General features: G+C 64.6%; 103 protein-coding genes, 1 tRNA gene and 1 pseudogene (1 of these 105 cut by a window edge). 46 read left to right on the top strand and 59 right to left on the bottom strand.

All coding sequences use genetic code 11. The annotated features are described in order from the left end of the window. From QP996_RS03985 to QP996_RS03975, 3 genes are all read left to right on the top strand, one after another. The coding region (locus QP996_RS03985; protein ID WP_284871355.1) for a Rib/alpha-like domain-containing protein at positions 1 to 2740 on the top strand (2740 nt) is incomplete at its 5' end. Between the two features lie 14 nt (positions 2741 to 2754). After that, the gene (locus QP996_RS03980) at positions 2755 to 5175 is read left to right on the top strand and encodes a zinc metalloprotease (protein WP_284871354.1); all 2421 of its coding nucleotides are present in this window, start codon (positions 2755 to 2757) and stop codon (positions 5173 to 5175) included. 50 nt (positions 5176 to 5225) lie between these two features. Beyond that, positions 5226 to 6281, top strand: a complete 1056-nt coding sequence (locus QP996_RS03975) for an NAD(P)-dependent alcohol dehydrogenase (RefSeq protein WP_284871353.1) — start codon at positions 5226 to 5228, stop codon at positions 6279 to 6281. Here QP996_RS03975 and QP996_RS03970 read toward each other — a convergent pair. Continuing rightward, positions 6278 to 7075: a hypothetical protein gene (locus QP996_RS03970; protein ID WP_284871352.1), complete on the bottom strand. Its 798-nt coding sequence runs from the start codon at positions 7073 to 7075 to the stop codon at positions 6278 to 6280. The two genes, QP996_RS03975 and QP996_RS03970, sit on opposite strands and share 4 nt — an antisense overlap. 145 nt (positions 7076 to 7220) lie before the next feature. Here QP996_RS03970 and QP996_RS03965 point away from each other — a divergent pair, with 145 nt between their 5' ends. After that, complete coding sequence (locus tag QP996_RS03965) at positions 7221 to 7580, top strand: DUF2200 family protein (RefSeq protein ID WP_284871375.1); 360 nt, start codon at positions 7221 to 7223, stop codon at positions 7578 to 7580. Here QP996_RS03965 and QP996_RS03960 read toward each other — a convergent pair. From QP996_RS03960 to QP996_RS03945, 4 genes are all read right to left on the bottom strand, one after another. Beyond that, the gene (locus tag QP996_RS03960) at positions 7577 to 8164 is read right to left on the bottom strand and encodes a TetR/AcrR family transcriptional regulator (RefSeq protein WP_284871351.1); all 588 of its coding nucleotides are present in this window, start codon (positions 8162 to 8164) and stop codon (positions 7577 to 7579) included. The two genes, QP996_RS03965 and QP996_RS03960, sit on opposite strands and share 4 nt — an antisense overlap. A gap of 2 nt (positions 8165 to 8166) precedes the next feature. After that, positions 8167 to 10524 carry an MMPL family transporter gene (locus tag QP996_RS03955; protein ID WP_284871350.1) on the bottom strand — a complete coding sequence of 786 codons (2358 nt, stop codon included), beginning with the start codon at positions 10522 to 10524 and terminating at the stop codon, positions 8167 to 8169. Between the two features lie 54 nt (positions 10525 to 10578). After that, positions 10579 to 11709: a DUF8462 domain-containing protein gene (locus QP996_RS03950; protein WP_284871349.1), complete on the bottom strand. Its 1131-nt coding sequence runs from the start codon at positions 11707 to 11709 to the stop codon at positions 10579 to 10581. Positions 11710 to 11794: 85 nt separating this feature from the next. Further along, entirely contained in the window at positions 11795 to 11980 is a 186-nt protein-coding gene (locus QP996_RS03945) for a hypothetical protein (protein WP_284871348.1), read from the bottom strand. 122 nt (positions 11981 to 12102) lie between these two features. On the opposite strand from QP996_RS03945, the gene QP996_RS03940 reads away from it, so the two are divergent. Then, on the top strand, positions 12103 to 13608 hold the full coding sequence (locus QP996_RS03940; protein WP_284871347.1) for a DASS family sodium-coupled anion symporter: 1506 nt from the start codon (positions 12103 to 12105) through the stop codon (positions 13606 to 13608). Here the strand turns inward: QP996_RS03940 and QP996_RS03935 are convergent, their stop codons facing one another. Together QP996_RS03935 and QP996_RS03930 are read right to left on the bottom strand one after the other, a co-directional pair. After that, positions 13609 to 14001 (bottom strand): hypothetical protein, encoded by a 393-nt coding sequence (locus QP996_RS03935; protein WP_284871346.1) that lies wholly within the window; start codon positions 13999 to 14001, stop codon positions 13609 to 13611. It abuts the gene before it with no gap. A gap of 25 nt (positions 14002 to 14026) precedes the next feature. Continuing rightward, positions 14027 to 15085, bottom strand: a complete 1059-nt coding sequence (locus QP996_RS03930) for an HNH endonuclease signature motif containing protein (protein ID WP_284871345.1) — start codon at positions 15083 to 15085, stop codon at positions 14027 to 14029. 153 nt (positions 15086 to 15238) lie between these two features. Here QP996_RS03930 and QP996_RS03925 point away from each other — a divergent pair, with 153 nt between their 5' ends. Genes QP996_RS03925 through QP996_RS03905 form a run of 5 tightly spaced genes read left to right on the top strand, consistent with a single transcriptional unit; the run spans position 15239 to position 20129 of the window. After that, the gene (locus QP996_RS03925) at positions 15239 to 16342 is read left to right on the top strand and encodes a YihY/virulence factor BrkB family protein (protein WP_284871344.1); all 1104 of its coding nucleotides are present in this window, start codon (positions 15239 to 15241) and stop codon (positions 16340 to 16342) included. Between the two features lie 39 nt (positions 16343 to 16381). Beyond that, positions 16382 to 17266 carry an SDR family oxidoreductase gene (locus QP996_RS03920; RefSeq protein ID WP_284871343.1) on the top strand — a complete coding sequence of 295 codons (885 nt, stop codon included), beginning with the start codon at positions 16382 to 16384 and terminating at the stop codon, positions 17264 to 17266. Positions 17267 to 17314: 48 nt separating this feature from the next. Then, positions 17315 to 18580, top strand: a complete 1266-nt coding sequence (locus tag QP996_RS03915) for an adenosylmethionine--8-amino-7-oxononanoate transaminase (protein WP_284871342.1) — start codon at positions 17315 to 17317, stop codon at positions 18578 to 18580. Then, positions 18577 to 19260: a dethiobiotin synthase gene (bioD, locus tag QP996_RS03910; protein WP_284871341.1), complete on the top strand. Its 684-nt coding sequence runs from the start codon at positions 18577 to 18579 to the stop codon at positions 19258 to 19260. Before QP996_RS03915 ends, bioD begins: the two co-directional genes overlap by 4 nt. Beyond that, on the top strand, positions 19257 to 20129 hold the full coding sequence (locus QP996_RS03905; RefSeq protein ID WP_284871340.1) for a patatin-like phospholipase family protein: 873 nt from the start codon (positions 19257 to 19259) through the stop codon (positions 20127 to 20129). The genes bioD and QP996_RS03905 overlap by 4 nt, the downstream gene beginning before the upstream one ends. Here the strand turns inward: QP996_RS03905 and QP996_RS03900 are convergent. Continuing rightward, positions 20126 to 21757 (bottom strand): peptide chain release factor 3, encoded by a 1632-nt coding sequence (locus QP996_RS03900; RefSeq protein WP_284871339.1) that lies wholly within the window; start codon positions 21755 to 21757, stop codon positions 20126 to 20128. The two genes, QP996_RS03905 and QP996_RS03900, sit on opposite strands and share 4 nt — an antisense overlap. A gap of 47 nt (positions 21758 to 21804) precedes the next feature. On the opposite strand from QP996_RS03900, the gene QP996_RS03895 reads away from it, so the two are divergent. Beyond that, positions 21805 to 22344 (top strand): NADPH-dependent FMN reductase, encoded by a 540-nt coding sequence (locus QP996_RS03895; protein ID WP_284871338.1) that lies wholly within the window; start codon positions 21805 to 21807, stop codon positions 22342 to 22344. Here the strand turns inward: QP996_RS03895 and QP996_RS03890 are convergent. Further along, the gene (locus QP996_RS03890) at positions 22341 to 22910 is read right to left on the bottom strand and encodes a DUF6891 domain-containing protein (protein WP_284871337.1); all 570 of its coding nucleotides are present in this window, start codon (positions 22908 to 22910) and stop codon (positions 22341 to 22343) included. The genes QP996_RS03895 and QP996_RS03890 overlap by 4 nt on opposite strands. A gap of 10 nt (positions 22911 to 22920) precedes the next feature. Beyond that, the gene (gene pth, locus QP996_RS03885) at positions 22921 to 23499 is read right to left on the bottom strand and encodes an aminoacyl-tRNA hydrolase (RefSeq protein ID WP_284871336.1); all 579 of its coding nucleotides are present in this window, start codon (positions 23497 to 23499) and stop codon (positions 22921 to 22923) included. On the opposite strand from pth (QP996_RS03885), the gene QP996_RS03880 reads away from it, so the two are divergent. Both QP996_RS03880 and QP996_RS03875 read left to right on the top strand, forming a co-directional pair. After that, entirely contained in the window at positions 23498 to 24415 is a 918-nt protein-coding gene (locus QP996_RS03880) for a nitronate monooxygenase (protein WP_284871335.1), read from the top strand. The genes pth (QP996_RS03885) and QP996_RS03880 overlap by 2 nt on opposite strands. Continuing rightward, entirely contained in the window at positions 24412 to 24723 is a 312-nt protein-coding gene (locus QP996_RS03875; protein WP_284871334.1) for a hypothetical protein, read from the top strand. The genes QP996_RS03880 and QP996_RS03875 overlap by 4 nt, the downstream gene beginning before the upstream one ends. On the opposite strand, the gene QP996_RS03870 is transcribed toward QP996_RS03875, so the two are convergent. From QP996_RS03870 to QP996_RS03825, 10 genes are all read right to left on the bottom strand, one after another. Then, positions 24720 to 25514, bottom strand: coding sequence for a fumarylacetoacetate hydrolase family protein (locus QP996_RS03870; RefSeq protein WP_284871333.1), 795 nt, complete (start codon positions 25512 to 25514; stop codon positions 24720 to 24722). The two genes, QP996_RS03875 and QP996_RS03870, sit on opposite strands and share 4 nt — an antisense overlap. A gap of 5 nt (positions 25515 to 25519) precedes the next feature. Continuing rightward, positions 25520 to 26077 (bottom strand): aminoacyl-tRNA hydrolase, encoded by a 558-nt coding sequence (gene pth / locus QP996_RS03865; RefSeq protein ID WP_284871332.1) that lies wholly within the window; start codon positions 26075 to 26077, stop codon positions 25520 to 25522. 75 nt (positions 26078 to 26152) lie between these two features. Then, a complete protein-coding gene (locus tag QP996_RS03860; protein ID WP_284871331.1) occupies positions 26153 to 26803 on the bottom strand; it encodes a 50S ribosomal protein L25/general stress protein Ctc in 651 nt (216 codons plus the stop codon). A gap of 133 nt (positions 26804 to 26936) precedes the next feature. After that, complete coding sequence (locus QP996_RS03855) at positions 26937 to 28271, bottom strand: MFS transporter (RefSeq protein WP_284871330.1); 1335 nt, start codon at positions 28269 to 28271, stop codon at positions 26937 to 26939. Next, positions 28261 to 29277: a histidinol-phosphate transaminase gene (gene hisC, locus QP996_RS03850; RefSeq protein ID WP_284871329.1), complete on the bottom strand. Its 1017-nt coding sequence runs from the start codon at positions 29275 to 29277 to the stop codon at positions 28261 to 28263. The genes QP996_RS03855 and hisC overlap by 11 nt, the downstream gene beginning before the upstream one ends. Next, positions 29274 to 30560, bottom strand: coding sequence for an amino acid permease (locus QP996_RS03845; RefSeq protein WP_284871328.1), 1287 nt, complete (start codon positions 30558 to 30560; stop codon positions 29274 to 29276). Before QP996_RS03845 ends, hisC begins: the two co-directional genes overlap by 4 nt. A gap of 66 nt (positions 30561 to 30626) precedes the next feature. Beyond that, on the bottom strand, positions 30627 to 31073 hold the full coding sequence (locus QP996_RS03840; protein ID WP_284871327.1) for a hotdog fold thioesterase: 447 nt from the start codon (positions 31071 to 31073) through the stop codon (positions 30627 to 30629). Between the two features lie 79 nt (positions 31074 to 31152). Further along, entirely contained in the window at positions 31153 to 32130 is a 978-nt protein-coding gene (locus tag QP996_RS03835) for a ribose-phosphate diphosphokinase (RefSeq protein ID WP_284871326.1), read from the bottom strand. A gap of 4 nt (positions 32131 to 32134) precedes the next feature. Beyond that, positions 32135 to 33577, bottom strand: a complete 1443-nt coding sequence (gene glmU, locus QP996_RS03830) for a bifunctional UDP-N-acetylglucosamine diphosphorylase/glucosamine-1-phosphate N-acetyltransferase GlmU (protein ID WP_284871325.1) — start codon at positions 33575 to 33577, stop codon at positions 32135 to 32137. A gap of 60 nt (positions 33578 to 33637) precedes the next feature. Then, positions 33638 to 34864, bottom strand: a complete 1227-nt coding sequence (locus QP996_RS03825) for an MFS transporter (protein WP_284871324.1) — start codon at positions 34862 to 34864, stop codon at positions 33638 to 33640. A gap of 56 nt (positions 34865 to 34920) precedes the next feature. Here QP996_RS03825 and QP996_RS03820 point away from each other — a divergent pair, with 56 nt between their 5' ends. Next, positions 34921 to 36411 carry a multicopper oxidase family protein gene (locus tag QP996_RS03820; protein WP_284871323.1) on the top strand — a complete coding sequence of 497 codons (1491 nt, stop codon included), beginning with the start codon at positions 34921 to 34923 and terminating at the stop codon, positions 36409 to 36411. Between the two features lie 6 nt (positions 36412 to 36417). Here QP996_RS03820 and QP996_RS03815 read toward each other — a convergent pair whose 3' ends face one another. Further along, complete coding sequence (locus tag QP996_RS03815) at positions 36418 to 38178, bottom strand: hypothetical protein (RefSeq protein WP_284871322.1); 1761 nt, start codon at positions 38176 to 38178, stop codon at positions 36418 to 36420. Between the two features lie 218 nt (positions 38179 to 38396). Further along, entirely contained in the window at positions 38397 to 39035 is a 639-nt protein-coding gene (locus QP996_RS03810) for a DUF3558 family protein (protein WP_284871321.1), read from the bottom strand. Positions 39036 to 39203: 168 nt separating this feature from the next. On the opposite strand from QP996_RS03810, the gene QP996_RS03805 reads away from it, so the two are divergent. Both QP996_RS03805 and mfd read left to right on the top strand, forming a co-directional pair. Next, the gene (locus tag QP996_RS03805; protein ID WP_284871320.1) at positions 39204 to 39857 is read left to right on the top strand and encodes a TetR/AcrR family transcriptional regulator; all 654 of its coding nucleotides are present in this window, start codon (positions 39204 to 39206) and stop codon (positions 39855 to 39857) included. A 5-nt stretch (positions 39858 to 39862) separates the two neighbouring features. Beyond that, the gene (gene mfd, locus QP996_RS03800; protein WP_284871319.1) at positions 39863 to 43507 is read left to right on the top strand and encodes a transcription-repair coupling factor; all 3645 of its coding nucleotides are present in this window, start codon (positions 39863 to 39865) and stop codon (positions 43505 to 43507) included. Between the two features lie 174 nt (positions 43508 to 43681). Here the strand turns inward: mfd and QP996_RS03795 are convergent, their stop codons facing one another. Together QP996_RS03795 and QP996_RS03790 are read right to left on the bottom strand one after the other, a co-directional pair. Further along, positions 43682 to 44335 carry a CPBP family intramembrane glutamic endopeptidase gene (locus QP996_RS03795; RefSeq protein ID WP_284871318.1) on the bottom strand — a complete coding sequence of 218 codons (654 nt, stop codon included), beginning with the start codon at positions 44333 to 44335 and terminating at the stop codon, positions 43682 to 43684. A 43-nt stretch (positions 44336 to 44378) separates the two neighbouring features. Continuing rightward, positions 44379 to 45704, bottom strand: a complete 1326-nt coding sequence (locus tag QP996_RS03790; protein WP_284871317.1) for an esterase-like activity of phytase family protein — start codon at positions 45702 to 45704, stop codon at positions 44379 to 44381. A gap of 160 nt (positions 45705 to 45864) precedes the next feature. Here QP996_RS03790 and QP996_RS03785 point away from each other — a divergent pair. After that, a tRNA-Leu gene (locus QP996_RS03785) sits at positions 45865 to 45941 on the top strand. Here the strand turns inward: QP996_RS03785 and QP996_RS03780 are convergent. The 3 genes from QP996_RS03780 to QP996_RS03770 form a co-directional block, all read right to left on the bottom strand. Then, positions 45942 to 46700 (bottom strand): SDR family NAD(P)-dependent oxidoreductase, encoded by a 759-nt coding sequence (locus tag QP996_RS03780; RefSeq protein WP_284871316.1) that lies wholly within the window; start codon positions 46698 to 46700, stop codon positions 45942 to 45944. Positions 46701 to 46782: 82 nt separating this feature from the next. Further along, on the bottom strand, positions 46783 to 47139 hold the full coding sequence (locus QP996_RS03775; RefSeq protein WP_284871315.1) for a DoxX family protein: 357 nt from the start codon (positions 47137 to 47139) through the stop codon (positions 46783 to 46785). 27 nt (positions 47140 to 47166) lie between these two features. Next, complete coding sequence (locus QP996_RS03770; RefSeq protein ID WP_284871314.1) at positions 47167 to 48039, bottom strand: GDSL-type esterase/lipase family protein; 873 nt, start codon at positions 48037 to 48039, stop codon at positions 47167 to 47169. A 258-nt stretch (positions 48040 to 48297) separates the two neighbouring features. Between QP996_RS03770 and QP996_RS03765 the strand changes: the two genes are divergently transcribed. After that, positions 48298 to 48762 carry an S-ribosylhomocysteine lyase gene (locus QP996_RS03765; protein ID WP_284871313.1) on the top strand — a complete coding sequence of 155 codons (465 nt, stop codon included), beginning with the start codon at positions 48298 to 48300 and terminating at the stop codon, positions 48760 to 48762. Here QP996_RS03765 and QP996_RS03760 read toward each other — a convergent pair. Further along, positions 48755 to 49681, bottom strand: a complete 927-nt coding sequence (locus QP996_RS03760; protein ID WP_284871312.1) for a suppressor of fused domain protein — start codon at positions 49679 to 49681, stop codon at positions 48755 to 48757. The genes QP996_RS03765 and QP996_RS03760 overlap by 8 nt on opposite strands. A gap of 135 nt (positions 49682 to 49816) precedes the next feature. Here QP996_RS03760 and QP996_RS03755 point away from each other — a divergent pair, with 135 nt between their 5' ends. Continuing rightward, the gene (locus tag QP996_RS03755; RefSeq protein ID WP_284871311.1) at positions 49817 to 50623 is read left to right on the top strand and encodes a Bax inhibitor-1/YccA family protein; all 807 of its coding nucleotides are present in this window, start codon (positions 49817 to 49819) and stop codon (positions 50621 to 50623) included. A gap of 70 nt (positions 50624 to 50693) precedes the next feature. On the opposite strand, the gene QP996_RS03750 is transcribed toward QP996_RS03755, so the two are convergent. The 3 genes from QP996_RS03750 to QP996_RS03740 all read right to left on the bottom strand — a co-directional run bounded on the left by QP996_RS03750 (position 50694) and on the right by QP996_RS03740 (position 52348). Further along, on the bottom strand, positions 50694 to 51221 hold the full coding sequence (locus QP996_RS03750; protein ID WP_284871310.1) for a hypothetical protein: 528 nt from the start codon (positions 51219 to 51221) through the stop codon (positions 50694 to 50696). Between the two features lie 40 nt (positions 51222 to 51261). Next, positions 51262 to 51783, bottom strand: coding sequence for a transcription elongation factor GreA (gene greA, locus QP996_RS03745; RefSeq protein WP_284871309.1), 522 nt, complete (start codon positions 51781 to 51783; stop codon positions 51262 to 51264). 106 nt (positions 51784 to 51889) lie between these two features. Further along, positions 51890 to 52348, bottom strand: coding sequence for a DUF4307 domain-containing protein (locus tag QP996_RS03740; protein WP_284871307.1), 459 nt, complete (start codon positions 52346 to 52348; stop codon positions 51890 to 51892). Between the two features lie 98 nt (positions 52349 to 52446). On the opposite strand from QP996_RS03740, the gene mca reads away from it, so the two are divergent. From mca to QP996_RS03725, 3 genes are read left to right on the top strand one after another with little or no spacing between them, the layout of a single operon-like run. Next, positions 52447 to 53343 (top strand): mycothiol conjugate amidase Mca, encoded by an 897-nt coding sequence (gene mca, locus QP996_RS03735; RefSeq protein ID WP_284871305.1) that lies wholly within the window; start codon positions 52447 to 52449, stop codon positions 53341 to 53343. Then, positions 53344 to 53643 (top strand): hypothetical protein, encoded by a 300-nt coding sequence (locus QP996_RS03730; RefSeq protein WP_284871303.1) that lies wholly within the window; start codon positions 53344 to 53346, stop codon positions 53641 to 53643. It abuts the gene before it with no gap. An 18-nt stretch (positions 53644 to 53661) separates the two neighbouring features. Beyond that, positions 53662 to 54441 (top strand): isoprenyl transferase, encoded by a 780-nt coding sequence (locus QP996_RS03725; protein WP_194560363.1) that lies wholly within the window; start codon positions 53662 to 53664, stop codon positions 54439 to 54441. On the opposite strand, the gene coaA is transcribed toward QP996_RS03725, so the two are convergent. After that, a complete protein-coding gene (gene coaA, locus QP996_RS03720) occupies positions 54442 to 55365 on the bottom strand; it encodes a type I pantothenate kinase (RefSeq protein WP_284871301.1) in 924 nt (307 codons plus the stop codon). A 113-nt stretch (positions 55366 to 55478) separates the two neighbouring features. Between coaA and glyA the strand changes: the two genes are divergently transcribed. Beyond that, positions 55479 to 56771, top strand: a complete 1293-nt coding sequence (gene glyA / locus QP996_RS03715; RefSeq protein WP_284871299.1) for a serine hydroxymethyltransferase — start codon at positions 55479 to 55481, stop codon at positions 56769 to 56771. On the opposite strand, the gene QP996_RS03710 is transcribed toward glyA, so the two are convergent. Beyond that, on the bottom strand, positions 56768 to 57148 hold the full coding sequence (locus QP996_RS03710; protein WP_284871297.1) for a DUF5997 family protein: 381 nt from the start codon (positions 57146 to 57148) through the stop codon (positions 56768 to 56770). The genes glyA and QP996_RS03710 overlap by 4 nt on opposite strands. Before the next feature lie 25 nt (positions 57149 to 57173). On the opposite strand from QP996_RS03710, the gene QP996_RS03705 reads away from it, so the two are divergent. The 3 genes from QP996_RS03705 to QP996_RS03695 all read left to right on the top strand — a co-directional run bounded on the left by QP996_RS03705 (position 57174) and on the right by QP996_RS03695 (position 59044). Further along, a complete protein-coding gene (locus tag QP996_RS03705) occupies positions 57174 to 57752 on the top strand; it encodes a LysR family transcriptional regulator substrate-binding protein (RefSeq protein WP_284871295.1) in 579 nt (192 codons plus the stop codon). Between the two features lie 53 nt (positions 57753 to 57805). After that, on the top strand, positions 57806 to 58387 hold the full coding sequence (locus QP996_RS03700) for an LGFP repeat-containing protein (RefSeq protein WP_284871294.1): 582 nt from the start codon (positions 57806 to 57808) through the stop codon (positions 58385 to 58387). A 126-nt stretch (positions 58388 to 58513) separates the two neighbouring features. Beyond that, positions 58514 to 59044 (top strand): GNAT family N-acetyltransferase, encoded by a 531-nt coding sequence (locus tag QP996_RS03695; protein WP_284871292.1) that lies wholly within the window; start codon positions 58514 to 58516, stop codon positions 59042 to 59044. A gap of 17 nt (positions 59045 to 59061) precedes the next feature. On the opposite strand, the gene QP996_RS03690 is transcribed toward QP996_RS03695, so the two are convergent. The 4 genes from QP996_RS03690 to QP996_RS03675 are packed head-to-tail and all read right to left on the bottom strand — an operon-like array spanning position 59062 to position 63206. Next, positions 59062 to 60621, bottom strand: a complete 1560-nt coding sequence (locus tag QP996_RS03690; RefSeq protein WP_284871290.1) for an MDR family MFS transporter — start codon at positions 60619 to 60621, stop codon at positions 59062 to 59064. Then, complete coding sequence (locus QP996_RS03685) at positions 60615 to 61223, bottom strand: TetR/AcrR family transcriptional regulator (RefSeq protein ID WP_284871288.1); 609 nt, start codon at positions 61221 to 61223, stop codon at positions 60615 to 60617. Before QP996_RS03685 ends, QP996_RS03690 begins: the two co-directional genes overlap by 7 nt. Before the next feature lie 27 nt (positions 61224 to 61250). Next, entirely contained in the window at positions 61251 to 61751 is a 501-nt protein-coding gene (locus QP996_RS03680; RefSeq protein WP_284871286.1) for a hypothetical protein, read from the bottom strand. Positions 61752 to 61805: 54 nt separating this feature from the next. Continuing rightward, a complete protein-coding gene (locus tag QP996_RS03675; protein WP_284871284.1) occupies positions 61806 to 63206 on the bottom strand; it encodes a class II fumarate hydratase in 1401 nt (466 codons plus the stop codon). Positions 63207 to 63309: 103 nt separating this feature from the next. Here QP996_RS03675 and QP996_RS03670 point away from each other — a divergent pair, with 103 nt between their 5' ends. Beyond that, positions 63310 to 64002: a CPBP family intramembrane glutamic endopeptidase gene (locus QP996_RS03670; RefSeq protein ID WP_284871282.1), complete on the top strand. Its 693-nt coding sequence runs from the start codon at positions 63310 to 63312 to the stop codon at positions 64000 to 64002. A gap of 8 nt (positions 64003 to 64010) precedes the next feature. Here the strand turns inward: QP996_RS03670 and glpX are convergent, their stop codons facing one another. Then, a complete protein-coding gene (glpX, locus tag QP996_RS03665) occupies positions 64011 to 65021 on the bottom strand; it encodes a class II fructose-bisphosphatase (protein WP_284871281.1) in 1011 nt (336 codons plus the stop codon). 122 nt (positions 65022 to 65143) lie between these two features. Between glpX and QP996_RS03660 the strand changes: the two genes are divergently transcribed. Next, a complete protein-coding gene (locus QP996_RS03660) occupies positions 65144 to 65725 on the top strand; it encodes a DUF4245 domain-containing protein (protein WP_284871279.1) in 582 nt (193 codons plus the stop codon). Here QP996_RS03660 and QP996_RS03655 read toward each other — a convergent pair. Beyond that, the gene (locus tag QP996_RS03655; RefSeq protein WP_284871277.1) at positions 65691 to 65954 is read right to left on the bottom strand and encodes an exodeoxyribonuclease VII small subunit; all 264 of its coding nucleotides are present in this window, start codon (positions 65952 to 65954) and stop codon (positions 65691 to 65693) included. The two genes, QP996_RS03660 and QP996_RS03655, sit on opposite strands and share 35 nt — an antisense overlap. A gap of 12 nt (positions 65955 to 65966) precedes the next feature. Beyond that, positions 65967 to 67208: an exodeoxyribonuclease VII large subunit gene (gene xseA / locus QP996_RS03650; protein WP_284871275.1), complete on the bottom strand. Its 1242-nt coding sequence runs from the start codon at positions 67206 to 67208 to the stop codon at positions 65967 to 65969. A gap of 95 nt (positions 67209 to 67303) precedes the next feature. Here xseA and QP996_RS03645 point away from each other — a divergent pair, with 95 nt between their 5' ends. Beyond that, positions 67304 to 68281 carry a 4-hydroxy-3-methylbut-2-enyl diphosphate reductase gene (locus tag QP996_RS03645; protein WP_284871273.1) on the top strand — a complete coding sequence of 326 codons (978 nt, stop codon included), beginning with the start codon at positions 67304 to 67306 and terminating at the stop codon, positions 68279 to 68281. Between the two features lie 17 nt (positions 68282 to 68298). Here the strand turns inward: QP996_RS03645 and QP996_RS03640 are convergent, their stop codons facing one another. From QP996_RS03640 to QP996_RS03630, 3 genes are read right to left on the bottom strand one after another with little or no spacing between them, the layout of a single operon-like run. Continuing rightward, positions 68299 to 68982 carry a DUF6542 domain-containing protein gene (locus tag QP996_RS03640; RefSeq protein ID WP_284871271.1) on the bottom strand — a complete coding sequence of 228 codons (684 nt, stop codon included), beginning with the start codon at positions 68980 to 68982 and terminating at the stop codon, positions 68299 to 68301. A gap of 11 nt (positions 68983 to 68993) precedes the next feature. Further along, complete coding sequence (locus tag QP996_RS03635) at positions 68994 to 70043, bottom strand: DNA recombination protein RmuC (protein WP_284871269.1); 1050 nt, start codon at positions 70041 to 70043, stop codon at positions 68994 to 68996. 31 nt (positions 70044 to 70074) lie between these two features. Beyond that, the gene (locus QP996_RS03630) at positions 70075 to 71454 is read right to left on the bottom strand and encodes an AI-2E family transporter (protein ID WP_502870103.1); all 1380 of its coding nucleotides are present in this window, start codon (positions 71452 to 71454) and stop codon (positions 70075 to 70077) included. 94 nt (positions 71455 to 71548) lie between these two features. Here QP996_RS03630 and ychF point away from each other — a divergent pair, with 94 nt between their 5' ends. Both ychF and QP996_RS03620 read left to right on the top strand, forming a co-directional pair. Beyond that, positions 71549 to 72637, top strand: coding sequence for a redox-regulated ATPase YchF (ychF, locus tag QP996_RS03625; RefSeq protein WP_284871267.1), 1089 nt, complete (start codon positions 71549 to 71551; stop codon positions 72635 to 72637). Positions 72638 to 72657: 20 nt separating this feature from the next. Further along, positions 72658 to 74169: a recombinase family protein gene (locus QP996_RS03620; protein ID WP_070421670.1), complete on the top strand. Its 1512-nt coding sequence runs from the start codon at positions 72658 to 72660 to the stop codon at positions 74167 to 74169. A gap of 540 nt (positions 74170 to 74709) precedes the next feature. Here QP996_RS03620 and QP996_RS03615 read toward each other — a convergent pair. Continuing rightward, positions 74710 to 75114 carry a MerR family transcriptional regulator gene (locus QP996_RS03615; RefSeq protein WP_048733850.1) on the bottom strand — a complete coding sequence of 135 codons (405 nt, stop codon included), beginning with the start codon at positions 75112 to 75114 and terminating at the stop codon, positions 74710 to 74712. 169 nt (positions 75115 to 75283) lie between these two features. Here QP996_RS03615 and QP996_RS03610 point away from each other — a divergent pair, with 169 nt between their 5' ends. Continuing rightward, on the top strand, positions 75284 to 76843 hold the full coding sequence (locus tag QP996_RS03610; RefSeq protein WP_217124972.1) for a SulP family inorganic anion transporter: 1560 nt from the start codon (positions 75284 to 75286) through the stop codon (positions 76841 to 76843). A 169-nt stretch (positions 76844 to 77012) separates the two neighbouring features. Here QP996_RS03610 and QP996_RS03605 read toward each other — a convergent pair whose 3' ends face one another. Next, the gene (locus tag QP996_RS03605; RefSeq protein ID WP_218079069.1) at positions 77013 to 77549 is read right to left on the bottom strand and encodes a hypothetical protein; all 537 of its coding nucleotides are present in this window, start codon (positions 77547 to 77549) and stop codon (positions 77013 to 77015) included. 35 nt (positions 77550 to 77584) lie between these two features. Here QP996_RS03605 and QP996_RS03600 point away from each other — a divergent pair, with 35 nt between their 5' ends. The 4 genes from QP996_RS03600 to QP996_RS03585 all read left to right on the top strand — a co-directional run bounded on the left by QP996_RS03600 (position 77585) and on the right by QP996_RS03585 (position 80072). Beyond that, a complete protein-coding gene (locus tag QP996_RS03600) occupies positions 77585 to 78058 on the top strand; it encodes a recombinase family protein (protein ID WP_080972893.1) in 474 nt (157 codons plus the stop codon). 170 nt (positions 78059 to 78228) lie between these two features. After that, positions 78229 to 79251 (top strand): DUF4192 domain-containing protein, encoded by a 1023-nt coding sequence (locus tag QP996_RS03595; protein ID WP_049181628.1) that lies wholly within the window; start codon positions 78229 to 78231, stop codon positions 79249 to 79251. A gap of 160 nt (positions 79252 to 79411) precedes the next feature. After that, positions 79412 to 79555, top strand: coding sequence for a hypothetical protein (locus tag QP996_RS03590; protein WP_016456431.1), 144 nt, complete (start codon positions 79412 to 79414; stop codon positions 79553 to 79555). Positions 79556 to 79646: 91 nt separating this feature from the next. Then, positions 79647 to 80072 (top strand): single-stranded DNA-binding protein, encoded by a 426-nt coding sequence (locus QP996_RS03585; protein WP_016456430.1) that lies wholly within the window; start codon positions 79647 to 79649, stop codon positions 80070 to 80072. Between the two features lie 569 nt (positions 80073 to 80641). On the opposite strand, the gene QP996_RS03580 is transcribed toward QP996_RS03585, so the two are convergent. From QP996_RS03580 to QP996_RS03570, 3 genes are all read right to left on the bottom strand, one after another. Further along, complete coding sequence (locus QP996_RS03580) at positions 80642 to 81973, bottom strand: coiled-coil domain-containing protein (protein ID WP_284871262.1); 1332 nt, start codon at positions 81971 to 81973, stop codon at positions 80642 to 80644. Between the two features lie 1539 nt (positions 81974 to 83512). Beyond that, positions 83513 to 83812 carry a hypothetical protein gene (locus QP996_RS03575; protein ID WP_070574075.1) on the bottom strand — a complete coding sequence of 100 codons (300 nt, stop codon included), beginning with the start codon at positions 83810 to 83812 and terminating at the stop codon, positions 83513 to 83515. A 171-nt stretch (positions 83813 to 83983) separates the two neighbouring features. Then, a complete protein-coding gene (locus QP996_RS03570) occupies positions 83984 to 84292 on the bottom strand; it encodes a helix-turn-helix domain-containing protein (RefSeq protein WP_070574078.1) in 309 nt (102 codons plus the stop codon). Between the two features lie 2206 nt (positions 84293 to 86498). On the opposite strand from QP996_RS03570, the gene erm reads away from it, so the two are divergent. Further along, positions 86499 to 87353 (top strand): 23S ribosomal RNA methyltransferase Erm, encoded by an 855-nt coding sequence (gene erm / locus QP996_RS03565; protein ID WP_016456425.1) that lies wholly within the window; start codon positions 86499 to 86501, stop codon positions 87351 to 87353. A 70-nt stretch (positions 87354 to 87423) separates the two neighbouring features. On the opposite strand, the gene QP996_RS03560 is transcribed toward erm, so the two are convergent. The 4 genes from QP996_RS03560 to merA form a co-directional block, all read right to left on the bottom strand. Further along, a complete protein-coding gene (locus QP996_RS03560; RefSeq protein WP_350309505.1) occupies positions 87424 to 87777 on the bottom strand; it encodes a type IIL restriction-modification enzyme MmeI in 354 nt (117 codons plus the stop codon). A gap of 368 nt (positions 87778 to 88145) precedes the next feature. After that, positions 88146 to 88535, bottom strand: a complete 390-nt coding sequence (locus tag QP996_RS11855) for a peptide chain release factor I (protein WP_350309504.1) — start codon at positions 88533 to 88535, stop codon at positions 88146 to 88148. A gap of 191 nt (positions 88536 to 88726) precedes the next feature. After that, positions 88727 to 89077, bottom strand: a complete 351-nt coding sequence (gene merT / locus QP996_RS03550; protein ID WP_284871257.1) for a mercuric ion transporter MerT — start codon at positions 89075 to 89077, stop codon at positions 88727 to 88729. Beyond that, positions 89074 to 90495: a mercury(II) reductase gene (gene merA / locus QP996_RS03545; RefSeq protein WP_284871255.1), complete on the bottom strand. Its 1422-nt coding sequence runs from the start codon at positions 90493 to 90495 to the stop codon at positions 89074 to 89076. The genes merT and merA overlap by 4 nt, the downstream gene beginning before the upstream one ends. 98 nt (positions 90496 to 90593) lie before the next feature. Between merA and QP996_RS03540 the strand changes: the two genes are divergently transcribed. After that, positions 90594 to 90983, top strand: a complete 390-nt coding sequence (locus QP996_RS03540) for a heavy metal-responsive transcriptional regulator (RefSeq protein ID WP_005290994.1) — start codon at positions 90594 to 90596, stop codon at positions 90981 to 90983. 46 nt (positions 90984 to 91029) lie between these two features. Here the strand turns inward: QP996_RS03540 and QP996_RS03535 are convergent. Continuing rightward, positions 91030 to 91275: pseudogene (locus QP996_RS03535) on the bottom strand (LLM class flavin-dependent oxidoreductase); the annotation flags it as partial. A gap of 460 nt (positions 91276 to 91735) precedes the next feature. On the opposite strand from QP996_RS03535, the gene QP996_RS03530 reads away from it, so the two are divergent. Further along, positions 91736 to 92017, top strand: coding sequence for a type II toxin-antitoxin system RelE/ParE family toxin (locus tag QP996_RS03530; protein WP_284871254.1), 282 nt, complete (start codon positions 91736 to 91738; stop codon positions 92015 to 92017). An 8-nt stretch (positions 92018 to 92025) separates the two neighbouring features. Then, positions 92026 to 92331 (top strand): HigA family addiction module antitoxin, encoded by a 306-nt coding sequence (locus QP996_RS03525; RefSeq protein WP_034999634.1) that lies wholly within the window; start codon positions 92026 to 92028, stop codon positions 92329 to 92331. 76 nt (positions 92332 to 92407) lie between these two features. Here QP996_RS03525 and arfB read toward each other — a convergent pair whose 3' ends face one another. The 4 genes from arfB to QP996_RS03505 all read right to left on the bottom strand — a co-directional run bounded on the left by arfB (position 92408) and on the right by QP996_RS03505 (position 94551). Beyond that, the gene (gene arfB / locus QP996_RS03520; protein ID WP_284871251.1) at positions 92408 to 92851 is read right to left on the bottom strand and encodes an alternative ribosome rescue aminoacyl-tRNA hydrolase ArfB; all 444 of its coding nucleotides are present in this window, start codon (positions 92849 to 92851) and stop codon (positions 92408 to 92410) included. Between the two features lie 21 nt (positions 92852 to 92872). After that, complete coding sequence (locus QP996_RS03515; RefSeq protein ID WP_284871373.1) at positions 92873 to 93157, bottom strand: type II toxin-antitoxin system RelE family toxin; 285 nt, start codon at positions 93155 to 93157, stop codon at positions 92873 to 92875. A gap of 12 nt (positions 93158 to 93169) precedes the next feature. Then, a complete protein-coding gene (gene relB, locus QP996_RS03510) occupies positions 93170 to 93376 on the bottom strand; it encodes a type II toxin-antitoxin system RelB family antitoxin (RefSeq protein WP_284871372.1) in 207 nt (68 codons plus the stop codon). A 101-nt stretch (positions 93377 to 93477) separates the two neighbouring features. Further along, positions 93478 to 94551 carry an FUSC family protein gene (locus QP996_RS03505; protein ID WP_284871250.1) on the bottom strand — a complete coding sequence of 358 codons (1074 nt, stop codon included), beginning with the start codon at positions 94549 to 94551 and terminating at the stop codon, positions 93478 to 93480. A 142-nt stretch (positions 94552 to 94693) separates the two neighbouring features. On the opposite strand from QP996_RS03505, the gene QP996_RS03500 reads away from it, so the two are divergent. The 5 genes from QP996_RS03500 to QP996_RS03480 are packed head-to-tail and all read left to right on the top strand — an operon-like array spanning position 94694 to position 98907. Continuing rightward, positions 94694 to 95533 (top strand): CPBP family intramembrane glutamic endopeptidase, encoded by an 840-nt coding sequence (locus QP996_RS03500; RefSeq protein WP_284871248.1) that lies wholly within the window; start codon positions 94694 to 94696, stop codon positions 95531 to 95533. An 11-nt stretch (positions 95534 to 95544) separates the two neighbouring features. Beyond that, a complete protein-coding gene (chrA, locus tag QP996_RS03495) occupies positions 95545 to 96702 on the top strand; it encodes a chromate efflux transporter (protein WP_284871246.1) in 1158 nt (385 codons plus the stop codon). After that, on the top strand, positions 96699 to 97142 hold the full coding sequence (locus tag QP996_RS03490; protein ID WP_284871244.1) for a GNAT family N-acetyltransferase: 444 nt from the start codon (positions 96699 to 96701) through the stop codon (positions 97140 to 97142). Before chrA ends, QP996_RS03490 begins: the two co-directional genes overlap by 4 nt. 9 nt (positions 97143 to 97151) lie before the next feature. Then, positions 97152 to 97790 (top strand): Fic family protein, encoded by a 639-nt coding sequence (locus QP996_RS03485; RefSeq protein WP_284871242.1) that lies wholly within the window; start codon positions 97152 to 97154, stop codon positions 97788 to 97790. A 16-nt stretch (positions 97791 to 97806) separates the two neighbouring features. Further along, entirely contained in the window at positions 97807 to 98907 is a 1101-nt protein-coding gene (locus tag QP996_RS03480; RefSeq protein ID WP_284871240.1) for a Dyp-type peroxidase, read from the top strand. On the opposite strand, the gene QP996_RS03475 is transcribed toward QP996_RS03480, so the two are convergent. Both QP996_RS03475 and QP996_RS03470 read right to left on the bottom strand, forming a co-directional pair. After that, positions 98890 to 99921: a sensor histidine kinase gene (locus tag QP996_RS03475; protein WP_284871237.1), complete on the bottom strand. Its 1032-nt coding sequence runs from the start codon at positions 99919 to 99921 to the stop codon at positions 98890 to 98892. The two genes, QP996_RS03480 and QP996_RS03475, sit on opposite strands and share 18 nt — an antisense overlap. Then, positions 99918 to 100592, bottom strand: coding sequence for a response regulator transcription factor (locus QP996_RS03470; protein WP_284871235.1), 675 nt, complete (start codon positions 100590 to 100592; stop codon positions 99918 to 99920). The genes QP996_RS03475 and QP996_RS03470 overlap by 4 nt, the downstream gene beginning before the upstream one ends. Before the next feature lie 89 nt (positions 100593 to 100681). On the opposite strand from QP996_RS03470, the gene QP996_RS03465 reads away from it, so the two are divergent. Beyond that, positions 100682 to 100688, top strand: partial view of a DUF418 domain-containing protein gene (locus QP996_RS03465; protein WP_284871233.1) — the 5' end (the start) only. The gene runs 833 nt beyond the window's last position; the window shows 7 of its 840 coding nt (coding positions 1–7); it begins with the start codon at positions 100682 to 100684; its stop codon lies beyond the right edge, outside the window.

The raw sequence follows: 100688 nt of genomic DNA, 5'->3' as shown, positions 1-100688 counted from the left end.
GGTGACTGATGGTGTACCGGCCGGGTACTCGGTTTCTGGTGCGCAGCAGAAGAATGTCACGACGGCGGGCGTGACGGACGTGGATTTCTCCACGACGCGTGAGACCGGCAGCGTGTCTGGTCGGGTGACTGATCCGGACGGCAATGGTGTTGCGAATGTAACGGTGACTGCCGGCGGCAAGACGGCTACTACTAATGCCGACGGTGTCTACTCGATTGCTGATGTGCCGACTGGTTCGGTGTCGGTTGAGGTGACTGATGGTGTACCGGCCGGGTACTCGGTTTCTGGTGCGCAGCAGAAGAATGTCACGACGGCGGGCGTGACGGGTGTGAATTTCTCCACGACGCGTGAGACCGGCACCGTGTCTGGTCGTGTGACCGGTCCGGGCAGCACAGGCGTTGCCGGAGTAACTGTCAAGGCCGGCACAGCAACGGCGACGACGGACGCTAACGGCATGTACTCGATTCCTGGGGTGCCCACGGGCACGACCACCATCGAGGTCACAGCGTTGCCTTCGCGGTATGTACTGCCTACGTCGCAGCAGCGGAACGTGACGGTCAATGGGGTCCAAAACGTCGACTTTCCTCTCGAGCTAAAGCCGACCCCGACGCCGACTCCGAAACCGACGACTTCTGCACCCACCCCGACGCCGACACCCGAACCGACGACTTCAGCACCGGCACCGAAGCCGTCGCCCACGACGTCTGCCCAGCCGACGACCTCGAAGCCGTCGCCCACGACGTCTGCTCAGCCCACGACGCCGAAACCGACACCGACGTCCACTACACCTAAACCATCGCCGACTCCGGCCCCGGCCCCGCCGTCGACGCAGCCGCCGGCGCCGACGGTCGGCTCCGTGGCCGGCAAGGTCGTCGACCCCGCAGGCAAGCCGGTGCCGGGCGCGACTGTCACGGCGCACGACGCGCGTGGCAAGACCCACTCCGTTTCGGTCGCCGCGGACGGGAAGTTCCAGCTCACCGATCTGCCGCCGGGCGACTACACGGTCACCGTCGGCGTGCCCAAAGGCCACGTCGCGCCGCCGCCCGCAAATGTCACCGTAAAGGCGGGGGAGCGGGTCCAGCTGCCCGGTTTCGTAGTCACCCCGGAAAAGCCGAAGGCCCAGTTCAACTGGGATCGCGTGGTGGTCAAGCCTGGCCAGACCCAGGTCACCGCGCCGACTCGCACCGGCGACACCACAACACCGCCGAACTTCCGCACGACCGCCGTCACGCAGGTCAAGCCGGACGGCACCACCACTGAGCTCCCGGCGGAGGAGAGCTGGATTTCGGTGGAGGGTGACGGCACGGTCGTCGCTAGGCCGCCGCGCAACGCCGAACCGGGCGAGTACCGCGTGGAGGTCCAGAACGACGCGGGCGAGACCCACACCATCACCGTCGAGGTGGATGAGCCGACCCCGATGTCGCAGCAGCACGAGGTGCGTTTCCCGCTGATCCCGGTGCCGGCTGGGGCGACTCGCCAGGCCGGTCGCCCGCGCGCGACTGTTACGGACGGCCCCTTCGTGTACGCCGATCGCCGCCTCCCGGAGGGCACCCGCTTTGAAGTGGACCCGGCTTACGCGGACTGGGTTCGCGTCGATAACAACGGCCGCCTCACCTTCACCCCGCCGAAGGACGCGGCACCCGGCATCCGGGAGATTCCGGTGAAGGTGACGTTCCCGGACGGTTCTTCCCGCACCTACGCCGCTGAGGTGGAGATCGGCGATCCGCTTCTCGCGGACACCACCGAGCTCGGCTATGAGGAGGGCTTGTCGGTGCGCCCCGGCGAGGGCATCACCGTGCTGCGTACCGGCGCGAAGGTGTTGCCGGAGGGCACCACGTTTGAGGTGGATCGCTCGCAGCCGCTGGGCGATTGGGTCGCCATCGTGGACGAGCACACCGGCAACCTGCGCGTTTTCGCGCCACAGCAGGGTGAGGTGAAGGTGCCGGTCATCGCCTACTTCGCCGACGGGTCGTCCGCAGAACTTACTGCGAGCGTTCGCGTATCGACGAGCTCCGCCCTCTCCGCCGCCCATTCCCCCTCGTACGCCGATGTCTCGGCAGCGCCTGGCGGCACCGCGACCGTCAAACTGAGGGGCTCCGTGCCGGCTGGCACCACGTTTGCTGTGGTTGATGGCGGGGGGCTGCGGGACGTGGGCGTCGATAAGCAAACAGGCGCGCTGAAGATCGAGCTTCCCGCCGACGCGCAACTGGACACCCCGTACACGGTGACGGTGCGCGTGCGCTACGCGGACGGCAGCACCGAGGAGATCACCGTGCAGGTCACGGCAGCATCGGAGGCGGCGCGCTTCACCCCGCGAGTGGCTGGGGTGACCGCTGAAGTCGGCGAAGCCGCAACGGTGCGCACCGGGCTCAACCACAACGCCAAGCTGGCGGAGTTCGACCACGACGGCTGGCAAGTGTTCTACGACCGGGCTACCGGCGAGCTCACCGCGAAGCCGAACAGCGACGTGCCGGTGGGCACGGTGCTGAAGGTGCCGATGAAGGTGACGTTCCCGGACGGATCGACAAAGATTGTGGAGTACGCGTTCACCGCCACCGACACGCCTGCCCCGGCGGCAAAGCAGAACCGGACGTCCTCGGGTTCGTCCGACGGATCGTCGGCCTTCGGCGGATGGATCGCAGTGGTACTCGGCCTGCTCGCGATGATCGCGGGTGTGGGGTACGCGGCCTTCCTCAACCAGGACGCCATTCGGGCGCAGCTGAAACACTACGGATTTTAGAAAAGGACACTGACATGAAGATTTCGAAGAAAACACTGGCAGTGTCCCTGTGCGCTGCACTCGCGGCGACCGCCGCACCTATGGCGCCGGTCGCCGACGCGAAGGTCACACTCGGCACCACTCAGCCGGATGCGACCGTGAGCAACTCCAGCGCCACCGAGCCGTTCATCAACGGCTTCATCACCCCGCGTGGCACGGGCCGGTTCGACTACTCGCACCCCGCGTCCCAGGCGGACAACCACCAGTTCGACACCTCGATGGAGGTGCGCACGAACGGCGACGTGGTGGTTCCCGACCTGTATGCGAAGCCGAAGGTGACCACCGACGGCACCGCGGACGTGCTCACTTACACCCTGCAGCACACCGACTTGCTTATCACCCGCACTTACCGCATCGACGGCGGCCAGGTCGACGCCACCGTGACGGTGGAAAACACCGGGCAGAACGCGGCTAATGTGGGCATCGACCTGGACAACGCGCTGCCGATGTACGCCGGCATTACCGCCAACCAGGATGGCGACCGCCTGGTTATGCAGCCGAAGGCCGGCGGTTACATCACCGACGTGCGTTTCACCGCGCCGGACATTGTGGCCACGGGTGCCACCAAGGCGGCGGCTCTTTCGGGCGCGAACAACGGTGTCAAGCACCAGGCGGCGAGGTGGGAGCGCACGGTGGCCCCGGGGGCGTCGATAAGCGCAGGCATGTCCGTGGCAATCAGCACTCAGGACTCGGCCCTCGACACCGACGGCGACGGGCTGCGCGACTCCTGGGAAGCCGAGGGGCTCAGGCTTGCCGACGGCACGTACCTGCCCATCCACCGCTGGGGCGCAGACCCCGACCGCAAGGACCTGTTCCTGCAGGTCAATTGGATGAAGTCCGAATGGGAGACGATCGGCTGCGACCGCACTGAAAGCTTCGCCGCCAACCTGTCCGAGTTCGCGGAGTTCGCCGCCTGCGCCACCGCAAACACGAAGAGCTACGCGCCGAACCCGTCGATGCTCAAAGAGCTGGAAGACCTATTCGACGATAACGGCATCAACTTGCACATCGACGCCGGCAAGAGCTACGTCAGCGAATCCATGGCCAGCATGACCAGTGGCGAGCGTAAGGGCGGGGCCACCGAGGATTACACCGCGGAGTACTTCGGCGGCCTGGACGAGCAGGGCCGCACTAAAAAGCTGGAGGACCAGGCCGAACGCTTGCTTGGCGCGCGCCGCTCTGTGTTCCGCTCCGCGCTGATCGGCACCCGCTTCGACGAAGGTGCCAAGCGAAACGTCACCGGCTTGGGCCAGGTCAACGGCTCTACTTTCTTCGTCTCCGGCGACGTGACCAACAGCGATGAGCTTCTGCGTAACACCATCCTCCACGAGTTCGGCCACACCCTGGGGCTGATGCACTGGGGCCGCGAAACCCGCGACAACACCGCCCAGCGCTTCGTGCGCTTCGTGGACACCAAGGACCCGTCGGTGGAGTTCTACCGCCCCGGATACGACTGGCTGGGCTCCTACAAGTCCACCATGAGCTACGCCTACCAGTTCTCCGAGTTCAACTTCTCCGACCAGGATGTACGTACCTCCGAGAGGATCCCGAACGCCGACGACAAGTCGCGCTACAAGCCGGAGGACAGCGATTTCGATTACGTCATCCCGTCGGATTGGGACAACCTGCTGTTCAAGACCGAGTTCATCGGCCAGGGCGTGCGCGATTACGACGACGCCATCGACGCCCCCGATGCCCCGGACGTGCTCGCCGACGAGGAGCGCGCCGAGGTCAACGAGCTCATCTCCGCCGCAGCCGCGACCGGGAAGAACGACGGCAAGGTCGGCTTCAGCCTCGCCCGCAACCTGAATAACGACAACGGCATTGTCACCCACGCCGACACCAACATCATCAAGGGCGAGCTGCGCAACTTGGGGTCCACCGACGACACCTTCACCGTGGTCGCGGACTACGGCGTTGGCCAGTTCAAGGACAGCTACTTTGCCAAGGGCGATTCGAACTACATCACGCCCGTGGACATCGAGGTCTCCCCGGCAGTGTTCATCGACAACCCGGTGGTGCCGCTGCACGTCACCGTGTCCAACTCCGAGGGCGCCCAGGTATTCAACGACACCTTCAACGTCTCCGCGCTCGAATACACCCCGGAGGAGATGGACAAGGTGCTCAAGGAGGTCCTCGCCTCCGACGCGGACGAGAACCTGAAGACGTTCGCCCGCCAGCGCCTGAAGGCCGCGAAGGTGGAGACTTCGACTGCGACGGCGAAACCTGCGCCCGCGCCGGCGCCTACGCAGAAGAAGGCGGAGCCGTCGCAAAGCGAAAAGCCCTCGGGCAGTTCCGAGTCGCCCCTGGCGATTGTGATCGGCGTGCTGCTGGGCCTTATCGGCCTCGGCGCGGCCGGGTTCGGCTGGGCACACAGCCAAGGACTGCTTCCGTAGTTACGCTGGGTGGGGCAGGTTGCCTATCGATGACCAAAGGAGCCCCACCCATGAAGGCCATCCGCTACACCGACTACCAGACATTCCCGCAGCTCGTTGAGGTAGACAAGCCCACCGCCGGCCCCGGCGAAGTGGTGCTGAAAGTCGCCGCCTCGGGCGCATGCCACTCCGACGTCGCCGTGTTCCACGACTTCGTCGAGGGCACCAACCCGCTGTGCGCCCCGCAGTTCACCCTCGGCCACGAAGTCGCTGGCTGGGCGGACGAGATCGGCGAGGGCGTCGACGGCATCGAACGCGGCGCCGCGTACGTGGTCTACGGCCCGGTTGGCTGCGGCTACTGCCGGTTCTGCATGATCGGCCAGGACACGTTCTGTGAGAACGTCGCCGAGGTCGGCTACCTGGGCATCGGCTTGGGCCGCGACGGCGGCATGGCGGAGTACGTCGTCGTGCCGGCGCGCAACCTGGTGCCGCTGGGTGACGCGGACCCGGTGAAGGCCTCCGCGCTGGCCGATGCGGGTTTGACCCCGTACCACGCCATCAAGCTGGCGTTGCCGAAGCTGAACAAGGCGGGCTCGTCGGCGCTGGTGATCGGCCTGGGCGGACTCGGGTTGCTTGCCGTGCAGATCCTCAAGGCGATGACAGGTGCGACGATCATCGCCACCGACACAAAGGAAGAAGCGCTGCGCGCAGCGGAGAAGTACGGCGCGACCACCGTGGCCTCCGGCGACGATCAGGCCGCGAAGATCCGCGAACTCACCGGCGGGCGGGGAGTGGACGCCGTATTTGACATGGTCGGCATCGGCCCCACCGTCGAGACCGCGATGAAGTCTGTGGCCACGCAGGGCCGCGTGTCCATCGTCGGCCTTGGCGCCGCCGGCAGCGATTACGGCTGGCAGTGGTACAAGGAGCCGTACGAGGCGGAGCTGGTGAAAACCTACTGGGGCACACTTCCGGAACTCGGCGAACTGGTTGCGCTGCTGCAGCAGGGGCACTTGGAGCCGCAGTACACCACGTACTCGCTGGACGACGGGCTGGATGCTTACCAGAAGCTCGTTGACGGCCAGATTGCCGGCCGCGCAATCATTGTGCCCAACGAGCGCTTCTAGGACGCCCGCTCGCCCCACCACCGTTCGAGGTACTCCAGCGCTTGGTCGATGGCGTGGTGGGTGTCCACCGCCTCCATCGACGGCAGGCCCTCGGAGCGGAATTGCGGTCCGAGGTCCTTGAACGGGCTGATCGTGCGTTCTTCGTGCATGGCCGTGTGGATGGACTCCAGGATGTCGTTGATCCTGCGCGCCACGATTTTCTTCTGGGCGCGGTTGAAGGTGGGCGGGGCGAACGGGTTGTCGTCGATGAGCATGTGCCCCGAAAGCTTGCCCACGCGCGGGTCGAACGCGAATACCGCGACCGGGAACGTGAAATCGGCGTTCATGTTTGGGCGGAACTCGATGCAAAACGTGGTGTAGAGCGCGTTGTCCTGCGAGTCCTGCAGCATTGCCACCGTGGCGGTAGTCATGTCCTCCGCCTGGAACGACGCGCGGCGCTTCAGCGCGAACGCGGGGTCTTGCGGGTCCACGATTTTCACGGTCTTGTCGTCGAGCGCGACGAGGATGCGGCCCAGCTCGGCGACGACGTTCGCGGCGTCTTCGGGCGAGTACCACTCGGGCGCTTGCGGGCTGCCGGGCTGCAGCATCGCGAGTTCGACCTCGTGCGTGTCGATGTCGTGCACGATCACCGCGACCTTCAGGCCGGTGTCGATGACGTAGTCGGCGTCGAGGTGGCAGGCTATGTCCTCGTCGAAGTATGGGTCGTCTTGCTCGATGCCGAGGTCGTCGGCCAGGTCCGCGGCCTCTTCGTCGTAGGTGTCCAGGTAATACAGCTCGTAGGTGTCAAATCGCATGGATCCCCCCTAGGTGTCGTGCGGCAGCCCCCTGCTCCCGCTTATCGACGACACTAAAGCCACCCACGCCCCGCGCACAAGAGCCTGAATGTCCATGAAAATGCGCAACGGCGAGGGAACCGCGGTAGGCGATAGGGTGGCGGACATGGATGAACAAGCGAAGCTGGAGCGGGTCTACGCGTACCCGTTCGGCGACATTTACAACAACTACCTGGCCAAAGTGGAGCGCAAGGGGCATACCCGCGACGAGCTGGACGACGTGCTCGGCTGGTTCACCGGCCTTGCGCCGGCGGAGCTGGAAGCGGAAGCCGAGTCGGGCAAGACGCTGCGCGAGTTCTTCGAGACGGTCGCGCTCAACGCGAACGCCGACTTGATCACCGGGAAGGTGTGCGGCGTGCGCGTCGAGGAGGTCGAAGAGGACCTCATGCGCAAGATCCGCCAGATGGATTTGCTTGTCGACGAGCTCGCACGCGGCAAGAAGATCACCAGCATCAAGCGCGGCTAGCGCATGTCGCGCAGCACCTCGAATGCGCGGCGGACCAGCGCGCGGCCGTCGTCGGGCGTGCGCGGCTCCGGCAGCGCCAAGTAGGCCTTCACCGCGGTGGCGCCCGCGATGCCGTAGGCGTTGAGCAGCGCCTCCGCGTCGAACGCTGTCGCGCCGGGGGTGCGCCCGCGCACAGCCGCAACCAGCGGCTGCCCGATCGCGCGCATGGTCTCCTCGGCGGGGGGAGTGGCGGATTCAGCGCGGGTACGGTCGCCCAGGAGTACCAGGGTGGATGCGGAGTACAGCTCGAAGCCGTCCTCCTTGAGCGCGTCGACGATGATCGTCTCGATGGCTTCTGCGGCCGAGAGCTCCTCCGGCAGCGCCGCGATCTGCTCGGCGATGGCGGCGAAGACCTTGCGCAGGAACTCTTCGAGCGCCTCGTCAATGTCGGCGAAGTAGTTGTGGAACGTCCGGGCGGACACGCCCGCCCGCTCGGAAACCCGCGCGACGGTGGCTGCGGCCGTGCCCTCCTCGAGCAGCAGGGCCGCGGTTGCCTCCGAGATGGCGCGCCGAGTCGCCGCCTTCTTCTCTTCGCGCAGGCTCATGGCTACACCGTAACCGGCTCAGACTGCTGCGACTGCGACTGGTGCAGCTTCTCGCCCTCGATGTCCAGGTTCGGCAGCGCCTTGTCTAGCCAGCCGGGGATCTTCCACGCGCGGTCGCCGAGCAGGTACATTGTGGCCGGGATGAGGGTCATGCGGACCACGAATGCGTCGATAAGCACACCTGCGGCGAGCGCGAAGCCCATGGCCTTGATGAACGGCTCGTCGATGAGCACGAACGCCGCGAACACCGAGATCATGATCAGCGCGGCCGCAGTGACCACGCGCGCGCCGTGCTTGTAACCGTTGGCCACCGCATTGCCGGCGGTCTTGCCGCGGGAGACGTAGCCTTCGCGCATGCGGGTGACCAAGAAGACCTGGTAGTCCATGGCCAAGCCGAAGGTCAGGCCGATGAGCATGATGGGCAGGAAGGACAGCAGCGGCTGCGGGTCCTCGATGAGCCCGAACATGCCCTCCTGGAAGATGGCCACGGTCACTCCGAAGGTCGCCGCCATGGACAGGCCGAAGCCGAGCGCGGCGATCAGCGGCACCCAGAAGGAACGGAACACCAGCATCAGCACGATGAACGCGAGGCCCAAGACGATGGCGATGTAGGGCACCAGCACGTCGGAAAGCATCTGCGAGATGTCGTCGAAGATCGGCGTGATGCCGGTGATGCCGAACGTGGCGCCGGTTTCGTCCTCGAAGGGCTGCTTGAACTCGCGCAGGCGCTCCAGGGTGTCGGTGGTGGCCTGGTCAGTCGCGCCGGAATTCGGCGTGATCAGGATCTGGGCGGCGTCGAAGTTCTCGGTGGTCTGCACGATCTGCGCGTTGACCACGCCTTCGGTGCCGGCGAAGTCCTGCAGCAGCGTCTGGTAGGCGCCCATGCGGTCCTGCTCAGCGACGTTCGCGGTGTCCACGTAGGCGATCATGGGGGCGTTGCGGCCGTGGCCGAAGGCGTCGTCGATCAGCTCGTACGCCTCGCGCTGCGGGGAGCCGAGCTTCGCGGTGCCGTCCGTCGGCATGGCCAGGCGCAGGTTGGCGGCGGGGATGGCGAGGATGCCCAGCAGCAGCACGCCGGCGAGGAGGTTGAGCCAGGGGCGGGCGCGGATCTGGCGGGCCCAAAGCAGGCCCATGGTCGGCTTCTCGTCCTCCGGGTCCGGCACCTTCGGGCCGGGGATGCGGATCGCGAACGCGCGTGTGCCCAACAGGCCGAGCAGCGACGGCAGGAACGTCAGCGCCACCAGGACCGCGATGGCGACCGTCGCCGCGGCGGCCAGCGCCATGGTGGTGAGGAACGGGATGCGGATGATCGACAGGGCCGCAAGCGCGATGAGCACCGTCGTGCCCGCGAAGACGACGGAACCGCCCGCGGTGCCCAGCGCCATGCCCATGGCGTGGGCGCGCTTCGCCTTGTCCATCTTCTTCAGTTCTTGCGCCAGTTCCTTCGGCGTGAGGTCATTGAGGCCTGACGACGAGATCAGCTCGTTGCGGAAGCGGGCGACGATGAACAGGGAGTAGTCGATGCCCACGGCAAGCCCGATCATGGACGCCAACGTCGGGGTCATATCCGAGATCGAGTCGGTGAACAGGGTGCCCATCTGCACGCCGAGGATGCCCACGCCCACGCCGACGACCGCGGCGATCAGCGGCAGACCCGCCGCGACCAGGGAACCGAAGGTGACCAAAAGCACGATCGCGGCGACGGCCATGCCGATCAGCTCGGAGGTGCCGTCCATCTCGCCAGCGCTGCTGAACGCGTTGCCGTTGTACTTCACGGTGAGGTCCGAGTCGTCGTAACGCTCGAGGATGCTTTCGACCTCGTCCAGGGTCTCATCCGGGATGTCCATGATTGTGTCGTCGGTGAACGTGATGGACACGGTGCCGGTGGTTTCGTCCGGGCTCAGCGGCGACAGGGCTGCGAGGTCGGCGTCGATCTGCTCCTGCGGCATGCCCTGGGCCGCCTTGGCTTCGCCCATCTGCTTGGCCATGCCGCCGGCGGCGAGCACCGGGTTGACAATCGCCTCGGGTTCGCGGAAATCGCCGGTGGCCTTGAGCTCGTCGAGCATGGCGTCGACCTCAGCCATCACCTCCGGGTCCTTGAGCGTCTTGCCTTCCGGCGCCTTGATCACGACGCTTCCCGACGGCACGCTCATCGCGTCCTCGTCGGTGCCGAAACGCTCGTTCATCTCCTCCTGCGTGACGGTGGAGTCCATGTCAGGCATGGAAAACGTCGGGCTAGGGGACTTTGCAAAGTTCACGGCGCCGAAACCGAGGGCGCCCAAAAGGATCAGCCAAACGGCCAAAAACGGCCAGACTTTTTTGTATGACCAGCTGCCGAGCCGGTAGAGGAATTCAGACATGTTGCACACAGTACGCAAACTTGCGCAGTGTGTGCAATATTTGCGGGTGGGGTGCTAATCCCAGCCGGTGTCGCGCGTGGCGCGCTGGTTGAGATGGTGGCCCATGTGGGGAATGACGAAGTTGAGCACGCCCCGGCGAGGGGAGTAGATCAGCTCGCGGTCGATGAGCTTCTGTCGCACCATGGACACTTGCTGTACTCGTTTGCCTAGGTGCTGCGCGATAGCAGCGCTTGGCACCGCTTGTTGGCCCTCCTGTACCTCGGCCATCGCTTCGAGGTATTCGAGCTCGGCGGCGGGCAGGTGCAGCAGCGCTGGTTGGTGGACCAAATCGCCCAGTGTTTTCAACACGTCTGGGGTCACTGCCGCGAGGTCGTCGTGGGAGACAGGCTGGTCCCGGTGGCTCGCGCGTTCAAACAGGTGGTAGCCGAGGAGCTGGATGAGAAATGGGTAGCCGCGTGTCAGTGCCGCGGCGTCCGTGAGTACCCCGTGGGGGATCTCCACGCCACCTTGCGCGGCGGTATCCTGAAGCACCGTCAATGTTTCAGTCGGTGTCATTGGTGCGAGCTCGGCGTGTTGAGCGCGGCGCAGAAACGTGGTCCCCGGGTGCTGTAGCAGCGACTCCACACCGTCGGGTAATCCGGCGGCGGCGAAGGCGATGTCGCGCCCGTCCCGGCGCAGATCCTGCACCGCTGCCGTGAGTTGCCACAGCTCTTTAGCGTTGACACTTTGGACTTCGTCCAGAGTGATCAGTACGCCGGATTCGGGCGGCAGCTCGTCGCAAAGCGTGTTCAGCGAACCGATCAAGGAGGGGGCCGGCTTGTCGTCTGGGGCGGCGGTGGTGGAAAACCCGCCGATGCCGGAGACCGTCACCCCCGTGATGCGTCGCCGCTCTGGGTCCTGCTGTCGCACCGTGGCGAGCGCTTGCGGGATAACGGTGGCAACCAGCGGTTCGATCAGCTCGTACGGCTGAGCGCGTAGCACGATCCAGCCATGGTCGGCGGCTTCGTCTTCGAGCTCGTTGAGCGCGACCGTCTTACCGATGCCACGCGGCCCCGAGACGAGCAGGGTTCGCCGCGGGTCGCCGGCCCCGCCGTCCAGGCCGGCGCCGAAGTTGCGTGTGAGGCTGTCGTCGCCGCCGAGCACGACGGGTGAAACGCCGAACGTGGGGATGAAGGGATTACGCATCCGTGTCTCCTTGAGTCTTTATACTCTTTATACACGCGGAGCTTTTTATACTCTTTATACACCCAGCTCGGCGGCGGTTTTTGTATTACAGCAGCACGGAAACGCCGCGAACGATCGAGTCCCACAGGCCGATCACGGAAAAGCTGAGGTCAGAAAGCGATTCCTGCCAGGACGCGGGCAGGAAATTGTTGGTGATGTCGGTGGTCAGCATGATGCGCAGATCCTCCGCGCCGTGGTGCATGTTGTAGGAAAGCTGCGAGCTCAAATTCATGCCGACGATGCTACGCCCGCCTCTCGACGCACCTCCGGCTAACCGTACGAACATCCCATTTTGCAGGCCTTATAGGAGTGACTAGCGTCAGGTATATAACAACCGAATCAAGGAGGGGCACCGTGACCACAGCAGTCACACCTGCAGCTAGCACAGAGCAACAACCCGCGGAAAAAGAACGCAACACCGGCAAGATCATCGCGTTCGTCTTGGCGTTTGTGGCACTCGGCGTGGTGGTGATGCTGCCGATCGCGGGCCTGGCCATGCCGGCGAAGATCGCACTCGGCATGCTGGCGTTCGCCGTGATTATGTGGGTCACCGAGGCGGTGTCCTACTCGGTTTCCGCCGTGATCATCGTCGGGTTGATCGCGATCATGCTCACATTCGCCACCGACCCGGAGACCGGGCAGGCGGTCGGCGCGTCCAAGGGCCTGAGCATCGCGATGAGCGGCTTCTCGTCCTCCGCGGTGGCACTCGTCGGTGCGGCGCTCGCGCTGGCCACGGCCATGCAGGCCACGGGGTTGCACCGCAGGCTCGCGCTCTACGTGCTCAAGACTGCGGGCGAGAAGGTCTCCAACATCGTCATCGGCGCGATTGCTATCTCCATCATCCTGGCGTTTTTCGTCCCCTCCGCGACGGCGCGTGCCGGCGCCGTCGTGCCGATCCTGATGGGTATGGTCGCCGCGTTCGGCTTGGCCAAGGAGTCGAAGCTGGCGGCGCTGTTGGTGATCACCGCGACGCAGGCGGTGTCCATCTGGAACGTCGGCATCAAGACCGCCGCGGCGCAGAACCTGGTCGCCGTCGGCTTCATCGAGGACCAGCTGGGCCAGACCGTGTCCTGGGGTCAGTGGTTCCTGTGGGCCGCGCCCTGGTCTGTGCTGATGTCGATCGCGCTGTTTTTCATCATGCGCTGGGCGATCAAGCCGGAGGCTGAGGCGATTGAGGGCGGGCGGGAGCTCGTCGAGAAGCAGCTTGCAGAGATGGGTCCGATGACCGGCGCCGAGAAGCGCCTCACCGCAATCGCTGTCGCGCTGCTGCTGTTCTGGGCGACCGAGGGTGTGCTGCACCCGATCAGCTCCGCCACCATCACCATCGTCGCGGTGGGCATCATGCTCACCCCGATTATCGGCGTGATGGACTGGAAGTACGCTCAGGAGCACATCAACTGGGGCACCCTGGTCGTCTTCGCCGCCGGTATCTCCCTGGGCAAGTTCCTGCTGGACACGGGCGCGGCAACCTGGCTGTCGGAGGCCACGTTTGGCGCCTTGGGCCTCGCATCCATGCCGATCGTTGCCACGATCGCGCTGGTGAGCCTGTTTAACATCCTCATCCACCTGGGCTTCGCCTCGGCGACCTCGCTGGCGTCCGCGCTGATCCCCGTGTTCATTGCGCTGGCGGCCACCCTGGACGTGCCCAACAACGGCATCGGCTTCGTGATCATCCAGCAGTTCGTCATCTGCTTCGGCTTCCTGCTGCCGGTCTCCGCACCGCAGAACATGCTGGCCTACGGCACCGGCGCGTTCACCGCCAAGCAGTTCCTGCGCACCGGTATCCCGCTGACGATCGTGGGCTACCTGCTCATCCTGCTGCTGTCGGCAACCTACTGGAACTGGATCGGTCTGCTCTAACTACTCCACAATCAGGCCCAGGTGCAGCGCGGAAAGTTCGTGCTCGCCTGGGCCTTTCGGCAATTCGGCGAGCTCTTTAGCGGTCGCGGGCGTCACCGGAATGATCCACCCGAGCTTCGGGTCCAGCACCGGCACGGCTTCGCGCTCCACCGGCACGAAAGTGACGTCGCGCTCGCCTTCGTGCCGCAGCTGCACCGCGCCGCCTGCAGCAATGCGCTCAAGCGCGGCCGCCGAGGTGGTCACGATAACCATCTTCTCCTCGGTGTCGGGGGAAAGTTTCGCGGTGTGCACTGCAAGCCTATCGACGTCCAAAGGTTCAAACCGGTCCGGAAAATCCACCAGCGGCGTATGCCCGAGGCCTAAAAGCTGCCGTGCGCGACTGAGAAGTCCCATGCCCGCCGAGTGTATAGGGCCGCCGTTAGTGAAAGAGCAGGCGCATCGCCCCGAACTGGTGGTACGGATTGGGCACCGCGTACCCCCTGGGCGAGACCCACACCGGCATCCCGCCGATGAAGCGCACGCGGCCGCGCTTGTTGATGTGCGCGTCATCGTCGTTCGTCCGGTTGTGGTACGGGCACAGCATGGCCAGGTTGTTCATGTTCGTCTCGCCACCGTGCTTCCAGGGCACGACGTGGTGCACCTCGCAGTGGTCGGCGGCGTGGCGACAGTCGGGCACCAGGCACACCGGCGAGGTCGCCTTGGCCAGGATGCGCTGCTTTCGGTTTGCGTGGCGTTGGCCCTGATACAGGTTCACCGCGCCTTCCTCCGGGTGGAATAGCGCGACCTGGAGGGTGTCGCCGGCGAGGTACTGCAGGTACTCGGCGCCGGTGATGGTGGTGCCGTCGGTCAGACCCAGGATTGTCTCGTCGCCGTCGCCGGCGAGGATGCGGACGTGGTCGTCGAGTGGCACGAGAATCAGCGGGGTGGGGCAGGCGGCGGGGACGGAGTCGCCGTCGCGAAGCAATGCGACGAAGCGTTCGAGCATCTGCGGGCCGGCGGGTTTGGAGGTGTCGATGCCGCGGCGCAGAGCGGCTTCGAGGTCGGCGAGGAATCGTTCGTCGAAGATGATGTGCAGCACCCGCTTGCCATCGATGGACTTGGAAAACGAGATCGAATCCTTCCGCGGCTTCTTCTTCACCGGGATCAGATTCTTCGCGGCGCGCTCGAGTGATTTGTACCGCTTCGATGCCTTGAGCAGCGCCAAGCGCAGTCGCCAGCGCGTGCCTTCGTGCGCGATGGGTTTTAGGCGGCGCTCGATCATAGCCAGCTGCTCCACGGAGAAGTCCCCTTCGCGGGCTCTGTTCAAGGCTTTGCGCTGCTGCTTGACGTGTCTGGTACGGCCGAAGTAGACAGCCTCCAGCTGCTGCCAGGCGGTGGCGGTGGTCGGGCTCATGCCGATGGAAAGTGCGGTCTCGCGGTCAAAGTTTTCAAGGTGGTCGACGGTCGGGCGGTTTTGGACGAAGTGTTGGAAGCTCATGCGGGGAAACCTAAACGCAAAAAGCAACTCCGCAAGCCCCCATGAACGAAATCTGTGGATAACCCTGCGCGGGGCGGGGAGTTATCCACAGATTTGGAAACGCTGGGAACCCGCGTACAGTATCCCCGCCACACCCCGGTTACAGTGTCTGACATGGCAGAAAAGGGCACCTCTTACCGCGCTGAGCTGGTCATGCCGTACGGCACCGGCGACGTGGTTGTCTCCCCGCACGACTACGCCTCCCCGCTTGGCACCCGGCTCACGCGCGCCGGCTGGAAGTCAGTGCTGCGCCGCATCGTCACCGATTTTTCCAACGACGCCATGGTGGACCGCGCCGCAGCGATGACGTACTACACGCTGCTGTCGCTCGCGCCGATGCTGCTGGCGTCGTATTCCATCTTCAGCCTGCTCATGCCACGCGAGGAGGACGCCCCAGATTCGCTGCTGGCCGATTTGATCCGCTCGTACGTTCCGGCGGAGCTGCAAGAAGATGCGCTGGCGTTGGTGCTGTCGATTGTTGGGACGCCGTCGCAAAGCACGATTGCCCTCGTGGTCTCTGTGCTGATTTCGCTGCTGTCCGCGTCGGGCTACGTGCGGTCGTTTTCGCGTAACGCGAACCTGATGTACGGCCGTACTGAAGGCCGCCCGATTGTGGTGACGTGGGCGACGATGTGGCTGGTCACACTCGTGCTCGTCATCGGCGTGGTGGTGATCATTTTGGGCGCGCTGCTTACCGACGGCATCGTCAACGCAGTCCTCGGACCACTGGCACGCCCACTACGGTTGGAAGACGAGCTGGAGTACCTCACCTCGATCTTCCTGCCCGTGTGGGACTACCTGCGCGGCCCCGTGATCGCGGTGGTGGCAGTCGCGCTGGTCAGCGTGCTCTACCATTTCACCCCGAACGTGCGGCCCGGGCGGTTCCGGGTGCTCACACTCGGCTCGGCGCTCGCACTAATCGTGGCCAGCGGGCTGTGGGTGGGCTTTGGGTGGTACCTGAAGCTTGTGGGGGTTCGCAGCACCTACGGCGCGTTTGGAACGGTGCTGGCCGTTTTGGTGCTGGTGTGGACGATGAACGTGGTGCTGCTGATGGGCGTGAAAATCGACGCCGAGGTGCTACGCGCGAAGGAGTTGCAGGCGGGGATGGATTCGCGCCGCTGCATCCAGGCGCCGCCGCGCTCCAGCCGGGGCGCTGCAGGAAGGCTACAGATGCGGCGATGGACCGACCGGGTGGCGGACGAAATCTTGGACGGTTGAGCACCGGCGTGAAGGTAGCCGTGCAGGTAGCGTGGTGGCATGACACTGATTGATCCCCGTACGAAATACCCGTCCGAATTCCCCTCCGAGCCGCGCCAGGACAACCCCGGCCTGGACGTGAAGATGGCCACCGAGCCCGACCTGGGTCAGGAATCCTACGCAGGCTCCGGCAAGCTTGAAGGCCGCCGCGCCCTCATCACCGGCGGCGACTCCGGCATCGGCGCCGCCACCGCCATCGCGTTCGCCCGCGAAGGCGCGGACGTGGCCATCTCCTACCTGCCGGAGGAGCAGGAAGACGCGGAGCGCATTGTGAAGCTCATCGAGGACGCAGGGCGCACAGCAGTGGCGATCCCGGGAGACCTGCAGGAGCTGGACAACTGCGTGGCCGCGGTGGAAAAGACCGTCGAGGGCCTGGGTGGCATTGACATCCTGGTCAACAACGCCTCGCGCCAGGTGTGGAATGACGGTATCCTCAACATTTCGGACGAAGACTTCGACGCCACCATGAAGACCAACATCTACTCCGCCTTCCGTGTGACCAAGGAAGCGGTCAAGCACATGGAGCCGGGGTCATCCATCATCTTTTCCACCTCCATCCAGGCGTACGAGCCGTCCAAGGAGTTGTTGGATTACGCCATGACCAAGGCTGCCTTCAACAACCTGGCCAAGGGCCTGTCAGGTGAGCTGCTGCCGTCCAGGGGGATCCGGGTCAACGCGGTCGCGCCGGGGCCGATCTGGACCGTGATTCAGCCGGCCGAGGGGCAGCCCAAGGAGGTCGTGGACAACTTCGCGCAAGACTCCGACATCGGCCGCCCGGGTCAGCCCGCGGAGCTCGCTGGTGCGTACGTCTTCCTCGCATCCGAGGCCGCGTCCTACATCTCCGGCGAGACGCTCGCGGTCACTGGTGGTGCGTTGACTCCGTAGTATTGAACAGCGTTCAAATCGTGGTGTGAGCTGCTAACGTTCTAGCTCATGCACGCCCATGAAATTGCTGACATTGACACCGCCCACATCTGGCACCCCTACGCGGAACCGGGGCAATTCACCTACCCAGTCGACAGTGCCGCCGGCGCGCGCATCACGCTTTGCGACGGCCGCGTGCTCATCGACGCCATGTCCTCCTGGTGGGCAGCAATCCACGGCCACTCCAACCCGCGCCTGGTCGCGGCGGCGGAGGCGCAGATAGCGAAAATGAGCCATGTCATGTTCGGCGGGCTCACCCACGAGCCGGCGGCGACGCTGACGAAACGCCTGCTCGATCTCACCGGCGGGGCGTTTTCCCAGGTGTTCTACTCCGACTCCGGGTCTGTGTCGGTGGAGGTGGCGATGAAGATGGCGCTGCAGTACGCCATCGGGCAGGCGCATCCGGAGCGCACCACCTTCCTCACCTGGCGCTCCGGCTACCACGGCGACACGTTCGCCACCATGAGCGTGTGCGACCCGGAAGGTGGCATGCACGCGATGTGGGGTGACGCGCTGAAACCCCAGGTGTTCGCGCCCGCGCCGCCGGTGCGCGGGTCATCCGCCGCCGACCGCGCGGCGTACCTCGAACATTTCGCGCGCCTGATCACCCCGGAGATCGCCGGTGTGATCGTCGAGCCGGTGGTCCAGGGCGCCGGCGGCATGCGCTTCCACGACCCCGAGCTGCTGCAGGGGCTACGAAAGCTTTGCGACGCCTCCGGCATCCCCCTCATCGCCGACGAAATCGCCACCGGCTTCGGCCGCACCGGCCAGTTGTTCACCACACTGGACAACGGCGTGTTGCCCGACATCATGTGCGTGGGCAAGGCGATGACCGGTGGGTTCATGACGCTCGCCGCCACCATGGCCACCGAAACGATCGCGTCCGGGATGCAGCCGAAAGCGCTCATGCACGGCCCGACCTTCATGGCCAGCCCGCTCGCCTGCGCGGTCGCGGCTGAATCGGTTGCGATGGTGTCGGAGGGGCAATGGCGCGACCAGGTTGCCCGCATCGAAGCCGGCCTCGAGCGCGGACTGCGCCCGTTAGCAGACACCCCGGGTGTGGCGGATGTGCGCGTGCTCGGTGCCATCGGCGTGGTCGAGCTCGAACACGACGCGCCCATGCGCGAAACCACCGAGGCCGCGATGGCCGAGGGGGTGTGGATCAGGCCGTTCGGCAGGCTGATCTACACCATGCCGCCCTACATTTGCTCGGAGGAAAACATCGCCCAGATCTGTCGGGGTATTGCGGCAGCAGCCAAGGAGGCCACGAAATGATTATCGCTGTCACCGGCACAAACACGGACGTGGGCAAGACGGTGGCCACCGCAGCCATCGCCGCAGTGCTCAAGCGGCGCGGCATCGACGTGGTGGCAGCCAAGCCCATCCAGACGGGCGAGGAGCCGGGGCGGGGGGACGCGTCAGCCGTCGAGAAGCTTGCTGGCATTGCCACGTTCGAGCGGTGGCGCTACCCGGAACCCCTCGCACCGAACCTCGCCGCGCGGCGCGCGGGAATCCAGACCCCGAGCCTGGACGAGGTCGCCGAATGGATCCGTAGCCTCGACGCCCCGGATCGCGTGGTGCTGGTGGAGGGCGCCGGCGGGCTGTTGGTGCGGCTCGCAGACGACTACACACTCGCCGACCTCGCCAAGGCCACAGGCGCCCCGCTGGTGGTGGTGACCTCGCTGGGCCTGGGTAGTTTGAACCTCGCCGAGCTGACCTGCGTCCAAGCCCGCGCCATGGGGCTGGAAGTGCTGGGGCTCATCGGCGGGAGTATGCCGGACAACCCGGACCTGCCCACAAGTCTGAACGTCGAGGAGCTGCCCGAAGTCACCGGCGCAGACTACTGGGGCCACCTGCAGGAGGGCAGCGGGCGCCTGGACCCGGAGCGGTTCGCGAAGGTGGCCTGGGACGCGATCGGAGACGCCGTCGCCGCGCGCGTAGGCTCGCGGGCATGATTGACGCCCGCGACACTGCCCTCATCTTCGAAGGCGGAGGCACCCGCAACTCCTACACGGCACCCGTGGTGGAAAAGCTCATTGCAGAGGAGGTCCAATTCGGCTGGGTCGGTGGCATCTCCGCCGGCTCGGTGCACGCGTTGAACTTCGCATCCCGCGACACGTGGCGCTCCGAGAACGCGTTCACAGAGTTTGTGGCGAACCCGAAGTTCGGCGGGTGGCGCTCCGTCGTGCGCGGCAAGGGCCTGATCAACGGCGAGTGGGCGTACGAGCAATCCGAGGACGTCCTGCCGTTCGACTTCGACGCGTTTGCCCGGACCACCGAGGAGGTCCACGTCGAGGCGGTGCGCGCCGACACAGGGGAGACGGTGGCGTTCAACCGTGATGACCTGCGCACATTGGAGGACGTCGCCCTTGCAGCGCGGACCTCGTCGACGCTGCCGATTTTGATGAAGATGCGCGAGATCGACGGTGTGCCCTACGTTGACGGCGCACTCGGTACCTCGGGCGGTTTGCTTATCGACGCCGCCCGCGCCGCCGGCTACACCCGTTTCCTCGCGGTGCTCACCCGCCCGCGCGACTACATCAAGGGGCCGCAGAAACGCGAACGCGCCGTGCGTCGCATACTGCGCAACACGCCGAAGGTCGCCGACGCGATGATTGCTCGGCCGGGCATTTACAACGCCGCGAAGCGCTCGCTTATCAAAGAAGCTGGCGCCGGCAACGCCTACATCTTCTTCCCCGACGCGATGGGAGTGGAGTCCACCGAGCTCGACGCGCAGAAGTTGCGGGAAAACTACGCGGCCGGGCAGGCACAGGTGGAGCGCGACTGGCCTGCGATACGGGAGTTTCTCACCGTGAAGCGCTAGTCCGCGATGAGCGGCTCGATGGTCAGCTCCGGGTGTTCCTTCTCCACGAAGGCGAGCTTCCACTTGTCGCCGAACAGGGCGATCAGTTCGCCGTCGGTGCGGGTGAAGATTTCCACGCCGCGCTGCCGGCCCAGCTCGGGCGCGGATTCGGAGTCGGTGCGTCGCGCCACGGAGTACGGGATCGGCTCGGTGACGGTCTCGACGTTGTACTCGTTTTCCATGCGCGCCTGCATGACCTCGAACTGCATCGGGCCCACCGCGGCCATCACCGGGGCGGCGTCGCCGCGCAGGTCGTTGCGCAGGATCTGCACGACGCCCTCGGCATCCAGCTGATCCAACGCTTTGCGGAACTGCTTGTACTTGCCGAGAGACTTCGCGCGCAGCGTGCGGAAGTGTTCGGGCGCGAACTGCGGCATCGGCGGGAATTGGACTTTTTTGCCGGCGTAGATCGTGTCGCCAGGTGCGAGCGCGCCGGCGTTGACCAGGCCGATGATGTCGCCCGGGTACGCAGTTTCCACCGTGTCGCGGTTGCGGCCGAACACCGTCAACGCGTACTTCGTGGAAAAGCTGCGCCCGGATTGCGCGTGCGTGACCTGCATTCCGCGGTCGAACTCGCCGGAGACCACGCGCATGAACGCCAGGGTGTCGCGGTGGTTTTTGTCCATGCCGGCCTGGACCTTAAACACGACGCCGGAGAAGTCGTCGCCGACATCGCGCTGTTCGTCCATTGCGGTGGTGGACGCCTCGATGGCCTTCGGGTCGGATTCGCGCCCTTCCGGCGCCGGCGCGATCGCGCACAGCGTGTCCAGGATCTGGTGCACGCCGAAGTTCAGCATCGCGGAGGCGAAGATGATCGGTGAGGTGATGCACTGCTCGAAGAGCTGCTGGTCGTGCACGGCGCCGTCTTCAAGCAACAGCGACGCCTCCTCGACAGCGGTGTCCCACACGTCGCCTTCCTTCGCCTCCGCCTCGTCGGGGGAGTAGTGCTCCTCCGGGGCAATGGTGGAGCCGCCGGCGGTGCGTGTGAAGTGCACGTACCCGTCGATGTCGCCGTCGCGGGAGACGTGCGCGAGCCCGCGGAAATCGCCCGCCTCGCCCACCGGCCAGTACAGCGGGGTCGGCTGCAGGTCGATCTCGTTGACGATCTCGTCGACAAGCTCGAGCGGCTCGCGGCCCACGCGGTCCCACTTGTTAATCACGGTGACAATCGGCAGCCCGCGGGCCTTGCAGACGCGGAAGAGTTTCAGGGTTTGCGGCTCGAGGCCTTTGGCTGCGTCGATAAGCATGACTGCGGCATCAACGGCGGAGAGTACACGGTAGGTGTCCTCGGAAAAGTCCGCGTGGCCCGGGGTGTCCACCAGGTTGACCACGTACGGCTCGCCCTCGTGGCCGTCGGGGGCGTATTCGAACTGCAGCGCCGAGGACGCGACGGAGATGCCGCGGTCTTTTTCCATGTCCATCCAGTCCGACACGGTGGACTTGCGGTTGCCTTTTCCGTGCACCGCACCGGCCTCCGAAATCACGTGCGCGTGCAGCGCCAGCGCCTCCGTAATCGTTGATTTACCGGCGTCCGGGTGGGCGATGACGGCGAATGTGCGGCGGCGCGCGGCTTCGGAAACGGTACTCATAAGCAGCTAGCTTATCGACGCACCTTCGGCCAAGTACAGTCGTGTCCATGACAACAATCGGAGTGTTTCTTGGATCTGTACGCTCTGGCCGCATCGGCGAACAAGTCGGCGCCTGGGTGATGGACGCCGCCGCCGAGCGCGACGCCGATTACCGCCTGTTGGACCTGGCCGATTTCAACGTGCCGCACCTGGTGGCGGAGGTCGTGCCGGGCGCCGCGAACAAGCAGTACGACGACCCGGTGGTAGCCCGCTGGTCCGAGGCGGTGGACGCCTGCGACGGGTTCGTCTTTGTCACCCCGGAGTACAACCATTCCGTGCCGGGCACGATGAAAAACGCCTTTGACTCGCTGTTCGGCGAGTGGGCCGGCAAACCTGTGGCGTTCGTGGGCTACGGCGCGGACGGCGGCGTGCGCGCGGTGGAGCACTGGCGCCAGATTGTGGCGAACCTGTCCATGCGCGGCATCCGCAACCAGGTGGCGCTAAACATCTTCGGCGAGGACGTCGAAGACGGCGAGCTGGCCCCGCGCGAGCACAAGCTGGCGGCGCTGACGCGCGCGCTGGATGACCTGGAGGCCGAGCTGGGCTAGTCCTCCAGCGGGAGCTCGAACTTCAGGCCCTCGCACTGGATGCGGCCGGCCTGCTTGCCGTTCCACTCAGGCGACAACCCGACTTCCTCGAGCGCTTCGACGATTGCCTGACCGATTTCGGCGTCGGATTCGTCGCCGGGGTTGGCCATGGAGCTGAAGCCGAATAAGAGCTCGCCGGTGTGGATAACACTGTCGACGTCCTGCATGGTGCAGTAGGCGTAGCCTTTATGCCCATCTTCGCGGGCCGCATCGGCGCCGTCTTCGGCGGCCTCGCCTATGTCGTAGCCCTCGTCGAAGGAGAAGGAGAGGTCGCGCTTCGCCAGCGCCCCGCGTAGCGCGTCGATGCGTTTGGCGTCCTCCGAGGCTTCGGGGACGAAGCGGGCGTATTCGTCCCGGACCTCCTCGAAGACGGACACGGGGACCCCGTCGTCCTCGAGCCCGGCGATGATCATGTCTGCGCTCCAGCCGTGGCAAAGCTGCAGGCAGATTTCGCTGGTGGTCTCGTCGGGTTCAAAAAGGCCGGGTGCGGGCGGGTATGTGCTGTCGAACATGGCATGGCGGGTCATGCCCCACAACCTACCGTGTTGCGTGGATCACGTTCTGTGCTTTTTCTAGGCCGTCGCTGACAATCAGCTGCGCGGCTTCGGCGGCGAGCGTGACCTGATTGGAGATGTCGCCCTCGATGGGGGAGAGCACCCAGTCCGGCACCGCCGTGCCCTGCGGCGGACGCCCGATACCCATGCGAACGCGCAGGTAATCGCGGGTGCCCAGGTGCTCGGTGATGGATTTCAGCCCGTTGTGGCCGTTTTCGTTGCCGCCGAGCTTCACGCGCACTTTCCCGGCGGGCAGGTCCAGCTCGTCGTGCACCACGATGATGCGCTCCGGCGCCACGCCCAGTTGTTTCGCCAGCGGGCCGACGGCCTCGCCGGTGGTGTTCATGTACGTCGTCGAGCGGGCGTAGGCCACGCCGTCGCGCACCTGGACGAGCGCTTTGACCCCCGGCACCGGCGTAAGCTCGCCGGCCAACTCGTCGAGTGCCATGTAGCCCACGTTGTGCCTGGTGGACGCGTATTTTGCGCCCGGGTTGCCCAGCCCCACCACGAGCCACTGCGCCTCCAGCTTGGGTGCGCGTTTGCGCCTGAAGAATCCGAACATGACGCATACTTTAGCCATGGATTTTCCACGCGTGATCGCAGCACCCATGGCTGGTGGGCCGTCCACGCCCGCGCTCGTCAACGCGGTGAGCTTCGGTTTCATCGCGCTCGGCACCTGCACCGTCGCCCAAGCCCGCGAGTGGCTGCGCGCGTGCGAGCCGCCGTTCGGCGCCAACCTCTTCGTGCCGCAGCGGGAGCCTTTGCTTGACGACGTCCACGCGGTCGCCCGCCGCCTTAACCAAGAGGTCCCGGAGGTGTCGTCCGACTACGCGGAGAAGTTCGCCCTCGTCCTTGACGCCGCGCCCGCGGTGGTCTCGTCCACGTTCGGCTGCTTCACCGAAGACGAGATTGCCCAGCTGCACGCCGCGGGATCGGAGGCGTGGGCGACGGTGACTAACCCGGCCGAGATCGCCGAGGCCCAGCGCAGGGGCGTCGACGGCGTGATCGCCCAGGGCCCGCGCGCCGGCGGCCACCGCGCCACCTGGGACCAGCACGAGGATCCGGACCAGCGGCCGTTGGAGGAGCTGCTCGCGCTTGCGGACGGACCCGTGATCGCGGCCGGAGGGGTGCGGGGACCGGAGGACGTCGCCAAGCTTGGCGTCCCCGTCGCCTGCGGCACCGCGTTCTTGCTCGCCGACGAAGCGGGCACCAGCCAGCACAACCGCCACCTGCTGTGTACCGATGCGCCCGCCGTGGTCACGCGCGCGTTTTCCGGGCGGTGGGCGAGCGGGGTGGAAACCGCGTTCACCCGCGAGCACCCGGACCTGCCGCCGACTTACCCATACCTGCGCCCGATGACCAGGGACAACGACTACTGCCTCGTCGGCGCGGATCGCGGCGAGCTCATGGCCGCACCCGCGCGCGAGATCGAGCGGATGCTAACACCCTCACCGGCCGGGGCGATGTGGGAAGTATGAAACTTTCCAGGATCGCCATTGCCACCGCAACCACCGGCGTGCTTGCGATGAGCGCGCTCGCCCCGGCCGCTCCCGCCGCGCCTGCCGAAAGCGACCGCGCGTACAGCGGCAGCTCGTGGGGCCTGTACAGCTTCCTCATGACCAACATCATGAACGGGCTCGACCAGATCAACGGCGGAGCGGACAGGCATCCGACCGAGAAATTCGGTGGGGTCATGCTCAGCGCGTTGCCGCTGGCGATCCTGCTGTTCCCGCTGCAGATGATCGCCGAGGCTGAGGTCCGCCTGCTGGACCGCTTGGGCGTCTAGTACACCCGCGTGGTGTTCTCGATTGCGCCCAGGCCTTCGATTTCCACGCGCACGGTGTCGCCGTCGGCGAGGTAGCGCTGCGGGTCGCGGGCGTGACCCACACCGGCGGGCGTGCCGGTGGCGATGACGTCGCCCGGCTCGAGCGGGTACAGGTGCGAGATGAACTCCACCAGCTTCGCCGGCGTGAACACGAGGTCGTCGGTGGGGGCGTGCTGCATCACCTCGCCGTTGACGGTGGTGGTGATTGCGGGGCCCGGCTGCCACTCGGTGTCCAGCCATGGGCCGAATCCTGCAGTCTTCTCCAGCGACTTGCCTTGGTGCCACTGCTGCGTGCGCTTTTGAAAGTGGCGCTGGGTGTAGTCGTTGATGACGGAGTATCCCGCGATGTGCTCCGCGCCGTCTGCGGCGTGGCGGGCGCGGGTGCCGATGACCACCGCGAGTTCGCCCTCGAAATCCAGGGTGTCGGCGTTGAAGCTGGGCACCTCGGCGTCGTCGCGGGCGCCGATGAGCGCCTCCGGGTACTTGATAAACAAGGTGGGCACATCGGGTTGCTCGTGGCCCATCTCGGCGATGTGCTTGGCGTAGTTCAACCCCACGCAGATGATCTTTCCGGGGCGCGGAATCACCGGCGCGAGGTCCTTGGGGGCGAAGGTGATCTCTTCGCCTTCCTTGAAGGCGCCGTCGCGCAAAAGCTTTCCGACGTCTTCCGCGCCCAACGTCACCGCCCTTCCCTCGCCGATAACACGGGCGGCGGTGGTGGTGTCTCCGGTCCTGATCGTGGCAAGTTTCATGCGCGCTAGCCTATCGCGCGAAGGATCTCATCCGCCGCGTCCGCGGACGCGATAGCCAGATCCACCTGCTCTTTCGTGCTGAATGGTTTGAGCACGTAGTCCGCTGGCGCCATCCTCCCGGGCGGGCGGCCGATACCCACCGCCACCTTGTTGTAGGCCTTGCCGCCCAACGACTTCGTGATGGACTTCAGCCCGTTGTGCCCGTGGTCGCCGCCGCCGAGGCGCAGTTTCACCTCGCCGAGTTCCAAGTCCAGCTCGTCGTGCACCACGTAGAGGTCCTCCGGCTTCACGCTGAAATAATCCATGAGCGCTTTGACGGGGCCGCCGGAGACGTTCATGAAAGACCGGGTGCGGGCGATGACCGCACGGTCGTCGTCAAGCAAGCGCCCCTTCGCAAGCTCGGCGATCTCCGTGTTGGTGCGCTTATGCACCGCGAGCTGCGCCGGCATGGGCGTGGCGCGGCCGAGCAGCTCCTCCACGACGAACACGCCCGCGTTGTGCCGCGTGGCGGCGTACTGCGGGCCGGGGTTGCCAAGGCCGACGATCAAGATAGTCACGGACATAAGGGTAACCCACCCGAAAAGCAGAAAGCCCGCCCCAGCAGGGGCGGGCTTCGCTATGTGCGGACAGGGGAGGATTTACTCCTCGTCGCCCTTCTCCTCAGCCGGAGCCTCGGACTCGGCGCCAGCCTCGGCGCCGCCTTCCTCGGCGGACTCGGCCTCGGCCTCGAGCTCCTCGTCAACCTGCTCGAAGGTGACGTTGACGATGAGGGTCTCTGCGTCGGAGATGAGCTCTGCGCCCTCCGGCAGCTTGACGTCGGAAGCGTAGAGGGTGTCGCCGATCTCCTTGCCCTCGATGGACACGGTGAGCTCGTCCGGGATGGACAGCGCGTCGATCTCGATCTCGACGTAGTCGGTCTCCTGCAGCACAACTGCGCCCGGAGCTGCCTCGCCCTCCATGACAACCGGGACCTCGACGGTGACCTTCTCGCCGCGCTTAATGCCGAACAGGTCGATGTGGTCGATGTCGAGGGTGAGCACGTTCTGGTCGATGTGCTTGACCATGGCCAGCAGTTTCTCGCCGTCGAGCTCGAGCTCGACGATGGCGTTGGCGCCGTCGTTACGCACGATCGCGGTCATCTCGATGCGGTCGACCGCGAAGTGGATGTTCTCGATGCCCTTTTCGTACAGGACGCCCGGGATCTTGCCGTCGCGGCGCAGACGGCGTGCGGAGCCCTTGCCGAACTCCTCGCGACGCTCACCCTTGATAACGGTGGGGGTAATAGCCATGTTGTACTCCTTCGTGTGTGAAGGGCCACAGGCCTTGCCTGCGACCACTAAACGGATATGTGCTCGTCGAGTGATCGCAAAAGGATCTCAAAATCGCGTCGATAACGGCCTTGGTAGGCCCTCGCCGAGACTGCTACAGGGTAGCAGGAGGTTTTTGCCACACAAAATGCCCGCTCGCCTGGGCTTCCTCAAACTCGTGTCCAAGTGGGATGCCTCGGCGCTCTCGCATCAGCAGCGTGACGACGAGACCCGTGACCGTCGCCGCCATCAAGTACACGGTGATCGCGGTGGTGCCGCCCGTCGCCTCGCGCAGGGCCGCGGCGATGGTGGGGGCGAACGCGCCGCCCAAGATCGCGCCGAGGGCGTAGGAGATGGAGGCGCCGGAGGCGCGGATGGAGGCGGGGAAGAGCTCGGCGTAGAACGCGCCGATCTCGCCGTAGGTCAGGCCGAGACCGACGGTGAGGAAGATCAGCGCCGCGGTGATCTTTGCCAGCGACCCGGTGTTCACCAGCGGGAACAACGCCAACACGCCGGCCGCCTGCACGACGAAACCGATTGCGAGGGTGCGGCGGCGGCCGATGATGTCGGAGACCCAGCCGGCGAATGCGGTGGTGCACAGCCAGGTGGCGGCGGAGGCGGTGACCGCCCACAGGATATCGCCGCGCTCGAGCGCGAGCCCGGCCGGGTCGGTGACGTAATTCTGGATGTAGCCGCCGGTGGTCATGTAGCCCACGGCGCCGTTGGCGGCGAAGATTAGCGCTGCGGCGAGGACGAGCCCGGCGTGACGCTGAAACAGCGAGCCGACCGGGTTGCGCGCGCCGACCTCACGCATTTCCTCCACCACAGGCGATTCCTCCACGCCGGTGCGGATCCACCAGCCCAGCACCGTCAGGCCGATGGAAAGTAGGAAGGGCACGCGCCAGCCCCACTGCAAAAACGCCTCACCCGGGGCGATCATGGTCATCAGCGCCAGCACACCGGAGGACAGCAAAAGCCCCGCCGGCACGCCCACCTGAGGCCCTGCGCCGTAGAGGCCGCGCTTGTCCGTCGGCGCGTGCTCCACGGCCAGCAGCACCGCCGAGCCCCACTCACCTCCTGCAGAGGTGCCCTGCAGAATGCGCAGGAACACCAGGGCAGCCGGCGCGAACCAGCCGGCGGTTTCGTACGTGGGCAAAAGCCCGATCAGCGCTGTGGCGGTGCCCATGGTGAACAGCGTGACCATGAGCACCCCCCGGCGGCCAAGCCGGTCGCCGAAGTGGCCCGCCAGCACCGCCCCCAAAGGTCGGAACAGAAATGACAGGCCGACGGTGAGGAAGCTGGCGATCGTCGCCGCGGCGGGCCCGAGAGGGCCGAACATGACCTGGTTGAACACCAGGCCGGCGACGGCGGCGTAGAGGAAGTAGTCGTACCACTCGATGGCGGTGCCGATGGTCGTGGCCGCTATGACGCGGCGTCGCTCACTGCGCACGGCTGAAAGCCTCCAAGAGCGCGTCGGTTTCTTCCGCGTTGGTCACTGTCACGCGGATGCCTTCGGGAAAGGCGCGCACCAGCACCCCTTCCGCTGCCAGCCGGTCGGCCAACTCTTTGCCTACGCCGGGCAGCCACACAAAGTTCGCCTGGCTTTCTGCGAGCCCAAGCTTCTCGACGACACGGCTCCGCTCGGCCACGGTGCCGTCGATACGCGCGCGCAGCGCCTCCTGCGCCTCGAGGGAGGCGAGTGCCGCCTCCTGCGCCACCGCGCTGACGGAAAAGGGGATGGAGACTTTATTCAGCGCCTCGATGATCGGGCGTGGGCCGAACGCGTAGCCGATGCGCGCGCCGGCGAGCCCGTACGCCTTGGAGAAGGTGCGAAGCCCCACCACGTTGGGGTAGCGGGTGATCGCCTCGGTGGCGACAGGCGTGTCGGCGGCGTGGTTGTACTCGAAGTAGGCCTCGTCGAGCACGACGAGCACGTCCGCCGGCACCTCGTCCATGAACGCGGTGAACTCGGCGCTAGTGATTGTGGTGCCGGTCGGGTTGTTCGGGTTGCAGATGAAAATGAGCTTGGTGCGGTCGGTCACCGCGGCGGCCAGCGCCGGCATGTCCAGCCTGTCGTCGCTGCCCAGCGGCACGCGTACCGGGGTGGCACCGACAACCTGGACGAAGATCGGGTAGGCCTCGAAGCTGCGCCAGGGGAAGACCACTTCGTCGCCGGGCTGGGCCGCAATGGACACCAGCTGCTGGCACAGGGCGGAAGAACCGGCGCCGAGTGCGACCTGCTCCGGTGCCACCCCGAGGTGCTCGCCGAGTACTGTGCGCAGCTGCAGCGCGCCGATGTCCGGGTAGCGGTTGATTTCGCCGAGCGCCTTGCGCATGGCGTCGAGCACCGGCGGCAACGGGCCCTCCGCGCACTCGTTGGAGGACAGTTTGATGGCGCGCTCGTCGCGCACGCCGGGAACGTACGGGGGAATGGCGTCGAGGTCTGGACGGATCATGCGCGGCTCCTCTGCGTGGTCAGTGAGATCAGGCCCAGCACGATGATCCAGCCGGTCAGCGTGGCTAGGCCCATCCGGTATTCCGGAAGAATACCCATCAGCACGAGCACGAGGACGAAAAACGCGATGCAAATCCAGTTCGCTGCTGGATAAAAGGGCGACGCAAACGTCGCGCTCTTGGATGTCTTGCGGAAGTTCAGGTGGGAGATGCAGATGCCCGCCCAGGTGATCAGCTCGGTGCCGACGATAATCGCCAGCAGCACCGCGAAGATTTTGCCTTCGAAGAAGAAGTTCAGGATGACGACGGTGCCCATCAGCGCGGCGTCGAAAAGCAGGGCCCTGGTGGGCAGCCCTTTCTCGCTGGTGGCGGCGAATGCGCGTGGCGCCTGGCCGTTTCTGGCGAGGTCGCGCAGCATGCGCGCGCCCGAGTACGTCATAGTGTTGAGCACCGAGAACACGGCCACCACGATCACCACGTTAAGCGCCGTGGCCGCCGGGCCGAAGCCGACGCCGGTGAGCACGCGGATAAACGGACTCTCGTTTGTTTCCTGCTCGTTCCACGGCGCGAGCAGCAAAATAGTGCCGATGCCGCCGAGGTAAAACACCAGAATGCGCCACACCACCGAGTTCACCGCGCGCGGGATCGCGGTCTTCGGGTTGTCCGCCTCGCCGGCGGCGGTGCCGATGGACATGATGCCGCCGAACGTGAACGTCACCGCGACCAGCGCGAACAGCACGCCGGAGATGCCGTTGGGCATGAACCCGCCGTGTTCGGTGATGTTGGAAAACCCAATCGGATCGTCGGGGCCGAGGCCAAACACGAGCGCGAATCCCAGCACGATCATGAGCACGAGTGCGGCGACCTTGATCAGCGACAGCCAGTACTCGGTCGCGGCGAACACCCGCACGTTGAACAGGTTCAGCACGACCACCAGCACCAGCGTGACCAGCGCGGTGATCCAGTGGGGCAGCCCCGGGAACCAGTAGTCCAAAAACGTGCCCATGGCGGTCAGCTCCAGCATGCCCACCACGACGGTGGTGAACCACCAGTTCCAGCCGGTGATGAAACCGGCTACCGGTCCAATGAACGCGCGCGAGTAGGCCGCAAACGACCCGGAGACGGGGTGCTCGACCGCCATTTCGCCGAGCATTCGCATGAGGAAGTACACGATCGCGCCGACGAACGCGAAGGAGATCAGTACCGCTGGCCCGGCGTACTGGATCGATCCGGCGGAGCCCAAAAACAGGCCCGTGCCTATCGACGAACCAAAGGCAATCATCATCAATTGCCTACTTTTGACGCTCCTGTTCAGCCCCTGTTCTTGCAGGCTTTGGTTCTGGCTCACGGTTTAGTTTCCTGTCGGTGGTCGTGTGGTGGTGCGGGACATGCCGCGGAACTCGGCGATGGCGGTGTCGCCGTCGTACAGCGTGACGTCGGAAAGCCCGTTCCTGCCCCAGGTGTGGCGCTCGCGGGCAACCCCGCGGATAGTGCGGCCGATCTTCGCGGGCGCGAGGTAGATCATCTCGGATTGCGCGCTGACGGTCGGGTCGGTGCGCCGCGAGTTGCACGCGCCACCGAACAGCGCGTCGGCGAACGTGAACAGCACGCCACCTTGGCAGACGCCGAACCCGTTGGCGTGGCGCGCCTCCACCGTGAACTCGCCCTCGGCCAAGCCGGGCTCGAGGCGTGTGATGGTCGCGCCGAGGTACTCCAAGGTGGCGTCGTTGTCGAACATGGACTTCGCGTGCTCGAGGTCGGGGGTGAACTCCACCGACGGGGCGTAGCGCTCGTACATCCTTTTTCCTTCCCGTATGCGTGAAGCCGGGGCAGCGCAAGTGCTGCCCCGGCTGAATCTGTCCGCCGAACCGTGGCGGTTACGCCTGGCCCTCGAAGAGGGTGGTCACGGAGCCGTTTTCGAAGATCTCGTGGATCGTCTTGGCCAGCAGCGGCGCGATCGACAGCACCGTGAGGTTGCTCCAGCCTTTGGTGTCCTGCGGCAGGGTGTCGGTGGTGATGACTTCCTCTGCGCCACAGTCGCTGAGGCGCTCGCGCGCCGGGTCGGAGAACACGCCGTGGGTGCAGGCGATGACCACGGACTTTGCGCCGGCCTCCTTGAGCACGCCGACGGCGCCAGCGATGGTGCCGCCGGTATCGATCATGTCGTCCATGAGGATGCAGTCCTTGCCGTCGACGTCGCCGACGACGCGGTTGGACACGACCTTGTTCGCGGCGTCGATGTCGCGGGTCTTGTGCACGAACGCCATGGGGGCGTCGCCGAGCATGTTGGCCCACTTCTCGGCCGACTTCACGCGGCCGGCGTCGGGGGAGACCACCACGAGGTTGTCCAGCGGGTAATTGGACTTGATGTAGTCCACCAGGATCGGCTGGGCGTGCATGTGGTCCACCGGGCCATCGAAGAAGCCCTGGATCTGGTCGGTGTGCAGGTCCACGGAGACGATGCGGTCCGCGCCGGCGGCGGTGAGCAGGTCCGCGATGAGGCGAGCGGAGATCGGCTCGCGGCCGCGGTGCTTCTTGTCCTGGCGGGCGTAGGGGTAGAACGGCAGGATCGCGGTGATGCGCTTGGCGGAGCCGCGCTTGAGCGCGTCGATCATGATCAGCTGTTCCATCAGCCACTTGTTCAGCGGCTGGGCGTGGGACTGCATGACAAAGCAATCCGCGCCGCGGACGGACTCTTCGAAGCGGATGAAGATCTCGCCGTTGGCGAAGTCGCGCGCGGTGGTGGGCACCAGCTCGATGCCGAGCTCCTTGGCCACGGCTTCTGCGAGGGCCGGGTGGGCGCGTCCGGTGAATACCTTGAGGTCTTTGTGGCTTTCGGTGGAGTAACCAGTCATGTAATTAACCCTCTCGCTTCGCGTTTTTTGCTGCTTCAGCCGCTTCAGTGCCCGGGCGGCGGTCTTCCACCCAGCCTTCGATGTTGCGCTGGCGGCCTTCCTTGATGGCGAGCGCGCCAGCGGGCACGTCTTCGGTGACCACTGTACCCGCGCCGGTGTAGGCGCCATCACCGATGTTCACCGGCGCGACGAACATGGTGTCGGAGCCGGTGCGGCAGTAGTCGCCGATGGTGGTGTGGTGCTTGTTTACGCCGTCGTAGTTGGCGAACACGGAGCTTGCGCCGATGTTGGAGTGCTTGCCCACGGTGGCGTCGCCGATGTAGGTCAGGTGCGGCACCTTGGAGCCCTCGCCGATCTTGGCGTTCTTGGATTCGACGAAGCCGCCGAGCTTGCCGCGGGCGCCGAGTTCGGTGCCGGGGCGGATGTAGGTGAACGGGCCGACGGTGGCTTCCTCGCCGATCACACCGAGTTCGCCCTGGGTGCGCACGACGGTGGCGCGGGCGCCAACCTCCATGTCGGTCAGGGTGGTGTCAGGGCCGATTTCCGCGCCGTCGCCGATGACGGTGGAACCCCACAGCTGGGTGTTCGGGTGGATGACCACGTCGCGGCCGATCTCTACCTCGACGCCGATCCAGGTGGTGTCCGGGTCGATCACGGTCGCACCGCCTCGCATCGCCTTCTCGACGAGCCTGCGATTGAGCTCCTTGCCAGCCTCCGCCAGCTGCACCCGGTCGTTCACGCCGGCCAGCTCGCGGGAGTCGGGGGCGGTGAAGGCGGTGACCCGGAGGCCGTCGCCACGCGCGATGCCCAGCACATCGGTGATGTAGAACTCGCCCTGGGCGTTGTCCGGGGTGACGCGCGTGAGCGCATCGCGCAGCACCTTGCCGTCGAAGGCGAACACGCCGGAGTTGACCTCGCGGACCTTGCGCTGCTCCTCGGTGGCGTCCTTTTCCTCCACGATCTCGAGTACGTCCCCGGCCTCGCCGCGGATGATGCGGCCGTAGCCGGTGGGGTTGTCGAACTCGAGCGAGAGCACGGTCACCGCGGCGTGCTCGGACTCATGCTTCTCCACGAGCGCCTGCAGGGTCTCCGGAGTCAGCAGCGGCACGTCGCCGTTGGTGACCACCACGGTGCCGTCGAAGTCCGGGATGGCGGACAGGCCCACCTGCACGGCGTGGCCGGTGCCGTTTTGCTCCTCCTGGATAGCCTGGCGGATTTCCACGTGCATCTGCTCGGCGATCTGCTCCACGGCCGGGGCGACCTGGTCGCGCTGGTGGCCGACAACCGCGACGAGATGGTTCGGGTGTACACCGGCGGCCGCGTGCAGGGAGTGGGACAGCAGGCTGCGCCCGCCGATTTCGTGCAGCGTCTTCTGCCGGTCGGACTTCATGCGGGTTCCGGCGCCGGCCGCAAGCACGACAACGGCACGTTCGAAGTGGGTAGGCACTCGAATGCTCCTTGTTTTATGGGATGTGTAGCGGGTTTTTGTCGGCAACCAGCATAACGCCTAGGCAGCGGTCGCCGAGACTTCTTTCAGGTTCCGCGCGCCGACCACGCCGGCGTAGCCGACAACAGCCAGGAAGATCAGCGCGGCCTGGGGCCCGAGCACCGCGATCGCGGACGACACCGCGCCGACAACCAGCAGCACCACGCCCATGACGGTGTTGGAGGCGCCGGTGATCATGGTGCGCTTGTCGCCGTCGGCCATGTCCACCAGGTAGGTCTTGCGGCTCACGCGCACTGCGGTGTGGGCGAGGTTGACCAGGAAGAAGCCCAGGGGCATGACCCAGGCGTTCACCCCGGCAGGCGCGAAGCGGGCGCTGAGAACAAGGGCGACGATCACGGTCGAGGCCACACCCGCGGCCCAGGCCATCGTGCTTTTCGACGACCTGTCGGACAACCTGCCCGACACCCTGCCTCCCAGAAGCGACGCGCCGCCGGAAGCGATGATGAACGCGCCAAGGCCGGTCAGGTCCGCGCCCTCGTTGCCGGCCATGACCACAATGAACGGGGTGGACAGCGCGGTGACCAGCATCAGCGAGCGCACCACGAGAAACTTCTGCAGGTCGCGGTCGCCCTTGACTAGCGCCCACATGTCCTTCATGCTTTGGCCGTCTTTGGACTCCGGTTCAGCCTCTGGTTCGTCGATACCTCCAAAGACCAGCGACGCCAGCGCCCACATTGACGCGCCCACGGCGAGTAGCGCGGCGATCGCCCACTGCGGCAGGTTGTTGGGCAAAAACGTGAGAATCAGGCCGATCGCAAGTGTGAACCCGCCGGCCAGGGCAGTCGCGCGGCCGGTGATGTCGCCACGGCGACCCTTGGAGATCGTCCGGCCCTGCACATCTTTGCCGGCCAGCGAGCACAGGGAACGGAACAGCGCATGGGCGGCGAGCAAGAGCAGGATGACGGCGCCGAGCGGAGCGCCGTCGAGAAGCAATGCACTCAACGCGATAAGGCCCGCGGCGGCGGCTTGCCCCCACGAACCGATGAGCCACACGCGCTTGCGGGAGCGCCTCGAGGTCACCCACGGGCTCAAAAACGCCTGCGGCAGCATCGAGCCGGATTCGCGGATGGGCACGAGAAACGAGGTCAGCACCGCCGGCACGCCCGCGGAGCCGAAGAGCCACGGCAGCACCGTCTTCGGCGCGACGAGCTGGTCGCCAATGTTTTGCAGGCCGTTTGACCAGACGAACCGGCGTGCGTTGCGTTCCTCGCGTTGATCGTTAGACATACAGCGGATAGTAGGGTCGAAAGAGAGTATCAGCGAACCGGGAGGCGCACATGGCAATGAGTAGACGCACATTTTTCAGGGGCACACTACTTGCGACGGCGGCGCTGGCCGCGGCGGCCACGGGTACGGCGTGCTCGACGTCCTCGCAGACAAAACCGCTGGGTGCGGACGAAAAGGCGCGCCCGCTTCGCATCCCGCCGCTGTACGAGGGCGAGCTTGACGGCAACGTGCGCCGTTTTGAACTGACCGCGCAGGAAGGCGAGTTCGAGATCGTGCCCGGCACGATGACTAGGACCTGGGGCTTCAACGGCCCGTACCAGGGGCCGACGCTGTACATGCGTCGCGGCGAGCAGATCGACATGACGGTGCACAACGAGCTGCCGGAGCCGACGGTTGTGCACTGGCACGGCCTGCACCTGCCGGCCGCCGCCGACGGTGGGCCGGCGCTCATGTTCGACCCGGGCGAGTCCTGGTCGCCGTCATGGACCGTGGACCAGCCGGCGGCAACCTGCTGGTACCACCCGCACCCGCACGAAAAGTCCGCCGTACACGCCTACCGCGGACTGGCCGGGGGCATCGTGCTTGACGACGACGATTCCGCCTTCCCCGGCCTCCCCAATGAGTACGGGGTAGACGACATCCCCGTGATCATCACCGACGCCAACTTCACCGAAGACGGCCAGCTGGACGAGGACAACGGCTGGGTCGGCTCCACCGTGATGGTCAACGGCATGACCAAGCCGCGCTTCGAGGCGACCACGCGGCGTGTGCGCCTGCGCGTGCTCAACGGTGCGACGATGCGTTTCCACCACCTGTCCTTCGGCAAACCGTTCCACGTGGTGGCCACGGACCAGGGCTTCCTGGACGCCCCGGTTGAGGTCGACGGCGTGCTGCTCAGCGCTGGCGAACGCGTGGAGATCGTGGTGGATCTCGAGCCGGGCAAGGACCTGAAGCTACGCAGCGACGGCCTTCCGGACCTGGGCGGCATGCCTGACCGGGAGACCGCGGAGATGTTCGGCTTCACCGACAAGTTCGACTTGCTCGAAATCGCCGCGCCTGCCGACGACGCCCCCGAGGTACCCGAACTTGCGGATTTCCTGGTGCCGTTCGAGGTGCCTGACGTGGAATCGGTCGAGGTGGAGCGCGAGTTCCGCCTCAACGGTGTGGAGATCAACGGCAAGACCATGGACATGACGCGCGTGGACTTCACCGTGGACCACAGGGACCCGGAGATTTGGCACGTGACCAACGAGAACGAGGACATGGCCCACAATTTCCACATCCACGACGCGCGTTTTGCAGTTATCGGCGTGGAAAACGGCGAGCTAGAGTTCACCACCGGCTGGCACGACACCATCACCGTCCCGCCGCTGGCTACGGTGAGCCTGCTTGTGCAGATGGGCTACTACCCAGACCCGAGTCTGGCGTACATGTACCACTGCCACATGCTCAACCACGAGGACCAGGGCATGATGGGCCAGTTCGTCATCGTGGAGCCTGGCCAGGAGGCGGACTTGGATCTGCCCGCCGGGCACGGTGGGCACTAGGCGGGATCAGCCGCGCACGTTGTGGCCGATGACTGCTGGCAGGAGCAGGGGAGCGTCGCCGAGCAGCGCTTTGAGGTTGCCGTCGCGCTCCACTGCGCTAGTCACGGTACGGACCTTCGACCCCGACTTGTCGCGTCCACGGCCCCGGTTGGCGCCAGCAGCCATGGGGCCCGCAGCGAAGGCGCCGCCGCGCGCGCCCTGGCCGTGTTGGCTGCCCGCACCGTGCGCCCCAGCGGCGGCGTAAGCAGACCCCGCGCCGTGCGCGCCGGAGCCCCCGTATCCACCGGCTCCGCCAGTGCCAGCGCCAATGGCGCCGCCAGTGCTCGTGCCGCCGATACCTGAGCGCATGCCGTTCGCACCCTGACCTGTTCCGGCTCCAGCGCCGGCGTTTGATCCAGCTCCAGCACCTGTTCCGGCACTGATGCCGGTTCCGAGCGCCGCACCGCCGCGCTGGCTTCCGGGGACGCCGTTCGCGCTAGCGCCGGCACCGAGACCGCTCGCACCAGCGCCGAGACCACGGCCGTTGGCGAAGCCGCCACCGACACCGGTGCCGGTACCGCCTGCGCCCAGGCGGGCGCTGTTGGCAAGCCCTGCGCTGGTGTTTTGACCAGAAGCTGCGCCGCGGCCTCCCGCGACGGCGTTGCCCGGTGCGAGACCGAGACCGGCGGTGCCGGTGCCGGCGCCGGCGTTGGCCTGGTGCGTGCCGCTGATTCCGCCGATGGAGGGGGTGAGCGGATTGGCGGGGGACGCGGGAGTGCTCGTCGCTAGGCTGCCTGCTGCTGAAGGGGCAGGTGGGGCGAGTACCGCAGAGGCGGACTGGGTGGGAGCCGCCCCTGCAGCGATGCGCTCGAAGGTTTCCGGGGTGGGGCGGCCGTATTGCTGGATGACCTCCGCCGGCGACTTCGCGTGCGCGAGGTCGCCGTAGCCGCGGCTGGTCAGCACGTCACGCAGCCCGGGCGGCAGCTCAGTCGGCGTGTATGACGTTGTGGCCGGGGCGGGCACATCGGTGCTGGCGTACGGCGTCGACGGAAGCTTGCCCGCCTCAGGCAGCAGGCGGTTAAACGCTGGAATTGCCGGCTGGAGCCCGGAAGTGACGCGAGTGGAATACGAGCTGAGGTAATCCGATTCGATCTGCGCCTTAATCTTCGGATCCTCCGCCGCGTTGTAGGCGGCAGCGGCTGCGGAAGCGTACATACTCTCTGAGTCAGCCGCCATGCCAAGCGCCTCCGTGTGATTGGCGAGCGAACGCGAGTTAGCGACGTATTCCAAACCCGCATTCTGGATCTGGGTGACCTTCTTCATCGCCTCTTGGATCCAGATCGTGTCCGCCGACGAGCTCAGCGCGTGGTGGACACCGTTGAGCTCATCCATGGCGTCCGCGATGAGCTGAGCGTTGGAAGTCCAAAAGTCCGATGCCGAGTACGCCAAAGACGTATTCGTGAGGTTTAGGTTCATTTCCGCGCCGAGCAGCGACGACTCCGACGCGGAAGACACGGCCGCGTTGTCGAACGTGTTGGTTTTCGGGTCCGCAGCCTTGAGCTGTTGGAAGCCCTGGGCGTACATCGGCGTTAGTGCAGCAGCTGGGCCGCCGAGCGGCGCGAGCAGGGACCCCATCATTCCGGAGAACGACTCATCCGTCTGTTTCGTGTTGGTCAACGCCAGCCACAGGTTGTCCGCGGTGTGCTTCAGATACAGGGCGATGGCTTGGTTGGCCTCCGGAGCCCGCTCGTCACCGATCGGGCTGAGCCGCTCGCCCGCCTCGTCCAAACCTCCCGCGTCGGAGAACCCGGAGAGGGAAGTCGCATTCCCAGTCCAGCGATTTGCTTGGAGACGCTCAGCAGTCGTTCTGAGTAAATTAATTCCACTCTCGACTCCCGCGGTATCAAGTTCGATTTTCATTTACCCACCCTTTCGTAGACCTAACACTTTGGAGGCTAGATCGGGAAATGAGGGTGGGGAAGAGTTTGTCCACTGAAATGAGCAAACTACAAAGCAGATGATACTTCAGCTAAGGCTTCAAGGGCTGCGATTGCTTTAACGCAGGTATCGTCCTGAGAGTCGTATCCTTCGAAACCTGGAACAGCTGCGATTATGCCTCCGCGTTGGGTATCTACTTGTGCAAAACAATCGGGGCCCGCCCCGCTTCGCGAGCCATGGGTGTAAAGCATCGGCAGTCGGTCAGATTTATGTCCCAAGAGGTTTCCGATTTCTTCGATGCTTCTGCGGCTCGCGTTGTTGTTCATGAAACCAACCTGGAATTTTCCATCCTCCCAAACTTCGCACGCACTCAAACCACGCGTCAGCCCCGCGTACTCCTCGGGGATCGGCTCGACGTTGTCGAAGCCCGCGGCGGCGAATTCTTCGGGCGAGATTTCGGTGCAGGGGTCGAAGATGTTGTCGCCGAGGGTGTAGGGGTCGAAGTCGCCGATTTCGAGGGTGCCGCTCTTGAAATGGAAAGCGGCGGGAGCATCGGCAGTTCCGCTAGCAGAACCACCGGCGGCTTCGGCGCTGTGCTCGTTGTTCGCGTTGGCGGTGGGGGCCGGAGGGGCGTCGATAGGCAAAGGCTCCGAAGCGCACCCCGCAAGTACCCCGCATGCCATGAGCCAAGCGATGTGGCGTTTCATGTACCCCTCCAATAAAAAGCTTCCCCACCAGGACTCGAACCTAGAATGACGGTACCAAAAACCGTAGTGTTGCCGATTACACCATGGGGAATAGCACCGCTGATTGTAGACCAGACCCGCCAACTGCCAAAGACGGGGTTAACACTACGACGCTCTAAGCTAGGTCGCATGGCTCGTAGGCGAATGACAGCACCCCAGCGCAGAGATCAACTGATCGGTGTGGGGCGGCGAGCATTCGCTGAGCGCGGGCTCGATGGCATTTCCATGGAGGAGATCGCGGCGCGCGCCGGGGTGTCCAAGCCTGTGGTGTACGAGCATTTCGGCAGCAAGGAGGGCCTCTACCAGGAGGTTGTCCGGCTGGAGATGGCTCGGCTGGAGCGCACGATTACGTCGAATATTCAGGCCGGCCCGTGGCGCGACCGCATTGAGCGCGGCGTGCTGGCGCTGCTTACTTACGTGGAGGAGGAAACGGACGGGTTTGTCATCCTCGCGCACGGGCAGCTGCCGGGGGAGGGGCGGACGTACTCGACGATCCTCAATCGCGTCACCGCCGAGGTGAGTTACCTGCTGGGAGAGGCGTTTAAGCACCGCGGGCTCGACGAGTCGATGGCGGGGCTGTACGGTCAGGCGCTTGTCGGCACCGTCTCCAATTCGGCGCTGTGGTGGCTGGACGAACGCACGCCCGACAAGCACACCGTGGCGGCCCACATTTCCAACCTGTGCTGGAACGGCTTGCGGGGGATGGAAGCGCAGCCGCGCGTGTACGGAAGCGGCAAGGCGAGCGACGAGACAAGCGGTGAAACCGCAGAGAAGGATGCGTAAGACACATGACTGAAACCACCCCGCCCGTGCTGGGCGGTTTGCTCACCGCGGCGCTGACGGACCCGAAGTTGAAGGGCTTGGTCACCCACGTGGGCGAGGATTCGTTGCACGTCACGGGCATTGACCAGGTGCGTTCCTGGGCGGCGGGTGCGATTGCGCGCGAGACGCCGGTGCTGCTTGTCACGGCAACGGGCCACGAGGCGGAGGACCTCGCCGCGGAGCTCAAGGCCATTTTGGGTGAGGAGAAGGTCGCGCAGTTCCCGGCGTATGAGACGCTGCCGCACGAGCGTCTTTCGCCGGCACCGGACATTGTGGGGCGCCGCTCGAAGGTGCTGTGGGACATGCCGCGCGTGATCGTCGCTGCGGCGCGCGCGGTGTGCCAGCCGGTGCTGCCGCCGGCGGAGCCTATCAGCGTCGCGGTGGATGAGGAGCACGACTTCGAGGCGTTGACAGCGAAGCTGGTGCACTTCGCGTACAACCATGTGGATATGGTGGCCTCGCGCGGCGAGTTCGCCACCCGCGGCGGCATCATCGATGTGTTCCCGACCACCGCGCAAAACCCGGTGCGTATCGAGTTCTGGGGCGATGAAGTCACCGACATCCGTTCCTTCGCGGTCGCGGACCAGCGCACCATTGAGGAGGTGCGCTCGGTCGAGCTGCACCCCGCGAGGCAATTGCTTATCGACGACACCGTGGCCGCCAAAGCCGACGAACTCGCGCGAAAGTTCCCCTCGAACCCGACCCTGTCGTCGCTGCTTGCCCGCATTTCGGAGAAGCAGCCGGCGGACGGCATGGAGGCGCTTATCCCGGCGCTGACGGACAAGCAGTACTCGGTGCTGCCGGAGCTAATGCCCGCCGGCTCCGTGGTGCTGGTGACCAACCCGGAGAAGGTGCGCACCCGCATCGCCGATTTGGAGGCGACGGACCGCGAGTTCCTCGAGGCCGGCTGGGAGGCCGCCGCCATGGGCGCCGAGGGGCCTGTGGTGGTGGAGGGGCTCGACGTCTCCGCCTCGTCGTACCGCTCCTACGAGTCGCTGGAGGTCTCCGCGTCCAAGGCCGGCAACGCCTGGTGGACGTTTGCGCCTCCCGGCATGTTCGCCGCCGACGACGCGGAGACGCTGCCGCTGGAGTTCGAGGCCGCGCCCGCGCCGAAGGGCGACCCGAAGGCGATCGAGCAGTTCTACGCCACGCTCAAGCTGCACATCGGGCAAAACCACGGCAAGGTCGCGTTCGTCGCGCCTGCGAAGGGCACGATCGACCGCATGGCGGAGCGCCTGCGCGAGCACGGCGTGTCCGCGCGCGTGGCCACACCAGGACTCGAACCTGTCGAGGGTGCGGTGACTCTGTACCAGGCGCTGTCGCACGCTGGCCTGGTCTTCGGCGGGCCGAACCTGGTCGTGGTCACCGAAACGGACGTCACCGGCAACCGCGTCGGCGATATTGCAGGTGCTAAACGACGCGCCCCGCGCCGCCGCAACCGCGTCGACCCGCTCGCGCTGCAGCCGGGTGACTTCGTGGTGCATGACACTCACGGCATCGGCAAGTTTGTGAAGATGGCCGAACGCACCGTCAAGGCCGGCGACGAGGACTCGCGCCGTGAATACATCGTGTTGGAGTACCAGCCTGCCAAGCGCGGACAGCCCGGCGACCAGCTGTGGGTGCCAATGGAGTCGTTAGACCTGCTGAGTAAGTACACCGGGGGCGAGAAGCCGTCGCTAAGCAAAATGGGCGGCTCCGACTGGAAGTCGACGAAGCGCAAGGCGCGCGCCGCGGTCCGCGAGATCGCTGGTGAGCTGGTGGAGCTCTACGCCAAGCGCCAGGCCGCGCCGGGCCATGCGTTCGCGCCGGACACCCCGTGGCAGCACGAGATGGAAGACGCCTTCCCGTTCGTGGAGACCGAAGACCAGCTCACCGCGATCGAGGCCGTGAAGTCGGACATGGAAAAGCCCACGCCAATGGACCGCGTCATCGTGGGCGACGTGGGCTTCGGCAAGACCGAGGTCGCCGTGCGCGCCGCGTTCAAGGCGGTCCAAGACGGCAAGCAGGTCGCCGTGCTCGTGCCCACAACGCTTCTGGCCCAGCAGCACTTCTCCACGTTCAGCCAGCGCATGGACGGCTTCGGCGTGACCGTGCGCGAACTGTCGCGTTTTACCACCGCCGCCGATTCGAAGAAAATCATCTCCGGGCTTGCGGACGGCTCGGTGGACGTCGTCATCGGCACCCACCGCCTGCTGCAAACGGGCGTGCAGTGGAAGAACCTCGGCCTGATCATCGTGGACGAGGAGCAGCGCTTCGGCGTGGAGCACAAGGAGCACATCAAGGCGCTCAAGTCCCACGTGGACGTGCTCACCATGACCGCGACGCCGATCCCGCGCACGCTCGAGATGTCGCTGACCGGCATCCGCGAGATGACCTCGATTACCACCGCGCCGGAGGACCGCCACCCGGTGCTGACCTACGTCGGCCCGCAGGAGGACAAGCAGGTCGCCGCCGCGATCCGCCGCGAACTGCTGCGCGACGGCCAGGTCTTCTACATCCACAACAAAGTCTCCGACATTGAAAAGACCGCCCGCCAGCTGCGCGAGCTGGTGCCAGAGGCGCGCATCGTGGTCGCCCACGGCCAGATGAGCGAGCAAGTGCTCGAGCAGACCGTCCAGGGTTTTTGGAACCGCGACTACGACGTCATGGTTTGCACCACCATCGTGGAGACCGGCCTGGACATCGCCAACGCCAACACCCTGATTGTGGAAAACGCCCAGAACATGGGCCTTTCTCAGCTGCACCAGCTGCGCGGGCGCGTGGGGCGCTCCCGCGAGCGCGCCTACGCGTACTTTTTGTACCCGAAGGACAAAACGCTCACGGAGACCTCCTACGACCGCCTGGCCACTATCGCCCAGAACAACGACTTAGGTTCCGGCATCGCCGTGGCGCAAAAGGATCTGGAGATGCGCGGCGCCGGCAACGTGCTGGGCGCCGAGCAGTCCGGCCACATCGCCGGGGTGGGCTTTGATATGTACGTGCGCTTGGTCAGCGAGGCCGTGGAGACCTTCAAGGGGCTCATGAGCGGCGAGCCTGTCGACGCCACCGACAAGGGCCCCAAGGAAATCCGCGTGGACCTGCCCGTGGACGCGCACATCCCGGAGACCTACATCAACTCCGAGCGGCTGCGCCTGGAGGTCTACCGCAAGCTCGCGGAAGCGCGCGACGACGCCGCCCTTACAGCCGCCGCCGACGACATGATCGACCGCTTCGGCGCCCTGCCAACGGAGGTCGAGCACCTCATGGCCGTGGCGCGGCTGCGTAACCAGGCCCGCGAGGTGGGGGTTTCCGACATCCTCACCCAGGGCAGCCGCATCAAGCTGCACCCGGTGGAGCTTCCGGACTCCAAGCAGGTGCGCCTGAAGCGCCTGTACCCGGGCGCGAACTTCCGTGCCGCGGCGAAGGCGCTGCAGGTGCCGATGCCGCGCGAAGGCGGCGCGAAGCGCGCGCTGAACGCGCCGAACCTGCGCGACCTGGAGCTTTTGCAGTGGGTTGCGGACTTCATGACGGAGATGCTCGACGCCCCGAAGATCTCCGTCGCGGGAGATGCGGCGGATTCTGCGGCCGCAGACAAGGCGCCGAAGAAGAAGGTGTTCTCCGTCAGCGAGTAGGCGGACCGGGGGCGGCGCCGGGCGGCCCAGGGCCCCAGCCCCACAGCCTCTTTGCGCTGGATCCAGCTATCAGGACCCAGCTAATCGCGATTTTTCGGCGATTATCGAGGTCCTACTAGCTGGATCCGCGAAGGTGCGAGGCGAGGGGGCGGGGAGCGGAGGGGACCTGGCTACCTAGAAGAACTGCGGCAGGATCAGCAGCATGCCGATGCTCCACGTCAGGTGCGCCGCGATGGGGGAGTAGAGCCTGCCGGTCTTCACGGACTCGTAGTAGGTCACCGCCCCCAGCGCGCCGGCGGCGAACACAAGCAGCGGCACGCCCATTACGCAGGTGACCAGGCAGTACGCCAGCGTGGACCACACGCCGGCCTGCACCACCGACTGGCCCATGCCCCGCAACTGGCGCGGCACCACGTCGCGGAAGACCATCTCCTCGCCGGCACCGTTGACCACGAGCACCAGCAGCGTCAGGAAGTACCCGCCCTTGTTCGGGGTCTGCAGCAGCTCCGCGGCCGGGCCGGCGAGCAGCGGGATGTGCTGCACCACCAGCGCGCCGAGGACGAACACTACTGCGAGGGAGGCGCCGATGAGGGTGCCCCGGAGGACGTCGAGAAGCTTGCGGGGCCCCGCGAACGCCTCGCGGTCACCCCACAGCCACCAAGCCAATGCGTAGACCACCGCCGTAAACGCGGTGGCCCAGTAGAAGCCGGGGGTGCCGTCGCCGGCGCGACGCGCGAGAAAGAGACCGAGTGCGCCGAGCGCGCACGGCACCAAAAACAACCATTGCCTGGTCACGTGGGGTCTTTGTCCGTCAACTTCCGCAAACACGGAAGCCAAGGTTACCGGCCCGCAGACCAAGCATCTTCGGTGGCTACTTCACGGAGAAAGTGATCATCTCGGTGTCGTCCGGCTTGCCGCGGTAGCGGCCGTCGTCGCCGGGGAAGTTGTTGTCCAACGCGGTGAGGTAGCGGCCGTCTTCCAGCTGGATGATGGTCTCGACACTGAGCAGCGCGAATTGGAACGGGTCGCCGACGCCGTAGGCGCGGGCGTCGGAAACCATGCCGATCTTGCCCGGGTTGGCAATGTTGAGCAGGTCCGCCATCAGGTCCTTCTGCAGCGTGGAGCCAGCTTTCGCGTCCGCGAAGTCTTTTACCTCGAAGACCTTCTTCAGCTGGGCCTCCGAGCCGAGGAAATCGTCGCGTTCGAGCATGAGCAGGCGCCCGTCCTTGGTCAAAAATGCGTCGCCAATCAGCGCGTCGTCATCTTCTGCGAGGTAATCCCAGGTCTTGCCGGTGTACTTTCCGGTTTCGGTGTCGAACTGGGAGATCACGCGCACGCGCTTGTCGGTGGCATCGTCGAGGTAGCCCTCGAAGATCGGGTAGAGGTAGCGGCCGTCGGTGGCCATGGCCTCGAAGCCCTTGGAGTTGCGGAGGTTTGGCTCTTCTTCGGAACCCAACGTCGGGTTGGACGGGCTCTTGACGTCCGGGTAGGCGTACGGGGCGTCGAGAAGTGTGCCGTCCTTGTCCACGTGGAGGATGTAGGGGCCGAACTCTTCGCCGACCCAGAAGGTGCCGTCCGCGGCCTGCACGAAGGACTCAGGGTCGAAGTCCGCGCCGGTAAGCAGGCGGTCCTCGGTGTCGTTGTTGACGATGTCCCAGGAAATCTTGTTGTTCGGGTCCTTCAGCGAGACGTAGTCCAGCACTTCGATGCCGCCGGTGTCCTTCGGGTCCTTCGCGGTAACCGCGGTCTCCCAGTTCGGCTTCACCGTGTAGATGCGCAGCAGGAAGTCCGAGGAGTTCTGCTTCGAGCCGAAGCCATTGTCCGGCAGCGCGAAGAACTCGCCCTCACCCTTCTCGATGATGCCGGAAAAGCCCGGGATGACCTGGCCCTTGAACGGGTGGGTCTGCCCGTTGCCGTCGAAGGCGTCCTTGCCGGAGTCCGGGCCGGGCGCCTGGTAGAGCGCCGAGAGCTTCGCGCGGCCGTCAAGGACGGGGCCTTCCGCATCAGGTGCCGTCTGGGTCGGGGCAGTAGCCTGGTTGCTGGACCCGGTGCCCTCGGAGCTTCCGCCGGCGGCAGCGCCGATCGCGCCGCCGACAAGGCCGCCGACGACGAATGCGCCTGCGACTGCAGCGATGATCTGCTCGAGGTTGAGGTTTTTAAAGATCTGATCGAGCGGGGAGGGGAGATGAATATTCATGGGCTGTAGCCTTTTTAATCGCTTGCGGGTGGACACGAAACTCAGAAGATGCTGAGATGTCGCACAGCGAGTGTAAGGCCACGCGGCCGGCTCTGCTCGGTGAAAATGAGCTGGCGGATTGCGGTTTGCGGGCGGCGGGGAAGTACGATGTTTCCCCGTCGCCCCTATAGCCCAATTGGCAGAGGCAGCGGACTTAAAATCCGCCCAGTGTCGGTTCGAGCCCGACTGGGGGCACCACTACACGGCGGTGTAGCCGCCGTCGGCGAGGTGGTACGAGCCGTTGACAAACGATGCGTCGTCGGAAAGCAAGAAGCTCACCACCGCCGCGATCTCTTCCGGCTTACCCAGACGGCCAGCAGGATGCTTATCGACGAGCACCTGGCGGGCCTCGCCCTGCGCCCGCTGAATCAGCGGCGTGTCTATGTAGCCAGGCCCCACACTGTTGACCCGGATGCCGGTGGCGGCGTAGTCCGCGGCCAGCGCCTTGGTCAGCCCCACCACGCCGTGCTTCGCGGCGGTGTAGGCCTCGATGCCACCTTCGCGGCCCACGGAGCCGTGGATGGAGGCCATGTTCACAATCGCGCACTGTTCCGTGTTGCCCTGCGCGAGGAACTGTTTGAGCTGGTAGTGGCAGCCGTAGGCCACGCCGGACAGGTTGATGGCGATGACCTTGTCCCAATCGGCCAGATCCTTGTCTGCCAGCGGGGTGCGATCGCCTACGCCCGCGTTGTTCACTGCGAGGTGCAGCGCGCCGAACGTGTCCACGGCGAACTGCACGGCCGCTTCGTTGTCTTCCTTGCTGGTCACATCTTGCCGGAACGCGGCCGCGGCACCGCCGTCCGCTTCGATCGCGGCGGCGACGTCCTTGGCGGCGTCTTCGTTGATGTCGGCGACCACAACCTTCGCGCCCTCACTGGCGAGACGCTTAGCGATGGCCTCGCCGATTCCGGAGGCACCGCCGGTGACCAGCGCAACCTTGTTGTCAAACTTGCTCATGACTGCTCCTTGACCTTCCATGGGATGAGATGCAGCCAAAGTGTAAGCAGCCACCGACCCTTGTGGGGCCAGTTTTGGGAAGCTACTTCTTCGCCGCGCTGAGCGCTGCCTTGATCAGCGGGATCTGCAGCGGCAGGCGTCCGATGGAGATGATCTGTTTCTGCCAGGGCTCATCGCGCCACTGCCACGCCATCTGGAAATTCGCCGGCCACACCGCCGTCAAAAGGGCCGCGGCGAACTTGCCGCCGGCCGCGCGGGTTGTGGGATTCGCCAGCAGGGCAGCGGCCGTGAGCTCGGCCGCGCCGGAGACGTACGTGTAGGTGCGTGCGGAGCCGGGGAGAGCGTCGGGCACGATGCCGTCGAAAGGCTGCGGCTTTGCAAAGTGGAGCACGCCCGCGCCTGCGAATAAAGGGATGAGGAACTTTTGCAACGGTGTCATTGGCCCGAGCCTACGCCCGGGCCCCGGTTACAACGCGCGGGCGACCTGGTCGGCCACGAAGGCGGACCCGGCGCGGGAGGGGTGCAGGGCCATGTTGTAGCCAGCCGTGGTGGTGTCGATGAGTCCCGCGACCCAGCGGTCGGCGTCGCGGGCGCAGGTGCTGTGATCGGTTGAAAGAGAGCGAATGTCGATGAACGTCGCGCCTACCTGGGCGGCGAATGCGCGCTGATAGTTCTGGGTGCGCTGCTCCCACTGCCGCACCCGGGGTGCGGGGACGCCGAGCGGGGCGTTCGGCGCGACGTTGATCAGGCAGACTCTCCCGGCACCGTCTGTGACCGAGAGCATTCCTGGGATGAGGATTTTGGCCCGGGGTGCGGCGGCGCGCACCTTGGCCACGGCCTCGTGCATGTTGCGGAAGTAGTCGTCGCGCACCGCGGTAGCGTTGTACGGGGTGCCTGGGGAGTCGATAAGCGGGCGCCAGTGATCGTTGAACCCGACCGCTAGCGTCACCGCCCGGGTGTTGGCGTTGAGGTCGCCGGCGCGCACCGCGTGGTCGATATGCCCCAGTAGGTTCGCAGATTTGTGGCCGGTGCACGACCAGTCCGCGACGTTGAGGCCGGTGCGTGCTTGGAGCTGGCGCGGCCAGTTGTCCGGGCCTTGCAGGCACCATGCCTGGCTGGGGTAGGAGGCGACCAGCCGCTCCGAAGATCCCGAGGAAAGCTGCGAACTTCCCGTGACGTTGAGCGCGGAGTTGCGGTACTGGTCCGGGTTTGAGGTGAACGAATCGCCGAAAACGACCACGTTGCCAGCCGGCTGGGCAGTGGCAGGCGTGATTGTGGCGGCGACTACGGTCGCGCACGCGGCAATGCCGACAGTGACTTTATGGAGCAAAGCCTTCATTCTGTTGACACTACCTGGCGTCGGGATGATCTCGCGGGGATCGCCCTGCTCGCGGATAATTGGGAGCTTCTCGCTCAAGCAGGCCACGCTGCGCTCGCGCCACCACGCGGCGGTGCGGCCGAGTGGTCGGGGCCGGAGGTGTCGTCGATAAGCACACCCGTAGCCTCCCCGCGCGAAGCCGCCCACGCCAGCGAAGATCGTCGCGGAACCAAACAAGGGTGGTGGGCGCGTGCGACTCCGTTCAGTAGAGTTAAGGCCATGACTGATCGTATGAATGTGGAATCCTTCAATCTCGACCACACCAAGGTAGCCGCCCCGTTCATCCGCCTTGCGGATCGCAAGGAGCTGCCCGCAGGTGACACGCTGGTGAAGTGGGACATCCGCTTCAAGCAGCCCAACGCCGAGCACCTGGAGATGCCGGCGGTGCACTCGCTGGAGCACATGTTCGCCGAGCACGCCCGCAACCACGCGGACAATGTCATCGACTTCGGCCCGATGGGCTGCCAGACCGGCTTCTACCTCATGCTTTCCGGCGACGTCGCCGAGGCTGAGGTCGCCGAGCTGGTGGAAAAGACACTCACCGACATCACGAACGCTAACGAGGTGCCGGCCGCCAACGAGAAACAGTGCGGCTGGGGCGCAAGCCACGACCTGGAGGCCGCCAAGCGCGAGGCGCAGGCGTTTTTGGACAAGCGCGACGAGTGGGGCACCGTTTTTAAGTAGTCGGGTCCACGACCCGGATTTCTAGCGGCGCGGTGCGCAGGCGGTAGACGCCTGGCGCCGCGTCGAACGTTGCGAGCAGCTCGTGGGCGAACGCGTCGGTGGCGGGGACGATGATGTGGCTATCCGTGAGCTCTGCTGCACGGGCCTGCGGGTTCAGCAGCAGCCACGTCTCGTCGTTGAGCAGCGCGAATGACCTTCCGTGCAGCAGCCGGTGGCGCGCGGCGCGGATCAACGCGCGCGCAGCCGCCGGGTCCAGGTCCACGCGGCCTGCGGCGTCGACTTCGAGGTAGCGGGCATGCATCGCGCCTATCGACGACCCTTCGTCCGCCACCGTATCCTCCAACAATGCCCGATCCTGCGCGTCAGCGCTGAGTGGTTCGCGGTCCGTTGAGGTAAGCCCCAGCGGCACGCGGTCGCCGACAAAGGCGGCGAACTTCAACGGGTCCCAGGACAGCATCTGGTCCACGTCGTCGCCGTTGATGCCGACCGCGTAGGTGAACCGGATCAGGCCGGTGGGCCCGTCCAGCACGCCGAGGACCGGGTCGGTGACAAAGACGAAGCCGGTGAGCGTGCCGCGCGGGTTGTCCAACACGAGGTAGTGGCCCGGCTCGATGTCGTCGCGGGCTGCGCGGGCGAGCAGGCGGGCCGGCCACTCGTCGGGAAGCGCAGGCGTGCCCGGCACACGCAACGTGAGCTCCGTCTGGGTTCCCGCGGACGGCTGGGAAGACTCCACGCGGGACTTGCCGTAGGTGCAGTACAGCACGTGGGGGACAGGCTCGGGCAACACATACGCGTGGACCTCCAAGTTGCGGTAGGAAAACACGTACGCGTCCGTGCCGCCAGCGGCCTGCGCGATGTGGCCACGCACCACCTCGCCGCCGGTTCTGGGGCCGCGGCGGACATTGTCGAGCACTCCCATAAAGCCCACCATATCCCCGGCGAGCTGAGGGAAGCGTTTAGCTGATACTCCGCCTGTGGGAACCTTTTTGGTAAGTGTGGCGTTATACCCCGTGAACTCTTGGACCAAAACCCCATTGGAAAGGAACTGTGCGACGTGAGAAGCACTAACCCCGTTCTGCGCAATATTCCGGGGGCGGATGCGGACAACGGCTACCAGGCCGGCCACACCGCAACGCTGCCGGGGTACGCGCCCGAAATTGATCAGCAACGCCCGATGACGGTGGACGACGTGGTGACCAAGACGGGCATCACCCTCGCCGTGATCATCGCGTTCGCCGCCGTGAACTTCGGCATCTTCCTCACCGGCAACCCGCAACTCGGCGTCATTCTGACAGTCGTCGGTGCCATCGGCGGCTTCATCGTCACCCTTGTCAACGCGTTCCGCCGCGAGTTCGGCTCGAAGACGTTGACGCTGCTGTACGCCGCGTTCGAGGGCCTGTTTCTCGGCGGATTCTCCCTGACTGTCTCCGGCTGGTTCACCGTCGGCGGCGCGGATGCCAGCCAGCTGATCTTCCAGGCCATCCTGGGCACGGTCGGCGTGTTCATCGGCATGCTCGTGGTGTACCGGCGCGGTGCGATCCGTGTGACCCCCCGCTTCAACCGTATCCTCACCGGCCTGATCTTCGGTGTGGCCATCATGGCGGTGGGCAACCTCCTGCTGGCAATCTTCGCTGGCATTTCCCCGCTTCGCGACGGCGGCACGCTGTCCATCATCTTCGGCGTGGTCTGCGTCGTGCTGGCAGCACTGTCCTTCCTGCAGGACTTCGACCTGGCCGACAAGCTGGTCCGAACTGGTGCGCCGGAACGCGCTTCCTGGGGTGTCGCCCTGGGCCTGGCCGTGACCCTGGTGTGGCTCTACACCGAAATCCTGCGCCTGCTGTCCTACTTCAACGACCGCTAGGCCCGCGGCAAAAAGCGCCTCGCTTCCGGATCAGCTCCGGGGCGAGGCGCTTTGCTATGCGCACGGTGGCTTAGTAGTTGTTGTCCGGCACGACCGACTGGCCGTCGACAGAAACGGTGGTGAACACCGGCTTGCCATCGACGATCTCCGGATTGCCCAGCACAACCTTCACGTCCTCTTCGCGGTTGTCCGGAGAGACAACGACGCGGGTGCCGGTGCCCTCAGCGAGGTCCTCACCCCACTGCTCCCAGACGATGTTCTCCAGGAAGTCGTCCTGGTTGGCGCAGTCCACCGTCAGGCGGTCCGGGCGCACCAGGTCGGTGGCGCCGCAGTTATTGAACACCGGGGCTGCAGCGACGGCGGCCTCGGCGGTCTCCTGCTCCTGCACGGCGTTCGCCTCGGTGACGTTGGTCGCCGTCGCGGTGCTGGTGGCGGTGGTCGCGGTGCCGGCGCCCTTCAGGGAGTTCGGATCCTGAGTGGTGGCGGTGTCGACCTTCTCGGAGGAGGGGTTCTCGTGCGGAGGGGTGCAGCCTGCCAGGGCGATAGCTGCCAGGGCGGCGACGCCGGCTACTGCTTTGCGGGAAGAGGTGGCAATCACAGGAATGGTCCTTCTGTTTTGAAAAAGAGAAAAGTACTGGCTACTTCGCGCGGGGCGTGGAGGCCTTGACTGAATCATACGGCTCGGCGGAGACGATGGTGACGGAAATCTCGCGGCCGTTCGGGGCGGTGTACTTGCGGGTTTCACCCTCGGAAGCGCCGACGACGGCCGCGCCGAGCGGGGACTGCTCCGAGTACGTCTCCAGATCTGCGTTGTCGGTAGACGCCGCGCGGGTGCCGATGAGGAAAGTCTCGCGGTCGTCCTTGTCGCCGTCGTAGTAGACGTGCACGACGGAACCGACGTGGGCGACACCTTCGACGATGCCGGTGCGTTCAGTGGTGGAGTTGGACAGGATCTCGGAGATCTGCTTGATGCGCGCCTCCTCCTGGTCCTGCTGCTCGCGGGCTGCGTCGTAGCCGGCGTTCTCCTTGAGGTCGCCCTCCTCGCGGCGCTCGTTGATTTCGGCCGCGATGGCGGGGCGGTTGTCAATGAGCTGCTGCAGTTCGGCCTCGAGCTTGGCCTTCATTTCAGGAGTGATGTACTGCTGCTGGGATTCAGCCATAGGGGTCTAAACCTTCCCTGATACGTGAAATCGGCCCGCCGCTCGCGGGCCAATGTGTGCAGATATACAGCCGGAAGATTACCACACGCGACTCAGGCGGTTTTCGCTAGCGTGCTGCGTAGAAGCTGCTCTCCGGGTCCATGTAGAAGGGGAGATTTTCGGAGCAGCCGTAGATGCGCCCCGACACCAGCGGCTCGCGCAGCGGCAGGTCCACGGCGATGCGGGAGTGCTCCTCACCGTTAGCGGGCAGGACTACCTCGCGTCGTCCTACCTCCGCGTGCGAGTAGTCCACGGCTGTGACGATGCAGTATGCCGGCGTGTCCGGGTTTTTGCGGCTCACGTCGATCCACAGGCGGCCCGTTTCGTCGTCGATATGCTCCTGCGAAATGAATTCGGCGCGGACCGGTTGGTTGAAGCGCTCCATGATCGTGCGGGCGCCGACGAACAGTAGGCCAAGCATGAGCAGCGCGGCTACAACCGCCACCACTTTGCCGCCGGTGGAGCCGCCGGAGCCGCGTTTGCGGCCGTATCGCTCGGCGGGGCGGGGAGAGGTTGCGGTGCTCACAGAAACGGCTCCTTGCAGGTGGTAAGGACTTTAGCGTCGATGGTACTAAGATGGCGCGGAGGTACAGAACTGACCCCTACGAAAGTTGGATTGATCGAGTGACCGGGTTGCGTCTCATGGCCATTCACGCCCACCCAGACGACGAGTCCTCCAAGGGCGCGGCCACCATGGCCAAGTACGCCGCGGAAGGCAACCGCGTCAAAGTCGTCACTTGCACTGACGGCCGCCGCGGCGACGTCCTCAATCCGGCCATGGACCGCCCCGGTGTGCTGGACAACATCCTCGAGGTGCGCCGGGAGGAGATGGCGCGTGCCGCGGCCGCGCTCGGTGTCGAGCATGTTTGGCTGGGCTACGAGGATTCCGGGCTGCCGGAGGGCGACCCGCTGCCGCCGTTGCCTGAAGGGTCGTTCGCGGTGCAGGACCCGGAGGAGGTCGCGGTGAAGATCGTGGAGCAGATCCGCGAGTTCCGCCCGCACGTGATCATCACCTACGACGAAAACGGCGGCTACCCGCACCCGGACCACCTGATGGTGCACGCGGTCTCCATGATCGCCTGGGAGCGCGCTGGCGACCCGAAGTTTGCGCCCGGCACCGGCGAGCCGTGGACGCCGCTGAAGCTGTACTACTCGCACGGCTTTATCCTGCAGCGCATGAAGCTTCTGCAGGAGCGCCTGATTCAGCGCGGGAAGAAGAGCCCGTACGAGCTGATGATCAAGCGCTGGGAGGAAAATGAAGGCGACGTATTCGACCGTGTGACCACTCAGGTGGAGTGCGCCGGCTACTTCCAGCAGCGCGCCGAGGCGCTTACTGCGCACGCCACGCAGATCGACCCCGCCGGTGCGTTCCTGGCCAGCCCGGTGGAGGACCAGCAGGACGTCTGGCCCACCGAGGAGTTCGAGCTCGCCGCGTCCAGGGTGGAGACCACCTTGCCGGAGACGGATCTGTTCGCCGGCATCGAAGCAGGCCCCGAAGCAGGCACCGAGGAGGAAAACTAAATGACAACGTTTACTGTCGCGGCGGCGAACGCCGCGAACTTCGTGCTCGCCCAGAACCCGGGCGAGACCCCGGTTGGTCCGGATTTCGGCAAAGCCTCGCCGGTCGGCCTGCTGCTACTGGTGGTCCTGGCAATCGTGGTGCTGTTCATCGGGTGGTCGTTTCACCGCCGCTTCTCCCGGTTCAAGCGCCGCCAGGCGTTTGCGGAGGCCCGTGGGATCGACCCGTTCGATGAGAAAGCGATCGATGAGGCCATGGAGAAGGCCGGTGTGAAGGACCAGCGCAAGAAAAACGCTTTTTAGCTGGCTAGAATTTATCCCGTGTCTGTCCTTTCGAAGCTGCGATATCCGCTGTACCCGCTGTATGAGGCGCGCCTAAAGCGTGAGCTGCGCGGCAAAAAGCGCCCGAAGCACATCGCCGTGATGGCCGATGGCAACCGTCGTTGGGCGCGCGAGGCAGGCTTCGAGGATATCTCCCACGGCCACCGCGTCGGCGGCGCGAAGATCGGCGAGCTTGTGCGCTGGTCCGCGGAGATGGACGTGGACGTGCTCACCATCTACCTGCTTTCCACGGAGAATCTGCAGCGCACCACTGAAGAGGTGGAGCTGCTCTTCGACATCATCTCCGGGGTCATCGAGGATCTGGCCACGGAGGATTACACCTGCCGCGTGCGGTTGGTGGGGCATTTGGATTTGTTGCCGGAGGACGTCGCGAAGCGTATGCGCGAGGGGGCGGCCGCAACCGATACGAAGCACGGCCTCACCGTCAACATCGCGGTCGGCTACGGCGGGCGCCAGGAGATCGTGGATGCGGTGCAATCGCTTATCGACGACAAAGCTCACGCCGGAGTACCGGCCACAGAGATGGCCGCCGAGATCACCGTGGAGTCCATCGCAGAGCACCTCTACACCTCCGGCCAGCCGGACCCGGACCTGGTCATCCGTACCTCCGGCGAGCAGCGTCTGTCCGGGTTTTTGCTGTGGCAGGCGGCGTACTCGGAGATCTGGTTCACCGACATTTATTGGCCGGCGTTCCGCAAGATCGATTTCCTGCGCGCGCTGCGCGACTACTCGCAGCGCTCCCGCCGCTTTGGCAAGTAGCTACATCTTGCGCATGCGCACGCGCTGGACGGTGTGGTCGTAGTCCTTGCGCAGCACCAGTGAGGCGCGCACGCGGGTGGGCAGGATGTTTTCCACCAGGTTGGGCAGGTTGATGGTCTGCCACAGCTCGCGCGCGGCGTAGGTGGCCTCGGAGTCGTCCATGCCAGCGAAGCCCTCGAAGTGGTTGCCGGGCTGCTGGAACGAGGTGTCGCGCAGTTTGAGGAAGCGTTCGATGTACCAGCGCTCGATGTCTGCGGTCTTCGCGTCGACGTAGATGGAGAAGTCGAACAGGTCGGAGACCATCAGTGTCGGGCCGGTCTGCAGCACGTTTAGGCCCTCGAGGATGAGGATGTCGGGCTGGCGGACCTCCACGAACTCGTCTGGGAGGATGTCGTAGGCCTCGTGCGAGTAGATCGGGGCCTTGACCACCGGCTGGCCGGATTTGACCTCGGTGACAAAACGCATGAGGTTTCTCCGGTTGTAGGACTCCGGGAAACCTTTGCGTTTCATGATCCCGCGTTCCTCCAGCACCGCCTTGGGGTGGAGGAAGCCGTCGGTGGTGACTAGGTCCACCCGCGGGTGCGAGTCCCACCGCTGCAACAGCACCTGCAGCACACGCGCGGTGGTGGATTTGCCCACGGCAACCGAGCCGGCCAGGCCGATGATGAACGGTACGTGCCCCGGGTCGCCGCCGATGAACGTCTCGGTGGCGTTGGTGAGCTTTTGCCGGGCGCGCACCTGCAGGTGGATCAGGCGCGACAGGGGCAGGTAGATGTCCTCGACCTCCTGCAGGTCGAGGTTCTCGCCGATGCCGGAGAGCTTCTCCAACTCTTCCTCGGTGAGCACCTGGGGCATTTTGGCGCGGCGTTTGCGCCAATCCTCGCGGTGGAAGTCGAGGTACGGCGACGAATCGGCTCGTGACATAGCCACCATTGTTGCACCCGCGCAAAAGGGGAATAAATCCACCTTCTTGTCGTGCCGATTTTCCTATACTTCGAGAAACCGTTGTCAACGCGAAAAGAAAGGACCCGGTCGACGTGTCTGAAGACCTCCGTTACCAGGATCTGGCCACCTACGACCCCGAGGTGCACGCCGCAATTGTGGACGAGCTGGCGCGCCAGCGCGACACCTTGGAGATGATCGCCTCCGAGAACTTCGTGCCGCGCTCCGTGCTGCAGGCGCAGGGTTCGGTGCTGACCAACAAGTACGCCGAGGGCTATCCGGGCCGCCGCTACTACGGCGGCTGCGAGCACGTGGACGTCATCGAGGACTTGGCGCGCGACCGCGCCAAGGAGGTATTCGGCGCGAAGTACGCGAACGTGCAGCCGCACTCCGGTGCGCAGGCGAACGCAGCGGTGCTGATGGCGCTCGCGGAGCCCGGCGACACCATCTTGGGCTTGAACCTGGCACACGGCGGCCACCTCACCCACGGTATGAAGATCAACTTCTCCGGGCGCCTGTACAACGTTGCGGCGTATGAGGTGGAGGAGGACACCCATCTCATTGACATGGAGAAGCTGCGTAAACAGGCCCACGAGGTCAAGCCGAAGGTGATCATCGGCGGCTGGTCCGCCTACCCGCGCCACGAGGACTTCGCGGAGTTCCGCAAGATTGCGGATGAGGTCGGCGCATACCTGTGGGTGGACATGGCCCACTTCGCCGGCCTGGTCGCCGCTGGCCTGCACCCGAACCCGGTCCCGCATGCGCACGTGGTGTCCTCCACGGTGCACAAGACCCTGGGCGGCCCGCGCTCCGGTTTCATCCTCACCAACGACCTGGAGCTGCACAAGAAGCTCAACTCCGCCGTCTTCCCGGGCCAGCAGGGTGGCCCGCTGATGCACGTCGTGGCAGCGAAGGCGACCGCATTCAAGATCGCGGGCACGGACGAGTTCAAGGACCGCCAGCAGCGCACCCTCGACGGCGCGAAGGTGTTGGCGGGGCGTTTGCTTGACGACGACGCACGCGACGCCGGTGTCTCTGTCGTCTCCGGAGGCACCGAGGTGCACCTCGTGCTGGTGGACTTGCGCAACTCGCCAATGGACGGCCAGCAGGCCGAGGACCTGCTGCACTCGGTGGGCATTACCGTCAACCGCAACGCCGTGCCGTTCGACCCGCGCCCGCCGAAGGTGACCTCCGGCCTGCGCATCGGCACCTCCGCGCTGGCCACCCGCGGCTTCGGCGAGGAGGACTTCCGCGAGGTCGCAGAGATCATCGCGGAGACCCTGATCAAGGGCGAGGATGCCGATGTGGACGCGCTGCGCGGCCGCGTTGAGGCCCTGGCGCGGAAGTACCCGCTCTACCCGGACCTCGAGGATTGGAAGATGCTCTAGTCGTCTTCCCCCTCGACGGCGCTTGCGCCGTCGCGCCCGCGCTGCTCCGCGAGAGCGGCGCGGGCTTTGTGCAGCCATTCGGGCTGGTCGTCCAGCAGCGCGCGGATCTCTTCAGTAGTCATGGCCTGGTCCACGCCGGCGTTTTTCAGCGCGGTCACGGAAATACCCAGCTTGCGGGCGACCTCGGGGCGTGGGTGCGGGCCCGAAAGTCGCAGTTCCTGCAGCCACTGCGGCGGGTTGTCCTGCAACTCGCGCAGCTCGGCGTGGGTCACGGCACCGTCCTGGAACTCCTGCGGGGTGGCGGGGAGGTAGATGCCCAGCTTCTTTGCGGCGGTCACCGGCTTCATGGCGGTGCCGGAGGGGGTCTGATCAGTCATGGTCAAAACGGTAGCATTGAGCGACATGCTCACCATTGCCTTCGCCACCGGCACTGAGCCGGGGAAGTGGTTCCGCCGATACGAAGAACTCACTGGAAGTCGCCTTGAGGCGGTGCCGTCGGATGATCCGTTCGTGCTCGTCGGCAAGCAAGCGACTGCGGCGCTGGTGCGGCTACCGGACGAGCGCGTCACCGACGAGCACCACGTGGTGCGCCTCTACGAGGAGGCCGCTGGCGTCGCAGTGCCGAAGGATTCCGTCTACGCGGAGGTGGGTGAGGTCACCCGCGAAGACCTCGCGGAGGAGATTGTGAACTTTGACGGGCCATCGCCTATCGACGACCTCCGGTCCGCCCTCCAAGTCGTCGCCGCAAACGTCGGCGTGGCCTACGCGCCGCTGCCGTTGTTGAAGAACCTCGCGCGCAAACAGATCAAAGCGTTACCCCTTGTGGGCGAGGAGCCGGCGACCCAGATCGCGCTCGTGTGGCGCAAGGCGGACGATTCGGACGCTGTGCAGGACTTTGTCGGCGTGACCAAAGGGCGCACGGTGCGTTCTTCACGCGGAAATGCGCACCCCCGATCGGGTGCAAAGCGGACTCGACGTTAACGCAAAGTTCATAATGGACGGCGCACTTATTTCAAGAATGAAAGGTAATGATTATGTTTTCCCGTAAGATCGTCGCTTCCGCAGCTGCCCTGACCCTTGGCGCAACCGGCCTGGTTGCTTGCTCCAACGACGGCGAGGGCGAGCCGACCTCCACCGAGGTTGTCTCCGAGACCGCTACCGAGACCGAGGTTGCCACCGAGACCGCTGGCGAGACCGCGGATAACACCGACGCCGCTGCTGCTGGCGACGCTGAGGCTACCGAGGAGATCACCACCGCCGACGGCGCAACCGCGATGGTTCCGGCAGGTGTGAAGGCCGCTATGGACGAGTACGCTCAGCCGGAGTGGGGCGAGCCGATGGCGGTTGAGGAGACCGACGGCGGCTGGATCGTCACCTACGACAACGAGCACTACATCACCTGGAACGAGAACACCGGTGGTGCTCCGACCTGGGGCCAGATCGCTAACGAGTGGATGACTGATGTCCGCCTGGACCAGAAGCTGGGCTTCCCGGTCGCACCGGAGACCGAGAACGCCGACCAGTCGGGCTGGACCCAGGAGTTTGAGAACGGCACCATCGAGTGGACCCGCGGCGGCACCGAGGATGCCTTCACCGCAATCGTGACCGAGAAGTAAATCGGTCCATCGAATCGGGGTTAACCTCGCCTGATTCCAAGCGCCACCCGGCTTCGGCTGGGTGGCGCTTTTGCGTTGTTTCACCCACGTTTGCGCGCCCTGGGGCGAATCTGGACAATGGGGCGCATGCAAAAATCGGACTTTGCCATCCGGCCCATCCGACCGGAAGACTATCCGCAGGTAAGAGCCATCTACGAGATGGGGCTACAGACAGGCAACGCCTCCTGGGAAACCAAGGGGCAGAACTGGGAGCAATTCTCCCGCAAGAAGATTATGGAGACCGTCTTCGTGGCGGTCGACGCGGACGACGGCGACAAGGTGCTCGGCTGGGTGGGTGCTGCGAAGGCATCGTCCCGAAGCGTGTTCCACGGCGTGGTGGAGGATTCGATCTACACCCACCCCGACGCTCGCGGTCGCGGCGTCGCGGGAGCCTTGTTGGACCACCTGATCCAGACCTGTATCAGCCTGCACAAGTGGTCGATTCACTCCTGGATCTTCCCCGAAAATGAGGGATCCGCGGGTCTGCACAAGTCCCGCGGATTTGAAAAGGTCGGCACGTTCCACAACATGGCGCGGATGGCTTACGGCGAGCGCCAGGGTGAGTGGCGCGACTGCGACATTTGGGAGTTGATTCTGCCAATGTCGCGCGAGCAGTAGCGCCGGGGGGGACGCTGCTAGCTCAGGTCCTCCTTGAGGGCCTCCTCGCGCACCGGAAGCAGGAGGACAAAAGCGATGATTGCCAGCGGCACCATGAGCAGGAACACGGGGGTAAGACCGTCGTTGTAGCTGCTCAGCACCGCCTCTCTTAAAGGATCGGGCAGTTGGGCGACCCCGCCGGGGGTGAGGCTGTTGGCCCCGCCGTCTTGGAACTTCGCCGCGTACGCCTCACCCTCCGGACCCAGCTTCGCCAGCGCCTCCGGCAGGCGCTGCTCCAAGTTGTCGCGCATGTTGTGGATGAACAGCGAGCCCGAAAGCGACGCGCCTATCGACGAGCCGATCTGACGGAAGAAGTTGTTCGTGGACGTTGCGGTTCCCACGTGCTTGAGCGGGAACGAGTTCTGCACGATCAGCACCAGCACCTGCATGACCAGGCCGAGGCCGAAGCCGAAGATGAACATGTAGACGCCCAGCCTGGTCAGCGACGTGGTGACCTCCAGGCGCGAGAACAGGAACAGCCCCAGGGTAGTCACGAGCATGCCAACCAGCGGGTAGATCTTGTAACGGCCGGTCTTGGAGATGATGAAGCCGACCGTCATGCCGGTGACGAGCATGCCGATGACCATCGGCAGCATCATCAGCCCCGCCTCGGTGGGGGTGAGCTGGTGGACCATCTGCAGGTAGGTGGGCAGGTACGCCAGCCCGCTGGTCATGGCCAAGCCGAGCACGGTGCCTGCCAGGGTGGTCAGGACCATGTTGCGGTTTTTGAACAGGTCCATCGGGATCAGCGGGTTGGTCGCCCGCAGCTCCACGAACACGAACGTCACGGCGGCAACAAACGCGATGAGCGAGGTGGCGATGATGGTGGGGGAGGTCCACTCATACTGGGTGCCGCCCCACGTGGTGGTGAGGATCAGCGAGGTGGTGGCCACCACCATCAGCGTGGTGCCCAGGTAGTCGTAGTGCATGCCCTTGGCGGAGCCGCGGCGCAGGCGCAGCACGGCCGCGCACACGCTCATGGCCAAAATGCCCAGCGGGATGTTCATCCACAGCGCCCAGCGCCAGCCGGGGCCGTCGGTGAACCAGCCGCCGAGCACAGGACCCAGCACCGACGACACGCCGAACACGGCGCCCATGACACCCATGTACTTGCCGCGCTCGCGTGCAGGAACCACTTCGGCGATGATGGACTGCGAGTTCACCATCATCCCGCCCGCGCCGAGGCCTTGCACGGCGCGGCCGATGATCAACAGCTCCATGGTGTGGGCGAAGCCGCCGATGGTGGAACCGACCACGAACAGGCCGATGCCGGTGATGTAGAGCCACTTGCGGCCCAGGATGTCGCCGAGTTTGCCGTTGACCGGCATGGCGATGGTCATGGTGACCAGAAACGCCGAGATAACCCAGCTCATGTGGTCCACGCCGCCGAGCTCGCCGACGATGGTGGGCAGGGCGGTGGCGAAGATCATCTGCCCCAGCGAGCTCATCAGCATGGTCAGCAGCAAGGCCGAGAACACCAGCCCCACATTTGGCGCGGTGGCTTGAAGCGGATGGTTGTCCGCGCGGTTTTCTACCATGTCATCTCCTTTGCGTAAGTAGAAAGATCGTGTGCGTTAGCTAGCAGTTGCTCGACGGGGTCGGTGCCCTCCGGAGGGTGCCACAGGTAGCGGCTCACCGCGCCCTGGAAGAGGACCACGATGATTTGCGTCTCATCCTCCAGCGTCCCGGCATGTCTGCGGTCGCCGGGGAAGCGCTCGAAGTGGGCGTAGACCGCGCGGCCTACCTCGGTGAGGAAGCCGCGTTTGCGGGCGGCTTCGGCGTGCATCAGCCCCGGGTTGTTCTCCAAGAGCTCGCGCCGGCATTTCGCGGCCGGCCCGTCGAAGCGCCCCGGTTCTACCTCGACGGAGCGGATGACAAGTTCGAGCACGTTGTCGCTCGGCGTATTGCGGATCGCGGCGAGCGCGTCCTCGCTGAAGGCGAAGGGGAACGAGCCCAAGATCGCCTCGTCCTTGGAGTCGACGTAGTTGAAAAACGTGCGCCGGGAAATGCTCGCGGCGCCGCAGATGTCGTCGACGGTGACGTTGTCGTAACCGTGCGCGCGGACAAGTTTCGCGGCCTCGTCGCGGATGCGTTGCAGCGTCTCGCGCCGCTTCTGCTCCCTGATTCCCTTATTTTGCACGGGGTGCAATATTACACCCGGTGCACATTAAGGCAAGCCCGCGGAAAGCTCGCCTTCTACCAGGGCATTGTCATTCTCGGAGTAGGTCAGCTTCACAACGCCGGGCGCCTGCTTCTCGACGTCCCAACGGCCCTGCCCGTCATTACAGGCCTTCGTCAACGGGATCGATTCGCCACCTCCACCGATCAGCGCCGTGCAGCCGGTCAGGGGGTAGGTCACCGATGCGGTGCCGCCGCCGAAGGTCGCTACCGCGGGCCACGCCTTGACCTTCGCATCGTCTTCCAAGCTGTTCAGCGTTCCGGTGTAGGTGCCGGTGGGGGCCGAAGGATCGTCGATAAGCTGCGGCTGCGCGGTGACAGTGACCGTTTCGGGAACCTCGTTGACCGGTTCGGGGCGCGGGTTGGCGTACCAGTAGGCCGCCGCGAGCGCGACGCCGATGATGGCGACGATGAGCGCGAGCACCCCACCGACGACCCACGGCTTGTTCGGGCCGCCCGCGGTGCGCAGCTCGGAGAAAGAATCAGGCATGAAAAAGCCCCCAGCAAGTTGGTTGATGTGCTGGGGGCTGATTCTAGTGAGGTGCTAGTTGCGGTCCGTATTGGCCATGGACAGCACGTCGAGGCGCTTGTCCAGCTCCTCCTCGGTGAGCTTCTCGCCGTCCACGAAGCCGAGGTCGATGGTGGCCTGGCGGATGGTGATGCCCTCCTTGACCGCGTGCTTGGCAATCTTGGCTGCGTTTTCGTAGCCGATCGCGGAGTTCAGCGGGGTCACGATCGACGGGGAAGACTCGGCCAGGGTGCGCATGCGCTCTTCGTTGGGCTCGATGCCGTCCACAAGCTTGGTGGCGAACTGGCGTGCCGTGTTCGCCAGCAGGCGGGAGGACTCGAGGACGTTGCGCGCCATCATCGGGATGAACACGTTGAGTTCGAACTGGCCCTGGGTGCCGCCGAACGCGACAGCCACGTCGTTGCCGATGACCTGCGCGGAGACCTGGGTTGCGGTCTCGCACAGCACCGGGTTGACCTTACCCGGCATGATGGAGGAACCTGGCTGCAGGTCCGGCAGGTGGATCTCGCCGAAGCCGGCCAGCGGGCCGGAGCCCATCAGGCGGATGTCGTTGGCGATCTTGTACAGGGACACAGCCACGGAGCGCATCGCGCCGGAGAACTCCACCAGGCCGTCGCGGTTGGCCTGCGCCTCGAAGTGGTTCTTCGCCTCGGACAGCTGCTCAACACCGGTGAGCTTGACCAGCTCCTCGGTGACCTTGCCACCGAACTCCGCCGGGGTGTTGATGCCGGTGCCCACGGCGGTGCCGCCGATGGCGAGCTCGCCCAGGCGTTCCAGGGTGGCCTCGACGCGTGCGACGCCGAGCTCGATCTGGCGCGCGTAGCCGGAGAACTCCTGACCCAGGGTCACCGGGGTGGCGTCCATGAGGTGGGTGCGGCCGGACTTGACCACCTCGTGCCACTCGGTGGCCTTCTTCTCAAGGGACTCCTGCAGCACCTTCAGCGCCGGGATCAGGTCGCTGGCCGCGGCCTCGGTGGCGGCGACGTGGGTGGCGGTGGGGAAGGTGTCGTTGGAGGACTGGCCCATGTTCACGTGGTCGTTCGGGTGAACCTCAACGCCGTTGGCCTTCGCGATGGAGGCGATGACCTCGTTGGTGTTCATGTTGGACGACGTGCCGGAGCCGGTCTGGAACACATCAATGGGGAACTGATCGTCGTGCTGGCCGTCCGCGATCTCCTTCGCCGCGGCGATGATGGCGTCGGCTTTCTCGGCGTCCAGGTTGCCCAGGTCCTTGTTCACCTGCGCGCACGCGGCCTTGAGCAGGCCGAGCGCGCGGATCTGCTGGGACTCCAGGCCGCGGCCGGAGATGGGGAAGTTCTCCACAGCGCGCTGCGTCTGGGCGCGCCAGAGAGCGTCCACGGGCACCTTGACCTCGCCCATCGTGTCGTGTTCGATGCGGTATTCCTGATCAGCCATTATTGTCCTTTACTTCTGTCGCGTGCACGCCGCGCGCGGTAGAGTGCGCGCGTGCCTTTCCACAGCACGATTATGCACCAACCGGACATGACGAGGAGACGAAATGCCCGAACCGCAGGCCATGGAGACCCCCACTTTGAGGGACGCGGGAGTTGCGGCCGCCGCGATGGGGGCGATGTACGTTCTGCTCCTCGGCCAGGGGCTGGTTTTGGTGCGCGCCGGTGTGTCCCGGACTGTGGCGCTGACGGTGCTGCCGGTTGCCGTGTTGGTCGCGTTGGCGGTGCCGACGGTGCTGCTCGTGCGCTACATGCGGCACCGCGGGCTCGAGCTCGGCTTCTCCCGGCTCGGGCGCCGGGGCTGGCACCTGCTGTGGCAGGCTCCGGCGGTGGTGCTCGGCTCTGCGGCAGCGACGTCGGTTGTCGCGCCGCTGTTCGGACTTGAGCCCCGCGGCGACTCCGCCAGCGAGACCCTCGCCCGGGACTTGGACAGCGCCGCGCCAGTGCTGCTTTTGCTGGTGGGCTACCTGCTCATCGGGCCGTTCATTGAGGAGATCGTGTTCCGCCGCGTCCTCATGAACTACTTCGACACGCTGATGCCCGCGGCGGCGAGCGTGCTGGCCACCGCGGCGATTTTCGGGGCGGCCCACATCGCGCCGCCGGCGATCGTGTTCACCTTCTTCGCCGGCATTGGCCTAGCGCTGGTGGCACGCTTCCACGGCACCATCACCGCCAGCTACATCGTGCACGTGGTGAACAACCTGCTGGCCAGCGCGGCGCTGATCGGCGCGTTGCTTTAGGCTGCGGCCTAGTTCTCCGGCTCGGTGTAGTCCACCACGGAGTAGTCCTGCAGCTTGGTCAGCTGGTGCTGGGACTCAATGAAGCGCACGGTGCCGGACTTCGAGCGCATCACCAGCGAGCGGGTGGTGGCACCGGACTTGCGGTAGGTCACGCCACGCAACATGTCGCCGTTGGTCACGCCGGTGGCGGCGAAGTAGCAGTTGTCGGAGGTGACCAGGTCGTTGATACCCAACACGCGGTCCAGGTCGTGACCGGCGGCGAGGACCTTCTCGCGCTCCTCGTCGCCTTGCGGGGCGAGCATGCCCTGGATCTCGCCGCCCAGGCACTTCAGAGCGCACGCCGTGACGACGCCCTCCGGGGTGCCGCCGATACCCATCGCAATGTCGATGGAGCTGGTGTCCTGTGCAGCGGCGATGGCGCCGGCGACGTCGCCGTCCATGATGAAGCGGACTTTGGCGCCGGCGGCGCGAATGTCGTCGACAAGCTGCTTGTGGCGCGGACGATCGAGCACGACCACCGTGATGTCGGCGGGGCGCACGCCCTTCGCCTCGGCGACCGACTTGATGTTCTCGGCGGTCGACTTCGTGATGTCGATCGCGCCGACCGCCTCTGGGCCGACGGCGATCTTGTTCATGTAGAACGCGTCCTGCGGGTTGAACATCGAGCCACGGTCCGCGGCGGCGATCACGGAGATCGCGTTCGGGCGGCCCTCGGCCATCAGGCGGGTGCCGTCGACTGGGTCGACGGCGATGTCCACGGCGGCGCCGCGGCCGGTGCCGACCTGCTCGCCGTTGAACAGCATCGGGGCCTCATCCTTTTCGCCCTCGCCGATGACGATCACGCCGTCCATCTCCACGGAGTTGATCATCTTGCGCATCGCGTTGACGGCGGCACCGTCGCCTTCGTTCTTCTGGCCGCGGCCGACCCAGCGGCCGGAGGCGAGCGCGGCGGCCTCGGTGACGCGCACCAGCTCCATCGCGAGATTGCGGTCGGGGTAAAGATCGGACTGTTCGGTCATGGGGAGGCCTTCCTAAACATGAATCACAAAAAGACCCCTCTATTGTGGCACTACCAATCGCACAATTGCCCGTTCTTCCCACCTTTAAGGGGGAAGCGGGGGCGCATGCCATACTGTTCGGCGTGGCTAGCAACAAAAAACCCCGCATCTTCCAGGACGGACGAGACATCGCGATCAACTCCGTGCTCATCATCGTGCTGATGGTCGTCGCTGTCGGCGCGACCGGGCTGTGCTCGTTTAACCCCGGCGCGCCCGAGCAGGGGCCGGTTCAGGAGGTCGACGCGGAGACCTTCCTCGACTTGGAGGCGCGCGGCGTGGACTTCCCGGTGCGCTACCCGGAGATGCCGGAAGGCTGGGTCACCAACTCCGCACGCCGCTCCATGCTGGGCGGCCAGCCGGCGCCGACGGTCGGCTGGGTCACCCCGGACCGCGGCTTCATCCAGCTCACGCAGACCGGCGCCGACGCGAAGGAAGCTGCAGAAGGCGCGGACGCGAAGCCTCGCACCCTGGAGCGCACCGAAAACATTGACGGCCGCAGCGTGGAGATCTACTCCTCCGATGAGAAGGACGTGCGCGACCTGTGGGTCGTCGACGCGGGCGACGCCCGCCTGGTGCTCACCGGCGCCGGGGAGGCCCGCGAGTTCGAGGAGCTGATCTCGACCGCGCTGGCTACTGCTCCGATTCAGGCTGCTGGCGGGAACTGATGGCTTCCTCGACGCGCTGGGAGGCGCCGTCGAGGAGCACCTCGCATCGTTTCGCCAGCGCCTCGCCGCGCTCCCAGTATTTCAGTGACTCGTCCAGGCTCATCTGGCCCAGCTCGAGGATCTTCACCGTTTCGACCAGCTCGTCGCGGGCCTGCTCGTAGCTCAAGGTGGCCGGGTCCGGCAGCGCGTTGTCGTTGGCCTGGCCGGTGCCGAAAGCGTTCTCAGTCATGCTTCTGTGTTCCTAATCTGCTTGTGTGGTGGACATGGAGGCGGCGGTAATGGAGCCGTCGCCGACGCGGATGCGCAGCTGCGATCCGGGCGGGGATTGGTCGATGGAGGTGACAACTTCGGCGTCGGAGCCGTCGCGGGGTAGCACCTGCACCACGGCGTATCCGCGGGCGAGCGTCGCCGACGGCCCCAACGCGGAGACCTGGGCGCGCAAGCCCCGCACGTGCTGCGCTTCGCGCTGCAGCAAATGCGACACGTCCCGGCGGATCAGGGCGGTGGCGCGCTCGATCTCCTCGCGGCGGTGGGTAATGGCCATCATCGGGTCAGCGAGCGCGGGGCGCGTGCGCACCGAGGCCAGCCCGTCGCGCTCGCGTTGGACCCAGCCGCGCAGGGCGGCGGCCATGCGGGCACGTGCTTCGTCGATAAGCAATCGCTCCTGTGCCACATCGGGGACTGCGCGCTTGGCCGCATCGGTGGGGGTGGCGGCGCGCACGTCCGCGACGTTGTCCAGCACCGGGTTGTCCGGCTCGTGGCCGATCGCGGAGATCACAGGGGTGCCAAGCTTGACGACGGCACGCTGCAGCGCCTCCTCCGAAAACGGAAGAAGATCCTCCACGGACCCGCCGCCGCGGGCGACGATGATCACGTCCACCTCAGGGTCCGCATCGAGCACACCGAGCGCCTCGATCACCGCGGGCACGGTGGTCGGCCCCTGGACTGGGGTGTTGATGATCTCGAAGCGCACCTCGGGCCAGCGGCCTTGCGCCACGGTGACCACGTCGCGCTCTGCTGCGGAACCGCGGCCGGTGATCAAGCCGACCTTCGTGGGCAGGTAGGGCAGCGCCCTTTTGCGCGCGGGGTCGAACAGGCCCTCGGAGGCGAGCTGCTTGCGCAGCGCCTCAATGCGCGCCAGCAGCTCGCCTGCGCCGACGTGCCTGATCTCGGTCACGCGCATGGAAAACGTGCCGCGGCCGGGATAGAAGGATGGTTTACCCAGCACGACGACGCGGTCGCCGTCGTTCAACGGCACCTGCATGCCCGTGAGCAGCGAGGTCTCCGCGGTGAGCTGGACGCTGGCCTGCTCCTGGGTGTCGCGCAGGGTGAGGTAGGAATACCGCCACGTCGGCTTGGTGTTGACCTGGGTGAGCTGGCCCTCGATCCACAGCCAGCCGAGGCGCTCAATCCAGCCCTTCACCGAGGTGTTGAGCTTGGACACCGACCACGGCGACTCCGGCGAGCTCTTCGAATCTGCCACCGCATGCTCCTTTCCATTTGACTTCTGCCACGTTACCCGGCGAGCCGACACGGCCCGCCTATTGTTTTTGACGCTGATTAGTTAGGGTTGGTTCCATGACAGAACAGGGTAAAAAAGTCCTCCTCGCATCCCCCCGCGGCTACTGCGCCGGCGTCGACCGTGCTGTGGAGACCGTAGAGAAGGCCCTGGAGAAGTACGGTGCCCCCGTCTACGTGCGCAAAGAGATCGTGCACAACAAGTACGTCGTGGAAACGCTGCAGGAGCGCGGCGTGATCTTCGTCGACGAGACCGACGAGGTGCCCGAAGGCGCCCACCTGGTGTTCTCCGCCCACGGTGTCTCGCCCGCGGTGCGCGACTCCGCCAAGGACCGCAACCTGCTCACCCTCGACGCTTCCTGCCCGCTGGTGACCAAGGTGCACAACGAGGCCAAGCGCTTCGCCCGCGACGGCTACCACATCCTGCTTGTCGGCCACGAGGGCCACGAGGAGGTCGAGGGCACCGCCGGTGAGGCCCCGGAGATCACGCACCTTGTCGACGGCGTGGACGGCGTGGACCGCCTGCCCGACTTCCCGGACGACCAGAAGCTGGTTTGGCTGTCCCAGACCACGCTGTCGGTGGACGAGACCATGCTCATCGTGGACAAGCTGCATGAGCGCTACCCGAACCTGGAAAACCCGCCGAGCGACGACATCTGCTACGCCACCCAGAACCGCCAGGCCGCGGTCAAGGAGATCGCCCCGCGCTGCGAGCTGGTTATCGTGGTCGGCTCCCAGAATTCCTCGAACTCCCGCCGCCTGGTCGAGGTGGCGCTGGAGGCAGGCGCGAAGGAGTCGCACCTGGTGGACTACGCCTCCCAGGTCAAAGACGAGTGGTTCGACGGCGTTTCCACCGTCGGCGTGACCTCGGGTGCGTCCGTGCCGGAGATCCTGGTCAAGGAGCTGGTGGAAGAGCTCGACCGCCGCGGCTACTCGGACGCAGAAGAAGTGACGACCACCGTGGAGACGATCACGTTCTCCCTGCCTCGCGATCTGCGCCTGCCGCGCCGAGAGACCCCGGCGGTGGCGCAGGGGTAGCGCGCAACGCTAGAGCGCTAGCCTTTGTAAAGGTCCTCGCCGAGCCGGTCCGCAATCGAGGTGGAGCCGGATCGCGGGGATTTTTTCTGTGCCGGTTTTTGCGCCGGTTTTTGCGCCCGCTTCGCGCTGCGCTCCGAATCGGCGCGGCGCAGAAGCTCGTCCACGGACACCGCCTTGGCGCGCTCGCGGGCGCGGCGCCCCTCAGAATTCGTGCGGCGGTTGCTGCGGTTGATCCGGGTGCGTTCGGCGGTCTCGCGGCGCAGCAGCTGCTCGTTGTGGCGCTTGATCAAACGGATGCGCACAACCGCAATGACGATCGAGCCCAGCGTGACGGCGAACAGTACGGGGAATAGCTCGATGACCGGGTAGAACACCAGCAGCAGCGCCGCTTTGCCGGAAGCGCCGCCGGCGGCAATCTGGTTGCGCGACATCACCCAGCCGGCGATCACCACCGCCACAACGAACAAGATCGGCGCGCTGGCCACGGTGAGGAACAACCCCCGCGGGTTGACCAGGGTGGCCACCACAATCACCGCCGCGGCGTAGAGAGCCAAGAATGGCCAGCCGATCACGGCGGTAGACAGCGAAAGCAGCACGCCGGTGAAGAGTGCGGCGAAAATGATGCCAATGCCGGACCCCGTGGGCAACCCGTGAAACGTTGCGGACGGGGAGGTTGAGTTCCGGTGAGAGACATGCGACACGCCAGACGAGTCTACTCCGCGGTGCCCTCGGCAGCGTGCCGGGCACGCGAAGAGACCGGTTTCAGCGCCGGGGCCTCGCCGCGCCGCGACGGCACCTGCGCCTCCTCGAGCCTGCGGGCGGTGACCATCACGCGCGAATCCATCGACGCCAGAGTGGCGTTGTAGGCCTCCACCGCCTTGTCCAGTGAGGCGCCCACCCGGTTGTAGTGCTCCGCCATGGTGGCGAGGCGCTGGTGCAGCTGCCCGCCTAGGCGCTGGATTTCCTTCGCTGCGTCGTTGAGCGATTCTTGCCGCCACCCCAGCGCCACGGTGCGCAGGAGTGCAAACAGGGTGGTGGGGGTGGCGATGACTACGTCGCGCGCGAATGCGTATTCCAACAGCTCGGGGTCGATGGAAAGCGCGGCGTCCAAAAACGGGTCCGCTGGCACGAACAGCACCACGAACTCCGGAGTGGGCTGGAACGCCTCGATGTAGGATTTCGCCGACAAGGTGTCCACGTGCGCGCGCACCAGGTGGGCGTGGCGGCGCATGAACGCCTGGCGCTCCTCCGGATCCTCGGTGCCCAGCGCGTCCAGGTACGCCTGGAACGGCACTTTCGCATCGACGACGATGTTCCGGCCTTGGGTGAGGCGGATGATCATGTCGGGGCGGACACGTGAGCCGTCGACAAGCATGTGCTCCTGGGTGTCAAAATCGACGTGGTTGAGCATGCCGCCGAGCTCGACCACCCGCTCGAGTTGGATTTCGCCCCAGCGGCCGCGGGTCTGAGGGGAGCGCAGGGCGGTGATGAGTTGGTCGGTGCGGTCGCCCAAGCGCGCCGACGTGCGCCCGATCGCCTGCACCTGCCCCGCAAGCGACGATGCGGAGACTGCCTGCTGCTTGTCCATCTCGTCGAGCTGTTCGCGCATGTCTTTCAGCGCGCGGGCGACGGGGCGCAGGTCCTGCGGGGGAGTGGGTTGCGGGGTGGAACGGCGCATCCAGGCGGCGCCGGTGAACACGCCGGCGATGAAGCCTGCGAGCAGGCCGGTGGCGAGGATTAAAAGCACGGTGGCGGTGGACATAGCTGGCAGTCAACCACACCCGCCCGACACGCTAGCGTTCGGGTTCGCTCATATGTTCGCTTGGGGTGTCCCTGTCGCCGTCGCCTGACTGCCACCCGCGCAGCCGCCCAAGGCCAGTCTCGCGCAGCTTGCGCAGGCTGGAGGTGCCGAAGCGCTCGGTCTTCTCGTCCTCTTCCTCGTCGGCCACGGGCGCGTTGACCCATTCGCGCTCGCCGCGCCACTCCTGGCGCTTGTGCACCGACTCCTTCTCCACGATCTCCGCGATGACCCGGCCCTCGTCGGTGGCGAACTCGATGTCGTGCGCTCCCAGCTCGCCGGCGTTGATGCGCAGCACCTCCAGCAGGTAGCGGTACACCACCGCGACCATCGCGGCGGCCGGCACGGCAAGGAAGCCGCCGACCAGGCCGAACAGCGCGCCGCCGACCGTGACCGAAACCAGCACGATCACCGGGTGCAGGTTCATCGCCCGCGACTGCAGCATGGGGGAGAGCACGTTACCCTCCAGTTGCTGGGTGGCCAGCACGATCGCCAGCACGATCAAAGCCTTGGTGAACCCGAGCGTGACCAGTGCGATCAGCACCGCCAACGCGCCCGCAACAACCGCACCCACAATCGGGATGAAGCCGGCCACGAACGTGATTAGCGCGAGCGTGAACGCCATGGGCACGCCAACGATGGCGATGCCGGTGCCGATCACAATGGCGTCGATCAACGAGCACACCGCCTGGGCCCGGATGAAGCCGGACAAGGTGTTCCAGGCGCGGGTGAGCAGCTCGGTCAGGTACAGGCCGGTGCGGCCGCCGGTGGCGGAGCGCAGCCACGGCAGGAAGCGGTGCCCGTCCTTAAGAAAGAAGAAGGTGAGCACGAACAGCACCATCAGCGTCACTGACAGCCCGGCCGCGGTGTTAATGCCGGAGAACACCCCGCCAGCGATCGCGCCCGCTTGGTTCTGGATCCACCGCTGGATCTCGTTGACGCCCTCGTTGAGGTTTTCCGGATCCATGTTCAGCGGCGGGCCCTGCGCCCACAGCTGCAGGCGCTGCACGCCCTCGAACGCCTGGATGTACAACAGGCGCGATTGCCCCACGATGTCCGGGGCGATCAGCATGCCGATAAATGCGAGCACCCCGAAGAACAACAGCATCGTCAGAAGGGCTGCGAAGCCGGAGGGGACCCTGTGGCGTCGTAAGGCAGCTGCGATGGGGGCGAGCACGGTGCACACGATGAGCGCGAGCACGACCGGCAAAACACCGGCCCAAAACGCGCCGATGAGCTGGCCCAACGCGTACAAAAACACGGCGATAACCAGGATGCGCAGCGTGAACTTCGCCGCCGAAGCGATCCAGTCGTTGAACACAACGTTGCGGTCAACGCGGTCTTCGCGCATGGGGGTCTGGGTCGGTTCGCTCACGCGCACTATTGTGCACCATCGCACATTGCTTTGCGACGCCCCACCTCACGGCCCCCTCCGAACCTCGCACAAGCCTCCGCTAGGATGTTGCGACGTGAGCCTTACTCTTGGAATTGTCGGTCTGCCCAACGTTGGCAAGTCCACCCTCTTTAACGCCCTGACGCGCAACGAGGTACTTGCCGCGAACTACCCGTTCGCCACCATCGAGCCCAACGTGGGCCTGGTGGAGCTGCCGGATCCGCGCCTGGACCGGCTGGCGGAGATCTTCGACTCGGAGCGCGTGCTGCCCGCCACCGTGTCCTTCGTTGACATCGCCGGCATTGTCAAGGGTGCCTCCGAGGGTGAAGGCATGGGCAACGCGTTTCTGGCCAACATCCGCGAGGCGGACGCGATCTGTCAGGTGGTGCGCGCGTTTTCCGACGACAACGTCATCCACGTCGACGGCAAAGTCGACCCGTCCTCGGACATCGAGGTCATCAACACCGAGCTGATCCTCGCCGACCTGCAGACCATTGAAAAGGCCCTGCCGCGCCTGGAAAAGGACGGCCGCAAGGACAAGGACGTCGCCGCCCAGGCCGAGGAAGCCAAGAAGGCGCAGGCTGTGCTCGAGGACGGCCGCACCCTCTTCGCCGCTTCCAAGGGCGGGGAAGTGGACCTGGCGCTTTTGCACCACCTGCACCTGATGACGGCGAAGCCGTTCCTCTACGTGTTCAACTCCGACGAGGACGTGCTCACCGACGACGCGCGCAAGCAGGAGCTGCGCGACCTGGTCGCCCCCGCCGAGGCGGTGTTCCTGGACGCCCAGACCGAAACCGAGCTGCTCGAGCTTGACGACGAAGACGCCGCCGAGCTCCTCGCCGCCGTCGGCCAGGACGAACCGGGCCTGCAGACCCTGGCCAAGGCCGGCTTCGACACCCTCGGCCTGCAGACCTACCTCACCGCCGGCCCGAAGGAGGCCCGCGCCTGGACGATTCGCAAGGGCGACACCGCCCCGAAGGCCGCCGGCGTGATCCACTCCGACTTCGAAAAGGGCTTCATCAAGGCCGAGATCGTTGGCTTCGACGACCTGGACGCGGCCGGCTCGATGGCCGACGCCCGCGCCGCCGGCAAGGTCCGTCAGGAAGGCAAGGACTACGTCATGGCCGACGGCGACGTGGTGGAGTTTCGTTTCAATGTAACCTGAGGCGCGCTAGTGTTAGCGGCATGACAACACGTGCTGCTATTTACCTCCGTATCTCGCTCGATGCTGCCATGGACGGCCTCGCCATCGACCGGCAGCGCCAGGACTGCGAAGCCCTTGCCGAGCAACGCGGCTGGGACGTCGTGCATACCTACGTCGATCAGTCGATCTCCGCGTCGAAGAAGGACGTGGACCGCCCCGACTACGACGCGATGGTGGCGTCCTTTGAGCGCGGCGAGATCGACGCGATCATTTGCTGGGACCTCGACCGCCTCACACGGCAGCCCTGGCAGCTCGAAGAGTGGATCGACAGGGCAGAGGAGCAGGGGCTGAAACTCGTCACTGCGAACGGTGATGCTGACCTTGCCACCGACGGCGGCAGAATGTACGCGCGCATCAAAGCAGCCGTGGCACGCGGCGAGATCGAGCGAAAGAGCATGCGCCAGTCTCGTGCGCAACAGCAACGCGCCGAGCAGGGCCGCTGGTACTCCGGCGGTGTGCGCCCTATCGGCTACACCTCCACCGGCGAGATCATTCCATCCGAAGCCGCCGCCGTGCTCGGTATGTTCCGCGCTGTCGAGAGGGGCAACTCCATGCGCGACATTGCGCGCGCCTTATCTGGGGTCGATCAACCGGGCTTGCCGGATATCCCGACCACGCCGCGCCATATGTACACCGTGGTCACAGAGCGCAACGCTCGACGCCGCGCTGAAGGCCAGGAAGAAAAGCCGGTTCCCGACGCGCAGCCGTGGGCCTACACGTCGTTGCACTCGATCCTGCGCAACCCCGTGTATGCGGGTTACTCCACTTATAAGAAGGCCAAGCGCAAAGGCGTGAAGAACAAATACCGCCGTGTCACGCATATCGTCCGCGACCCCGATACCGGCGAGCCGGTGAAAGGGCAGTGGGAGCCGATCGTCACACCAGATCTGTGGTGGCGCGTGCAGAACGTGCTCGACGATCCCGACCGGCTGACCAACAAGGAGCGCCGGAACACTCGCCGCCATCTCGGCTCGGGTCTGTATGTCTGCGACGAGTGTGGCAACCCCGTGCGCACACATGCCGACCGCTACCGCTGCGCCGCCTGTGGATTAGTGCGCACACATAGCGTCGATGATTTTGTGCTCGCCGTGATCCGCGCCCGCCTTGGCCGTGACGACCTGGCGGACCTGCTGCCGACTGTGGACGACGACGAGGTCAACGCCATCGACGACGAACTCGCTGAGCTTCGCGCAAAGCTCGCCCGCGTCCAGGCTGACTACGATGAGGAGCTTATCGAGGCCCGTGACCTCAAGCGCGCGCGAAACCGTTATGAGCCGCAGATCGAGAAACTCGAAACGCGCCGTGCCCGTCTTGCTGGCGCATCGGCGCTGCTCGACACAACCGGCTACGCCTCGCCCGTGGATGCCTTCGACAACGCAGAGCTTGCCGTGCAGCGCCGAGTCATCAATACCCTGTGCCAGGTGCGCCTGCGCCGTGGCGTGCGCGGCACCAAGACCTTTAACCCTGAATCGGTGCAGATCGTGTGGAACTAGGTTGCAGTGTGTGACACGTCAACAATCGCGCGCATGCGCTGCGGCGCGCAAAGCTCTTACGAAGGAACGCCACGGGAGCCGGCAGTTCGGGGGAGATCTGCCTTCGTGTATCGGGGGCGACACTGCTCAACCGTGGCGTTCGCAGGAAGTATGACACGGCTCTTGTTGCCCCAGAGGTCGTAGGTTCGAATCCTGCCCCCGCTACCAACTTCCAAGCCCCTACCAGGAGAAACACTGGTAGGGGCTTTAGTTATTTCTCTTAAGGCGCACGTCCTGGGACTCAAATCGGGACTTTAGCGATGGCATTTTGTCACTTAAGCCGGTTTGGAAGTGATGGGGTTAAGTGACAATTCTCGATTTTGTGACCTTGGATGACTGTGTCGTTTTGAGGAGTCGTCTGCACGGATTTCAGAAGTCCTCTGTACTATCGCCATCCACTCCGGAGAGGCCGCGGGCGTTCGTCCACTTCATCTGGAACGCGATTCGACAGAGCGCATTCAATACGATGGTCTTTTTCTCCCTGCGAAGGATGGGGGCAGTTTAGGGTACCAGGGTGTTGACCAGATCGAGGAATTCCTCAGCGTAGGCAATTTGCTTGCGTAGCTTTTCGTAGCGGGTGCGCGTCTCCTCACGAATGTCGGCAAGGGTGGCCTTGGCATTACTCCGTGCCTGCTGTGCGGTATCACTGTCCTGCCCGCCATCTGAACTATGAAGAATCTCCGCAGCTTCCAGGAATTCCCGCATCTGATCCAGAGTAAACCCCAGCGGTTTCATCCGTCGCACCAGCAAAACACGACGTACATCAGCCTCACTATAAAGCCTGAACCCACCAGGGCTACGCCCCGATGGGGTAATCAGGCCGACGTTGTCATAATAACGCAAGGTGGGAATCGACAACCCCGTCTGGTCAACGACCTCGCCGATCTTGAAATTACTGTTTTGCATTGCCTGTTCTCCTTCACGGTGATGTTGCCCACGGGTTCCTGTGCCTGGGTTGGCGGTTGAGTAAAACTCCCGCTACCATGACCACCATCACCAAACCTAAAGTTACTAGAGGGTTGGATTCCTTTCGGGCGTTCGCCCAGTTACCTATCCCCTCAAAGATTGGACATCTATGACTGAAACTAGCACGGCGGCCCCCCGCCCCCTCCTGAGTCCAGACGGCGCTGATGCCCCTACCGGGATCATCGCATCCTTCCGTTACGCATTTTCTTCCCCCGCCCGTATCCGTATAGAGATTCTGGCCGGACTGGCGGTATCCCTGGCGCTGATCCCTGAGGCCATTGCCTTTTCCATCCTTGCCGGTGTTGACCCAGCCATGGGTCTGTTTTCCTCGGTAGTCATGGCCATTGCGATCGCCTTTACCGGTGGCCGCCCGGCAATGATCACCGGCGCCACCGGGGCTATTGCCCTAGTCATTGCTCCTGTGGCGCGTGGTTACGGGATGGATTATTTCATCGCCACCGTCCTGTTGGGCGGTGTCCTACAAATCGTGCTCGGCGCCCTCGGTGTGGCGAAACTTCAGCGTTTTATCCCCCGATCGGTGATGCTGGGTTTCGTCAATGCACTGGGCATTATGATTTTCACCGCCCAACTCGAACACCTCATTGATGTGCCTTGGATAGTCTACCCACTCGTCGGCTTGGGTGTGGTGATCATGATTTTCTTCCCCAAGCTCACCAGTGTGATCCCCGCCCCGCTGGTCACGATTATCGTGCTCACCGGTTTGGTCATTGCCGCCGGTTTGACTGTCCCGACGGTCTCGGACATGGGCAAGATGCCGGAGACCTTACCGTCCCTGTTTATTCCGAACGTGCCGTGGACGTTGGAGACCCTGCAGATCATCGCGCCTTATGCCCTGGCCATGGCCGTGGTCGGTCTCATGGAATCGTTGATGACCGCCAAGCTCGTCGATGACATCACCGACACTCATTCCGATAAAACTCGTGAATCCTGGGGACAGGGGGTGGCTAATATTGCCTCCGGTTTCTTCGGCGGCATGGGTGGCTGCGCGATGATCGGTCAAACCATGATCAACGTCCGCGAATCCGGGGCACGTACCCGCCTATCCACCCTGTTAGCCGGTGTGTTCCTGCTGGTCCTGGTCCTGGCACTGGGCGACATCGTTGGCATGATCCCGATGGCTGCGCTGGTGGCAATCATGATCATGGTCTCGGTCGGCACCATCGACTGGCACTCGGTGCATCCACGCACCCTTAAACTCATGCCGGTCTCTGAGACCATTGTTATGGCCGTGACGATTATTGCCACCCTAGCCACCAGCAACCTGGCCATTGGTGTGGTGTTGGGTGTGGTCACCGCGATGATCATGTTCGCCCGTCGGATGGCACATATCGCTTCCATTGAAAAGGTCTCCGAGATCGACAGCGACGGCGATGGCGAGATTGATACTCGTACCTACCGGGTGCATGGCCAGTTGTTTTGGGCATCAAGCAATGACCTGGTTTATCGCTTTGATTACACCGATTCTGCCCGTCATATCACTATTGATCTCACTGAGGCGGAGATCTGGGATGCCTCCACGGTCGCGACCTTTGACGCGATTACGCAGAAGTTCCAGGACAGAGGCAAAACCGTGTCCATTATCGGGCTCGACGGTCCCAGTCAGGACCGGCTGAACCGCCTGTCTGGCCGGCTTGGCACCGGCCACTAACATCCCCCGACTCGAGCACATCGACTTGGCGCCCCAACTTATAACCGGGGCGCCAGTTTATTGGTGCTGTTGCAAAGTTGGGGCATAGGAAGAGCATAAAAGAAGCGTAGCGGTTAACCGCTACGCTGTGTTGTGGGGATTTTTACTTTTTACGGTGCACGTGTTCTAGTTAGTGGTTCGTTTCTTTCCTCGGGTGATTGCGACGGTATTCCTCGACTAAGTGAGCAATACCCGGCGCAGCCTGGGACAACATCCAGGTCATAAGCGCTATAAGAACCCCTATGACGATAAGTGTTAACGCCAACCAGCCCAGTGTTGGGCCGATGCCGTTGGCCTCCTGGACGTGACCCCACAAGGCAGACACGCCGTCGGGTATGCCGAGCATACTTAGCAGCCCGTTCCCCAAGGCTCCGACAGCAACGAGTGCGATAGCAACGAAGAGAACACTGGCTGCAATCCACGAGGCAGACATGCAGGCCTTAATAAAGTTCGTGTTCGACTTTTCCATATCGTCGTTATACTGCTTGCGTTCTGCGCGTATCTCCTCCAGCAGCTTTTCGTTGGACTCCTTCTCCTGGAGCAGAGCGCTGCGAGCCTTCTTAGAGGCTTCTGCTGCCTCGTGCAGGCTCTTAGGCTCTTTCGACATTGCCTCAGATACAGCTACTTCTACCAGCGGTTCCAGGCTAGAAGTCAGGCTCGAAGTCATCTGAGCGTTCAGGCTCTGGCTGCGACCCGGACCACATCTACTCAGACACCATCTCCGGCACCAACTGGCAACGGCCTGGTCTTGATGACGCGCTGGCGTACATGCGCCCCGACGACACGCTCGTTGTCACGCGCTTGGACAGGCTCGGCCGCAGCCTCGCGGACACCGTGAACACCATCGCTGACCTCGCCGAGCGTGACATCAACGTCAAGGTGTTGGAGCCAGCGCTGGACACGTCGAAGCCCACCGACAAGGTGGTTATCAACGTCATGGCAAGTCTTGCCGAGTGGGAGCGTGACCTGCTTGTCCAGCGCACCCGTGAGGGCGTGGCGCACGCCCGCGCACAGGGCAGGGTCGCCGGCCCCAAGCCGAAGCTCAGCGCTGAGCAGGCGCAGATGGCCAAGGAGCTTATCGACGGCGGCAAGTCCGTCAGCGCTGTAGCGCGCACCTTTAACGTCTCGCGGCCGACGATCTATCGCGCTCTCAAGCGCATCGAAGCCGACGCTTAAGCACAGGCTGCGTCGCTAGCGCTCGCACCCGGCGAGAAGGCATCAGGCTGCGCTAGCGACGCTCGGCACACATGAGTGCTGCACTGCTGGGATACGCCTGCGACCGGCAGAGCCGGGCCGAATACGGGATTGACCACATACACCCCGTATTCGTGCAAAGGAGCACTGCCATGTCCACCCATTCTCACACGCTTGCATCCCACGGCGAGATCCTCGCGAACCTCCCCGGCATCCTCGGGTTCTACCCGAACAACTCGCTGATCCTCGCGTTCTTCGTCGACGACGAGGGCGTCGACACCGTCCGCCTCGGCCCGGTCGCACGGTTCGACCTGGACGAAGCAGTGGAGAAGCTCACCGAGAGCCGCGAGCGGTTCGCAGCGTGGGTCCACCACCTCGAACTCGACGCTGTTATCGCGTACATGATCAGCGATGACATTGCGCAGCCGGTCTTCGACGAGACGGCCACGTACCTCACCAGCGGGGCCTCGCCGCTACCGCCGCTGCTCGGGGTGGTGCAGGTGCCCGAGATCGTCACTGGGGCTGCTTGGTGGTCTGTGTACCAGCATCCGCTCATCGACGAGCCGCGCCACGGTGTTGTCGGCGAGGTCGCCGCATCAGCGGCGCTGCAGCAGATGCTAGAGCACACCGGCGAGCTGCCGGAGCCGAGCAAAGACGACATCGAGGCACGGTTGAACAGCACTGACCACGGCATCGACGCTGCCGAGCACGCCGACATCATCGAAGACGCGCTGGCGTATATCCCGCCCATGTTCGCAGACGTGCTGCAGCGTGAGTATGAGCAGGCGGCGGCAGGGATCACCCAGCCGAGCGCTCGCGCTGTTCGGTCTGCGCTGAAATGCTTCACCACGCCGCGCTTGCGGGACACGCTGCTTGCCGCACTGCTCGATGACCCGCAGGCGGGCCTTGCGTTCATAGAGAAGGTTATGCGCGCTGTCCCGACCAGCTGGCCAGGCATGCGCTCGCAGCTCACCGCCACTGTTGCCGTGCTCGCTCACGCCACAGGCCAGCCGGGGCTAGCTGGCGTGGCTGCGCAGCGAGCCACCGAGATCGGGCCAGACGAGAACTTCCCGTCGCTGGTGGCGAAGCTGACCGATATCGGCCAGGGCGAGCGGATGGTCGAGCTTGTCCGCGAGGGCGCTGAGAAGACCCGCACGATCTTGTTTGCCGAGTAGCACCACACACCCCGTTGTAGCAATGCAACGGGGTTTCTTTTTCTCGCGGGGCCTTGGCTTGCGACGACAGACACCGCAACGAGGCAGGGGAGTGACCTTTAGACAGCAGAGCTGTCTCCAACAGACGGATTGACCATCAATCCGAACAAGGAGGCACGTGATGCGCGACATCACCCACACCGACCTGGAACTGCTCTACCAGCTCGCCGACGGCATCGACGGCGAGGACGCCGATCCGGGCGCAGCACAAGAACTGCGCGACCTAGAGGCGGCAGGCACACCGCTGCCCTGGGCAGTGTTGTAACGACAGCGCAACCGCCCCGCAGCAGCAAAGCAGCTGCTTAAGTACCCAAATTGCACGGCAAATCACACCCACTCACGTAAGGAGAACCAACATGTCCAACCCCTTCAACAACGGCACCATCGTCGGCAACGCAGCTCGCGCACCCAAGCTGTTCGAGCACGCAAACGGCGGCGCGACGGTGAAGCTCAGCGTCTATGCGCGCAACACCTTCAAGAACAAGTCCACCGGCAAGGTGGAAAGCGAGATCGTGGAGCTGACCGGCTACGTCCAGGACGCCGCGAACCCCGGTGTGTTCGGCTGCATCGGCTCCGGCGATCGCGTTGCGGTGAGCTACTCGCTCAAGACCGACGTCTACACCGACAAGGACGGTGTGAAGCAGTACCCGCTGGTGGCGCGCATCGACACGGTGCAGCTGATCGATTCCAAGAAGGAGTCCGCTGCTCGCGCTGCCCGTCGCGGAGGCGAGGCGGCGACCGCCGCCCTGGCTGGCGCTGAGGGCGAAGAAGTACCGTTCTAACTACGAAACCCCGCAGGGAAACCTGCGGGGTTATTTTTTCAACCATTTCACACGCCAATTTGCTGCGAATCACTTGTGCAGTTTTACGGTGCAGTGGTGCGGTGCTTTTACTGGCGTTTCTGCTGCGCAACTCACTGCACTATGTAGTGTCTGTGACATTTCATTAACACGTAGGTTGCACTGTGTATTGGGCACCCATTTCATCGACACGTTTACTGCGCAATCAAATGCCCTGTCACTTTAATGACATGTGAATTGGGCAGTGAAGTGGTTTGTCATCCTATTGACACCTTTACTACGCAACAGAATGACAACGACATTCTGTCGGCCCTTCTACGGACATCTCTTCTGCGCAGCACATGCCCCGTCGTACACACCGACGTGCTGCGCACTATCTCCGCCACTCAACAGGCCAATTCACTGCGCAACGTAGTGACACCGGCCCCGCCTAGCCGAGATTTCTTCGATTTTCGCTGAATATCAGCCGTTTACCCGCCGCCAATGACCTACGACGCCGACGGCCCCCTGTTAGGCCCGCAGAAGGCCGTACAGGGCAGGGGAGAGCAGTGCTACAACTCCATACCGCCATCACGATCACGCTGCTGTTGCTGCTGGCGGCGCTTCTCGATGCGCTCGCGTGCACGCTGCTGCGCCCCGCCCTTCTTGCCTGAGGTCTGCGACTGCCTGAACAGCGTGTAACGCTCAAGCAACTCTGGGCTGCGATGCAGTTCTTGCACCAGGAACTTCTTATCCAAGTGCTCCAACTGTTGTCCTGACTTCACCGCTTCTTCGATGATGATGGCGGCTTCATCTTCGGCGTCCGTGTGCGCGTTGCGGCGGATCTGATCAGCCTCATCGCGGGCATCCTTGCGCGTTACTGCAGCGTCGCGTGTGGCCTCGTCGCGGATGCTCGTGGCCTCATCTCGTGCTTTGCTGCGGATCGTCTCGGCGTCGCGCTCAGCCTGCTTACGGGCCTCGTCGGTCTTGCGAGTGATCGTCTCTGCTTCGCTGCGAGCTGCGGCTGTAATATCGCCCGCCTTGGCCCGCGCAGTCTCTTCGGCTCGTTCGAGCAGCTCGTCTGCTTGCGCTTCGGCCAGGCCCAACTCCTGCTCAGCATCCTTGCGTGCTTCGCTGCGGATCTCTTCGGCTTCTTGCTCGGCCTTCTCGCGTGCTTCCTTGAGCACACGCTCGGCAACCTCGCGAGCCTGTGCTTCAGCATTCTCCTGTACGCGCTGGGCTGCTTCGCGGGCTTCTTGCGCCTGTTCAAGTTCCTTAGCAGCCTGCTCGCGGTCACGATCAATTGCGTCCATGTCGCGCTGCACGGATCGCTTCTTGACTTCCACATCATTCTCGCGGCTGGCAAGGTCGCGCTCCCGGTCTTGTTGCTCGGTGTAGCGGTCGAGGTTCAGTGACTCGTCGTGTCGTTCGGAGACTTCTAGCTCTACCGGGTAACCGAGCGCGTGCATGTGCTCCCGGAGTCCGCGTTGCGCGTCGATGAACTTTTGATTACCCGAGATCTGCTTGCCCTTCTTCGGGCCGGATGTGTACCGCACTGAGGTGTCGGTGTTGTAGGCGATGCCGGGGCGGCAGCGGAGCTTGTCGGGATCTTCGGGCTTCGGTGAGAACGTATCCGCCTGGAACTGGATGTGTGGCGTTGATTCGTCGAAGTTCATGTCCCCGCCGGCGACTGCGTCGATACCGCCGGGGATGAAGTTTTCTGCAAGCCAGCGCATTGACTCTTCGGGGTACTTCTTTGCTTCTTCGTAGTCGCGGGCGACATAGCGCGGACGTTTCACTTCGCGCCCGTCCACCTCACTGGTGTAGTAGTCGGGGATCTCCTTGCACATCGACTTCGGCAGATACACGACGAACAGCGACGTCTTGAAACTGTTCTTCTGCACGCGCACTCCGTCCATCCGAGGCGTCTACGGCCGCCACAGGGCCGTACAGCCGCTGCCACAAAGATGAACCAATCGAGTCGCGGCGCTACACATTTGCATCAGCAGCTGCCGCTGGATCCGCCGCGAGCCTACGGCTGCGAAACACACGTCGCTGGCGGTGTCCGTTACATGCGCTTGCGCGCATATGACCGCCGCGAACGTGATGCGTCTGCACCGATAGTGTGCTTGTGGCACGGGCCGATATGAAGTGTGTTACTCGGACCCGTGTCGTTACCCCCGCAGCAGCATCAACACCGCCTGGCGGCGGATAGCTCGCTGCGGGATGTTCACCACCCTGCAATGACCGCCTGGCGGCGGTGCCAGAGTGCAGGGTGGAGCTGTGCGCACCACGTAAACGATGTCGGTCTTGCCGTTCGGTTAGACACCTTGCGCTCGCAGGCTCGCTGCAGGTGTCTCGATGACGCGGGAAGACGCCGCAAGCGGCGTTTCCACCCGTCATCGGCCCTTACTTTAAGACCGACATACAGTGGCTGACGCCGTATGTGGTGCGCACAGCGTGGCGACCTGCAGGTTTTGCGTAGGCACCATGTGCGCTTCGCGCATCAACGGGCCGTTTCGGGTAAGGGTCGAAGACCGCATTAAGACCCGAAACACGCAGGTCGCAGCCCCCTTCTGTGTCAAAACCCCTATATGTTTGTCGTTATAGGGGTAGAAGGGGGAAAAGGGCATAAGGGGGTGCGACGCCTCCGCTGCGCTCCGGCGCTCGGCATAGCCGAGGCACTGCACCGGGTATTACTGCTCGCTGGCGCTCGCATAACCCGGTGCCCGGCGCTGGCGCGCCGCCCCCTACAGCCCCAGTCTCAGACCTCGCTCGCTCGGTCTGGCTGGTGCTGTCTTGCCCTCCGCTGCGCTCCGGTCAAGATGCCCAATAGTGCAGCTGGCGCTGCACCTTGTGTGATGACCCATGCTTTACGTCACGACACATCGATGCTGGCAATCCGATATATCCCGTCGATATGTATTCGGATATGCCAGCATCGATGTGTCGTGTTTGGGTCATCACGAAACGCTCCATCACGGCAAGCCTGCCGAGATGGATATTGGCGTATCTCACGACGCGTCCATTATGCGGCGTCCGCCGCATGTCATCTGCCGTCGCGGTTGCATCTTCAGCAGCACAGCTGCTGAAATCTGCTCTGTCCACGCTGCTGTCTTTGCTGCACCCACGGCCCCGTCTTCGGCATATTTCAAGTCCACACAAGACTATGCCGGCCAGAACCGCGCATAACAGCAGCGCGACATACCGCCAGCCATGTGGCGGATGATCCAGGCGACGGGGCAGACGTGTATATGCCCCGTCGCCGATACCGGCGCAAGCATCGTGACAGTGTCACGTGTAGCGGTGCCGCAGCCACCCGCACACACGCGAAAACCCCGCCCTTGCGAGCGGGGTGTGTGGCGACATCAAACGTGACGGCTGTACGTCGTCACGCCGCGTGGCCGTACACACATGAGGTGATTGCGTGTACGGCTAAAGGGTTAGTCGGGTACAACTTCTAGATGCCGCTTCGGCTTACTGCCCTCGGTGCTCTCAGGCGTGTCGCCGTCACCGTTCTCAGGTGTATCGCTGTCCCCTTCGGTGCTGGCGGACTTGTCACCGTCCCCTTCGGTGCTGGCGGACTTGTCACCGTCGAGATTCACCTCGAACTCTTCGGCATACTTGCGCAACTGCGCAAGGCGCTCCTTTGTCGCTTTGTGTGCACGGCGCGCCTCGTTCACGGTATCTTTTGCTCGCTGCTCATCGCGGAGCGCGGCTGCGTAATCGTCTCTGAAAGACATGGTTTGTTCTCCTTGATTGAGTGAATTCTTTGTTTGGGCTCGGGGCACGACGGTGGAGCGCGCGTGTGTAGTAGCACGGCCATCACCCATCAGCCCTCGCACTCAGTTCAAGACCCAGCCTGGCTAGCTGAGCTAAGCGGCGGGATCTCGTCGTAGGCGGGTTTGTCCGCATTAGTGCTTCACACCGCCCAGCACCGTGACGAGTTGCTGTCGCTGCTCATCTGTCAGTTGGGGCGCTGCATTCACGACGGCATCGACGAAGCCGTCGAATAGCTGCGGGGCAGGGCGGCGTGCGGCCGTGAGGTAGGCGTCGAGATCGTCTTGGCGAATCCGATAGGCGGTGCCGAAACGGTGGAATGAAAGACGGCCCTCTTTAATAGCTTTTCGCAACGTGGACTCGGAGCCGACGCCGAGATCGGCGAGTTCCTGCAGCGTGTAAAAGCGTGGCGCGACGGCGGTAGTCGTGTCCTTTTCGGACATAGAAAAACGCTCCTGGGCAGATTGATCTGTCCCGGAGCGGGGTGCTTTACCGGCTTGCTATTCAGGCGGCTTGGAGTGCCGTGCTCAACTCGCTAGAACGGTGGTCTGCCGTCCCATCGCTTTACGGGAGCGCTTACTCCCTACCTGACCGCTTTTGTGGTTGGCAATGCCGTTGCCGACCGGTCTATCTCGTCGGAGGAACCGCGCCTATCACGGTCGAGAGGCTGTCTCTTTATGAATTATCCTCGGGGTTATCCCCCGTATGCGGCTGGCTAAACCAAAAACGAATTAAAACGCCACATACGGTCTGGGGGCCATCGTACGGAACTTATGCGTCGCGCACAATAGCCTGCGACCTAATCTTTACGAATCGAACCGAGCACGTTTCTACACGCCACGTGGCACGGCTGGGGTGTTGTGGTGGGGCAGCTGTTGTGTGGCGGCATGGTGACACGCAAGGGGCGCGCCTTTTTGTGACCTGTGACACGTCTATAGTGTGCTCGTTTCGTAGTTTTGACCTCGTTTCGTAATTTGCCGATCAAAATACGAAAAAATTACGAAACGCTCTACCTGCGGTTTCGTAGAACTACGAAAATCGGAAAACCAAATTACGAAACACGCGATAACGCTGTGACCTGCACAGACACGTCACATTTCGGGGATGTTTCGTAATTTTGCGGCATTTCGACCCAAACCTTTTAAGGGAGAGACACAGACACACATTACGGGCACATGTCTACGACATAGACCGTCCTCATTGAGGGCACGCTGCAGGGGTTGTAGCTATGTGACACGGCCGGGATGCTGCGTCACGGTGACACGCAAGGGGCGCGCCTTTTTATGACCTGTGACACGTCTGTAGCGCGCTCGTTTCGTAGTTTTGACCTCGTTTCGTAATTTGCCGATCAAAATACGAAAAAATTACGAAACGCTCTACCTGCGGTTTCGTGATTTCCGCAAACGAAAAGAACAAAACTACGAAACACGCGATAACGCTGTGACCTGCATAGACACGTCACATTTCGGCGGTGTTTCGTAATTTTGCGGTATTTCGACCCAAACCTTTTAAGAGAGAGACACAGACACGCATTGCAGGCACATGTCTACGACACAGAGCGTCCTCGTTGAGGGCACGCTGCAGGGGTTGCGGCTATGTGACACGGCCGGGATACTGCCACGCTGCAACACGTCCGTGGCGCGCCGTTGTGTGACACGCAACACAGGTGTTGTGTGTTCGTTTCGTAGTTTTGACCTCGTTTCGTAATTTGCCGATCAAAATACGAAAAAATTACGAAACGCTCTACCTGCGGTTTCGTGATTTCCGCAAACGAAAAGAACAAAACTACGAAACACGCGATAACGCTGTGACCTGCATAGACACGTCACATTTCGGCGGTGTTTCGTAATTTTGCGGTATTTCGACCCAAACCTTTTAAGAGAGAGACACAGACACGCATTGCAGGCACATGTCTACGACGCAGAGCGTCCTCGTTGAGGGCACGCTGCAGGGGTTGCAGCTATGTGACACGGGACACAATCGCAATCAAGGTGTCTCTTCTTATTTAGATTTTCTTCAAAAAGTGGAAAAATTACGAAACGAAAACCATTTACGCTGCTCAACGTATGTTTCTGTGTTTCGTAGTTTTGTTCTTTTCGTTTACGAGATTACGAAATGACCCGCAAATACCTACCGTGACCTGCGGTGATGTGTTTCGTATTTTTCTGCGTAATTTCACGTCGCCCGAAGCAGACACCCTGCCGTGTGCTTGCTGCAGGGCTGCGGCCGTCCCTCCATGTGGAGCGTCGGTGTCGATGCTGTAACTTAAACGTACATACATTTGTGGCGCTCTCGTTACGTGTCTGTGCATTGCCGAGCTCTTTACTGTTGTGTGTGGGCGCGCAGCCGTAGTGTCCGTGCCACTCCGAGTAGGGCGCGTCGTACCCCAAACCCATGTTCAATTAAATTCCAATCCAGAGAGGTCTTGCACTGTTGCGGTGCGGTTGTCTTCTTTCTCACCGTATTGGACCCTGCGAAATTAATTGGATACGATAGGCCCATGTTGATTTCAGGTTCCGTTTTCATGCGGCCGCTCACCAGCCGCTAAGGCGGTTTTCTCCCTCCCGCAGGTTAGAAACCGCTCCGGTCCTTTAGCCGGGCGGCCATTTGCCATGCCCGGCTCCGTTTCAACTCCACGGAGCACACCTGATGTCTACATACGGATACGGCCGTCACGAACATGGCCAAAATTTTCTCACAGACCACAAGATCATCAACTCCATCGTCGATCTTGTAAAACAAACCTCCGGCCCCATCATTGAGATCGGGCCAGGAAGCGGTGCCCTCACTCACCCGATATCCCACTTGGGGAGGGCAATAACGGCAGTTGAGGTAGACGCAAAACTAGCTGCCAAACTCACAAAAAAGACCGCCTCGGCGTCGGTCGAAGTGGTCCATGATGATTTCCTCAACTTCCCGTTACCCGCCACTCCCTGCGTCATTGTGGGAAACATTCCCTTTCACCTCACCACTGCCATTCTTCGAAAGTTGTTGCATGCGCCGGCATGGACTGCCGCTGTACTCCTCATGCAGTGGGAAGTCGCTCGCCGCCGGGCCGGGGTAGGTGCAAGCACGATGATGACAGCTCAGTGGTCCCCATGGTTCACGTTTCACCTTGGTTCCCGAGTACCAAGGTCTGCTTTCCGGCCACAGCCAAACGTTGACGGGGGGATCTTAGTGATCCGCCGGGTGGGTGACCCGAAGATCCCGATAGAGCAACGCAAAGCCTTTCAGGCGATGGTGCACACCGTTTTCACCGCCCGGGGACGCGGGATAGGGGAAATTCTCCGAAGGGCAGGGTTGTTTTCATCACGTTCAGAGACACAATCATGGTTGCGCTCGCGAGGAATCGACCCCGCAACCCTACCTCCCAGATTGCACACCAGCGACTGGATCGATCTCTTCCAGGTGACTGGTTCCTCTTCACCGCGCCATCGGCCCATTTCACAATCGGGAAGTAGTCAACGCCCTCCTCAACGGAAAAATCGAGGCCGGCGGCGGTAATCCCCCCACCACCAAAACCGAAATCCACCAGTAGTAGTGAACGACCCATGTTCGTCTACCGTGAGCCGCGTTATGGCAGTGACGTGTTCTCGTCGGGCACAGTCATAGTTCCCGGCGTTGCCAGCGACAGGGTTCTACACCCAGCAGCGGGACCGATCAAAATCACCCGCACGGGGAACGACCCTGCTGGTGGTTTCGATTTTGATGAAAGCGAGGAGACATAGCCCCTCGCCAACTCCCCGTAGCTGGCGAACAGTAGCTCCTGGCGCTGGCGCTCGTTGGTGAGTTTGCGTGCCACATCGAAAGCCTTATCGACTTCCCGGTCCAAGTTGTTGTGGGCCTTGAGCAGAATTGGGTTCATCGATAACGGGTTGTAGTGCTCCGCGAGTGACCGCTGGGGGTGCCGCTCGCGTGCCCGCAGCACCAACTGTCCAGCGTCGATGATTCGCTGCTGCGCCTTCTCATCTAGTTCACACAGAGCTGGTCCGCAGTTGTAGCTCCCGATGTACTCCGAAAAACGGAAAAAATAAATAGTGGGGATACATCAACCTTCCACTTTCCATTCTTCCGGCTCAGAGTATTGAGGGGTCTGGGACCGGGTCCGTAAACCCTTTATGTTTTTCGCGCACAGCGGTTTTTAGCGACGCACCCTATAGGTTTTCCGCAGAACCTATATGTGTTTCTGTGCACCCCCATATGTTGTCTGTTTCTAGCGGTATTTCGTTGTACTTTGCGCATCGAATAGTTATTTATCGACGACACTCCGTCGAGTTCAAATTTAACGTGTAGTGCTTAACCTCTGCGATGAACTCTTTGATCCCGGGACGTGATGAGGACTGGGGCTATTGTGCTCCCCCGAACGCTACGGCCCGGGGACACGAGGCTGTGTCGCAGGTGCAAGCGAGAGGACCAGGAGCGAAACACAGACCGCTGAGTCGACGCAGTCACGGTAAAGACGGAGCCGTCTAGGCGGTGCTCGAGGTTGCGCGAGATACGGTGACGCTGGGCGTCGGTAAGCGATGCGCATTCGGCGACATCGATGGAAAGCTGGACTTTGCCGTCCGCCGTGTTGACGCCCTGGCCGCCTGGAGTCGACGATTTCGCGAAACGCTCCGCGAGATCGGCGGCGATGACCGCACCGTCGGGGATCCCCGGGCCGGGCGCTATGGTCAGGTCGTTCATGCCGCCCAGCCTAGGTGCCCACAACCCTTTCTCGTCTCGGCGGAAGCGGAGACCGCGTCGCGACGGCCGGGATCCAGCCTCAGTATTATCCTCGTCACCGGTTGATTCGAACGCTTTTTGCTCCTCCTTCTCCCGTCGGGCTTCGATTTCAGCGGCCTCCGTAGGTGGCAGTGATCGCTGGATCCCTCGAACTACCGGTTCCGATCAGCGGTCGAAGGATTTTCGCAGCAGCCGGACCTGCGGCGCCGGTGCCGTCGCTGTAGCCTGACGAGCATCCCCGCCATGACGGCCATCACGACGGCGGTCCCGGCACCGATGATCCAGGGATTACCGAGGAGCCCACCGACGCCTGCAAGTGCTCCGCCCGCCGCGATGAACGGCAGGCCGCAGCAGAGCAGCGACGGAAGCGCGCAGCATGCCAGCAAGAGCAGCCCGGTCACTGCAGCGACGACGGGACCGGCGCGCCATTCGTCGCGGTCCTGATCGGCGCTCATCGTCTGCTTCAGGATGAGATCTCCCCGATTGCCTGTGTTGCCGTTCATGCGCAGCACGACAGCAGCGACGGGTCGGTGGTGAAGGCCTTCGCGGCGATCCGGATGCCCTCGGCCATGGTCAGGTAGGGGGCCCAGGCGTTGGCGACCTCGGCGACGGTCCTGCCGAGCACGTGGACGCCTGCGGCGGCGAGCTCCCCGGCGTCCTTGGCGACGGCGGTCAGGCCGAGGATCTCGTTCGTCTCGGCGTTCACGACGATCTTGATGAACCCGCGGGTGTCGCGGTTCACCAAGGCGCGGGGCACGTGGTGCAGGGGCAGGACGCGGCAGTCGCAGCGGATCCCCGCGGCGAGGACGTCCTTCTCGGTCATCCCGACCGCGCCGATCGCGGGCCCGGTGAACGTCACCCGCGGCAGGCGGGCGTAGTCGACGGACCGGTCGGCGTCGGCGAACGCGTTCTCGGCGACGAGGGTGCCGTGGTGGGCGGCGACGTAGACGAACTCGGGGTGCCCGGTCACGTCGCCCGCGGCCCAGACCCGCGGGTTCGAGGACTGCAGCCGGTCGGAGACGACCACCTCGCCGGAGTCTCCGGTATTCACCCCGACCGCATCGAGGTTCAGGCCATCGGTGACGGGACGGCGTCCGAGGGCGACCAGGACCTGGTCGGCGCGGAACTCCTGCGAGCCGCCGGACAAGGCGGCGGTCACGACGGCCTCGCCTCCCGTGCCGCGGGAGACCCGGGTGGGCACTGCGCGGCTGACGACGCGGATGCCCTCGTCGGCGAACACCTCCTGGAGCGCCTTCGACACCTCCGGCTCCTCCTTCGACGCGAGCCGGGACCGCACGAGCAGCGTGACCTGCGAGCCGAGGCGGGCGAACAGCTGCGCCTGCTCCAGGGCGACGTAGCCGCCGCCGAGCACCAGCAGCGACTCGGGGACCTCCGTCAGCTCCATCGCCGTGGTCGAGGTCAGGTATCCGGTCTCCTCCAGGCCGTCGATCGGCGGTGCCCACGGGCGAGAACCAGTCGCGACCAGGTAGTGGTGGGCCTCGATGGTCTCGACGCTTCCGTCGGATCCGGCAACATCGAGAACCGGCGCATCAGGGGTGCCCACGAACGAGGCGTCGCCGCGGAGGACCTGCCAGCCGTAGGAGTCGGCGACGTCGGCGTACTTCTCGCCGCGCAGCGACTCCACCAACGCTTGCTTCCCAGCGATCAGCGCGGGCATGTCGACGGGATCCGCCGTCGTCGCGATCCCGGGGAACCGGGTTGCGGCGTCGACCGCGACGTGCCGCGCGCCGGCCGCGGCAATGAGCGTCTTCGACGGGACGCAGCCCGTGTTCACGCAGGTGCCGCCGAGCGTCCCGCGCTCGATCATCACCACCGACTTCCCGAGCGTGCTGGCGCGGATCGCAGCGGCGAACGCGCCGCCTGCCGATCCGATGATGGCGAGATCGTACTTCGTAGGCATCGCTGCTCCTGTCAACTCTTGGCTTTCTGCTCTGTCTCAGCCATACTGGACCTTCCAGTGCAGGGGAAGGTCAAGCGCGGCCACGGAGGGAGACAGTAATGTGGATCGGAGAACTCGCCGAGAGGGCGGGCACTACAGCGAAGACCCTTCGCTTCTACGAGGAACAGGGCCTTCTGCCCCCGACCGAGCGCACGCCGTCCGGATACCGCGACTACGCGCCCGAGACGGTCGCTCGGATCGACTTCATCCACCGCGGCCAGGCCGCGGGCCTCACCCTCGCCCAGATCCGCCAGATCCTCGACATCCGCGACGGCGGCCATGCGCCCTGCGAGCACGTGCGCGACCTGCTTGACGTGCGCCTCGCTGAGATCGAGCAGCAGATCGCGCAGCTCTCCGTGCTGCGCGACACTATCGCGGACCTTAGCCAGGACGCCGCGCACCCGGATCCTGAAACGTGCAGCACCGATCAAGTGTGTAGGTACTTGTAGACGGCGGGAGTCAATGACTCAAACGCTACAACCCCGATATGCGCTAGCGCAGGTCGATGCCGCCGGTGCCCACCTCGATGATTTTGGTGGTGGCCGCGATAGCACACAGCAGCGGCATCGGGGCGGAGGCCTGCAGCGCGAAGTGGTGGACTCGGAAGGACGCGTTGTTCACGCCGATTTCGTCCGCAGCCTGGGTGATCTCCAGACGAGTCTTGGCGATCTTTTCCGCAGATGGCCCGCACTAGCTGCCGAAGGCGTAATGCCCGAAGCTTAAGAAGCCGAATGCTTTCATTGGATAACACTCCTTTTGATGGTGTTAACGAGAGGGAGTAACTTTGCAACGACATACCGTCGAGTTTAAATTTAACGTGTAGCTAGGCCTCGGGGTTGCCCACGCAGAACTCATTGCCCTCCGGATCCTGCATGACCGTCCAAATCAGTCCCGGTGCTTAAAAGCCGCAATCTCGTGTCCGGGCGGGGTTAGAGCCTTCCGGCCTAATGGAGTGTTTTGTATCGCGAGGTTTTCTCCCGCGAGAAAGTAGGAACTCGATCTGGTAGCCATTTTCGGCTTCGGTGACCCAAGCATCAACCTGATCTTCACTGATCGGCTTCCCTTGTATTGTCTTCACGGTAGTCACCGTAATGCGGAAACAGTGTTGTTGCGTAGGGTGGGAGTGTACTTGCATTCGGGTGAGCTAAAGCTTAACGTTGTGCGTTATTGACGCTTCGCGTTATGGGGGATAGGGTGAGGCATGATCCAGTCGTTCGGGAACAGAGAAACCGAGCTGGTATTCCTGCGTGAACCAGTTCCGAAACTGGATCCTCGGATCCATAAGCCGGCGAACAAGAAGCTCCACCAGCTCGACGCTGCTGTATCCCTCGACTCCCTTCGCGTACCGCCCGGGAATCGCCTAGAGGCTCTCAAGGGAGATAGGAAAGGGACGTTTAGTATCCGAGTGAATGACCAGTGGAGAATCACATTCCGCTGGAAGGGCGCAGGGCCCGAACACGTGACCATTGAGGACTACCACTAAGGAATGCCATGTCGAACAAGCTGTACCCGCCGATTCATCCTGGGGAGATTCTCTTAGAAGACTTCATTGAGGGATTCGGAATCACTCAGCACAAGCTTGCTGTGTCTATCGGGGTTCCGCCCCGTCGTATTAACGAGATTGTGCACGGTAAACGTGGAATCACGGCTGACACCGCTCTTAGGCTCGGAAAATATTTTGGGGTGGAGCCGATATTCTGGATGAATCTGCAGAACCAGTATGAGATTGAGCTGGCGGAAGATAAGGCCCTCGCCGAGATCGAGCAGATTCAGCCGGTCCAGGCTGCCTCGGCGTAGGAAGTTAGCGACCCTACAAGCGTCGCGCCATATCGGGGTAGTGGACGACAACCCCAACCCGAGTCTAGGGCGGGCGCTAGGGAATCTGGGGTCGCTTGCGCGTGGCTTTGAGCTCCGAGCGCCGCTTCTTCGCCTCTCGACGGCGCCGCACCGAGCCCCTGGTCGGCCTTGTCTTCCGGCGCGGGGGAGGCGGCGGGGCGAGCGCCTCGCGTAACAACGTGGCCAAACGCTCGCGTGCTTCGGCGCGGTTGCGGATCTGCGAGCGTTGGCTCGACGCGGCCACGGTGAGGACGGTGCCGTCCAGGCGGTGTTCGAGGTTGGTGAGGGCGCGGCGGCGTTGGGCGTCGGTAAGCGATGCGCACGCAGCGATATCGAGGGAGAGCTGCACTTTGCTGTCGGTGGTGTTGACGCCCTGGCCGCCCGGGCCCGACGATTTGGCGAACCGCTCCGTCAGGTCGGCGGCGGCGATGACCACGCCGCCGGGGATCCCCGGGCCGGGCGCGATGGTCAGGTCGTTCATGCCGCCCACATTACGTCTGAGCTAAGAATTGCGATAAATCTCGCTACGGTGGCCTATTGAAAACACCTCGATTGTGATCGTGCCATCGTCGATGAGGGCGAGGATCCGGTACGCGCCGACGCGGTAGCGCCACTCGCCGGACCGGTTCGCGGAGAACCCTTTCCCAAATGCCCGCGGGTTGGTGCAGCCGTCCAAATTCTCTTTGATCCAGGTGGCGATGAGCCGCGCGTCGAAGCGGTCCATCTTCTTCAACTGCTTCCGTGCGCGGGCCGTGAATTCGACAGTGTAGTGGCCCGATGGTGCCATCATCCGGGGGTGCTACGTATCGAGATCGGCGAGAATGTCGTCCACGCTGTACCGCTCGCCGGTGTCGTGCGCGATGGCGTCTCGAAGCTCCTGCAGATCATGCGCATCTTCAATCTTTTCCAAGATCGCATTGCGGGCGAAATCGGAAAGGGTGACGCCTTCGAAGCGAGCGTACTTGCGCACAAGCTCTGCGTCGTCGTCATCCATCCGGATTGTCATCGTAGCCAAAGTTTACCCCTTTGATCAGTGTGAATACACTGTATTCGGTAGTTGTTCAATGTGCAATGGGTGGGGCGGAGCCCGTCGCAAAGCACCCGCGCCTAGCGACGCGGCAGCACGACCTCGGGGTACTTGCGCACGTAGCCGACCGCGATGACGACGAGCGCCGCGAACGCACCGATGACGGTCTCCGCGGTGCGGGCGAGCAGCATCGGCCAGACGGGGGAGGCCTCGACTGTCTGCACCATCAGCAGGGCGGTCGGGGTGATGAAGCTGGCGGCGATGGTGTAGTTGCGGGTCACGTACATCTCGGTGAGGTACTGCAGAATCACAATCCACACGACGATCTGCCAGCCCTGCATCGGGTGGGACAGCAAAAAGCCGGCTACCGCGATGCCGGTGAGCGTGCCCAGGACGCGCTCGATGGCGCGGTAGTACTGCACCTTGAAGCGGGAGTTCACAAGTGGCGCGACGGCGGCCACCATGGCCCAGTAGGAGTGGGTCAGCGGGTCGAAAATAGTCACGGAGATGAGCCCCAGCACGCCGGCGAGCAGCGGGGAGAAAAAGAAGCGGCTGGCTTCGACCCGCAGGCGCCGCCACGGCATCCGGCCCGCCTCGGGGGACCGGGAGGGGCGCTCCGGCTCTTTCGCGTCGCCGCCGGGGCCTTCGCCGATGAGGTGGGAGATTTGGCCGAGGCCGAGGCACAAAAGCGCGGCGGTGCCGGCGATTGCGAAGGCGAGCGCCGGGTGGACGGGGTTGTTCAAGGACCCGACCGCCGCCACGGAGAAGATCGCAAACACCGACCCGGTCGGTTTCATGTCCGCGGCAAGCGCGATGGTCGCCCACACCGACGAGACCAAGGAGGTGATGGCAACAAGGGCCCAAGGGTGCACATCCAGCCACGCCATGGTGGCGCCCACAGTCACCGACGTCGTCAGGGCGATGCCCGCAAGGACGTGGTGCTTCAGCCGCACTTGGCGAGTCATGTGCCTGCCGTACACGCCGGTGAACGCGCCGAAGTTCGCGTAGATGGCCAGATCCATTCGGCCGAGTGCGAGCAGGGTGAACATCGGGATGGCCACGCCGAGGGCGGTGCGGAAGGCGGGGATGTGATCGCGCCGGGCAGGGCCCATCTCAAACAGCGGGCTGAAGTGGTGCAACCGGGAACCTCCCATACGCGATCCGTGCTCGATTGTGGTTTTCCGCGGGCAGAGTCTAGCGCGGGCGCGGTGCCGGGGCTGCTCGACCCGTGCACATATCAACAGTCAGGCATATGATGGCCCGGTTGTTGTAACCGCGAGAAGGAGTTTCGTCACAGTGCTACACGCGGGGGAGTACGCGTTCGCGTCAAGAAACCAACCCAACTACGCCTGGTGGAGGCCGCTCGCCGAAATCGTCGCGGTCGCCGTGCTTACCGTCGCGTTCGTCGCGGTGATTGGTGTTTCCCTTGAAGCCGCGGGGGTGGATACGTCGAGCGGCGCGGCGGACAAGTACTTCGGGTACGGCTCCGTGGTCGTGGAGATCCTGGCGGTGCTTCTCGCGGTCCGGTTCATCGGGCGCAGGCCGGTTGCGTCGGTGTTCACAGGGCGAACAGGAACGAAACCTTGGGTGCCGTTCGTCGCGTACGCGTTGGCGTTTGTGGTCATCGCCGCCGTCATGGGCGCGGTCGGCGTGATCGGTTACGGCGCGTCCTGGGACCAAGTTATCGGAGGTATCCGGAGCGATCTTCCGTTGGAGCTCGTCGTGATTGTGCTCGCCGCGCTTGCGGAGGAGATGGCGTTTCGCGGCGTGTTCTTCCAGGCGTTTACGGCGTGGACCAGGCACCCGGCCGTGGGCGCGGTGCTCGCCGCGATCCCGTTCGTGGCGATGCACCCGCAGGCGTACGGCTCACCGGTCGCCTTCGCACATTATTTCCTTGACGCGCTGCTCTACGCGCTTTTGGTGTGGGCGTTCAACAGCATCTGGGTCGCGGTTGCGGTGCACGCGGCGTGGAACACCTTCGGCTCGGTCCAAGCCCTGGGAATCCCGAACTCGGCTGCGAGCATGGTGGCGGCATTCGCGGCTGCTGCGGCGGCTTCCGCCGTGGTGCTCGCAGTGCTACCCCGCGCCGCGTCGAGTCACGCACGGACTCCTGCTCAGCGTGGCGACGTCCGCTAGCATCACATCTTGTGCTTGAGGTATTACACATATTCACTCGTCTTGGCCTGACGTCGTTTGGCGGGCCGACGGCGCACCTGGGGTACTTCCGGGACGAGTTCGTGGAGAAACGAAAGTGGCTCACCGACGACGAGTACGCCGACCTCGTCGCCCTGTGCCAGTTCATGCCGGGCCCCGCGTCGAGCCAGGTCGGTATGGCAATCGGGCTCAAACGCGCGGGATACGGTGGCATGCTCGCGGCGTTTGTGGGCTTCACGCTGCCGAGTGCGGTCCTCATGGTCGCGTTCGCGCTCGGCGTGGCGCGCCTCGGCGACATCTCCGACGCCGGCTGGCTCGCGGGGCTCAAGGCGGCGGCGGTGGCGGTCGTCGCGCAGGCGGTCATGGGCATGGCGAAAAGCATCGTCACGGACCGGTTGCGCGCGGCCGTCGTGCTCGCCGCATTCCTCATCGTCCTGCTGGTCCCGCACCCCGCGGCCCAGGTCGGCGCAATCGTTGCGGGCATGCTCGTGGCCACCTTTGCACTTTCGCCTATCGACGCCCCTCCGGCCCCCAGCCACACCTCCACCGCCAGCCGCACCGTAGGGCTGGCGGCGCTGGGAGTGTTCGCGGCCCTGCTCGCGCTGCTGCCGCTGGCAGGACGCATGGGCACGAGCTGGGGCATCTTCGACAGCTTCTACCGCTCCGGCGCCCTGGTGTTCGGCGGCGGGCACGTGGTGCTGCCGCTGTTGGAGCAGGCCACAGTACCCACCGGGCTGGTGGACCACGACACCTTCCTCGCGGGCTACGGCGCCGCCCAGGCGATGCCGGGCCCGCTGTTCACCTTCGCCTCCTTCCTGGGCGCCTCTGCGCAGGGCGTGCACTGGCTGTGGGGTGCGGCCCTGGCCACGGTGGCGATCTTCCTGCCGGCGGCGCTGCTGGTCATCGGTGTTATGCCGTTTTGGGATCGGCTGCGCGCCAACCCGCGTGCCGCCAATGCCCTCGCCGGTGCGAACGCGGCGGTGGTGGGCATCTTGGCCGCGGCGCTGTACACCCCGGTGTTCACCTCCGGCATCCACGGACCGGCCACGATGGCGGTGGCGGCCGCGGCGTTCGTGGCGCTGAAAAACTTCAAGGTCCCGGCGTGGGCGGTGGTCATCGGCGCGGCGCTGACAGGTTGGGCGGCGTTGTGACTGCGCCCGTGATTCGGAGGGCGACGGTGGGGGAGGTGGAGCTCGTCGCAAAGCTATTGCGCGATTTCCACACCGAGTTCGACACCCCGGTGCCCGAGAATCTGGAGCGCAGGTTCGCGCAGCTCATCGCCCGCGACGACGTCATTGTGGTGCTGGCCGGCGAGGTCGGGTTCGCGTACCTGACGCTGCGGCCGAGCCCGTACTACGACGGCCCGGTGGCGATGCTGGAGGAGCTCTACGTCGCCCCGGCGCACCGCGGCCGCGGGCTGGGCACGCGGATGATGGCGCGGGTGCTATCGGAGATTCGCAAGCGCGGGGCGGGCGAGATGCAGATCAACGTCGACGAGGTCGATGCGGGCGCGCGGCGGTTCTACGAGCGGCACGGCTTCACCAACATCGAGGCTGGATCGCGGATGCTGCTGTACATCCGGGAGCTGTAGCGTAAAGGTATGCACGCGACCGATTTGCTCGACGTCATCTACACCGCCGGCGTCGTCTTCGACGGGTTGTCCACCAGCCGCCTCGCCACCGACCGTTACCTTCGCTCGGGCGATACGGACGGGGTGCGTGGCCGCGGTGATCTGGCATTGCTGCAGGACCTGGAGGCGGCGGCGGAGTCCGTCATCGCTACCGCAGGTGAGCCAATCACCGCCGACTACCTCGGGCGCATCAATGCCCAGCTCACCCGCAGCGCCGCGCTCAACCCCGGCAAGCTGCGCCGGGCGGAACAGGGCATCGGCGTGCGCACCGCCCACGGCCCGCACGAACCCGCGGCGGTCACGGCTGAAGAACTCGACGCGCTCATTCAACAGCAGCTCATGCTTGACGACGCCCTCCGGTCCGCCGCACATCTCTTCGTCGAAGTCGCTCGAGCCCAGCCCTTCGAAGACGGCAACAAACGCACCGCGATCTTCGCCGCGAACAGCTACTTAATAGGCCAAGGGACAGGTGTGCAGATGGCGGTGCCGCACGACGACGCGGACCCGTCGGTGAGCCGCGAGTTTCACGACCTTCTCGCTCGGGCCTATGTCTTCGGCGAGACAGGACCGGTAGTGGAAGCCCTGGTCCGGCACAACTCGCGCCAATAGGGAATACTTAATCCCCATGACGAGTAGGAACCAGGCAGAAGTTACCCAAACCGTGATCCTCCCGCAGTCGCGGGACGCGCTGTTTATCACCCTCGGCTTTAAAGAGGGCGGCGAGGAGGCGGCGCTGGAGGTGCTCTCGAGCTTGTCCAGCCTCACCAACGGCGTGGGTTTTCGCTACCCGGAGGCGCACCTGACCGCGGTGGCCGGCGTCGGCGCGAAGATGTGGGACCGCCTCTTCGCGCTGGACAAGCCGGAACACCTGCACGAGTTCGTGGAGCTTCAGGGCGCGAAACACCACGCGCCGTCCACCCCGGGTGATCTGTTCTTCCACATCCGGTCCGACGAGTTCGACGTCGCCTTCGAGCTGGCGCGCCGCATCAACGCGATCGTTGAAGACCACATCGACTACTACGACGAGGTCCACGCGTTCCAGTACCAGGATTTCCGCGACCCGCTCGGTTTCGTCGACGGCACGGAAAGCCCCCGCGGCCAGGAGGGCGTCGAGGTGGCGATCATCCGCGACGGCATCTGGAAGGGCGGCAGCTACATCGTCGAGCAGAAGTACGTGCACAACTTGAAGGACTGGAACACGCTGCCGGTGGAGGAGCAGGAGCGGGTCATCGGCCGCACGAAGCACTCCGACATCGAGCTGGATGAGAAGGCCCCGAACAGCCACGTGGCCGTCAACCAGGTCGAGGACGAGGACGGCAACGGCCTGGAGATTGTGCGCAACAACCTCTCGTTCGGCGACGCGCTGGGCAAGCAGGGCACCTTCTTTATGAGCTACGCGCGCGACCCCCGCGTCACCGAAGTGATGCTGCGCCGCATGTTCATCGGCGAGCCGGAGGGTAACTACGACCGCATCCTCGACTTCTCCGAGGCGCTGACCGGATGCAACTTCTTCGCTCCGCCGCGCGTGTTCCTGGACCACTGCGCCGACTACGCGCACCCGCACCTGCGCGGTGAGGGCGGCGAGGAGCCAAACCAGCCCGCGATCAACCTGCCGCAGGGCAAGGCCGTATTTCCGGACCGCGCGGACGTGCCCACCTCCCACAACGCCGAGGACGTCGAGGCGGCGAAGGCGCGTTTCGAGGGCGCGTTACGCAGGGAGCAGTAGCTTTACGACGAGCCCGCCCCCGGCCCGCGCCGCCAACTCAACCGAGCCGCCGTGGGCCTTCGCTATCGCCGTGACCAGGGCCAACCCTAGCCCGTGGCCGGAACTCGAGGTGCGGCGGGCGCGGGCGAACGGTTCGGTCCAGGTGGCCACCTCCGCCGGGTCGAGTGGGGCGCCGCCGGATTCCACGGTGATTTCGGCGCCAGCATCGACGTGCTGGAGCGTGATTGTCCCGCCCTCGCCGTATGCGTCGGCGTTGCGAGCGAGATTGTCCACGGCCTGGCGGATCAGGGTGGGGGAGGCGTCGACGGTGAGCGGCGTTGCATCTACGGGCATGCCGTGGGCGGCGCCGACCTCCCGGCACACGGCGGCCAGATCCACGGCTGCGCGGTCGCGGACCTGCACGTTAGCCAGCTGCAGCAGCGAGGACACGGTCGCGGCGTTGCGGGCGTTGACCTCGCGGATCCGGCCCAGCGCCGGGCGCAGGTCGGCGTCGTCGCCGGAAAGCGCCACGTCGGCGACGGTCTGGATGGTCGCGATTGGGGTCTTCAGCTCGTGGGAGGCGTTGGCGGCGAAGCGGCGCTGGCGCTCGACGGCGTCGGCGAGCTCGTCGAGCATGGCGTTGAGCGCCTCGGCCAGTTCACCGACCTCGTCGCGGGGGCCGTCGTAGTCGATGCGGGCGGAAAGGTCGCCGCGGGTGACGGTGCGGGCGTCGTCGGCGATCGAGCGCAGCGGGGTGATCACGAGCCCCGCTACGAACCAGCCCACCACGCCCGCAAGCGCGGTGAGCAGCGCGAGCGCCCCGAGCGAGGCCAAGAGGATGCGGCGCAGGATCTCGTCGGTCACGGGCACGGCGCCGTCGATGACCACGCCGTCGTCGGCGCCCGGAAACGACGCCATCACCGGCACCGGGGTGAGCTTCAAGTAGGCATAAACCAGACCGATCAGCGCGCATCCGACGCCGAGGACGGTGGCCACGAACATCACCGTGATGCGGGCGCGCAGGCTCAGCCTCATCGCTCGGCCTCCGCCACGTAGTACCCGGCGCCGGTGACGGTGTGCACGATGCGCGGCTCGCCAAGCTTCTTGCGCAGGTGCGACACGGTCACGCGCGGGGAGTTGGTGAACGGGTCGGCGTTTTCGTCCCAGGCCTCCGCCAGCAGGTCCTCGGCGGAGATCACCCCGCCGTCCGCCTCCATGAGCACCTTGAGTACCGCGAACTCTTTCGGGCTCAGGCTCACCGGCGTCTCGCCGCGGGTCACCTCGCGGCGGAAGGTGTCCAGGCGCACGTCCCCGCACCGGTACACCTCGCCGCGCGACGGCGCGTTGCGTTTGGCCAGGGCTTTCACCCGCGCGACCAGCTCGGGCAGCTCGAACGGCTTGGCCAAGTAGTCGTCGGCGCCGAGGTCGAAACCCTCCAGGCGGTCGTCCAAGGTCCCGCTGGCCGTCAGCATGATCACCCGCGTGGCTGGCTGCGTCTCCACGATGCGGCGGCACACCACGTCGCCGTGCACCCCGGGCAGGTCCCGGTCCAATACGACGACGTCGGGCGGCAGCTCGTCGATAAGCTTCAGCGCCTCGAACCCGTCGTAGGCGACGCGGGTTTGCAAGCCGGCGCGCGACAGGCCGGTGGCGATGGCGTCGGCGAGGAAGGCCTCGTCGTCCACGATGAGCACCCGAATTGTCATGGTTGCGATCGTATGCGCCGCGATGTTGCGGAGACATAAACATCCGGGTTAACGCGGGCGCAACACCGGGGTTTCTAGCTTGAATCCCCATGCAGA

Source organism: Corynebacterium sp. MSK008 (genome assembly GCF_030232585.1).
Taxonomy (GTDB): Bacteria; Actinomycetota; Actinomycetes; order Mycobacteriales; family Mycobacteriaceae; genus Corynebacterium.
The sequence above is the reverse complement of the archived record's forward strand: the minus strand, read 5'-3'. Positions and strand labels throughout refer to the sequence as shown.

Excerpts from the sequence above, each read along its gene's own strand:
- QP996_RS03880 (WP_284871335.1), top strand. The coding sequence starts at position 23,498 with ATGACGCATACTTTAGCCATGGATTTTCCACGCGTGATCGCAGCACCC.
- QP996_RS03895 (WP_284871338.1), top strand. The coding sequence starts at position 21,805 with ATGACAACAATCGGAGTGTTTCTTGGATCTGTACGCTCTGGCCGCATC.
- QP996_RS03975 (WP_284871353.1), top strand. The coding sequence starts at position 5,226 with ATGAAGGCCATCCGCTACACCGACTACCAGACATTCCCGCAGCTCGTT.
- QP996_RS03875 (WP_284871334.1), top strand. The coding sequence starts at position 24,412 with ATGAAACTTTCCAGGATCGCCATTGCCACCGCAACCACCGGCGTGCTT.
- QP996_RS03710 (WP_284871297.1), bottom strand. The coding sequence starts at position 57,148 with ATGACTGATCAGACCCCCTCCGGCACCGCCATGAAGCCGGTGACCGCC.
- QP996_RS03905 (WP_284871340.1), top strand. The coding sequence starts at position 19,257 with ATGATTGACGCCCGCGACACTGCCCTCATCTTCGAAGGCGGAGGCACC.
- relB (WP_284871372.1), bottom strand. The coding sequence starts at position 93,376 with ATGACAATCCGGATGGATGACGACGACGCAGAGCTTGTGCGCAAGTAC.
- QP996_RS03890 (WP_284871337.1), bottom strand. The coding sequence starts at position 22,910 with ATGACCCGCCATGCCATGTTCGACAGCACATACCCGCCCGCACCCGGC.
- QP996_RS03675 (WP_284871284.1), bottom strand. The coding sequence starts at position 63,206 with ATGGCTGATCAGGAATACCGCATCGAACACGACACGATGGGCGAGGTC.
- QP996_RS03780 (WP_284871316.1), bottom strand. The coding sequence starts at position 46,700 with ATGAGCAAGTTTGACAACAAGGTTGCGCTGGTCACCGGCGGTGCCTCC.
- QP996_RS03655 (WP_284871277.1), bottom strand. The coding sequence starts at position 65,954 with ATGACTGAGAACGCTTTCGGCACCGGCCAGGCCAACGACAACGCGCTG.
- QP996_RS03980 (WP_284871354.1), top strand. The coding sequence starts at position 2,755 with ATGAAGATTTCGAAGAAAACACTGGCAGTGTCCCTGTGCGCTGCACTC.
- QP996_RS03965 (WP_284871375.1), top strand. The coding sequence starts at position 7,221 with ATGGATGAACAAGCGAAGCTGGAGCGGGTCTACGCGTACCCGTTCGGC.
- QP996_RS03845 (WP_284871328.1), bottom strand. The coding sequence starts at position 30,560 with ATGATGATTGCCTTTGGTTCGTCGATAGGCACGGGCCTGTTTTTGGGC.
- merA (WP_284871255.1), bottom strand. The coding sequence starts at position 90,495 with ATGCCTACGAAGTACGATCTCGCCATCATCGGATCGGCAGGCGGCGCG.
- QP996_RS03540 (WP_005290994.1), top strand. The coding sequence starts at position 90,594 with ATGTGGATCGGAGAACTCGCCGAGAGGGCGGGCACTACAGCGAAGACC.
- glpX (WP_284871281.1), bottom strand. The coding sequence starts at position 65,021 with ATGACCGAACAGTCCGATCTTTACCCCGACCGCAATCTCGCGATGGAG.
- erm (WP_016456425.1), top strand. The coding sequence starts at position 86,499 with ATGTCTACATACGGATACGGCCGTCACGAACATGGCCAAAATTTTCTC.
- QP996_RS03680 (WP_284871286.1), bottom strand. The coding sequence starts at position 61,751 with ATGCCTGATTCTTTCTCCGAGCTGCGCACCGCGGGCGGCCCGAACAAG.
- hisC (WP_284871329.1), bottom strand. The coding sequence starts at position 29,277 with ATGATCCGTCCAGACCTCGACGCCATTCCCCCGTACGTTCCCGGCGTG.
- QP996_RS03770 (WP_284871314.1), bottom strand. The coding sequence starts at position 48,039 with ATGAAGGCTTTGCTCCATAAAGTCACTGTCGGCATTGCCGCGTGCGCG.
- QP996_RS03610 (WP_217124972.1), top strand. The coding sequence starts at position 75,284 with ATGACTGAAACTAGCACGGCGGCCCCCCGCCCCCTCCTGAGTCCAGAC.
- QP996_RS03970 (WP_284871352.1), bottom strand. The coding sequence starts at position 7,075 with ATGCGATTTGACACCTACGAGCTGTATTACCTGGACACCTACGACGAA.
- QP996_RS03945 (WP_284871348.1), bottom strand. The coding sequence starts at position 11,980 with ATGAATTTGAGCTCGCAGCTTTCCTACAACATGCACCACGGCGCGGAG.
- QP996_RS11855 (WP_350309504.1), bottom strand. The coding sequence starts at position 88,535 with ATGAACGACCTGACCATAGCGCCCGGCCCGGGGATCCCCGACGGTGCG.
- merT (WP_284871257.1), bottom strand. The coding sequence starts at position 89,077 with ATGAACGGCAACACAGGCAATCGGGGAGATCTCATCCTGAAGCAGACG.
- QP996_RS03935 (WP_284871346.1), bottom strand. The coding sequence starts at position 14,001 with ATGGGACTTCTCAGTCGCGCACGGCAGCTTTTAGGCCTCGGGCATACG.
- QP996_RS03570 (WP_070574078.1), bottom strand. The coding sequence starts at position 84,292 with ATGTCCGAAAAGGACACGACTACCGCCGTCGCGCCACGCTTTTACACG.
- QP996_RS03695 (WP_284871292.1), top strand. The coding sequence starts at position 58,514 with ATGCAAAAATCGGACTTTGCCATCCGGCCCATCCGACCGGAAGACTAT.
- QP996_RS03670 (WP_284871282.1), top strand. The coding sequence starts at position 63,310 with ATGCCCGAACCGCAGGCCATGGAGACCCCCACTTTGAGGGACGCGGGA.
- QP996_RS03730 (WP_284871303.1), top strand. The coding sequence starts at position 53,344 with ATGACAACGTTTACTGTCGCGGCGGCGAACGCCGCGAACTTCGTGCTC.
- QP996_RS03820 (WP_284871323.1), top strand. The coding sequence starts at position 34,921 with ATGAGTAGACGCACATTTTTCAGGGGCACACTACTTGCGACGGCGGCG.
- QP996_RS03590 (WP_016456431.1), top strand. The coding sequence starts at position 79,412 with ATGCGCGACATCACCCACACCGACCTGGAACTGCTCTACCAGCTCGCC.
- QP996_RS03960 (WP_284871351.1), bottom strand. The coding sequence starts at position 8,164 with ATGAGCCTGCGCGAAGAGAAGAAGGCGGCGACTCGGCGCGCCATCTCG.
- QP996_RS03805 (WP_284871320.1), top strand. The coding sequence starts at position 39,204 with ATGGCTCGTAGGCGAATGACAGCACCCCAGCGCAGAGATCAACTGATC.
- QP996_RS03870 (WP_284871333.1), bottom strand. The coding sequence starts at position 25,514 with ATGAAACTTGCCACGATCAGGACCGGAGACACCACCACCGCCGCCCGT.
- QP996_RS03530 (WP_284871254.1), top strand. The coding sequence starts at position 91,736 with ATGATCCAGTCGTTCGGGAACAGAGAAACCGAGCTGGTATTCCTGCGT.
- QP996_RS03765 (WP_284871313.1), top strand. The coding sequence starts at position 48,298 with ATGACTGATCGTATGAATGTGGAATCCTTCAATCTCGACCACACCAAG.
- QP996_RS03920 (WP_284871343.1), top strand. The coding sequence starts at position 16,382 with ATGACACTGATTGATCCCCGTACGAAATACCCGTCCGAATTCCCCTCC.
- mfd (WP_284871319.1), top strand. The coding sequence starts at position 39,863 with ATGACTGAAACCACCCCGCCCGTGCTGGGCGGTTTGCTCACCGCGGCG.
- QP996_RS03485 (WP_284871242.1), top strand. The coding sequence starts at position 97,152 with ATGCACGCGACCGATTTGCTCGACGTCATCTACACCGCCGGCGTCGTC.
- QP996_RS03955 (WP_284871350.1), bottom strand. The coding sequence starts at position 10,524 with ATGTCTGAATTCCTCTACCGGCTCGGCAGCTGGTCATACAAAAAAGTC.
- coaA (WP_284871301.1), bottom strand. The coding sequence starts at position 55,365 with ATGTCACGAGCCGATTCGTCGCCGTACCTCGACTTCCACCGCGAGGAT.
- QP996_RS03900 (WP_284871339.1), bottom strand. The coding sequence starts at position 21,757 with ATGAGTACCGTTTCCGAAGCCGCGCGCCGCCGCACATTCGCCGTCATC.
- bioD (WP_284871341.1), top strand. The coding sequence starts at position 18,577 with ATGATTATCGCTGTCACCGGCACAAACACGGACGTGGGCAAGACGGTG.
- QP996_RS03595 (WP_049181628.1), top strand. The coding sequence starts at position 78,229 with ATGTCCACCCATTCTCACACGCTTGCATCCCACGGCGAGATCCTCGCG.
- arfB (WP_284871251.1), bottom strand. The coding sequence starts at position 92,851 with ATGAACGACCTGACCATCGCGCCCGGCCCGGGGATCCCCGGCGGCGTG.
- QP996_RS03475 (WP_284871237.1), bottom strand. The coding sequence starts at position 99,921 with ATGAGGCTGAGCCTGCGCGCCCGCATCACGGTGATGTTCGTGGCCACC.
- QP996_RS03840 (WP_284871327.1), bottom strand. The coding sequence starts at position 31,073 with ATGTACGAGCGCTACGCCCCGTCGGTGGAGTTCACCCCCGACCTCGAG.
- QP996_RS03575 (WP_070574075.1), bottom strand. The coding sequence starts at position 83,812 with ATGTCTTTCAGAGACGATTACGCAGCCGCGCTCCGCGATGAGCAGCGA.
- QP996_RS03860 (WP_284871331.1), bottom strand. The coding sequence starts at position 26,803 with ATGGCTATTACCCCCACCGTTATCAAGGGTGAGCGTCGCGAGGAGTTC.
- QP996_RS03775 (WP_284871315.1), bottom strand. The coding sequence starts at position 47,139 with ATGACACCGTTGCAAAAGTTCCTCATCCCTTTATTCGCAGGCGCGGGC.
- QP996_RS03825 (WP_284871324.1), bottom strand. The coding sequence starts at position 34,864 with ATGTCTAACGATCAACGCGAGGAACGCAACGCACGCCGGTTCGTCTGG.
- QP996_RS03620 (WP_070421670.1), top strand. The coding sequence starts at position 72,658 with ATGACAACACGTGCTGCTATTTACCTCCGTATCTCGCTCGATGCTGCC.
- QP996_RS03810 (WP_284871321.1), bottom strand. The coding sequence starts at position 39,035 with ATGAAACGCCACATCGCTTGGCTCATGGCATGCGGGGTACTTGCGGGG.
- QP996_RS03525 (WP_034999634.1), top strand. The coding sequence starts at position 92,026 with ATGTCGAACAAGCTGTACCCGCCGATTCATCCTGGGGAGATTCTCTTA.
- QP996_RS03835 (WP_284871326.1), bottom strand. The coding sequence starts at position 32,130 with ATGACTGGTTACTCCACCGAAAGCCACAAAGACCTCAAGGTATTCACC.
- QP996_RS03615 (WP_048733850.1), bottom strand. The coding sequence starts at position 75,114 with ATGCAAAACAGTAATTTCAAGATCGGCGAGGTCGTTGACCAGACGGGG.
- QP996_RS03705 (WP_284871295.1), top strand. The coding sequence starts at position 57,174 with ATGCTCACCATTGCCTTCGCCACCGGCACTGAGCCGGGGAAGTGGTTC.
- QP996_RS03700 (WP_284871294.1), top strand. The coding sequence starts at position 57,806 with ATGTTTTCCCGTAAGATCGTCGCTTCCGCAGCTGCCCTGACCCTTGGC.
- QP996_RS03690 (WP_284871290.1), bottom strand. The coding sequence starts at position 60,621 with ATGGTAGAAAACCGCGCGGACAACCATCCGCTTCAAGCCACCGCGCCA.
- QP996_RS03790 (WP_284871317.1), bottom strand. The coding sequence starts at position 45,704 with ATGAATATTCATCTCCCCTCCCCGCTCGATCAGATCTTTAAAAACCTC.
- QP996_RS03915 (WP_284871342.1), top strand. The coding sequence starts at position 17,315 with ATGCACGCCCATGAAATTGCTGACATTGACACCGCCCACATCTGGCAC.
- QP996_RS03480 (WP_284871240.1), top strand. The coding sequence starts at position 97,807 with ATGACGAGTAGGAACCAGGCAGAAGTTACCCAAACCGTGATCCTCCCG.
- QP996_RS03760 (WP_284871312.1), bottom strand. The coding sequence starts at position 49,681 with ATGGGAGTGCTCGACAATGTCCGCCGCGGCCCCAGAACCGGCGGCGAG.
- QP996_RS03605 (WP_218079069.1), bottom strand. The coding sequence starts at position 77,549 with ATGACTTCGAGCCTGACTTCTAGCCTGGAACCGCTGGTAGAAGTAGCT.
- QP996_RS03635 (WP_284871269.1), bottom strand. The coding sequence starts at position 70,043 with ATGTCCACCGCCACCGTGCTTTTAATCCTCGCCACCGGCCTGCTCGCA.
- QP996_RS03585 (WP_016456430.1), top strand. The coding sequence starts at position 79,647 with ATGTCCAACCCCTTCAACAACGGCACCATCGTCGGCAACGCAGCTCGC.
- QP996_RS03925 (WP_284871344.1), top strand. The coding sequence starts at position 15,239 with ATGGCAGAAAAGGGCACCTCTTACCGCGCTGAGCTGGTCATGCCGTAC.
- pth (WP_284871336.1), bottom strand. The coding sequence starts at position 23,499 with ATGTTCGGATTCTTCAGGCGCAAACGCGCACCCAAGCTGGAGGCGCAG.
- QP996_RS03515 (WP_284871373.1), bottom strand. The coding sequence starts at position 93,157 with ATGGCACCATCGGGCCACTACACTGTCGAATTCACGGCCCGCGCACGG.
- greA (WP_284871309.1), bottom strand. The coding sequence starts at position 51,783 with ATGGCTGAATCCCAGCAGCAGTACATCACTCCTGAAATGAAGGCCAAG.
- QP996_RS03505 (WP_284871250.1), bottom strand. The coding sequence starts at position 94,551 with ATGGGAGGTTCCCGGTTGCACCACTTCAGCCCGCTGTTTGAGATGGGC.
- QP996_RS03645 (WP_284871273.1), top strand. The coding sequence starts at position 67,304 with ATGACAGAACAGGGTAAAAAAGTCCTCCTCGCATCCCCCCGCGGCTAC.
- pth (WP_284871332.1), bottom strand. The coding sequence starts at position 26,077 with ATGTCCGTGACTATCTTGATCGTCGGCCTTGGCAACCCCGGCCCGCAG.
- QP996_RS03930 (WP_284871345.1), bottom strand. The coding sequence starts at position 15,085 with ATGAGCTTCCAACACTTCGTCCAAAACCGCCCGACCGTCGACCACCTT.
- QP996_RS03470 (WP_284871235.1), bottom strand. The coding sequence starts at position 100,592 with ATGACAATTCGGGTGCTCATCGTGGACGACGAGGCCTTCCTCGCCGAC.
- QP996_RS03950 (WP_284871349.1), bottom strand. The coding sequence starts at position 11,709 with ATGCGTAATCCCTTCATCCCCACGTTCGGCGTTTCACCCGTCGTGCTC.